Source organism: Nonomuraea monospora (genome assembly GCF_039531895.1).
In the GTDB taxonomy this organism is placed as follows: Bacteria; Actinomycetota; Actinomycetes; order Streptosporangiales; family Streptosporangiaceae; genus Nonomuraea; species Nonomuraea monospora.
On sequence record NZ_BAAAQX010000011.1, the window covers coordinates 56,878 to 172,220 of the forward strand.

The 115,343-nt window shown below is 72.3% G+C and carries 94 protein-coding genes and 1 pseudogene (2 of these 95 only partly in view); 47 read left to right on the plus strand and 48 right to left on the minus strand.

Annotated features, from left to right (window positions below; translation table 11 throughout):
- The 10 genes in view from ABD331_RS22580 to ABD331_RS22625 are tightly spaced (at most 50 nt apart) and all read left to right on the plus strand, a layout consistent with a single transcriptional unit that may run on beyond the window.
- Positions 1-4,724: the 3' portion of an SDR family NAD(P)-dependent oxidoreductase gene (locus tag ABD331_RS22580; protein WP_344477876.1), read on the plus strand. 1,066 nt of this gene lie to the left of the window's left edge; 4,724 of the gene's 5,790 nt are visible here — the last part of the coding sequence; its start codon lies off the left edge, out of view; it ends in the stop codon at positions 4,722-4,724.
- Entirely contained in the window at positions 4,721-7,789 is a 3,069-nt protein-coding gene (locus tag ABD331_RS22585; RefSeq protein WP_344477878.1) for a type I polyketide synthase, read from the plus strand. The genes ABD331_RS22580 and ABD331_RS22585 overlap by 4 nt, the downstream gene beginning before the upstream one ends.
- 3 nt (positions 7,790-7,792) lie before the next feature.
- A complete protein-coding gene (locus tag ABD331_RS22590; protein ID WP_344477880.1) occupies positions 7,793-7,915 on the plus strand; it encodes a hypothetical protein in 123 nt (40 codons plus the stop codon).
- A gap of 3 nt (positions 7,916-7,918) precedes the next feature.
- Entirely contained in the window at positions 7,919-8,671 is a 753-nt protein-coding gene (locus ABD331_RS22595) for a thioesterase II family protein (protein ID WP_344477882.1), read from the plus strand.
- A complete protein-coding gene (locus ABD331_RS22600) occupies positions 8,668-9,711 on the plus strand; it encodes an AfsA-related hotdog domain-containing protein (RefSeq protein WP_344477884.1) in 1,044 nt (347 codons plus the stop codon). The genes ABD331_RS22595 and ABD331_RS22600 overlap by 4 nt, the downstream gene beginning before the upstream one ends.
- 44 nt (positions 9,712-9,755) lie before the next feature.
- The gene (locus ABD331_RS22605) at positions 9,756-11,171 is read left to right on the plus strand and encodes an MFS transporter (protein WP_344477886.1); all 1,416 of its coding nucleotides are present in this window, start codon (positions 9,756-9,758) and stop codon (positions 11,169-11,171) included.
- Positions 11,144-11,647, plus strand: a complete 504-nt coding sequence (locus ABD331_RS22610) for an acyl-CoA thioesterase (RefSeq protein ID WP_262380527.1) — start codon at positions 11,144-11,146, stop codon at positions 11,645-11,647. The genes ABD331_RS22605 and ABD331_RS22610 overlap by 28 nt, the downstream gene beginning before the upstream one ends.
- Positions 11,647-13,035 (plus strand): hypothetical protein, encoded by a 1,389-nt coding sequence (locus ABD331_RS22615; RefSeq protein ID WP_344477889.1) that lies wholly within the window; start codon positions 11,647-11,649, stop codon positions 13,033-13,035. The genes ABD331_RS22610 and ABD331_RS22615 overlap by 1 nt, the downstream gene beginning before the upstream one ends.
- Positions 13,032-13,406: a hypothetical protein gene (locus tag ABD331_RS22620; RefSeq protein WP_344477891.1), complete on the plus strand. Its 375-nt coding sequence runs from the start codon at positions 13,032-13,034 to the stop codon at positions 13,404-13,406. The genes ABD331_RS22615 and ABD331_RS22620 overlap by 4 nt, the downstream gene beginning before the upstream one ends.
- 50 nt (positions 13,407-13,456) lie before the next feature.
- A complete protein-coding gene (locus tag ABD331_RS22625; protein ID WP_344477893.1) occupies positions 13,457-14,893 on the plus strand; it encodes a glycosyltransferase family 39 protein in 1,437 nt (478 codons plus the stop codon).
- 76 nt (positions 14,894-14,969) lie between these two features.
- Here ABD331_RS22625 and ABD331_RS22630 read toward each other — a convergent pair whose 3' ends face one another.
- The 3 genes from ABD331_RS22630 to ABD331_RS22640 are packed head-to-tail and all read right to left on the minus strand — an operon-like array spanning position 14,970 to position 18,314.
- A complete protein-coding gene (locus tag ABD331_RS22630; RefSeq protein ID WP_344477895.1) occupies positions 14,970-15,704 on the minus strand; it encodes a polyprenol monophosphomannose synthase in 735 nt (244 codons plus the stop codon).
- A 5-nt stretch (positions 15,705-15,709) separates the two neighbouring features.
- Positions 15,710-16,732: a cyclase family protein gene (locus tag ABD331_RS22635; RefSeq protein WP_344477897.1), complete on the minus strand. Its 1,023-nt coding sequence runs from the start codon at positions 16,730-16,732 to the stop codon at positions 15,710-15,712.
- Positions 16,719-18,314, minus strand: a complete 1,596-nt coding sequence (locus ABD331_RS22640; RefSeq protein WP_344477899.1) for an FAD-dependent monooxygenase — start codon at positions 18,312-18,314, stop codon at positions 16,719-16,721. Before ABD331_RS22640 ends, ABD331_RS22635 begins: the two co-directional genes overlap by 14 nt.
- A gap of 217 nt (positions 18,315-18,531) precedes the next feature.
- Here ABD331_RS22640 and ABD331_RS22645 point away from each other — a divergent pair, with 217 nt between their 5' ends.
- Positions 18,532-19,401: an AfsR/SARP family transcriptional regulator gene (locus ABD331_RS22645; protein ID WP_344477901.1), complete on the plus strand. Its 870-nt coding sequence runs from the start codon at positions 18,532-18,534 to the stop codon at positions 19,399-19,401.
- Here the strand turns inward: ABD331_RS22645 and ABD331_RS22650 are convergent.
- Genes ABD331_RS22650 through ABD331_RS22660 form a run of 3 tightly spaced genes read right to left on the minus strand, consistent with a single transcriptional unit; the run spans position 19,296 to position 22,104 of the window.
- The gene (locus ABD331_RS22650) at positions 19,296-20,555 is read right to left on the minus strand and encodes a ferric reductase-like transmembrane domain-containing protein (RefSeq protein ID WP_344477903.1); all 1,260 of its coding nucleotides are present in this window, start codon (positions 20,553-20,555) and stop codon (positions 19,296-19,298) included. The two genes, ABD331_RS22645 and ABD331_RS22650, sit on opposite strands and share 106 nt — an antisense overlap.
- Entirely contained in the window at positions 20,552-21,430 is an 879-nt protein-coding gene (locus ABD331_RS22655) for an FAD:protein FMN transferase (protein WP_344477905.1), read from the minus strand. Before ABD331_RS22655 ends, ABD331_RS22650 begins: the two co-directional genes overlap by 4 nt.
- On the minus strand, positions 21,427-22,104 hold the full coding sequence (locus ABD331_RS22660) for a DUF2271 domain-containing protein (RefSeq protein WP_344477907.1): 678 nt from the start codon (positions 22,102-22,104) through the stop codon (positions 21,427-21,429). The genes ABD331_RS22655 and ABD331_RS22660 overlap by 4 nt, the downstream gene beginning before the upstream one ends.
- 109 nt (positions 22,105-22,213) lie before the next feature.
- Here ABD331_RS22660 and ABD331_RS22665 point away from each other — a divergent pair, with 109 nt between their 5' ends.
- Entirely contained in the window at positions 22,214-23,098 is an 885-nt protein-coding gene (locus tag ABD331_RS22665) for a diacylglycerol/lipid kinase family protein (protein WP_344477909.1), read from the plus strand.
- Between the two features lie 6 nt (positions 23,099-23,104).
- Here the strand turns inward: ABD331_RS22665 and ABD331_RS22670 are convergent, their stop codons facing one another.
- The gene (locus tag ABD331_RS22670; protein ID WP_425566021.1) at positions 23,105-24,577 is read right to left on the minus strand and encodes a helix-turn-helix domain-containing protein; all 1,473 of its coding nucleotides are present in this window, start codon (positions 24,575-24,577) and stop codon (positions 23,105-23,107) included.
- A 257-nt stretch (positions 24,578-24,834) separates the two neighbouring features.
- Between ABD331_RS22670 and aceA the strand changes: the two genes are divergently transcribed.
- Positions 24,835-26,121, plus strand: a complete 1,287-nt coding sequence (aceA, locus tag ABD331_RS22675; protein WP_344477913.1) for an isocitrate lyase — start codon at positions 24,835-24,837, stop codon at positions 26,119-26,121.
- 412 nt (positions 26,122-26,533) lie between these two features.
- On the opposite strand, the gene ABD331_RS22680 is transcribed toward aceA, so the two are convergent.
- From ABD331_RS22680 to ABD331_RS22690, 3 genes are all read right to left on the minus strand, one after another.
- Positions 26,534-28,156 carry a serine/threonine-protein kinase gene (locus ABD331_RS22680; RefSeq protein WP_344477915.1) on the minus strand — a complete coding sequence of 541 codons (1,623 nt, stop codon included), beginning with the start codon at positions 28,154-28,156 and terminating at the stop codon, positions 26,534-26,536.
- An 80-nt stretch (positions 28,157-28,236) separates the two neighbouring features.
- The gene (locus tag ABD331_RS22685; protein ID WP_344477917.1) at positions 28,237-29,073 is read right to left on the minus strand and encodes a siderophore-interacting protein; all 837 of its coding nucleotides are present in this window, start codon (positions 29,071-29,073) and stop codon (positions 28,237-28,239) included.
- 90 nt (positions 29,074-29,163) lie between these two features.
- Positions 29,164-30,141, minus strand: coding sequence for an alpha/beta hydrolase (locus tag ABD331_RS22690; protein ID WP_344477918.1), 978 nt, complete (start codon positions 30,139-30,141; stop codon positions 29,164-29,166).
- A gap of 352 nt (positions 30,142-30,493) precedes the next feature.
- Here ABD331_RS22690 and ABD331_RS22695 point away from each other — a divergent pair, with 352 nt between their 5' ends.
- From ABD331_RS22695 to ABD331_RS22705, 3 genes are read left to right on the plus strand one after another with little or no spacing between them, the layout of a single operon-like run.
- Complete coding sequence (locus ABD331_RS22695; protein WP_344478306.1) at positions 30,494-31,153, plus strand: ABC transporter permease; 660 nt, start codon at positions 30,494-30,496, stop codon at positions 31,151-31,153.
- Positions 31,146-31,934, plus strand: a complete 789-nt coding sequence (locus ABD331_RS22700) for an ABC transporter permease (RefSeq protein ID WP_344477919.1) — start codon at positions 31,146-31,148, stop codon at positions 31,932-31,934. The genes ABD331_RS22695 and ABD331_RS22700 overlap by 8 nt, the downstream gene beginning before the upstream one ends.
- Before the next feature lie 3 nt (positions 31,935-31,937).
- On the plus strand, positions 31,938-32,684 hold the full coding sequence (locus tag ABD331_RS22705) for an ABC transporter ATP-binding protein (RefSeq protein ID WP_344477921.1): 747 nt from the start codon (positions 31,938-31,940) through the stop codon (positions 32,682-32,684).
- 35 nt (positions 32,685-32,719) lie between these two features.
- On the opposite strand, the gene ABD331_RS22710 is transcribed toward ABD331_RS22705, so the two are convergent.
- From ABD331_RS22710 to ABD331_RS22720, 3 genes are all read right to left on the minus strand, one after another.
- Complete coding sequence (locus ABD331_RS22710; RefSeq protein ID WP_344477923.1) at positions 32,720-33,697, minus strand: CU044_5270 family protein; 978 nt, start codon at positions 33,695-33,697, stop codon at positions 32,720-32,722.
- On the minus strand, positions 33,690-34,304 hold the full coding sequence (locus ABD331_RS22715) for an RNA polymerase sigma factor (RefSeq protein ID WP_344477925.1): 615 nt from the start codon (positions 34,302-34,304) through the stop codon (positions 33,690-33,692). The genes ABD331_RS22710 and ABD331_RS22715 overlap by 8 nt, the downstream gene beginning before the upstream one ends.
- Positions 34,305-34,446: 142 nt before the next feature.
- The gene (locus ABD331_RS22720; RefSeq protein ID WP_344477927.1) at positions 34,447-34,920 is read right to left on the minus strand and encodes a hypothetical protein; all 474 of its coding nucleotides are present in this window, start codon (positions 34,918-34,920) and stop codon (positions 34,447-34,449) included.
- A 129-nt stretch (positions 34,921-35,049) separates the two neighbouring features.
- On the opposite strand from ABD331_RS22720, the gene ABD331_RS22725 reads away from it, so the two are divergent.
- The gene (locus ABD331_RS22725; protein WP_344477929.1) at positions 35,050-35,589 is read left to right on the plus strand and encodes an MFS transporter; all 540 of its coding nucleotides are present in this window, start codon (positions 35,050-35,052) and stop codon (positions 35,587-35,589) included.
- Positions 35,590-35,637: 48 nt separating this feature from the next.
- Positions 35,638-36,378, plus strand: a complete 741-nt coding sequence (locus ABD331_RS22730; protein WP_344477932.1) for a YcnI family copper-binding membrane protein — start codon at positions 35,638-35,640, stop codon at positions 36,376-36,378.
- A 465-nt stretch (positions 36,379-36,843) separates the two neighbouring features.
- Here the strand turns inward: ABD331_RS22730 and ABD331_RS22735 are convergent, their stop codons facing one another.
- From ABD331_RS22735 to ABD331_RS22745, 3 genes are read right to left on the minus strand one after another with little or no spacing between them, the layout of a single operon-like run.
- Positions 36,844-37,890 (minus strand): ABC transporter permease, encoded by a 1,047-nt coding sequence (locus ABD331_RS22735; RefSeq protein ID WP_344477934.1) that lies wholly within the window; start codon positions 37,888-37,890, stop codon positions 36,844-36,846.
- Positions 37,877-38,857, minus strand: coding sequence for an ABC transporter ATP-binding protein (locus ABD331_RS22740; RefSeq protein WP_344477936.1), 981 nt, complete (start codon positions 38,855-38,857; stop codon positions 37,877-37,879). Before ABD331_RS22740 ends, ABD331_RS22735 begins: the two co-directional genes overlap by 14 nt.
- Positions 38,854-40,011 carry a LolA family protein gene (locus tag ABD331_RS22745; protein WP_344477938.1) on the minus strand — a complete coding sequence of 386 codons (1,158 nt, stop codon included), beginning with the start codon at positions 40,009-40,011 and terminating at the stop codon, positions 38,854-38,856. The genes ABD331_RS22740 and ABD331_RS22745 overlap by 4 nt, the downstream gene beginning before the upstream one ends.
- Before the next feature lie 127 nt (positions 40,012-40,138).
- On the opposite strand from ABD331_RS22745, the gene ABD331_RS22750 reads away from it, so the two are divergent.
- From ABD331_RS22750 to ABD331_RS22760, 3 genes are all read left to right on the plus strand, one after another.
- Positions 40,139-40,813: a response regulator transcription factor gene (locus tag ABD331_RS22750; RefSeq protein WP_148442855.1), complete on the plus strand. Its 675-nt coding sequence runs from the start codon at positions 40,139-40,141 to the stop codon at positions 40,811-40,813.
- A complete protein-coding gene (locus ABD331_RS22755) occupies positions 40,806-42,152 on the plus strand; it encodes a sensor histidine kinase (RefSeq protein WP_344477946.1) in 1,347 nt (448 codons plus the stop codon). The genes ABD331_RS22750 and ABD331_RS22755 overlap by 8 nt, the downstream gene beginning before the upstream one ends.
- A gap of 178 nt (positions 42,153-42,330) precedes the next feature.
- Complete coding sequence (locus tag ABD331_RS22760) at positions 42,331-43,512, plus strand: ScyD/ScyE family protein (protein WP_344477948.1); 1,182 nt, start codon at positions 42,331-42,333, stop codon at positions 43,510-43,512.
- A gap of 120 nt (positions 43,513-43,632) precedes the next feature.
- Here the strand turns inward: ABD331_RS22760 and ABD331_RS22765 are convergent, their stop codons facing one another.
- Positions 43,633-44,502 (minus strand): LysR family transcriptional regulator, encoded by an 870-nt coding sequence (locus ABD331_RS22765; protein WP_344477950.1) that lies wholly within the window; start codon positions 44,500-44,502, stop codon positions 43,633-43,635.
- 625 nt (positions 44,503-45,127) lie between these two features.
- Between ABD331_RS22765 and ABD331_RS22770 the strand changes: the two genes are divergently transcribed.
- Complete coding sequence (locus tag ABD331_RS22770) at positions 45,128-46,150, plus strand: neutral zinc metallopeptidase (RefSeq protein ID WP_344477952.1); 1,023 nt, start codon at positions 45,128-45,130, stop codon at positions 46,148-46,150.
- Between the two features lie 374 nt (positions 46,151-46,524).
- Positions 46,525-48,504 (plus strand): LCP family protein, encoded by a 1,980-nt coding sequence (locus ABD331_RS22775; protein ID WP_344477954.1) that lies wholly within the window; start codon positions 46,525-46,527, stop codon positions 48,502-48,504.
- A 269-nt stretch (positions 48,505-48,773) separates the two neighbouring features.
- On the opposite strand, the gene ABD331_RS22780 is transcribed toward ABD331_RS22775, so the two are convergent.
- Positions 48,774-50,114, minus strand: coding sequence for a hypothetical protein (locus ABD331_RS22780; protein WP_344477956.1), 1,341 nt, complete (start codon positions 50,112-50,114; stop codon positions 48,774-48,776).
- 240 nt (positions 50,115-50,354) lie between these two features.
- A complete protein-coding gene (locus ABD331_RS22785; RefSeq protein WP_344477958.1) occupies positions 50,355-52,304 on the minus strand; it encodes a spermine/spermidine synthase domain-containing protein in 1,950 nt (649 codons plus the stop codon).
- Positions 52,305-52,580: 276 nt separating this feature from the next.
- Here ABD331_RS22785 and ABD331_RS22790 point away from each other — a divergent pair, with 276 nt between their 5' ends.
- Complete coding sequence (locus ABD331_RS22790; protein WP_344477960.1) at positions 52,581-53,939, plus strand: S8 family peptidase; 1,359 nt, start codon at positions 52,581-52,583, stop codon at positions 53,937-53,939.
- A gap of 43 nt (positions 53,940-53,982) precedes the next feature.
- Here the strand turns inward: ABD331_RS22790 and ABD331_RS22795 are convergent, their stop codons facing one another.
- Positions 53,983-54,297, minus strand: coding sequence for a DUF4190 domain-containing protein (locus ABD331_RS22795; RefSeq protein ID WP_344477962.1), 315 nt, complete (start codon positions 54,295-54,297; stop codon positions 53,983-53,985).
- Positions 54,298-54,408: 111 nt separating this feature from the next.
- Between ABD331_RS22795 and ABD331_RS22800 the strand changes: the two genes are divergently transcribed.
- Complete coding sequence (locus ABD331_RS22800; protein ID WP_344477964.1) at positions 54,409-55,272, plus strand: ion transporter; 864 nt, start codon at positions 54,409-54,411, stop codon at positions 55,270-55,272.
- Positions 55,273-55,342: 70 nt separating this feature from the next.
- Here the strand turns inward: ABD331_RS22800 and rpsD are convergent, their stop codons facing one another.
- Positions 55,343-55,957, minus strand: a complete 615-nt coding sequence (gene rpsD / locus ABD331_RS22805) for a 30S ribosomal protein S4 (protein ID WP_344478309.1) — start codon at positions 55,955-55,957, stop codon at positions 55,343-55,345.
- A 77-nt stretch (positions 55,958-56,034) separates the two neighbouring features.
- On the opposite strand from rpsD, the gene ABD331_RS22810 reads away from it, so the two are divergent.
- A complete protein-coding gene (locus tag ABD331_RS22810; protein ID WP_344477966.1) occupies positions 56,035-56,736 on the plus strand; it encodes a DUF2470 domain-containing protein in 702 nt (233 codons plus the stop codon).
- Between the two features lie 105 nt (positions 56,737-56,841).
- The gene (locus ABD331_RS22815) at positions 56,842-57,372 is read left to right on the plus strand and encodes a hypothetical protein (protein WP_344477969.1); all 531 of its coding nucleotides are present in this window, start codon (positions 56,842-56,844) and stop codon (positions 57,370-57,372) included.
- Positions 57,373-57,704: 332 nt separating this feature from the next.
- Here ABD331_RS22815 and ABD331_RS22820 read toward each other — a convergent pair whose 3' ends face one another.
- From ABD331_RS22820 to ABD331_RS22835, 4 genes are all read right to left on the minus strand, one after another.
- Positions 57,705-59,132, minus strand: coding sequence for a multicopper oxidase family protein (locus tag ABD331_RS22820; RefSeq protein ID WP_344477971.1), 1,428 nt, complete (start codon positions 59,130-59,132; stop codon positions 57,705-57,707).
- Positions 59,133-59,213: 81 nt separating this feature from the next.
- Positions 59,214-61,211 (minus strand): sensor histidine kinase, encoded by a 1,998-nt coding sequence (locus ABD331_RS22825; protein WP_344477973.1) that lies wholly within the window; start codon positions 61,209-61,211, stop codon positions 59,214-59,216.
- Between the two features lie 233 nt (positions 61,212-61,444).
- Positions 61,445-62,050 carry a response regulator transcription factor gene (locus ABD331_RS22830; protein WP_344477975.1) on the minus strand — a complete coding sequence of 202 codons (606 nt, stop codon included), beginning with the start codon at positions 62,048-62,050 and terminating at the stop codon, positions 61,445-61,447.
- A gap of 260 nt (positions 62,051-62,310) precedes the next feature.
- Positions 62,311-63,255 (minus strand): TetR/AcrR family transcriptional regulator, encoded by a 945-nt coding sequence (locus ABD331_RS22835; protein WP_344477977.1) that lies wholly within the window; start codon positions 63,253-63,255, stop codon positions 62,311-62,313.
- Between the two features lie 138 nt (positions 63,256-63,393).
- Between ABD331_RS22835 and ABD331_RS22840 the strand changes: the two genes are divergently transcribed.
- Positions 63,394-64,968: an ABC-F family ATP-binding cassette domain-containing protein gene (locus tag ABD331_RS22840; protein ID WP_344477979.1), complete on the plus strand. Its 1,575-nt coding sequence runs from the start codon at positions 63,394-63,396 to the stop codon at positions 64,966-64,968.
- Between the two features lie 40 nt (positions 64,969-65,008).
- Here ABD331_RS22840 and ABD331_RS22845 read toward each other — a convergent pair whose 3' ends face one another.
- Positions 65,009-66,214 carry an ROK family transcriptional regulator gene (locus ABD331_RS22845; RefSeq protein ID WP_344477981.1) on the minus strand — a complete coding sequence of 402 codons (1,206 nt, stop codon included), beginning with the start codon at positions 66,212-66,214 and terminating at the stop codon, positions 65,009-65,011.
- Positions 66,215-66,357: 143 nt separating this feature from the next.
- Between ABD331_RS22845 and zwf the strand changes: the two genes are divergently transcribed.
- The 7 genes and pseudogenes from zwf to ABD331_RS22875 all read left to right on the plus strand — a co-directional run bounded on the left by zwf (position 66,358) and on the right by ABD331_RS22875 (position 74,305).
- The gene (zwf, locus tag ABD331_RS22850) at positions 66,358-67,830 is read left to right on the plus strand and encodes a glucose-6-phosphate dehydrogenase (RefSeq protein WP_344477983.1); all 1,473 of its coding nucleotides are present in this window, start codon (positions 66,358-66,360) and stop codon (positions 67,828-67,830) included.
- The gene (gene edd, locus ABD331_RS22855) at positions 67,827-69,758 is read left to right on the plus strand and encodes a phosphogluconate dehydratase (RefSeq protein ID WP_344477985.1); all 1,932 of its coding nucleotides are present in this window, start codon (positions 67,827-67,829) and stop codon (positions 69,756-69,758) included. The genes zwf and edd overlap by 4 nt, the downstream gene beginning before the upstream one ends.
- A gap of 162 nt (positions 69,759-69,920) precedes the next feature.
- The gene (gene glk, locus ABD331_RS22860; RefSeq protein ID WP_344477987.1) at positions 69,921-70,886 is read left to right on the plus strand and encodes a glucokinase; all 966 of its coding nucleotides are present in this window, start codon (positions 69,921-69,923) and stop codon (positions 70,884-70,886) included.
- Positions 70,887-70,970: 84 nt separating this feature from the next.
- The gene (gene eda, locus ABD331_RS22865; protein WP_344477990.1) at positions 70,971-71,582 is read left to right on the plus strand and encodes a bifunctional 4-hydroxy-2-oxoglutarate aldolase/2-dehydro-3-deoxy-phosphogluconate aldolase; all 612 of its coding nucleotides are present in this window, start codon (positions 70,971-70,973) and stop codon (positions 71,580-71,582) included.
- Between the two features lie 52 nt (positions 71,583-71,634).
- Positions 71,635-73,233 (plus strand): ATP-binding protein, encoded by a 1,599-nt coding sequence (locus ABD331_RS22870; RefSeq protein WP_344477992.1) that lies wholly within the window; start codon positions 71,635-71,637, stop codon positions 73,231-73,233.
- A gap of 75 nt (positions 73,234-73,308) precedes the next feature.
- Positions 73,309-73,725 (plus strand): annotated as a pseudogene (locus ABD331_RS61000) (NACHT N-terminal Helical domain 1-containing protein); the annotation flags it as partial.
- A gap of 163 nt (positions 73,726-73,888) precedes the next feature.
- On the plus strand, positions 73,889-74,305 hold the full coding sequence (locus ABD331_RS22875) for a hypothetical protein (protein ID WP_344477994.1): 417 nt from the start codon (positions 73,889-73,891) through the stop codon (positions 74,303-74,305).
- Here the strand turns inward: ABD331_RS22875 and ABD331_RS22880 are convergent.
- Positions 74,302-75,210 (minus strand): LysR family transcriptional regulator, encoded by a 909-nt coding sequence (locus ABD331_RS22880; RefSeq protein ID WP_344477996.1) that lies wholly within the window; start codon positions 75,208-75,210, stop codon positions 74,302-74,304. The genes ABD331_RS22875 and ABD331_RS22880 overlap by 4 nt on opposite strands.
- A gap of 84 nt (positions 75,211-75,294) precedes the next feature.
- Between ABD331_RS22880 and ABD331_RS22885 the strand changes: the two genes are divergently transcribed.
- The 7 genes from ABD331_RS22885 to ABD331_RS22915 all read left to right on the plus strand — a co-directional run bounded on the left by ABD331_RS22885 (position 75,295) and on the right by ABD331_RS22915 (position 84,208).
- Positions 75,295-76,158 (plus strand): FAD binding domain-containing protein, encoded by an 864-nt coding sequence (locus ABD331_RS22885; protein ID WP_344477998.1) that lies wholly within the window; start codon positions 75,295-75,297, stop codon positions 76,156-76,158.
- 2 nt (positions 76,159-76,160) lie between these two features.
- A complete protein-coding gene (locus ABD331_RS22890) occupies positions 76,161-76,619 on the plus strand; it encodes a (2Fe-2S)-binding protein (RefSeq protein WP_344478000.1) in 459 nt (152 codons plus the stop codon).
- An 11-nt stretch (positions 76,620-76,630) separates the two neighbouring features.
- The gene (locus tag ABD331_RS22895) at positions 76,631-78,964 is read left to right on the plus strand and encodes an aerobic carbon-monoxide dehydrogenase large subunit (RefSeq protein WP_344478003.1); all 2,334 of its coding nucleotides are present in this window, start codon (positions 76,631-76,633) and stop codon (positions 78,962-78,964) included.
- Positions 78,961-79,686 (plus strand): XdhC family protein, encoded by a 726-nt coding sequence (locus tag ABD331_RS22900; protein WP_344478005.1) that lies wholly within the window; start codon positions 78,961-78,963, stop codon positions 79,684-79,686. Before ABD331_RS22895 ends, ABD331_RS22900 begins: the two co-directional genes overlap by 4 nt.
- Before the next feature lie 98 nt (positions 79,687-79,784).
- On the plus strand, positions 79,785-80,720 hold the full coding sequence (locus tag ABD331_RS22905; protein ID WP_344478007.1) for an IclR family transcriptional regulator: 936 nt from the start codon (positions 79,785-79,787) through the stop codon (positions 80,718-80,720).
- 125 nt (positions 80,721-80,845) lie between these two features.
- Complete coding sequence (locus ABD331_RS22910) at positions 80,846-81,988, plus strand: cytochrome P450 (RefSeq protein ID WP_344478008.1); 1,143 nt, start codon at positions 80,846-80,848, stop codon at positions 81,986-81,988.
- A 159-nt stretch (positions 81,989-82,147) separates the two neighbouring features.
- Positions 82,148-84,208, plus strand: a complete 2,061-nt coding sequence (locus ABD331_RS22915; RefSeq protein ID WP_344478010.1) for a protein kinase domain-containing protein — start codon at positions 82,148-82,150, stop codon at positions 84,206-84,208.
- A 4-nt stretch (positions 84,209-84,212) separates the two neighbouring features.
- Here ABD331_RS22915 and ABD331_RS22920 read toward each other — a convergent pair whose 3' ends face one another.
- Entirely contained in the window at positions 84,213-85,118 is a 906-nt protein-coding gene (locus tag ABD331_RS22920) for a D-isomer specific 2-hydroxyacid dehydrogenase family protein (protein WP_344478012.1), read from the minus strand.
- 70 nt (positions 85,119-85,188) lie between these two features.
- A complete protein-coding gene (locus ABD331_RS22925) occupies positions 85,189-86,535 on the minus strand; it encodes a sensor histidine kinase (protein ID WP_344478014.1) in 1,347 nt (448 codons plus the stop codon).
- A 189-nt stretch (positions 86,536-86,724) separates the two neighbouring features.
- Between ABD331_RS22925 and ABD331_RS22930 the strand changes: the two genes are divergently transcribed.
- Positions 86,725-88,908: a SpoIIE family protein phosphatase gene (locus tag ABD331_RS22930; protein WP_344478015.1), complete on the plus strand. Its 2,184-nt coding sequence runs from the start codon at positions 86,725-86,727 to the stop codon at positions 88,906-88,908.
- 6 nt (positions 88,909-88,914) lie between these two features.
- Here ABD331_RS22930 and ABD331_RS22935 read toward each other — a convergent pair whose 3' ends face one another.
- Positions 88,915-89,634 carry a FadR/GntR family transcriptional regulator gene (locus ABD331_RS22935; RefSeq protein WP_344478017.1) on the minus strand — a complete coding sequence of 240 codons (720 nt, stop codon included), beginning with the start codon at positions 89,632-89,634 and terminating at the stop codon, positions 88,915-88,917.
- A gap of 5 nt (positions 89,635-89,639) precedes the next feature.
- Positions 89,640-90,260 carry a bifunctional 4-hydroxy-2-oxoglutarate aldolase/2-dehydro-3-deoxy-phosphogluconate aldolase gene (locus tag ABD331_RS22940; protein ID WP_344478019.1) on the minus strand — a complete coding sequence of 207 codons (621 nt, stop codon included), beginning with the start codon at positions 90,258-90,260 and terminating at the stop codon, positions 89,640-89,642.
- Between the two features lie 192 nt (positions 90,261-90,452).
- Here ABD331_RS22940 and ABD331_RS22945 point away from each other — a divergent pair, with 192 nt between their 5' ends.
- Positions 90,453-91,685, plus strand: a complete 1,233-nt coding sequence (locus tag ABD331_RS22945; protein WP_344478021.1) for an MFS transporter — start codon at positions 90,453-90,455, stop codon at positions 91,683-91,685.
- Here the strand turns inward: ABD331_RS22945 and ABD331_RS22950 are convergent.
- From ABD331_RS22950 to ABD331_RS22960, 3 genes are all read right to left on the minus strand, one after another.
- Positions 91,667-92,551: a carbohydrate kinase family protein gene (locus tag ABD331_RS22950; RefSeq protein WP_344478023.1), complete on the minus strand. Its 885-nt coding sequence runs from the start codon at positions 92,549-92,551 to the stop codon at positions 91,667-91,669. The two genes, ABD331_RS22945 and ABD331_RS22950, sit on opposite strands and share 19 nt — an antisense overlap.
- Before the next feature lie 87 nt (positions 92,552-92,638).
- A complete protein-coding gene (locus ABD331_RS22955; RefSeq protein WP_344478025.1) occupies positions 92,639-93,664 on the minus strand; it encodes a LacI family DNA-binding transcriptional regulator in 1,026 nt (341 codons plus the stop codon).
- Positions 93,665-93,669: 5 nt separating this feature from the next.
- The gene (locus ABD331_RS22960) at positions 93,670-95,130 is read right to left on the minus strand and encodes a glycoside hydrolase family 13 protein (RefSeq protein WP_344478027.1); all 1,461 of its coding nucleotides are present in this window, start codon (positions 95,128-95,130) and stop codon (positions 93,670-93,672) included.
- Between the two features lie 240 nt (positions 95,131-95,370).
- On the opposite strand from ABD331_RS22960, the gene ABD331_RS22965 reads away from it, so the two are divergent.
- A complete protein-coding gene (locus tag ABD331_RS22965; protein ID WP_344478029.1) occupies positions 95,371-96,660 on the plus strand; it encodes an ABC transporter ATP-binding protein in 1,290 nt (429 codons plus the stop codon).
- Positions 96,661-96,796: 136 nt separating this feature from the next.
- Positions 96,797-97,420: an FMN-dependent NADH-azoreductase gene (locus ABD331_RS22970; RefSeq protein ID WP_344478031.1), complete on the plus strand. Its 624-nt coding sequence runs from the start codon at positions 96,797-96,799 to the stop codon at positions 97,418-97,420.
- Here the strand turns inward: ABD331_RS22970 and ABD331_RS22975 are convergent.
- The 8 genes from ABD331_RS22975 to ABD331_RS23010 all read right to left on the minus strand — a co-directional run bounded on the left by ABD331_RS22975 (position 97,417) and on the right by ABD331_RS23010 (position 108,212).
- A complete protein-coding gene (locus ABD331_RS22975; RefSeq protein ID WP_344478033.1) occupies positions 97,417-98,061 on the minus strand; it encodes a Uma2 family endonuclease in 645 nt (214 codons plus the stop codon). The genes ABD331_RS22970 and ABD331_RS22975 overlap by 4 nt on opposite strands.
- A 118-nt stretch (positions 98,062-98,179) precedes the next feature.
- A complete protein-coding gene (locus ABD331_RS22980; protein WP_344478035.1) occupies positions 98,180-99,373 on the minus strand; it encodes a hypothetical protein in 1,194 nt (397 codons plus the stop codon).
- Positions 99,374-99,799: 426 nt separating this feature from the next.
- Positions 99,800-101,116, minus strand: a complete 1,317-nt coding sequence (locus tag ABD331_RS22985) for an acyltransferase family protein (RefSeq protein ID WP_344478037.1) — start codon at positions 101,114-101,116, stop codon at positions 99,800-99,802.
- Between the two features lie 336 nt (positions 101,117-101,452).
- Positions 101,453-102,541 carry a cation diffusion facilitator family transporter gene (locus tag ABD331_RS22990; RefSeq protein WP_344478038.1) on the minus strand — a complete coding sequence of 363 codons (1,089 nt, stop codon included), beginning with the start codon at positions 102,539-102,541 and terminating at the stop codon, positions 101,453-101,455.
- Between the two features lie 53 nt (positions 102,542-102,594).
- Positions 102,595-103,758 carry an acyl-CoA dehydrogenase family protein gene (locus ABD331_RS22995; RefSeq protein WP_344478039.1) on the minus strand — a complete coding sequence of 388 codons (1,164 nt, stop codon included), beginning with the start codon at positions 103,756-103,758 and terminating at the stop codon, positions 102,595-102,597.
- Positions 103,759-103,768: 10 nt separating this feature from the next.
- Positions 103,769-104,281, minus strand: a complete 513-nt coding sequence (locus ABD331_RS23000) for a MaoC family dehydratase (RefSeq protein WP_344478040.1) — start codon at positions 104,279-104,281, stop codon at positions 103,769-103,771.
- Between the two features lie 70 nt (positions 104,282-104,351).
- Positions 104,352-104,957: an ACT domain-containing protein gene (locus tag ABD331_RS23005; RefSeq protein WP_344478041.1), complete on the minus strand. Its 606-nt coding sequence runs from the start codon at positions 104,955-104,957 to the stop codon at positions 104,352-104,354.
- A gap of 138 nt (positions 104,958-105,095) precedes the next feature.
- Positions 105,096-108,212, minus strand: coding sequence for a bifunctional cytochrome P450/NADPH--P450 reductase (locus tag ABD331_RS23010; protein ID WP_344478043.1), 3,117 nt, complete (start codon positions 108,210-108,212; stop codon positions 105,096-105,098).
- Between the two features lie 53 nt (positions 108,213-108,265).
- Between ABD331_RS23010 and ABD331_RS23015 the strand changes: the two genes are divergently transcribed.
- Positions 108,266-108,823 carry a TetR/AcrR family transcriptional regulator gene (locus tag ABD331_RS23015; protein ID WP_344478044.1) on the plus strand — a complete coding sequence of 186 codons (558 nt, stop codon included), beginning with the start codon at positions 108,266-108,268 and terminating at the stop codon, positions 108,821-108,823.
- Here ABD331_RS23015 and ABD331_RS23020 read toward each other — a convergent pair whose 3' ends face one another.
- The 6 genes in view from ABD331_RS23020 to ABD331_RS23045 are tightly spaced (at most 58 nt apart) and all read right to left on the minus strand, a layout consistent with a single transcriptional unit that may run on beyond the window.
- Positions 108,824-109,126 carry a hypothetical protein gene (locus tag ABD331_RS23020; protein ID WP_344478046.1) on the minus strand — a complete coding sequence of 101 codons (303 nt, stop codon included), beginning with the start codon at positions 109,124-109,126 and terminating at the stop codon, positions 108,824-108,826. It lies immediately after the preceding gene.
- A 20-nt stretch (positions 109,127-109,146) separates the two neighbouring features.
- Positions 109,147-110,397: a NosD domain-containing protein gene (locus ABD331_RS23025; protein WP_344478048.1), complete on the minus strand. Its 1,251-nt coding sequence runs from the start codon at positions 110,395-110,397 to the stop codon at positions 109,147-109,149.
- A gap of 58 nt (positions 110,398-110,455) precedes the next feature.
- On the minus strand, positions 110,456-112,234 hold the full coding sequence (locus tag ABD331_RS23030; protein ID WP_344478051.1) for a glycoside hydrolase family 13 protein: 1,779 nt from the start codon (positions 112,232-112,234) through the stop codon (positions 110,456-110,458).
- A 5-nt stretch (positions 112,235-112,239) separates the two neighbouring features.
- Positions 112,240-113,073 (minus strand): sugar ABC transporter permease, encoded by an 834-nt coding sequence (locus tag ABD331_RS23035; protein WP_344478312.1) that lies wholly within the window; start codon positions 113,071-113,073, stop codon positions 112,240-112,242.
- A 2-nt stretch (positions 113,074-113,075) separates the two neighbouring features.
- On the minus strand, positions 113,076-114,644 hold the full coding sequence (locus ABD331_RS23040) for an ABC transporter permease subunit (RefSeq protein ID WP_344478053.1): 1,569 nt from the start codon (positions 114,642-114,644) through the stop codon (positions 113,076-113,078).
- Positions 114,645-114,648: 4 nt separating this feature from the next.
- Positions 114,649-115,343: the 3' portion of a sugar ABC transporter substrate-binding protein gene (locus ABD331_RS23045; protein WP_344478055.1), read on the minus strand. Its footprint extends 577 nt past the window's final position; only the last 695 of its 1,272 coding nucleotides appear in the window; its start codon lies beyond the right edge, outside the window; its stop codon occupies positions 114,649-114,651.

Below are 115,343 nucleotides of genomic sequence, written 5' to 3' on the forward strand. Positions count from 1 at the left end.
ACGCGGTGATCCACGGCAGCGCCGTCAACCAGGACGGCCGCACCAACGGCCTCGCCGCGCCGAACCGCCCCGCCCAGGAGGACGTGCTGCGCGCCGCCTACGCCGCCGCCGGCATCGACCCGGCGACGGTCGACTACGTCGAGGCGCACGGCACCGGTACGGCGGTCGGCGACCCGATCGAGGTCGCGGCCCTGGCCACGGTCCTCGGGCCGGGGCGCCCTGAGGAGCGTCCGCTGCGGATCGGGTCGGCCAAGTCGAACGTCGGGCACCTGGAGGCGGCGGCGGGCGTCGCGGGGCTGATCAAGGCGGCCCTGTCGCTGCACCACGGCGAGCTGCCGCCGACCGTCCACTTCACCAAGCCCAACCCGCTGCTCGGCCTCGACCGCCTGCCCGTCACCGTCCAGGACCGCGCCGAACCCTGGCCCTCCCACCCAGCCTCACCGTCGCAGCCGGCCTCCGCGGTGTCGGCGCCGGTGGCCCAGGCCGTCGCCGGGGTCAGCTCGTTCGGCTTCGGCGGGACGAACTCCCACGTCGTGCTGTCGTCGGCCCCGCCGCCGCAGCCCCGCGACCAGCGGGCGAAGGGCGGCGAACTGCACCTGTTCCCGATCTCCGCCCGCTCCCAGGCCGCCCTGCGCCGCCGCGCGGCGGCACTCGCCGACCAGGCGCGCACCAGGACGGGCGACACGGCCTGGCTGGCCGCGGCGGCAGCGGCGGCGGCCCTGCGCGGGGACCACGACCGTTACCGCGCCGCCGTGGTCGTCTCCTCCCCCGAGGAGCTGGCGACCGAGATGACCACGATCGCGCAGGCCGGCGACGCGACGACCACCCGCAGAAGGCGCACCCAGCGCCCCACCCTGGTCTTCCCCGGCCAGGGCGCCCAGTGGGAGGGCATGGGACGGCAGCTCGCCGACGCCGTGCCCGCCTTCCGCGCGGCGATCCGCCGCTGCGACGCCGCGATCAGCCGCTGGCTCGGCGAGTCGCTGTGGGACGACGAGCACGGCCTGACCCCCCGGGGCACCGCGCACGTCCAGCCCGCGCTGTTCGCCTACCAGGTGGCGCTGGCCGAGACGTGGCGGGCGTGGGGCGTGGAGCCGGCCGCGGTGATCGGGCACAGCATGGGTGAGATCGCCGCCGCGCACGTGTCCGGCGCGCTGTCGCTGGAGGATGCCGCCCGCGTCGTCTGCGAGCGCAGCAGGCTGCTCACCAGGCTCACGGGCCAGGGCGGGCTCGCGCTGGTCGAGCTGGACGCCGAGGAGGCGGACCGCACGCTGGCGGGCCGCCGCGACCGGCTGTCGGTGGCGGCCGTCAACGGGCCGCGCGCCACGGTGCTGTCCGGCGAGCCGGCGGCGCTGGACGAGGTGATCGCCGAGCTGGAGGCGCGCGGGGTCTTCGCCCGGCGCGTCGCCGTCGACTTCGCCGCGCACAGCCCCCAGGTCGAGCCGCTGCAGGACGAGCTGTCCGCGGCACTCGACGGGCTCGCCCCCCGCACCGCGACGACGCCGCTGTACTCGACGGTCACCGCCGAGCCCGCGACCGGGCCCGAGCTGGGCCCCGCCTACTGGCGGCGCAACGTCCGCGAGCCGGTGCTCTTCTCGCCCGCGCTGGAGCAGCTCATCGCCGCCGGGCACGAGCTGTTCGTGGAGGTCGCGCCGCACCCCGTGCTGACCCGCTCGGTGGCCGAGCTGGCCGCCCACCTCGACCGGCCCGCCGAGGTCATCTCCTCGGTACGCCGCGACGAGCACGAGGCCCGCGCCCTCCTCGGCGCCCTCGGCGACCTCTACACCGGCGGCGCCCCCATCGCCTGGGACGCCCTGTACTCCGACGCCGTCCACGTAGCTCTGCCGCCCCACGGGTGGGACCGGCAGCGCTTCCCCCTGCTGCGCGCCACGCCCGGCGCGGCCGTCGTCCCGCAAGGTCACGGGGGCGCGCTGCTGGGCGCCCGCCTCAAGGTGGGCGCCGACCCCGGGCTGCGGCTGTGGCCGCTGTCGCTCGGCGGCGCGCCCGAGCTCGCCGACCACGTCGCCGACGGCGTGCCGCTGGTGCCCGGCGCCTACTGGCTGGCCACGGCCGCCCAGGCCGCCGGGCCCGGCCCGGTGGTGCTGGAGGACGTCGTCTTCGAGCATCCCTGCCCGGCCGACGGCGATCCCGGGCTCCAGCTCGCCATGCGGCCGTCCGAGCGGGGGCGGCTCGCCTTCGTCATCACCTCCGACCGTGGCGCCGGCCCCGTCGTCCACGCGCGCGGCACCGTCGCCGGCGACGCCGCCCCGCCCACGCCTCCGGCCGCACCCGCCGACCTGGCCGGTGACGTGCAGGTCGGGGAGCTGTACGAGCGGCTGGCGGCGACCGGCCTGGACTACGGCCCGCGCTTCCGCGGCCTCACTGAGCTGCGCACCAGCGGCCAGGAGTCCGTCGGGACGGGCCTGCGCACCGACGGCCAGGAGCCGGTCGGGACCGGGCTGCGCACCAGCGGCCAGGAGTCCAGCGGGACTGGCCTGCGCACCAGCAGGCGGGAGGCGGTCGGGACGTTCCTGCTTCCCGGCGGGCTCGGCGCGGACCTCGCGCCGCTGCATCCCGCCCTGCTCGACGCCTGCTTCCACACGGTCGCGGCGGCGGCCGGCGGCGCGCTTCCCGCCGGGGTCCTGCCCCTGCCCGCCGGGGCCGCGCGCGTGTGGTCGCGCGGCGGCGGTGAGGCCGCGCGGGAGGGCACGGCCCACGCCGTCATCCGCGATCTGAGCCCGAACGAGCTGATCGCCGACGTCACCGTGCGGTCGGGGACGGGCTCGGAGGCGGACGAGGTGATCTGGGCCGTGTCCGGCCTGCGCATCCGCCTCATCCGCCGCCGCCCCGCCGAGACCGGCCGCCTCTACACGGTGCGCTGGCAGCCCCTGACCACCGGCCCCGCCGTCACGGGCCGGGGCGGCTGGCTGGTGCTCGCCGACCCCGTCCCCGGCAGCGGCCCCGCCTCGGTGGGCGAACGGCTGGCGGAACGGCTGGCCGCGGCGGGCGAGCCCTACCTCCTGACCGGCGGCGACCGTCCCCTCGACGACCTGCTCGACGAGGCGATGACCCGCTACGGCGGCCTGCGCGGCATCCTGGACACCCGCGCCACGACCGGCCTCGCCCCGCATGCCGCCCCGGACGCCCCGCATGCCCACGCCACGACCGAGCCCGGCCCGCACGACGCGCCACCCACGAGCGGTGTCGAGTCGCTGCACGCCCCCGCCTCGAAGGCGCTGGGCCTGGCACGTGACCTGATCCGCCGCACCTGGCTGGGCCAGCCGCCACGCCTGTGGCTGCTGACCGCGGGCCCGGCGGGCTCCGTCGTGCAGGGCCTGGCCAGGGTCCTCGCCAACGAACACCCCGAGCTGACCCCGGCAGTCGCGGACCTGCCCGCCTCCCCCACACGGGCCGACCTCGACGCCCTGGTGACGGCCCTGCGCGCACAAGACACCCCTGGCCAGGTACGCGTCCGCGAAGGCGCCCTGCTGGAGCCGAAGCTCGCACCGGCCCCAGCAGGATCGGGCGACCCGGCCCCCATCAGGCCCGACCGCCCGTACCTGATCACCGGCGGGCTCGGCGCCCTCGGCCTGCACGTCGCCCGCAGGCTGGTGGACAAGGGCGCCCGCAAGCTGATCCTGACCGGCCGCAACACCCCGGGCCCGCAGGCGCGGGAAGTCCTGGAGGAACTGCGCGAAGCGGGCGCCAAGATCAGGGTCGAGCTGGCCGACCTGGCCGACCCCGGCCAGCTCGCCAGGACGCTCCCCGCGGACCTGGCGGGCGTGTTCCACCTGGCGGGCGTCCTGGAGGACGCGCTGATCTCCACGATCGACGACGACCTCCTGCGCCGCGCGCTGGCGGGCAAGGCGGCCGGCGCGTGGAACCTGCACACGCTGACCGCGGACCTCCCGGTGGAGCACTTCGTCCTGTTCTCCTCGCTGGCCGGGCTCTTCGGCTCTCCCGGCCAGGGCGCGTACGCGGCGGCGAACACGTTCCTCGACGGCCTGGCCGAGCACCGCGCCGCGCTCGGCCTGCCCGCGCAGAGCATCGACTGGGGCACCTGGTCGGGCACTGGGCTGGCCGTGGAGGCGGGCGGCGTCGAGCGGCTCGCCGCGCGCGGCCTGCCGCCGCTGTCCCCCGAGGTCGCGCTGGACCTGCTGGAGGAGGCGCTCGGCAGCGACCGCAGCCATCTGGTGGCGGCGGCGTTCGACTGGGCGGCGTTCGGCAGGGCCGGGCTCGGCCCCGACCTGGCCCGCATGCTGGAGGGGCAGGTCAGCGCCGACCGTCCGGTCGCGGGCGCGGAACGCGGCGCGATCAAGGCGGCCGCCCTGGCCGCCACCGGCGCCGCCGCCCGGCTGGACGTGCTGCGCCGCTTCCTGCTGGAGCAGGTGGGCTCGGTGCTCGGCCGGGCCCCCGAGAGCCTGGACACCGCAGCTCCGCTGCAGGAGCTGGGCTTCGACTCGCTGATGGCCATGGAGCTGCGCACCCGCCTGGAGAACGGGCTGGACCTGCGGCTGTCGGCCACCGTCGTCTACACCTACCCGACGGTGGAGGCGCTGGCGGACGGCCTGGCCCAGCGCATCGGCGACGAGCGGCCCCCCGTACCAGACACAAGCCAGACGACGGACGGCTCGCCGGGCACGCCCGACGAGCTGGCGGAGCTCGGCGAGGACGAGCTGGCCGCGCTGCTGGCGGAGGAGCTCGACCTGAAGGGAGGGACGGCATGACCGACCAGCGCAAGCTCCTGGAGCGCGCCCTGGTGCAACTGCGCGAGACGCGCGCCAGGCTGGCCGAGGCGGAACGCGGCAGACACGAGCCGATCTCGGTGCTCGGCGCGGGCGTGCGCCTGCCGGGCGACGTGGCGGACCTGGAGTCGTTCTGGAGCCTGCTGCGTGACGGCGTGGACGCCGTCACGCCGTCGGTCGACACACTCGACGGCCACCGCCCCAAACCCGCCGACCGCGTCGAGAACGGCCGCTGGGCCGGGCTGCTGACGGACGTGGACGGCTTCGACGCCGGCTTCTTCGGCATCTCGCCGAGCGAGGCGGCCAAGATGGACCCGCAGCAGCGGCTCGTCCTGGAGGTCGCCTGGGAGGCGATGGAGGACGCGGGGCTGCCGCTGGAGACGCTGCAGCGCGCCGGCACCGGCGTGTTCCTGGGCGTCTACAACAGCGACTACCTCACGCTCCAGTACGGCGAGCCGTCCTCGATCAACACCTACACGGCACCTGGCGGCGCCCACAGCGTGCTGGCCAACCGCCTGTCCTACCTGCTGGACCTGCGCGGCCCCAGCATGGCCGTGGACACCGCCTGCTCCTCCTCGCTGATGGCCGTCCACCTCGCGGTGCGGGCGCTGCGGCAGGGCGAGTGCGACATCGCGCTGGCCGGCGGCGTCAACATCATCCTCAACCCCATCTCCACGCTGGTCACCGAGAAGGTGCTGCCGCTCGCGCCGAGCGGCAGGTGCCGGACGTTCGACGCCTCGGCCGACGGGATCATCCGGGCCGAGGGGTGCGGCGTCCTCGTGCTCACCCGCGAGTCGCTCGCCGAGGGCAGGCGGGTGCGGGCGGTGATCCGCGGCACGGCCGCCAACCACGACGGCCGCACCAACGGCCTCACCGCGCCCAACCCGCGCGCCCAGGCCGACCTGCTGCGCCGCGCCCTCGCCGACGCGCGGGTGCGGCCCGATCAGGTCAGCTACATCGAGGCGCACGGGACGGGCACGCCACTGGGCGACCCGATCGAGGTGGAGGCGCTGCGGGAGGTGTACGGGGACGGGGCCCTGCCGTGCGCGCTCGGGTCCGTGAAGACGAACTTCGGGCACCAGGAGGCGGCTGCGGGCGTCACCGGGCTGATCAAGGCCATGCTGGTGCTGGAGCACGAGCAGGTGCCGCCCAACGTCCATCTGCGCCGGCTCAACCCGGAGATCGACCTGACGGGCAGCAGGCTGTCCGCGCCGGCCACGCTCACCGGGCTGCCGCTCGGCGAGCACGCGCCGATGGCGGCGGTCAGCTCGTTCGGGTTCGGCGGCGCGAACGCCCACGCCATCCTGCAAGCACCACCGGCCCGCACCGGCACGAGCACGCCGGGCGCCGCCGACACGGACACGACTCCCGGCGTCGGCTCCGGCACGCCTGCCCGAGCCGGCTCCGGCACGCCTGCCCAAGTCGGCGCGGGCACACCGGCCGGCGCAGGCTCGGGCGCTGAGGGCGGGACGCTCGGCAAGCTGGTGCTGCCGCTGTCGGCCCGTGACCCGGCCGCGCTCGTCCCCCTGGCCAGGGCGTACGCCGAACGGCTGGCCGGAGCGGACGCGGCGCGGGCGGCGGCCGTGTGCGCGGCGGCGGGAACGCGGCGCACGCACCTGGCGCACCGCCTGTGCCTGACCGCCGAAGACCCGGCCGAGCTGCTGGCCCGCCTGAACGAGGTGGAGGGCGGCGGCGCGGCAGTCCCGCCCCGACCGCCGAGGGTGGCGTTCGTCTTCAGCGGCCAGGGCTCGCAGTGGGCGGGCATGGGCACGGAGCTGCTGCGCCGCGAGCCGGTGGTGGCGGCCGAGGTGACGGAGTGCGACGCCGTCGTACGGGAGCTGGCCGGCTGGTCCATCCTGGAGCAGCTCGCCGACGGCGGCCGGCTGCACGAGACCGAGGTCGCGCAGGTGACGATCGGCGCGCTGCAGATCGGGCTGGCCGCGCTGTGGCGGTCCTGGGGCGTCGAGCCGTCGGCGGTCACCGGGCACAGCATGGGCGAGGTCACGGCGGCGTACGCGGCCGGGGCGCTCGATCGGGCCGAGGCGTTCGACGTGCTGCTGTTGCGGGCGCGCAGGGCGGAGGAGGGCGCGGCGGGCGGCGCGATGGCGAGCATCTCGCTGCCGCCCGACCGGGTCCGCGCCCTGATCGGCTCCGACCGCGTCGGCATCGGCGCGATCAACGGCCCCCGCTCCACGGTGGTGTCCGGCGAGCGGCAGGCCGTGGCGGCCGTCTGCGCCGCGGCGGAGCGGCTCGGCGCGAGCGTGCGCAGGCTGCCCAGCCGCTACGGGTTCCACAGCCCGATGCTGGACGGCCAGGACGACCTGCTGGCCGCCGACCTGGCCCACCTGCGTCCGGCCCCGTGCACGGTGCCGATGTACTCGACCGTCACAGGCGCCCTCGTGGGGCCGGGGCAGCTCGGCGCGGCGCACTGGGGGCGCAACCTGCGCGACGCGGTGCGCTTCTCGCCCGCCGTGTCCGCGATCGCGGCCACCGGGGTGACGGTGTTCGTGGAGCTCGGCCCGCACCCGGTGCTGCTGCGCGACCTCGGCGAGACCCTCGAGGAGGCCGGCGTCCGCTACCGGGCCGTGGGCAGCCTGCGGCGCGACCAGCCGGTGTCCGCCACGCTCGACCGTTCGCTGGGCGACCTCTACCGCGCCGGGCTGGAGCTGGACTGGGAGGCGGTGCTCGGCGCCGCGCCCGCCGACGTCCCGCTGCCCGCCTATCCGTGGCAGCGGCGCCGCCACTGGCTGGGTGAGGCGCCGCAGCGGGCCGACCTGGTCACGACGGTGCCGCTCGCCGAGCGCACCGAGACGATCGCCCTGTTCGTACGGCGGCGCATCGCCGACGCCCTCGGCTTCGACGACGTCGAGCAGGTGCCCGAGGACCGGCCCTTGGCGGACTTCGCCCTCGACTCCCTGGTGATCGTCGAGCTGAAGGGCCAGGCGGAGAGCGAGCTCGGCGTCACCGTGCCGCTGCAGGCGCTGCTGCGCGTCCTGCAGGGCGGCACGGCGCACGACCTGGCCGCCATGATCGCGAAGGAGAGCTGACCCATGACCGCACCGGCCCGCCCGGACTCCAGCCCGTCCGCCACAACCGCGCAGGAGACCCGAGCCATGACCGCACCGGCCCACCCGGACTCCAGCCCGTCCGCCACAACCGCGCAGGAGACCTGACCCATGACCGCACTGACCTGTCTGGGCGAGAACCCGGCCGCCGCGCTGCGCCTGGTGTGCTTCCCGCACTCCGGCGGGCAGCCGGGGATGTTCCGCCGCTGGGTCGCCGGCCTGGCCCCGGACGTCGAGGTGTGGGGCGCGACGCTGCCCGGCCGCGCCACCCGGGTGAGCGAGCCGTTCGCCCGGCAGTGGAGCCCTCTCGTCGCCGAGATCACCGACGCCGTGCTCGACCAGGTGCCGGGGCCCGTGGCGCTGTTCGGGCACAGCCTCGGCGCGCTGCTGGCCTTCGAGGTGGGCCGGGCGCTGACGCTGGCCGGACGGCCGCCCGAGCACCTCGTCGTCTCCGCCCGCGCCACGCCCGCCACCCCGTACCCCCTCACGCTGCCGGACGGCGACGAGGAGCTGATCGAGGCCGTCGACCGCGTCTACCAGGGCATCCCCGCCGCGCTGCGGGACTCGCCCGAGCTGCTGCGGCTGTTCGCCCCCGTCCTGCGCGCCGACCTGGAGCTGGCCGTCTCGTACGTCTTCCGGCCAGGCCCTCCCCTGTCGTGCCCGATCACGGCGCTCGGCGGCACGGACGACCCGACCGTCTCCGAGGCCGAGCTGTCCGCCTGGAACCGCCACACCAGCGGCGCGTTCACCTTCGCCCGCTTCCCCGGCGGCCACTTCTACCTCGACGCCGCCGAACGCCAGGTGCTGGACACCCTCTGGCGCCGGCTGGCCTCCCGCCACGCTCTGACGAGGAGTTCGTCGTGACCTCTGACCTGCACACGCATGACGTGCACAAGAACGACCTGCACACGCATGACGTGCACGCGAAGGACGTGCACGCGAATGACCCGCGCGCGAACGACCAGCACGTGAATGACTCGCACGCGAAGCTGACCTTCGACCAGACGGTGCCGCGCGCCCTGGCCCACAGGCAGGCCGTGGGCGAGGTGTTCGTCACCGACTCCGCCCCGGGCCCCGACGGCGACTTCCTGGTGGCCGTGCAGGTGCCGCGGGCCCACAGCCTCTGGTTCGACCGGCTGGCCGCCTACCACGACCCGTTCTCCACCGCCGAGGCCGCCCGGCAGGGGTCGTTCGTCGTGCTGCACCGGTACTTCGGCGTCCCCGTCGGGCTGCCGTTCAGCCTGCTGCGCTGGCAGTTCCGCGTCCACGACCTGTCCGCCTACCGCGACGACGAACGGTCCCCGCTGCAAGGGGTGCTGCGTTACCGGGTGAACAACAAGTCCAAGAGCGGCGACCTGGGCGACATGACGCTGGCCGGGGAGCTGACGATCGGCACGTCCACCGCCATGAGCTTCACCGGGGACGTGGTCTTCTTCGGCAAGGAGGACTACGCGGCGCTGCGCGAGTACCAGCAGGCGAGCAAGCCGCCGCCGGACCCGGCCGCCGCCGCCGTCGTCCCGCTCGACCCGGCCTTCGTGGGGCGGCGGGACCGGCGCAACGTGGTCATCGGCGACGGCGAGCGGTTCCCCTATGTGATCGACACCTCGCACCCGTCGTACTTCGACCACGCCTACGACCACGTGCCGGGGCCGTTCATCGTGGAGGGGTTCAGGCAGGCGGCGGTGGTCGCGGCGGTGAGGGCCGGGGAGCTGGCCTCGCCGGTGTCCGCGGTGCTCGGCTGCACGACCACCTTCGGGTCCTTCGGTGAGTTCGGGGCGCTGCTGGAGTGCTCGGCCGAGGTCACGGGGGCCGCCGACGGGCGGGTCACCGTGGGGCTGGAGCTGCACCAGTACGGGAAGCGGCTGGCTACGGCCGGTATCGAGCTGGGGCCGTACCCGGCATGAACCGGCTACGCGCCCCTCACCTGAGCCGCCTGCGGTCGCCTGTCGTGGCCGCTGGGTTGATCGCCTTCGCCCTGACGCTCAACCTGAGCGCCGGGAACGTCATTCTGCCCGCCGTCGAACGGGACCTCGGCATCACCTCGGCGGTCAGCCGCTGGGTCGTGCTCGGGTACGCGCTGGCCACCGTCGCGTTCATCCCGGTGGCCGGGCGGGTCGGGCGGCGGGCGGGGGTTCGGCGGGCTCTGGTGTGGGGGGTGGGCGGGTTCGGGGTGGTGTCGGTGGTGTGCGCTTTGGCGCCCGAGGTCGTCACGCTGCTGGCGGGGCGGCTGGTGCTGGCCGCCTTCGCCGCCCTCCTCACGATCCTGACCGCCGTCCTGGCGGTGTCCGGCCCAGGCGGGAAGGCAGGAGCCGGGGCGAGTCGTGGCGGACACGTCGGCGGGCTGGCGGTCGCGGCCGTCTGCGCCACGCTCGGCGGGTTCGCGGGCGCGGCGGCGGGCGGCGGGCTGGTGAGCCCGCTCGGCTGGCGCGCCCTGCTCCTCCTGCCGGTCCCGCTCTGCCTCCTCGCCCTCACCGCCCGCCTCCCCGACACCCAGACGAGCCCTCCCGCCACCCCGACCACGTCACCGACGACCACCTCACTGGCAGCCACGTCACCGACGACCACCTCACCGGCAGCCACCTCACCGGCGACCCCAGCATCGGCGGCCTCAGCATCGGCAGGCCCATCACGGGCGGCCGTCCCATCGACGGCCATCTCACCGACAGCCACCCTCGCCAACGCCAACGCCAACGCCGACACCGACACCGACACCGACACCGACAGCACACTCCCCGCGCTGCCCGCCCGCGCACTCACCCTCCTCACCACCACCCTCCTGTCCACCATCGACGCCCTGATGATCGTCCTGAGCCCGTTCTTCCTCTTCCAGGGCCAGGTGATGCAGGCCCCCCTCCCCCTGGTGGGCCTGACCGTGATGGGCCTGCCCGCCGGCCTCATGGCAGGCGCCATCCTGGCCACCCGCCTGACCGCCCGAATCGGCCCCCGCCCCGTCACCGTGACCGGCGCCCTCCTGGCCGCCCTGGGCCTGGCGCTCCTGCTGCCCCTCTCCCCCACGTGGTCAGCCGCCGAGGTGGCGCTGCGCCTCGCAGTGGTGGGCGCCGGGATGGGGCTGTCCGCCGCCCCGGCCCACTCCATGATCATGACCGATGAAACACCCGTCCGCCCGGCGACCCACCTCCAGTTCGGCCGCACCCTCGGCTACGTCCTGGGCGCCACCCTGGCCGCCACCCTGTGGGCGGCCGAGGGCTTCGCGAGAGCCGGGGTGGCCACCGCGCTCCTGCCGGCTCTCGGCTCCGCCGCCGTGGCGGCCCTCTCCCTGATCCCCTACCGCTCCATGACCACCCGACGCCCTTCACTCCAACGACCGGGAGCACCATGGACACCCACGCGATCAAGAGTCTGATGACCGAGGCCGTCACCCAGCTCACGGCCCCCGCCGCCCGGCCCATCGAGGTGCGGCACACCCCCAGGCGGCACGTCTACCACCGCCAGGTGCGCTTCTCCGACATCGACGCGCACGGCCACGTCAACAACGTGCGCTTCCTGGAGTACCTGGAGGACGCCAGGATCGCCCTCTTCCTCGACTACGCGGGCACGCCGCCGGAGGACCGCAGCGGCCTGCCCGCCGTGGGGGTGGCGATCGTGCGGCACGAGGTCGACTACCGCAAGCCGCTCAGGTTCCGGCACGGCTCGGTGCGGATCGAGTCGTGGGTGACGAAGGTCGGCCGGGTCAGTTGCGAGCTGGCCGCGGAGATCTGCTCGGACGAGGGGGTGTTCGCCGAGGCCCGTTCGACGATCATGGCCTTCGACCCGCACACCGCCAAGCCGCGGCGCTTCACCATGCCGGAGCGCGCCTTTCTCAAGCGCTACCTGCCCTGATGCGGCCCCTGCTCCTCCCGCTGGTGGTCCGGCTCCTCCCGCTGCGAATCCTGCTCCTCCCGCTGGTGCTCCTGCTCGTCCTGTGGCCGGTGCCGGCGGGCGCGCACGTGGTGGCGCCCGGGGCCGATCTGCGGATCGCCCAGACGATCGCGGGCGCCGAGCTGACGATCACGGTGCGGGGCGTGAGCAGGACGCCCGCGCCCGCCGTGGTGGAGATCGAGGCGTTCCACCCGGTCCCCGACCTGCCGGTGGAGCTGACCTTGCGCTCCTCGGAGACCGGGCGGGCGAGCCACGCGGCGGTGCGGCTGGCGGCGGGGCGGGCGGGGCCGTACCGGGTGAGCATGCAGGTGTCCCGGGCGGGGCCGCACGAGCTGGAGGTGCGCACGCCCGCTGACCGTTCCGTGCTGCCGGTACGCGTTCTGGTGCCGGCGACGTCGCCGTGGGAGCTGGTGATCCACGGCGGCTTCTACGTGGCCGGGATCCTGGTGGTGGGCGGGCTGCTGACGGGCGGGACGTCGCGGCGGGGCTCCGCCCTGGCGGTACGCGCGGGCGCGCTGACAGGGGTGGTGGCGCTCACCGTGGCGCTGATGTCGCCGCAGCTCCCCGAGCCCGTCCCGGACGGCGCCGCTCCAGTGGCCGCACCCGGCAACGCGGGGTCCGGCGGCATGGGGCCCGGTGGCATGGGATCCGGTGGGGCGGGCGGGAGGCCGTACCTGATGGCCGCCTTCAGCACCCAGCCGGCGCGTCCGGCGGCGGGGGCGGAGTTCACGCTGTTCGCCGATCTGGTGGACGGCTCCACGGGCCGGCCGGTCGACGATCTCGCGCTGCATCACGAAGCGCTCGCCCACCTGGTGGTGACCAGCGCCGACGGCGCGTACTTCCGCCACCTGCACCCCGTCAGGCTCGGCCCCGGCCGGCTCGCGGTGCGGCTGCGCGCCGACCGCCCCGGCCGCTACCTCGCCCACGCCGAGCTGGAACGGACGGACTCCGGCGGCCAGCTCGTCACCGGCGCGTTCGACGTCACCGGCACAGCGGCGGGCCCTGGAGGAAGCAGGACCGACCCGGCGATACCGCAGGAAGCCGGGCCAGGGCCAGCCCCCGTGCTCGTGCCCGCGCGTCCCGTGGCGGGCCGCCCCACGACCATGCGGCTCCGTACGGCGGGCCCGCTCCAGTCGTGGCTCGGCATGCCCGGCCACCTGATCGTCCGCGACCGGGACGGCGGCTTCCTGGGCCACGTGCACGCCACCCCCACCCGCGCCCCGGAGCTGACCTTCACCTTCAGCTTCCCCGCCCCCGGCACGTACTTCGCCTGGATCCAGTACGCCAGGAACTCCACCATCGAGACCGTGCCCTTCACCGTCACGGTCGGAACGGAGGACAGGACGTGATGCGACGCCTGCTGGCCTGCGGATGCCTGGCCGCGGCGGCCATGACCATCGTGGTCGGCTGCCTGTCCGTGCCCGGCGCGGTGACGGCGCAGGGCGCCGGCGCACGATACGCGGTCACGCTGACGATCGAGGAGGGCGACACGGCCGACATCGTCGTGGACCGCGGCGCGGCCGACGCGGTCGTGGTGACGGCCACGATGCCGCAGATGGGGCACGTCACTCCGGAGGCGGCGGCGCGGCGACTGGCGCCCGGCCGGTTCCGGGCGGACGGTGACCTGTTCACGATGGACGGCGTGTGGGAGGTCTCGGTACGCGTGTCCGGGACCGCGGGCGAGGAGGTCATCCCGCTGACCGTCCTGGTCGCGTCATGACGGCTCCCCCTTCGGTCCTGACCGCTCCGGTTCGCGCCGGGAAGGCGCCGGTGTCCCGCTGGGTGCTCGCCGCCGGGGCGATGGTGACGGCGTTCCTGCTGCTGACGGACTTCCGCCACGGCTACCTGCGCGACGAGCTCTACTTCAGGCTGCTGCGCGACCACCTGAGCTGGGGATACTACGACCAGCCGCCGCTGGTGCCGTGGCTGGCCAGGATCAGCACCGCGGTGTTCGGTGACACGTTGTGGGCGCTGCGCATGCCGTCCGCGCTGGCCATCGGGGTGTTCACGGTGCTGGCCGGGCTGGTGGCCCGCGAGCTGGGCGGCGGGCGGGGTGCGCAGGTGCTCGCGGCGGTCGCGGCCGGCACCGCGCCGTGGCCGCTCGGCAACGGCGACATGCTGGTCACCAACGCCTTCGACCTGCCGATGTGGCTGGCCGCGATCCTGTTCGCGGTGCGGGCGCTGCGTGGCGGCGACGGCCGGTGGTGGGTGGCCGCGGGGCTCGTATGTGGGCTGGCGACGTACAACAAGTACCTGATCGGCCTGCTGGGGCTCGGGCTGCTGGCCGGGCTGCTGGTGGCGGGGCCGCGGCGGGCGCTGGCCGGCCGGTGGTTGTGGGCGGGCGTCGCGGTGGCGGTACTGGTCGCCGCGCCCAACCTGGTCTACCAGGTCGTCAACGGGTTCCCGCAACTGACGATGGCGGACGCGCTGGCCGCGGACCGCGGAGCGGGCTTCCGGGTGTTCTTCGTCCCCATGCAGCTCATCATGATCGGCCCGCTGCTGGCGCCGTTGTGGGTGGCGGGCTGGGTGTGGCTGGCGCGTGAGCCGCGGCTGCGGGCGTTCGCGGTCGCCTATCCGGTGTGCGGGGTCGCGGTGCTGCTCGGCGGCGGCCGTCCCGACTACATCGCGGGGCTGGTGATGCTGCTGCTCGCGGCGGGATGCGTCGCGGCCGGGCGGCTGCTGACCCGGGTACGGTGGCGGGTCGCCGCGGGCGCGGTGGTCGCCGTGAACGCGCTGTTCGCGCTGGCCGTGGCGGTGCCCGTGCTGCCGTTGCGGACCGTGCTGGCCTCGCCGATCCCCCGGCTCAACCTGAAGGTCACCGACTCGATCGGGTGGCCCGAGCTGGCCCGCCAGGTGGCCGGCGTCTACCACGGCCTGCCCGATGACGAGCACGCCATCGTGCTGACCGGCAACTACGGCGAGGCGGGGGCGCTGCACCGGCATGGTCTGCGAGCCGTCTACAGCGGGCACAACGAGCTGCACCGGCTCGGGCCGCCGCCCGAGAGCGCCACGGTGGCCGTCGTGGTCGGCGGTGCGGGAGTGCCGGTGAAGACGGCCTTCCGCAGGTGCGTGGTGGCCGGCCGGGTGGACAACGGGGTGGGGCTGCGCAACGCCGAGCAGGGCAGGCCGATCCTCCTGTGCCGCGACCGTACGGACTCGTGGGCGCGGTTGTGGCCGCGTTTCCTGCACTCTCACCACTACGGCTGAGGCCGCGCCGCCCCGGCCGCTGCGTCCGGGGCCGACGCAACGGGACGCTGCGTCCGGGGGGCGGCGCAGCCGGACCTTACGTCCGGGGGCGGCGCAGCCGGGCACGGAGGCCGGCGAGGCCCCAGAGCGTGACCCGCCAGAGTGCCTCGGCGACGATGGCCCTGCTCATCTTGCTGTCACCGGCGGTGCGGTCGGCGAAGGTGATCGGCACCTCCTGCACGCGCAGCCCGCGACGCACCGTACGGAGCGTGAGATCGACCTGGAAGCAGTACCCCTGCGAGGCCACCTCCTCCAGCCCGAGCTTGTCCAGCGTCGCCGCCCGGTAGGCGCGGAAGCCGGCCGTGGCGTCGCGGACGGGCAGGCCCAGCACGATCCTGACGTAGGCGTTCCCGCCGCGCGACAGCAGCCGCCGGCGGCGCGGCCAGTGCAGGACGCGCCCGCCGCGCACCCACTGCGACCCGATCGCCAGGTCCGCTCCCGCCTCCACCGCCCGCAGCAGCGCGGGCAGCTCCTCGGGCCGGTGCGAGCCGTCGGCGTCCATCTCCACCAGCACCTCGAAGCCCTCGGCCAGGCCGTGGGCGAAGCCCGCGAGATAGGCGGCGCCCAGCCCCGCCCGACCGGGGCGGTGCAGCACGTGGATGCGGGGGTCGCGGGAGGCGAGCTCGTCGGCGAGCGCGCCGGTGCCGTCGGGGCTGTTGTCGTCGACCACGAGCACGTGGGCCTCGGGCACCGCCGCACGGACCCGGCGGGTGATGGCCGTCAGGTTGTCGCGCTCGCAGTAGGTCGGGACGATGACCAGGATCGGCTCCATCGTGCCTACAGCAGCGCCAGCGCCCTGACGGGCGCGCCGAACCCGCCGCGCAGCTTCGCCGCTCCCACGACGAGTTGCGCGCCGCGCTCGGGGACGGTGTCGAGCGCGGCCAGGTTCTCCAGCCCGTACCTGCCCGTGGTCAGCAACATCCGGTGGACGAGCGGCTCGCGCCGGGTGCCGACGTCGAGGCTGCTGGTGTCCGTGCCGAAGCCCACGATGGAGCGCTGGTTGATCAGGAAGTCGGCCGCCTCCGGGCTGATCCCGGGGAAGCGCATGACCTGCGCGAGCGCGTCGAACTGCAGGTAGGCCGAGGGGTTTCCGACCCTTTTGTACCAGCCGCTGTCGAGGGCCACGAAGGCGCGTTCGGGCAGCGGGCCGTTCCTGCGCTCCCATTCGCGCAGGTCCTTCACGGTCAGCTCGGTGCTGTTGTCGCGGGCGGCCCGTTCGGCGATGCGCACGACGCACAGGGGCGCGACGAGGTCCTCCGGACGCACCTGGTCGGCGGTGGGCAGGCCCTTCCTGGAGTGCGCGGGCACGTCCATGTGGGTGCCGGTGTGCTCGTTGAACGTCCATTCCGCGGTGTTGAAGCCGATCACGTCCTCGAACATGACCTGGCGGCGGGCGGGCTTGCGCACGTACATCTCGAAGACGGGGAAGTCGGGGCTGAGCGGGTGCGTGAGGTCCAGGACGCGCGAGGCGCGCACCCCGGTCGCGGCCTCCGCGCGGCGGGGCAGGACGGCGAGCGCGCCGGCGCCGAGCAGGCCGGCGAACGCGCCGCGCAACACCTGCCGCCTGCTGCCCCGGGCGGCGGGCTCGCCCTGCGGGCCGCGGGTGGCGGGCTCGCCCTGCGGGCCGCCGGAGGCGGGCGGACCGTTCGAGGCGGAGGCGGGCGAACCGTTCGAGGCGGAGGCGGGCGCGCCATGCGAGCCGGAGGCGGGCGCGCCATGCGAGCCGGAGGCGGGCGCGCCGTGCGAGGCGCAGGTGGGCTCGCCTTCCAGGGCGGCCATGATGGTCTCAGGCGCGCACACGCGGCGACCTCCCCCGGCTGGCCAGCGGCGCCAGGAGGGCGGCGGCGTCCTCGCTGTTGGTGGCGTCGGCGACGTAGCCGTCAGGCCGGACGAGGATGAGTTTCGCGCCGCGCAACGGCCCCTGCGCCGCGAAGCCGCCCGGCACCCGGTACGGCTCCCCGTACGCGCTGCCCTTGGACACCAGCACGCGCGGCACGACCCGGTCGGCCAGCGGCTCCATGTCGGGCAGCACCTTGAGCGGGTCGGCGCCCGGCATGACGAGCAGGGTGTGCCGGGGGTCGGCGAGCAGGGCGCTGAGCCGGACGGGGTCGCCGTCGGCGCGCAGCGGGGTCACGGTGACGTCGGGCAGGCCGCGGGCGCCGATGGCGCGCCGGCCGCCGCGCGGGCCGACGACCGGGCTCTTGCGGTAGTCGAGGTCGTCCTGCGCCAGGTTGGGGATGAAGCGGCGCTCCAGCGCCCCGGTGGCGCCGAGCAGGCGGAGCAGCGTGTCGCGCAGAAAGCGGCCGATCGGCGCGCGGACGGTCCACAGCCGGGTCTGCTGGTGGGCGCCGCGCAGCACCTGGGCGGCGATGGGCGAGCGCTCGGCCTGGTAGCTGTCCAGCAGCCGTTCCGCGTCGCCGTACCCGTTGAGGATGAGAGCGAGCTTCCAGCCGAGGTTGGCGGCGTCCTGGATGCCGGTGTTGAGTCCCTGGCCGCCCGCCGGGCTGTGCACGTGGGCGGCGTCGCCGGCGAGCAGGCAGCGGCCCGCCCGGTAGGCGGCGGCCTGCCGCATGTGCACGGGGAAGCGGGTGCTCCAGCGCAGGTCCTTGATCTGCAGCGGGTAGGGGGCGCGGTCGTCGGCGAGGCGTTGCAGCTCCTCGACGGTGGGCGCGGAGTCGAGCCTGCCGGCGGTGCTGGCGTCGGCGAAGACGCGCAGCTCGCCGCCGGGCAGCGAGACGAGCACGAGCACGCCGTCGGGGTGCAGGTGGTAGTGCGCCTCGCCGCGCGGGACGGGGCCGGTGACGGCGCCGTCGCCGAGGATGAAGCTCTGCGTGTAGGTGGTGCCCGCGAAGGGGATGCCGGACAGCTCGCGTACGGTGCTGTGCGCGCCGTCGCAGCCGACCACGTAGGCGGCGGTGAGCTCCTCGACCCCGCCGGGCCCGTCGAGCCGGACGGTGACGCGGTCGCCGTGGTCGGTGAGCCCGACGAGCTCCGTGCGCCACTCCACCGCCACTCCGAGCTCGCGCAGCTTGGCGGCCATGACGCCTTCGACGGCGGGCTGGGTGATGCCGAGCATGGTGGGGCCGCCGTTGTGCCAGTCGCCGAGCCGGGCGGTGGCCACGTTCCTGGCGCCGGACCAGTAGCGGGCGGCGTTCATCCGCAGCCCGGCGGCGATCACGCCGTCGGCGGTGCCGTGCCGGGCCAGGACGTCCAGCGCGCCCGGCCACATCGCCACGGCTCTGGCCTGGTGGGCGGGCCTGTCGAGGGAACGGTCGATGATCCGGCAGGTGACTCCCTGCCTGCGGAGCTCTGTCGCGAGAGCCAGTCCGGTGGGGCCGGCGCCGACGACCAGGACGGGCAGGGTGATCTTCTCTGTGTCCACCGCGCCACCGTAGGCCGGGGGTGGCCTGCGGCGATTCCAGCGAAGGGTGACAGCGGCTGGAACTAAGGAGTCAGCCCATGTGTCGAAGGAGACATACGCCTTCCGCTTTGGAACAGGTGGACCGCTGCGCGGAGGGATCGATCGGGACGACCGTCGTACCATCCGACAGGACGGCTCTCTTTCGAGAGTACGCAACTGACGGGGAATAGAGCACTTGATGATCAAATTCAATGTACTCGGTCCACTGGAAGTAGCCACCGAAGCCGACGCGTCACTGCCCAAGGGCCGCAAGGCACGCCAGGTCCTGGCCCTGCTCCTGCTGCGAGCCAACGAGGTGGTGGATGTGGAGACCATCGCCGAGGAGCTGTGGGAGGGTCGCGGCGGGGGGGTCGGCGCGATCCGCACCCACGTCTACAACCTGCGCACGGCGCTGGCCGCCCAGCCTGCCACCAGGGCGGTGGCGGACATGCTGGTGACCGAGCCGACCGGCTACCTGCTGCGGGTGGAGCCGGGTCAGCTCGACGCGGAGGTGTTCGCCGACTCGGTCGCCGAGGGCAGGCAGCTCATGAGCTCGGGCGCGGCCGAGAAGGCTGCGCGGCGGCTGCGTGACGGGCTGAGCCTGTGGCGGGGCCGCGCGCTGGCCAACGTCGCGCCGGGCCCCGTGGTGGCCAGGCATCTCACCTACCTGGAGGAGATCCGCAACCGCGCCGTGGAGCTGCGGCTGGAGGCGGACCTGCGGCTGGGCCACCATCGGGAGCTGGTGGCGGAGCTGCGCACGCTGATCGCCAGGAACCCGCTCAACGAGTGGTACCACCTGCGGCTCATCGAGTGCCTGTGCAGGTCGGGGCGGCGCGGCGAGGCTCTGCTCGCCTACCACGACCTGCGCAGGATCCTGGACGAGGAGCTGGGGCTGGAGCCGTCGGCGGAGGCCAGGCGGCTCCAGCACGGGATCCTGTCGGACGTCGAGCACGCTCCGGCCGATCAGCAGTCGAACCGCTCGGTGTACAACTGGTCCCTGCGCGCGCCGCTCGCCCGCAGGCCGGCGGCCGTCGCATCGACGAACCGGGGGCTGCCGCAGATGAAGTAGCGGGCCCGCGGCGTGACCGGGATGGCGGGCCGCTCCGGCCGTACCACCTCCTGGTAGCGCTCGCCGAGGCGGTGGCGCAGCTCCGCGCCGAAGACCGCCTCCTGCGGCGAGGTCACCACGTGGACGAGCGACAGGGGCAGATCGTCGTTCCTGCGCACCAGCTCCACGAAGGGGGTCACGCCGATGCCGCCCGCGATCAGCACCGCCGGCCTGCGCGGCCCGGCCTGCGCGGCGCGGGTGAAGGTTCCGTAGGGGCCGTCGAGGTGGACGACCGCACCCGGCTCGAGAGCGCGCAGCCGCTCGGTGAACGAGCCGGCGTCCTTGACGGCGAAGGTCAGCTCCCTGCCGTCGCCGCGTACGACGCTGAACGGGTGGGCGCGGCTCCGCAGGCTGGTCCGCAGGTAGCAGAACTGCCCGGGCAGCGGGTCCAGCGCGCGGCCCAGCGCCCTGAAGGTGTAGGCGGACACGGTCGGCGACAGCCTCTCGACCCCGGCCAGCCGGTACGGCACCGCCCACCGCGACACCGACAGCCGCCAGCACACCACCCCGCCGAAGGTCACGGCCAGCCCCAGCCAGTAGGCCAGCAGCCACGGCGTCTCCGCGAGGTAGCTGCCCAGCCCCCAGGAGTGCACGAACACCAGGGCCAGCAGCGGGTACGACAGGTAGTGCGCGTACCGCCAGACCCGGTGCCCGATCAGGTAGCGGGCCAGCGTGCTGGTCAGCCAGAGCGCCAGGAACATGAGGAACGCCAGCCGCCCCAGCGACGCGTACGCCGACTCGGCCCAGGTGAAGTCGGGCACCAGCACGTACGCCCAGTCCTGCCGGTCGACGACGGTCTCCAGCAGCGGGTGGAGCAGCACGAGGAACGCGCCGCAGCCGCCGAGCCACCGGTGCAGCGACACGGCGGCGAGCCGGTCGTCGCCCAGCCGGTGGGAGATCTGCCGCACGCCGAGCAGCACCTGCCACCACATGACGATCGCGCCGGCCAGGCCGATGAGGTTGGCCACGTCGCCGAGGTCGGTGGCGCGCAGGGCCAGGGGGAGCAGCGGCAGGAACGAGACGGCCACCGCGATCGCGACACGGGTCAGGCCGGCGCTGCCGAAGAGCGCACCTGACCTCAGGTCAGCGCCGCCGGGAGACGTATCCGGCCTCATGTCAGCGCCACCGAGGAGCGCACGCGGCCGTCGTGGCCGACGGTGACCCAGTGCGCGCCGGGGTCCTGCCCGGCCAGCCATTGCGGCCCTTCGCGGGTGCCGAGCAGGACGAGGCAGGTGGCGTACACCTCGGCGGCGGCCAGGTCGGCGGTCATGACGGTGGCCTGCGCGCAGTCGGAGCGGGCCGGCTCGCCGGTGCGGGGGTCGATGATGTGGTGCAGCCCGGTGCCGGCCCGGTCGTGCCAGCTCCGCCGTACGACGCTGCTGGTGGCCACCGCGGTGGTGGCGGCGGGCAGCTCCAGCACGCCGGCCGGCCGCTCGCGCAGCGGGTGCTCGACGCCGATCCGCCAGGGCACGCCGTCCTGGGGCCGCCAGGCGACCAGGTCGCCGCCCGCGTCGATCATCCCGTACGGCTCGCGGCTCGCCTCGGCGGCCCGCTGCACGCTCCAGCCCTTGACGAACCCGCCGAGGTCGACGGCGAGGCCAGGCGAGAGCGTCACGGCGCGGCGTTCGTGGTCGAGGTGCACGGCGGGGGCACGGGCGGGGACGGGCGTCGCGGCCACCTCCGGTGTGCCCACCAGCGCGAAGTCGGTGTCGTAGCCGAGCCGGGCCAGCTCGGCGCCGAGGAAGGGGTTGAACAGGCCGCCGGTCGCGTCGAAGTAGCCGCAGGCCTCGTCGAGCGCCGCCAGGAACAGCTCGGAGACGACGACGGGCCCGCCGGCGTTGACGCGGCTGGTGTCGCTGGCGGGGTCGAAGCGGCTGAAGACGCGCTCGGCGGCGCGCAGCCACTCCAGCACGGCGGCCTGTTCCTGCGGGGGCAGGACGAGCAGGAGGTCGGTGCCCATCACCCGGTCGCGCAGGACCCGCACGTTCATGACCCCCTCGTGAACGTCGTGACGGCCCCGGCGGGCAGCCGCTCGCCCGGGGAGAAGCTGGCCCGGATGTCGGCGACGAGCGCGGGCTCCTGCCCTGTGTCGGCCGGCAGGAACTCGACCCGGGGCTGGGAGGCGTGCGGCGTCTCCCCCACCTCGACGGTGCCGGTGAACAGCACGCGCTTCTCCCACACCACGTTGCCCTCCACCCGGTAGGTGTAGGTGCCCGGCGGGACGGGCTGGCCGCTGCGGTCGGTGGTGTCCCAGTAGACGCTCTGCCTGCCGCTCTCCTGTGCGGGGCGGCTGGCGGCCTTGACCTCGGTGTCGGTGGCCGACTCCCAGCCGGAGGCGCGCCGCCACTGGGGCAGCGACATGGGCCGGCGCTCGAAGCCGCCGTTGGCGGTGAAGCTGGTGGCGAACAGGGTGCGCACGTAGCGTCCTTGCGCGTCCTCGACCCAGATGGCGAGCTGGTTGCTGGCCAGGCGGGGTAACCGGTTGAGCTGGTAGTCGATGCATACCACTCCCAGGCTGGCGGTGACGGGCGCCGACCACGTCAGGCCCGCGGGTGAGGCGGGCGGCGGTTCGGGGCGATAGGCGAGGTAGGCGGCGGTCGCGGTCGTGGCCACTCCGGTGATCACGACCATCGGCACGATCAGTCGGCTCGTCCGCTCCGACATGGTCACCCTTTCCGTGAAGGATAGTGTGCATCAACACTATCTATTTTTCGGGCACGATGACGATCTCGTCACAGGAATGTCCGCACGCGCTGAGGGTAGCAGCGTACGCATGCCCCCCATCGTGGCCGTGGTGGCCCACCGCAAGAAGACTCTCGGCGCGGGACTGGACGCGCTCCGCGTGCTCATCAGCGAGCAGGACGTCGGCGAGCTGATCTGGCACGAGGTGTCGAAGAGCAAGAAGGCCGGCAAGAAGGTGCGCAAGGCGCTCGACGAGGGCGCCGAGCTGGTGTTCGTCTGGGGCGGAGACGGCATGGTGCAACGCTGCGCCGACGCCCTGGCGGGCTCGGGCGTGCCGATGGCCATCCTCCCCGCCGGCACCGCGAACCTGTTCGCCGCCAACCTCGGCATCCCCGCCGACCTGGACGAGGCCGTCCGCATCGGCTTCCACGGACGGCAGGAGAAGCTCGACCTGGGCCTGGTCAACGGCGAGCACTTCGCGGTGATGGCCGGAGCCGGCTTCGAGGCCGAGATGATCGCCGACGTGGACGGCCAGGCCAAGCGGCGCTTCGGCAAGCTCAGCTACTTCAGGGCGGCCGTGCGGCACGTCGGCGGCCCCCGGGTGCCGATGAAGATCAAGCTGGACGGCGCGACCTGGTTCGAGGGCAAGGCGAGCTGCCTGCTGCTGGGCAACGTGAGCACGATCGCCGCCGGCGTCGAGGCCTTCGACGACGCCCGCCCCGACGACGGCTGGATCGAGGTGGGCGTCTCCACTGCCAAGGGCCCGGTGCAGTGGGCGCGGGTGCTGACCAGGATGGCCGCGGGCCGCTCCGACGGCTCGCCCCTGGTGCGGGTCTCGCGCGCCAGGAAGATCACGGCCCGCTTCGGCCGCCCGTTACGCTACGAGCTGGACGGCGGCGAGCGCGGCTACACCACCAAGATCAAGGCCGAGGTCGTCGCGGGCGGGCTGACCGTCTGCCTCCCCGACGACGGCTGAGCGCGCTCACGTGGCGGCCGCGTGCCGCTCCAGGAAGGTGTAGACGTCGGCCTCGTCCACGCCGGGGAACGAGCCGGGCGGCAGCGCGGCCAGCACGTGCGAGTTGGCGCGGGCCGACGGCCACGCGTACCCCTCCCAGCGCTCGGACAGCTCGGTCGGCGGGCGGCGGCAGCAGTCGCCGTTCGGGCAGCTCGACTTGGTGCGGTGGGTCGTCTCGCGCCCCCTGAACCAGCGTGACTCCTTGTACGGCACCCCGAGCGTGATCGCGAAGTCCCGCTCGCGCGACGGATCGACGTGCGCGACGCAGAAGTACGTGCCGGTGGGCGAGTCGGAGTACTGGTAGTACACCGAGAACCGGTCGGGCGAGGCGAACACCTGCCGCCCCGACCACTGCAGGCACATCCGCTGCCCCTCGATCGCCCCCTGCTCGTCGGCGGGGAAGACGATGCCGTCGTTCTCGTAGGCCTTGTAGATGGTGCCGCCCGCGTCGTTGCGCACGAAGTGGCAGACCAGCCCGAGGTGGTGGGTGGCCAGGTTGGTGAAGCGGTGCGCGGCCATCTCGTAGGAGACGGCGAACACGTCGCGCAGGTCCTCCACCGACAGCGCCCTGTCGGACTTGGCCTCCTGGAGGTAGAGCGCGGCGGCCTTCTCGGGGACGAGGACGGCGGCGGCGAAGTAGTTGGCCTCGGTGCGCTGGCGCAGGAAGTCGGCGAAGTCGCGCGGCTTGTCGTGGCCGAGCGCGAGATGCCCGAGCGTCTGGAGCAGGATCGTGCGCGGCGTGTGCATGCCGAGCTGCTCGTGCTTGACGTAGATGCGGCGGTTGCGCAGGTCGGTGATGGAACGTACGGAGCGGGGCAGGTCCTGCGCGGTGTGCACCGTGTAGCCGAAGTGCGTGACCAGGCTCTGGATCGTGCTCTGCGACAGGGCGCCCGTGCGGTAGCCGACCGCCTCCAGCGCCTGGGCGGCGGCCTTCTCGATGTCGGGGAAGTAGTTGCCCACCTCCCGCTGCCTGCGCCGCAGCTCGGCGTTGGCGACCCTGGCCTCCTCCGGCGTGGCAGTGCCGCGGGCCTGGCGGGCGCGCAGCTCGCCGTACAGGCCGAGCAGGTGCTCCAGCACGTCGTTCGGGACGCGGGCGGAGACCTTCAGGCGGGGCAGGCCGAGCCCGGCGTAGACGGGGTCGCGCTGCGCCTCCTCCAGCGCGATCTCCAGTTGCGCGCGGCGGTTGGGCGGCTGGCGGCGCAGCAGCTCCTCGACCGGGACGCCCAGCGCGGTCGCCAGCGACTTGAGCAGGGAGAGCTTGGGCTCGCGCTTGCCGTTCTCCAGCAGGGAGAGCTGGCTGGGGGCCCTGCCCACGCGCGACCCGAGGTCGGACAGCGTCAGGCCGCGCTGTTTGCGCAGGTGGCGCAGGCGCTGGCCAAACGCGATCAGATCGAGCTCTTGCGTCAAAGACAGCGGTTCTTCGCCCAGCAAGGAGGCCATACCGGAATCTTAGACAGAAATTCGGCCCATTTTCTAGCCTCCGCGTGGCCACGGTTCCACGCATCGGGACGCCCGTTCTCGCGGCGGGATTGGTCTAGGCCAACGGTAAAACTTGCGATTTCTTCACCACTGAATACCCCCGAGTAATGCACAGGAGCAGAAGAATCACGATTCTTCTGTGACCTTCGGGCTGTTTGCCCCTGCCCGCCAGGGCAGAGACTCGGCGTGAGCCCCAGGGGACGACGAAGGAGTGAACGATGAACGATCGCCTCAAGGGAGCTGCCGAGCAGCTACAGGACGAATGGGACAACGACCCTCGCTGGGAGGGCATCGAGCGCACGTACAGCGCAGAAGACGTGATCAGGTTGCGCGGCAGCGTTCAGGAGGAGCACACGCTGGCCCGGCTCGGCGCCGAGCGGCTGTGGCAACTCCTGCACACCGAGGACTACGTCAACGCCCTCGGCGCGCTCACCGGCAACCAGGCGGTGCAGCAGGTGAAGGCCGGCCTGAAGGCCATCTACCTGTCCGGCTGGCAGGTGGCGGCGGATGCGAACCTGGGCGGCCAGACCTACCCGGACCAGAGCCTCTACCCGGCCAACTCCGTGCCGGCCGTCGTGCGCCGCATCAACAACGCGCTGCTGCGCGCCGACCAGATCACCTGGTCGGAGGGCGACGGTGACGCGCCGCACTGGCTGGCGCCCATCGTGGCGGACGCGGAGGCCGGCTTCGGCGGCGTGCTCAACGCGTTCGAACTGATGAAGGGCATGATCGCGGCCGGCGCCGCGGGCGTGCACTGGGAGGACCAGCTCGCCTCCGAGAAGAAGTGCGGCCACCTCGGCGGCAAGGTGCTGATCCCGACCGGCCAGCACGTCAAGACCCTGAACGCCGCCCGCCTCGCCGCGGACGTCGCCGGAGTCCCCTCGCTGATCGTCGCGCGGACCGACGCCCAGGCCGCGACGCTCCTGACCAGCGACGTGGACCCGCGCGACCAGGCGTTCACCACCGGCGACCGCACCGCCGAGGGCTTCTACCGGGTCAGGAACGGGCTGGAGGCGTGCGTGGCGCGCGGGCTGGCGTACGCGCCGCACTCCGACCTGCTGTGGATGGAGACCGGCACGCCCGACCTGGACGTGGCCCGCGCGTTCGCCGAGGCGATCAAGGCCGAGTACCCCGACCAGATGCTCGCCTACAACTGCTCGCCGTCGTTCAACTGGAAGAAGCACCTGGACGACTCCACCATCGCCAAGTTCCAGCGCGAGCTGGGGCACATGGGGTACAAGTTCCAGTTCATCACCCTGGCCGGGTTCCACTCGCTGAACTACGGCATGTTCGACCTGGCCCAGGGGTACGCGTCGGACGGCATGACCGCGTACGTGGAGCTGCAGGAGGCCGAGTTCGCGGCCGAGTCGCGCGGCTACACCGCCACCCGGCACCAGCGTGAGGTCGGGACCGGGTACTTCGACCTGGTCAGCACCGCCGTCGCGCCCGACTCCTCGACCACCGCGCTGCGCGGCTCCACCGAAGAGGAGCAGTTCGGCCACTAGGTTCTCCTCGATCTCGCCGGCCACCTCCAGGGCATGGGAAGGTTCCCCCGGCGAACGCGGGCCGCGCCGGTCCCCCCAGCATTGGCGCGGCCCGCCCTTTTCGCGTGCGCCCGGCCGGCCCTTTCTTTGCCTGGGAGTGTCACCGAGGGCACAGCCTGCGGCGATGCCCGCTCAGCACACTGGCACCAGCACCATCGCCCGTGTCAGGAGGCACCTTGCAGCACCTCTCTCGGCACCCCGCCCATCGCTCCTACCTGACCCTCCGCGCCCGCACCGCCGCCCCGCCGCCGGCCGCCGGGCCACCGCGGGTGTGCGCCGGTGGCTCCTTAGGCCTCGGCTGACGGCGCGCAGAGGGGCCTGGCGCCGCCCCCTTTACGAGCGGCGCCAGGGTCCCTCGAAGCACGGCCAGGCCTCAGGGCGTGGCCGTGCCGGTCGTCGCCGGAGTGTCCGACGGCGACCCGGACGGGTCCGGCGACTCCCCCGGCCCGTCCTGCGGAATGGTGCTGATCGACCCCGTCGGCCGCGGGCAGTCCCGCCCGGCCACCGCGCCGCCACCCCGCCTGCGCCCCGCGGGCGTCACGCACGACTCCCCGCCGTCCCCGCCCTGATCACCGGGCCCGCTGCTCTGGGTCCCGCGGGACGTGCCGCGCCGGTCGCCGGACGGCGTCAGCACCACGACGGGCTTCTTCGTACGGGCCCGCGTGACGGACACCGTGGGCGTCGGCTCTCTGGTGGCGAGCCGCACCGGAGGCGGGTTCCCGCCGGTCACCACCGTGGGCCGCACGGTGGACTCCGCGCTGCCGGAGGCGTGCACGGCGGGCGGGTTGCCCGGCAGCAGCGAGGAGCCGCCGACGCTCAGCCCGTCCCCGCCGGAGGCCGCGATGACCGTGACGGCCGCGATCGAGACCGTGGCCAGGGCCGCGAAGCTGGCGTGCGAGAGCTGCGCCCGCGATCTGGCCCGTGACCTGGCACGGCCGCGCCGCCTGCCCGGTTTCCCGGAACGCTCCACATCACCGGAACGCACGAGGCGTACCAGGCCGCCGCCCGCCGGGTAGGGGACGGGCGTCCAGATCCGTTCCAGCACCTCCTCCACCGCCTGCCGCAGCTCCCACGGATCGCCCACGCCACCGGCGGCCAGCAGCACCCGCAGCAGGTCGGCGGCCTTGGGCCGGTCGGCGGGCTCCTTGGCCAGGGCGGCGGTGACAGCGGGTCTGAGCAGGCCGGGCACGCCCTCGACGCGCGGCGGGTCGAACAGGATGCGCCGGGTCAGCACGTCGGTTTCGCCGCCGCCGAAAGGGTGGTGGCCGGTGGCGGCGAAGGCGACCAGGCAGCCCCAGGCGAAGACGTCGGAGGCGGGCATGGCGGCCCCGCCGGTCAGCCGCTCGGGCGCCACCCATCCGGGGCTGCCCATGACCTGCCCGGCCTGGGTGTGCGCGGCGAGCGTGTCCACGTCGCGGGCGATGCCGAAGTCGATGACGCGCGGCCCCTTCGCGGACAGCAGCACGTTGCCCGGCTTGAGGTCCCGGTGCACCAGCCCGGCCTCGTGCACGGCCACCAGCGCCGCCGCGACGCCGAGCGCCACGCCGTAGGCGAGGTCGGGTGTGAGTGGCCCGCCGGCCTTGACGACCTGGGAGAGGTCGGGGCCGGGGATGTACTCGGTGACGAGGTACGGGCGGTCCCTGTCGGTGCCGTCCTCGACGACCGCCGCCGTGCAGAAGGGCACCAATCTTCGTGAGAAAGACACTTCCTCAGCGAAGCGCGCCCGTAACGTGGCATCGTTGAGATGCACCGCATGCGGCGTCTTGAGCGCCACGAGGCCACCCTGAGGGTGCTCCGCCAGATACACCACTCCCATCCCGCCCGTTCCCAGGCGGCCGAGGAGCAGGTATCGGCCGATGATGACCGGGTCCCCCACCGTAAGCGGTCGCACGCCAGGAGGCAGCTCGCTCGCACCACGCGCCATCCGGTTTCGCCTCTCCTGATCAGTGTCATGGCAAGGCACACTGTGGCGGGTACCGGGGCGGGCTTTCCCCATGTCTTACACAAGGGGTATCGGAGGGAAGGCGATCATTCCTCGGAGGTAAGTAAGGGGTGTGAAAGCAGGCGATTCCTGGGTCAGGAGGCGATGGCGTCCTGCTCCTCGGCCTCGACGCGGCGGTTCCACTCGCCCTTGACCTGACGCCACGCCTCGTCGTCCACGCCGAGCCGCCAGTAGCCGGAGATGGACAGCCGCTCTAGGGGGATGCCCCGCTCCAGGCGCAGGTGGCGGCGGAGCTCCTTGACGAATCCGGCCTCGCCGTGCACGAAGGCGTGCACGTCGCCGCCGGGGAAGTCCAGCGCGCGCACGGCGGCCACCAGCCGCTCGCCGACGGGGCGGTCGCCCCGGTAGACCCAGGTGATGTGGGCGTGGGCGGCCGTACCCAGCTTCAGCTCGTCCTCCGGCGCGTCCACCTCGATGACGACGTGGGCGCGCGCCGCGTCGGGGAGCGCCTCCAGCGAGGCGGCGATGGCGGGAAGCGCGCTCTCGTCCCCCACGAGCAGGTGCCAGTCGGCCTCGGGGTCGGGCGCGTAGCCGCCACCGGGGCCGAGGATGAGCAGCTCGTCTCCCGGTCGCGCGCGGTCGGCCCACGGCCCCGCCAGGCCCTCGTCGCCGTGCACGACGAAGTCGAGGGTGAGCTCGCGCGAGTACGGGTCCCAGGCGCGCACGGTGTAGGTGCGCAGCTTGGGCCAGACCTCGCGTGGCAGGGTCTCGCGGCAGGCCTTCACGCTGAACGGCTCCGGGTACTCGACGCCCTCGCAGGGGAAGACCAGTTTCACGTAGTGATCGGTCAGCCCTCTGGTGGCGAACTCCGCCAGCCCGTCCCCGCCCACGATCACGCGGACCATGTTGCGCGAGATGCGCTCCGTCCGCTGGACGACCCCCCGGTGGTGATCCGTACGCTTGTCAGCCATGCGACAACCCCCTGAGTTAGGTATACCTAACCTTATACTGCCCGTCGCTATGGCTATAGGCCAATGACCACAAAGAGGTCCGGGTAAAAATCAGGCGGCCGCCGAATCCTCCATCGGCTCCGGCATCTGCGCCACCGCCTTGAGGAACTGCGACATGTGCCGGAAGGCCAGCCGCGCCTCGGGCAGCACGTCGGCCAGGATGGGGAAGACGTGCGGCATCCTGGGCCACTCCTCGTACCGGACCGGCACGCCCGCCAGCCGTGCCCGCCGCGCCACCCGCCAGGCCTCGTCCCGCAGCACCTCCGTCGAGCCGGTGACGATCATCAGGGGCGGCAGCCCGGTGAAGTCGCCGTGCACCGGCGAGACGAGGGGGTCCCAGGGGTCCAATCCCGAGGTCCAGCGGCGGGCCAGCCAGCGCACCCTGCTCGCCGGGAGCATCGGGTCCTGCCAGCGGTTGGCCCGGCGCGGGAAGTCGGTGAGGTCGGCCCACGGCGACAGGCAGATCGCCGCCGCCGGGAGCGGCAGGCGCCGATCGCGCAGCGCGAGCAGGGTGGCCAGCGTGAGGTGCCCGCCGGCGGAGTCGCCCGCCAGGATCACGTCCTCGGGCGCGTGGCCGCGCCGCAGCAGGCAGTCGTAGGCGTCCAGCGCGTCGGCCAGCGAGTCGGCCAGCCTGTGCACCGGGCCCTGCCGGTAGTCCAGCGCCAGGACGGGCCGCCCGGCGACCGCCGACAGCCGCCAGGTGATGGACCGGTGGGTGCGCGGCGAGCACGAGAAGTACCCTCCGCCGTGGAAGTAGAGCACCACCTTGCGCTCGTCGAGCCCCTGCCCGCCGCGCACCCACTCGCCGCCGCACGCGGAGAAGGCCGCCGGCACGACCGCCACGTGCTCAGGATGCGGCACGTGCACCATCCGCGTCAGATCGCCGAGGCGGGCGGCCCCCGACAGGGCCAGCGGATGGCGCATCAGCAGGCTGGAGGCCGGTTTCACGGTGCCGCGCAGGAGCCCGGTGAGCGCCCGCGCCTGCCAGCTCAGCGGATACTCCGGTACCACATCCCTGTCGACTCGCATTCCGCCCCCTTTCAGGGCCTTTGTTCCCCTCTCTTGGAATTCCCTACCGGCCAGTAAGTAACTCATCTCTTACGCGGATATTTCCGGGAGGTGACATCGCGCCGTTTATCGCGTTGCGGACCGCCCGCTCCCCGTCGGATAATTCCGTGTTTCCCACCGGCAAGACCCGTGCGCGGGTCCAGGCACGCTCCGTGAGCGGGCCATCACCCCCTGGAGGTGCAAAACCTTTCCGCTCTACGCCCGGCTCGTCCGGTACGGCTTCCGCAAACACGCCACCTACGTCTGGGGCGCGCTCGCCGGAGCGTTCACCAACAGCGTCTTCGGCATCCTGCGCGCGTACGCGCTCATCGCGCTGTGGCAGGCCCGCCCGGGCCTCGCCGGATACGACATCACCGACGCCATCACCTACTGCTTCGTCACCCAGGCCTTCATCGGCCCGATGCAGCTCTTCGGCGGCGGGCTGACCGTCACCGAGCGCATCCGCAGCGGCGACATCGCGCTCGACCTCGTCCGCCCCGCGTCGCTGCAACTCTGGACGCTCGCCGAGGACGTCGGCAGAGCCGCCTACCTGATCCTGGTGCGCGGCGTCCCGCCCATGCTCCTCGGCGCCGCGATCTTCGGCATCGAGGTCCCTGACACGCCGGGCCGGTGGCTGGCGTTCCTGGCCGGCTTCGCGATCGCCGTCGTCGTCAGCTTCGGCTGGCGCTACCTGATCGCGCTGTCGGTCTGCTGGCTGCTCGACGACCGCGGCATCGGCGTCCTGTCGCTGGTCCTCAGCACGTTCTTCAGCGGCATGATGGTGCCGCTGCACCTGTTCCCCGGCTGGTTCGGCGACCTGGCCATGGCGCTGCCCTGGGCCGCCATGGTGCAACTGCCCACCGACCTCTACCTCGGCACCGCCCCGGTGCTGGAGACGCTGGCCGTCCAGGCGCTCTGGGCCGTCCTGCTGCTCGGCCTCGGCGCGCTCGCCACCAGGGCGATCCGCCACAAGGTGGTGATCCAGGGTGGTTAGGACGTACTTCCTGCTGCTGTGGACGTGGACCCGCGCCGCGGCGGCCTACCCCGTCTCGTTCGTGATGATGGTCGTGCTCGGCTTCGTCATCGCCGCGATCGACGTCGGCGTCATCCTGATCATCTTCGCCAACACCACCAGCCTGGCCGGGTTCTCCCGCGAGGAGGTGCTGTTCCTGTACGGGGCGGCCAACCTGGCCTTCACCATCTGCGACACGTTCGTCAGCAACCTCGACCGGGTCAGCGGGCACATCAAGGCCGGCACCCTCGACACGTTCCTGATCAGGCCGGTCGGCGCGTGGATCCAGCTCGCCACCGACCGGTTCATGGCCACCCGCGTCGGACGGATCATCCAGGCCGCGCTGGTGCTCGGCTACGCCGTCGCCGCGCTCGGCCTCGGCTGGGAGCGGGCCTGGATGATCCCCGTCATGGTGGTGACCGGCGTCGTCATCTTCGCCTCGCTGTGGACGATCGCCGGCGCGCTGCAGTTCGTGCTGACCGACGCCCCCGAGGTGGTCAACTCCCTGACCTACGGCAGCAGCCAGCTCACCCAGTACCCGTTCAGCGTCTACGCCCGCGACCTGGTCAGGGGCGTGACGTACGTGCTGCCGCTGGCGTTCGTCAACTGGCAGCCCGGCCTGTACGTGCTGGGCAGGGACGACCCCTTCGGCACACCCGCGTTCATGCGGTTTCTCGGCCCTGCCGCCGCGCTGGTCCTGGCCCTGGTGGCCGGCCTGATCTGGCGGCAGGGCATCCGGCACTACCGATCAACGGGGAGTTGAGTGATGATCGAGCTCGATCGGGCGGGCCGCTCGTTCAAGGTGCGCAAGAACGTCGTGCACGCCGTACAGGATCTGTCGTTCACCGTGTCGGCGGGCGAGTTCGTCGGCTACCTCGGCCCGAACGGCGCGGGCAAGTCCACCACCATCAAGATGTTGTGCGGCATCCTCACCCCGACCTCGGGCAAGGTCAGGGTGGCGGGGCTCGACCCGTCGCGCCGCCGCACCACGCTGGCGCGGCGCATCGGCGTGGTGTTCGGGCAGCGCACCACGCTCTGGTGGGACCTGCCGCTGTGTGACAGCTTCGAGCTGATCCGGCACCTCTACCGGATCGACCGCGCCGGCTTCCGCACCCGGCTCGACGAGCTGACGCAGACGCTGGACCTGGGCGAATTCCTGCGCACCCCGGTGCGGCAGCTCAGCCTCGGCCAGCGCATGCGCGGCGACCTGGCGGCGGCGCTGCTGCACGCGCCCGAGGTGCTGGTGCTCGACGAGCCGACGATCGGTCTCGACGTGGTCAGCAAGGCCGGCATCCGCGACTTCCTGCTGCGGCTGAACGCCGAACGCGGCACGACCGTGCTGCTGACCACGCACGACCTCGGTGACATCGAACGCCTGTGCCGCCGGGTCATGCTGATCGACCACGGGCGGCTGGCGTTCGACGGCACGCTCGACGACCTGATGGCCACGGCTCCCGGCCAGTCGTCGATCGAGGAGGTGGTGACCCGCCTCTACACGGGCACCGCCCGCTGACCGGCGCTGACCGGCTCCACGGGGTCACCGCCCGGTCAGCCCCGCTCGCCGGGGCGGTCCACGATGACCGAGGTCAGCTTGGCGGTGACCCACACCGCGCCCTTGCGGAAGCTGGGCTTGTCGTCGTCGAAGATGTACTCGTCGCGCAGCCAGACCGTCCTCTCGCCCAGGTAGCGGTAGGTGGTCGCGTCCAGGATCCGGTAGCTGCGGTACGCGGTGCCGTCCTTGCCGGTGTCGCGCCAGACGCCCAGGCCGCTGCGGCCGGCCGCGTCGGTGACGCCCTGTTCGACCCGGACGCCGGGGATCAGCGCCAGCGCCTCGAACAGGGCCGACTCCAGCTCGGGCGGCATGACGCCGTACCGGCTGAGGTAGAGCATGATCACGCCGTAGGCGCGGTCCGCGTCGGGGGCGACGACGTGCGGGACGCCCTCCTCTCTGGGGAAGTCGATCCAGTGCCGGTCCTTGGTCACCTTGGCGAGCAGTCGCTTCGGGTCGGTGGGCAGTGCGCGCAGCTTCCGGTCGTACTGCTGCGGCGACAGGTCGTCGTCACCGGGGTCCGGCGGGACGTCCCTGATGGCCAGGCGGCCGTCCTCGCCGAAGCCGGCGGTCTGCTTGCCGTCGTAGCGCATCCAGGACTCCCTGGTCTTGACCGTGTCGCCGTTCGGCTGCTTGTCCAGGGTCTTGGTGTACTGCCACTGCGTCGGCAGCGGCGCCTCGGCCGCCCGGCGCCTGCCGACCGTGTCGGCCGCCCGCGTCAGGACCGCCTCCGTGTCGAGCTGGACGGTGTGCGGCCGGCTCGACGGGACCGGCGGGGCGGGCTCCTGCGGCCGGACCACGACCAGGGCGAGCGCCGCGGCCGTCGCCAGCGCGCCAGCGGCCAGGAGCGCTCGGCCGAAGGCGCGCCTGCGCGGCCGCATCCGGCGCAGCAGCCGGCGGCGTTCCCGGACCATCCACTCCTCGCCCGGCTCCGGCACCGCGGCACGCAGCTCGCGCAGGGATCGCAGGTCATCCATCGATGGGCTCCTCTCGTGCCGTGGTGGGGTCGCTGCCGCCGAGCGCCCTGCGGGTCCTGGCCCTGGCGCGGTGCAGGCGTGAGCGGACCGTTCCGATGGGGATGTCCAGCGCGCGGGCCACGTCGTCGTACGACATGTCGGCCCAGGCCACGAGTAACAGCACCTCGCGGTCGGCGGCCGGCAGTGCGGCCAGCGCGGCGGCCAGGCCCGCCTGCTCCGCCGCGACGCGGTCGTCGACCCTGTCGGCGTACGGTTCGGTGAGCTCGTCCACGCCGGTGCGGGCCAGCGCCCGGTACAGCCTGACCTCGACCCGGCGGTGCCGCAGGATGAGCCGGGCGGCGATGCCGTACAGCCAGGGGCGGGCGTCGGGATGGGCCGCGTCGTAGTGACGGCGGCGGCGGAACGCGGTCAGGAACGTGTCGGAGACGACGTCGTCGGCCAGCGAGTCGCCCAGCCGCCTGGCGACGTAGCGGCGCAGGGCCGCCGCGTGCCGGTCGAAGAGGTCGGCGAACAGCTCGGGGACCTGCTCGGACCGCCGGATCAGCTCAGAGTCCAGTTCAGGGTCCAGCTCGGAGCCGGCGGGCCTGCCGGTCACTTCGTCGATCACATGTCGCTCCGTCCTCACGAAGGTTTCCCTGGCTTTCGCCCGGACGGCCGGGAGGAGTTCGCGCTTCGGAGTGTGACCTGCGTCACAAAAGCCGCGGCCGTCTCCCCACAGGAGACGCCCGCGGCGGAAGTACGCGTGAGGGTCAGTAGTAGCTGCCCTCGGGGGTGCTCTCGTAGTCCTCGTCGAGCTCGTCGTCGCGGCGCGACCACCGCGAGGGCATCAGGACGGGGATGAACAGGGCCACGCCCAGCAGCGCGAGCACGCCGGTCGTGAGGAGCGCCTTGGCGCCCAGCCCGGCTTCACGGACGATCTGGTTGACCGACGGCTCGGTCGGGACGAAGGACAGCGCCCGGTTCATGTCGAGCGCGTAGACGACCGTCCAGGCGAGCAGCACCAGGGACGGCACGAAAGTCGCCAGCGGGGAGATCCGGCCGGCCATAACCAGGCCCACGACGAGCCCTACCGCGGCCATCGCGCCGAGCGCGATCCACATTTTCTGGCTGTCGGGCGGGTTCGCCGCGGCGGTCCCGACGGCCTGCTGCACCGCCCATCCGCCGCCTAACAGCACGGCCGCCGTCACCACCAGGCCGATCAGCAAACCACCTAAGTGCCGCAACGTTCTCACCTCTATGTCAGCGCGATCGGCACGACCCTAGCGACAAATGCCATTTTCGGACCAGGCATTGACCAGCTTGGGACTCGAGGTCTCATCCTCCCCTGCCCCGTGAGAGCATGGGGCACACCCATGCGCGCGCGACTCCCCCTCCGGTTGGCGCGGACGGCCGCCTTCGCCGCCGTCTGCGTGACGCTGGCCGCGCTCGCCCACGTCCTCGGCGGCGGCGCCGCCCCCGCCCCGCAGGCAGCCGCACTCGGGCTCGCGGGCGTCTCCGCGCTCGGGCTGGCGCTGTGCGGCAGGGAACGATCGGCGGGCACGATCAGCCTGGCCCTGGTCGGGGCCCAGGTCGGCCTGCACGAGCTGTTCGCCGGCGAGGGCGCCTCCTACGTCTCGGTGCACGCGCACGCGCAGGGCGGGCTGGCCGTCAACGCCGGCATGCTGCTCACGCACCTCACCGCCACGGTCATCACCGGCCTGTGGCTCTCACGCGGCGAGGCCGCGCTCTGGTCGCTGCTGCGCCGCGCCGGCCGCCGCCTCCTCGTCCTGCTCCCCCCGGCCGCCGCGCCCGTGTCGCGGCCCTGCGCGCCGGTCGTCCGCACCAGGATGGTGCCGCCGCAGCCGGGTTTCCGGCACAGCGTGGCCAGGCGTGGTCCTCCACTTCCCGCCTGACCTTCTGACACCCCTTCTTCATCCCCCATCACCAAGTGGAGCTTCGAGATGTCCTTCTTCCGCCGTGCCACCGTCGTGCTCGCCGCGACCACCGCGCTCACCGCCGGGCTCGCCCTGCCCGCCCTCGCCCACGTCACCATCCAGCCCGGCACCGCCGAGCAGGGCGGGTTCACCAAGGTCGCGTTCCGGGTGCCGAACGAGCGCGACAACGCCTCGACCACCAAGATCGAGGTCTCCTTCCCCACCGACCACCCGCTGGCCTTCGTCTCCGTCAAGCCCGTGCCCGGCTGGAAGGTCAAGGTCACCGAGAGCAAGCTGCCCACCCCCGTCAAGACCGAGTACGGCGACCTCGAGGAGGCCGTCACCAAGGTCGTCTGGGAGGGCGGCAAGATCAACCCCGGGGAGTTCCAGGAGTTCGAGGTGTCCATGGGGCAACTGCCCGAGGACGTGGACTCGCTGATGTTCCCGACCAAGCAGACCTACTCCGGGGGCGAGGTCGTCGACTGGTCCGAGGCGCCCAAGGCCGACGGCACGGAGGCCGAGCACCCTGCGCCGGTGCTCAAGCTGGTGCCCGCCGCCGAGGACGCCGACGGCGGCCACGCCACCGCGTCGGCCGGCACGAGCACCCTTTCGGCCACCGCCCCGCCGTCCGTCACCCCGGTGGCTGCTGCCTCCTCCTCGTCCTCGTCGGACGGCACGGCGCGGCTGCTGGGCGCGGCCGGGCTGGTGGTCGGGGTCATCGGCGTCGTGATCGGCGTCCTCGGCCTGCGCCGCCGCCCGTCCGCCTGACGACACCCGCCCCTCAGGCGCGCGGTTCATGTGACCTGCGCGCCTGACGGCGCCCGCCCCCCGGCCCGCTCAGCCCGCGCCACCGTCCGCGCGCCTGTGGCGCTCCCGCCCTCAGGCCCGATGGCTCGGCCACCGCCCACGCGTCTGCGGGCGCTCGGCCGTCTGCGGGCGCTCCGCCTCCAGGCCCGTTCGACCGCCTGACGGCGCTCCGCCCCAGGCGCGCTCAGCCCGCGCCGCCGCCCTCAGGCACGATGGCTCGGCCACCGCCCACGCGTCTGCGGGCGCTCGGCCGTCTGCGGGCGCTCCGCCTCCAGGCCCGCTCGGCCGCCTGACGGCGCTCCGCCCCCCGGCCCGCTCAGCCCGCGCCGCCGCCCGCGTGCCGGAGGGTGCTTCCGCCTTCAGGGGTGTCCGGCCGGCGCTGGGCTCGCCTCCCGCCGGCCGTGCCCCGACCCCCCGGCGGGGGCGTCAGGAGGTGATGTCCTTGCCGGAGAAGCGGGCCCAGGCGATCGACCCGAACAGCACGATGTAGGCCCCGAACGTCAGCAGCCCGTCCCTGAGCGCCGCCACGTCGATCGGGCTGCGCAGCACCGCGTCGAAGCTGGTGAACCGGGTCGGCAGCAGGTACGGCACGATCGAGCTCAGCTCGGGGATGGCCCGCAGCACCTGGCAGACGATGACCAGCACCATGGTGCCCGCGATGGCCCCGATCGGCACCTCGGTGAACACCGACAGCGTCAGCGCGACCGCGGCCAGCGCCGCCATGCCCGCGCCGACGTACCCGACGGAGATGGCGATCCGCAGCAGCCCGTCGGCCAGCGGGACGGTGGTGCCCGACAGCAGCGTCACGTCGCCCGCCGGGAACAGCACCAGGCCCGTGACCAGCGCCGACAGTGCCACGACCGCCGTCACCGCGTAGGCGTAGACGGCCGCGTTGAGGTACTTGACCGCCAGCAGCCTGGTGCGGCCCGCGGGCGCGGCGAGCAGGTAGCGGAGTGTGCCGCCGCCGGCCTCCCCCGCGATCGAGTCGCCCGCCACCACGGCCACGGCCACCGGCATCAGCAGCAGCACCAGGAACGAGAACGAGACGAACGTCAGCATGACGCTGTTGCCCGCCACGTCCTGGACGAGCCCGCTCATGTCGTCGTCCGCCGAGCCGAACATGCGCAGCGCGACGCCGACGACGACCGGCACGACGGCCAGCACGGCGAGCATGGCGAGGTTGCGCGGGCGGCGGAAGGTCAGGCCCAGCTCGGAGCGGAGCAACCGCCAGAACGCCCACGTCGGCCGCGCCGCCGGCTCGGGCGGGGCGGCGGGCCGCGGCTCCGGTTCGTGGCGCTCGGTGGTGCGCATGGTCTCCGTCACCGGCACGAGCCCAGGCGTGCGCCGCGGGCCGGACGTGGTCGCCTGCGCCGTCGCCGCCGTGGTCGCCGCCGCAGTCGGCCCCGCGGTCGCCCCCGCGGCTGTCCCCGAGGCTGTCAGCGTGCTCGCCCCCGGGTTCTCACCCGTCGACATCGAAGCCCTCCCCTGTCAGTCCCACGAACACGTCCTCCAGGCTCGGCCGCACCACGGCCAGCCCCCGCACGGCCACGCCCTCGCCCACGAGCGCGGCGTTGACCTGCTCGGGCGCGTGCCCGCCCAGCTCGGCGGTGACGGCGCGGCCCTCGGCGGCAACGTCGGCCAGGCCGAGCCCGGTCAGCACCCGCGCGGCGTCGTCCGGGTCGGGCGTCTCCACCCTGATGCGGGTGACGAGGCCGCCGCTGAGCGAGGCGATGGTGCCCTGCGCGACGAGCTTGCCGGTCCGCATGATCGCGGCGTGCGTGCACATCTGCTCGACCTCGGCCAGCAGGTGTGAGGAGACGAAGACGGTGGTGCCCTCGGCCGCGATCTCCTTGACGAGCGTACGGACCTCGCGGGTGCCCTGCGGGTCGAGGCCGTTGGTCGGCTCGTCCAGCACGAGCAGTTCGCGCGGCCCGAGCAGCGCGGCCGCGATGGCCAGGCGCTGGCGCATGCCGAGCGAGTAGTTGCGGTAGCGCTTGCCTGCGGCGGCCGACAGGCCGACCCGCTCCAGCGCGTCGGCGATGCGCCGCTTGGCGGTGCCGCCGTGCGCGGTCGGGTCGGCGGCGTCGAAGCGCGCCAGGTTGGCGGTGCCCGACAGGTACGGGTAGAACGCCGGCCCCTCGACCAGCGCCCCCACCTTGGGCAGGGCCTGCGCCTGCGGCAGCCCGAGCACCGAGTACTCGCCCTGCGTGGGCGCGACCAGGCCGAGCAGCATGCGGATCGTGGTCGTCTTGCCCGAGCCGTTGGGCCCGAGGAAGCCGAACACCGAGCCGCGCGGCACGGTCAGGTCCAGCGCGTCCACGGCGACCTGGCCGCCCTTGAATCGCTTGGTCAGGCCTCGGGTGAGGATCGCCGCGTCCTGGTGCCCGGAGGGCGGGGCCGCCCCGAAGGGCGCCCCCGCTTCCTGCGTGACGGTGGTCACTTGGTGCCCGCCGCCTTGGTGATCGCCTCCGGCGTGACCGCGCCGACCAGGAGCCGGCCGTCGTCGGTGAGCAGGGCGGTGACGAGCTTGGTCCTGACCAGCCTGCCCGAGCCCCACGTGCCGCTCACCGGGGTGGCGCTCTTGAGCACGTTGTCGACCAGCGCGGCCGGGTCGCTGCCGGACCGCTTCTCGCCGCTTTCTGACTGCTGGGCCGCCGTCAGGTCCGACAGCGAGAACGGCATGACCGCGACGGCCGACCAGCCCTCGCCGACGACCTTCAGGTCGCCCGCGACCTCCCTGGCGTGCTCGGCGCGCTCCTCCGCCCTGGCGCCGACCTCGCTGTCGGGGCCGAGCGTCCGCTCCTCCACCTTGGCGCCCGCGGGCGGGGTGAAGGCGAAGTTCTCCGCCGCCGGCGGCGTGAACGTCACCTGGGTGAACCCGACCTGGTACGCCGGCTCGGCCGAGCCCTTGGCGTACACCTGGACCTGGAGCGGGACGTACGTCTCGCCGTCGAGGGCGAACCGGATCTCCTGCACCAGGGAGCTCTCCTCCTTGGGCGCCAGCACGAGCTGGTAGACCGGGCGGCCCGCCACCTCCGCCGTGTTGATCACCCGGACGGTGGAGTGCTTGTCGGCGTCCGCCAGCAGCCGCTCGGCGAGCTGCTGCGGCGTCAGCTCGGTCTCCCTCGGCAGCGGCGTGGTGTGCGCCGCCGTCGGGGTGCCCGGCTTGATGGTCAGCTTGGTGGCGGTGTTGGTGGCGCTGTCCCAGTACCAGGCCTGGCCGCCGTTGACGATCAGGTTGGTCTCGTTGAGCTGGGTCGGCATGGCCACGCGGAGCTTGTCGGCCGCCCCGTACCAGACCTTCACCTCGTGCGAGCCGGACAGCAGGCTGAGCGGCGAGGCCGGGCCGCCGGTCTGCGGCAGGGCCGGCAGGCCGAGCGAGGCCGTCTGCTGCACTGTCCCGGACATCGGCGGGACCCCGCCCGCCTTGCCGGTGGCCGCCGCGGCGTCGGCGAGCAGTTGCTCGGCCGAACGCTCGGGCAGCACGGGGTCGCCGCTCACCGCGGCGATGACGGGGCCGGCGCCGATCGCGGCTCCGATCACGGCAGCCGCCGCGATCGGGACTCCCCACCTCACGAACGTGCCTCTGCGCATTTCACTCCTTAACGGTATGTCGATGCTCAGAGCCTGCGTCATGGTTCCTGTGGCAACCCTGAGACAGTCTGAGATGACTCTCAGGCTTCTCAGCGTTGTCTCAGCGCGAGAACGGGAGAATTGCCGTATGAGAGTACTTGTCGTCGAGGATGAGCGGCGGATGGCGGCGGCGCTGCAGCGTGGGCTGCAGGCGGAGGGGTTCGCCGTGGATCTCGCGCACGACGGCGAGGAGGGGCTGCACGCCGCCAGGCAGGGCGACTACGACGTCGTGGTGCTCGACATCATGCTGCCCAGGCTGTCCGGCTACAACGTGTGCAAGCAGTTGCGGGCCGAGGAGAACTGGGTGCCGATCCTGATGCTCTCCGCCAAGGACGGCGAGTACGACATGGCCGACGGGCTCGACCTGGGAGCCGACGACTACCTGACCAAGCCGTTCTCGTACGTGGTGCTGGTGGCCAGGCTGCGGGCGCTGATGCGGCGCGACGCGGGGCGGCGGCCGTCGGTGCTGCTGGCGGGCGACCTGTCGCTGGACCCGGCCAGGCGCAGGGTGGAGCGCGGGCAGAGCCAGGTCGAGCTGACGCCCAGGGAGTTCGCGCTGCTGGAGTACCTGATGCGGCGGCGCGACGAGGTGGTGTCGAAGTCGGAGATCCTGGAGCACGTGTGGGACACCTTCGACACCGACCCGAACGTCGTCGAGGTGTACGTCGGCTACCTGCGCCGCAAGATCGACGCCCCGTTCGGCAGGAACGCCCTGCAGACCGTGCGCGGCGCCGGCTACCGGCTGGCGGGCGACGGTGGCTGAGTCGCCGCTGGTCTGGTGGCGGCGGCAGGGCCTGCGCTTCCGGCTCACCGCGGCCGCCGCCGCGGTGCTCGCGGCGGCGCTGGCGCTCTCGGCCGCGGTGCTGGTGACCGTGCTCGAACGGGCCCTCATGGACACCGTGGACGACTCCACCACGGCGCAGGCCCAGGCGGTGCGGGTCGCCGCCGACGCCGGCACGCTGACCAGCCCGATCTCCACCCACGACGGCACCATCGTGCAGGTCATCGACGCGCGCGGGCGGATCACGCACGTCACCTACGGCGCCGACCGGCTGGTGCCCATGCTGGACGCCAAGGCCAGGGCGCGGGTCCTGGCCGGCGGGCAGGCGACGCTGCTGGACGGGCGGCCGTACGCGATCCCCGGGTTCCTTCGGGTCGTGGTGCTCAGCGCGGACCACGGGCAGACGGTCGTGGCGGCCCGGCCCATCAGCGAGATCCAGACGAGCCTGGCCACGGCCGGGCGGGTGCTGCTGATCGGCACGCCCGCGCTGGTCGTGCTGCTGGGGGTGGCGAGCTGGCTGATGATCGGCCGTACCCTGCACCCGATCGCGGCGCTGCGCAGGGGCGCGGCCGACATCACCCACACCGCCAGGTCCCGCCGCCTGCCCGTGCCGCAGTCGCGCGACGAGGTGCACTCCCTGGCCACCACCCTGAACGACATGCTGGCCCGGCTGGAGGAGGCCGAGCAGCGCCAGCGCGCCCTCGTCTCCGACGCCGCGCACGAGCTGCGCAGCCCGCTGGCCAGCATCCGGCTGCAGCTCGAAGTGGCGCTCGGGCACCCCGACGGGCAGGACTGGCAGGAGACCGCCGAAGGCGTCCTGGAGGACACCATGCGGCTGTCCAGGCTGGCCGAGGACCTGCTCGCGCTGGCCAGACTGGACGAGCGGGGCGGCGTGCCCGCGCGGCGCGAGCCCGTCGAGCTCGACGAGGTGGTGCGGCAGGTCGTCGACCGGTACGCCGAGGCGCGGCTGACGATGTGCGACCCGGTCGTGGTGCGGGGCGACGCGCTCGACCTGAGCCGGGTGCTGACGAACCTGATGGACAACGCGGTGCGGCACACGGCTTCCAAGGTCGAGGTGGCGTTGACGGGTGACGGGGTGCTGACCGTCACCGACGACGGGCCCGGGATTCCTGAGCAGGATCGGGAGCGGGTGTTCAACCGGTTCACCCGGCTGGACTCCGGGCGGAGCCGGGACGAGGGGGGTGCGGGGCTGGGGCTGGCCATCGTGCGGGAGACCGTGCGGGCGCACGGGGGGACCGTGGTGCTGGAGGACGCGGAGCCTGGCCTGCGCGCCGTCGTCCGGCTTCCGGTGGCCGTCTGAGCCCGGCGCGCTCGCGCCAACGCCCTTCCCGAGCGCGCCGTCTTCTGGTGGCCCGCCTGATCTCGGCCCGCAGCCGTCCGCCTGCGGTGCGTGGCCGAGTCGCGTGTCCCCAGACCATTCCTGTCACCTTGGGGACAGGACCCTGGTCACCGGCCGCCCGCCGTGTTACGCACGGGGCATGCGTGCAGCACGCGGGCGGCCCTCCCGCCGCGTCATCCCGGCCGCCGCCTTCGCGGCGGGCCTCGCGTTCTCCGTGGCCGCCACGCCCCCGGCCGCGCCGGCGGCGAGCCGCACGCCGCAGACCGCCCTGGCGACGGGCCACACGGCCGCTCAGACCCGGGCCCCGTCCATGACGGTGATCGCCTCGGGCCTGGACAACCCCCGGGGTCTGAACTTCGGCCCCGACGGCGTCCTGTACGTGGCCGAGGCGGGCAGAGGCGGCCCCGGCCCGTGCATCGTCGGCGCCCAGAACCAGACGTTCTGCCTGGGCCCCACAGGCGCCGTGACGGCCGTCTCGAAGGGCGGCCAGCGCCGGGTGGTGACCGGCCTGCCGTCCCTCGGCACGCCGAACCTCAGCGAGGTGCTCGGGGCCCACGACGTGGCAGCGACGCACGGCGGGCTCCTCATCCCGGTCGGGCTGGGCACCGACCCGGCCAGGCGCGCGCAGCTCGGCCGGGCTGGGGCAGCCATCGCCACGCTGGTCAAGGCGTCGGGCAAACGGTGGAGGAGCGTGGCCGACCTCGGCGCGTACGAGGCCGCCAACGACCCCGACCAGGGCCAGCCGGGCACCGGCCCGGACAGCCAGCCGTACGCGGTGCTGCCGCACGGCTCGGGCGCGCTGGTCGTGGACGCGGGCGCCAACGACCTGCTGCGCGTGGGCCCGGGAGGCCGGATCTCGACGGTCGCCGTGTTCGACGTCCGTCTCGTGCCCGGCCCCGGCGGCGGCGAGGTCCCGATGCATCCAGTGCCCACGAGTGTGGCCCGCGGCCCCGACGGGGCCCTGTACGTGGGCCAGCTCACCGGCTTCCCCTTCCCCGTGGGAGGAGCAAGCGTGTGGCGCCTGGCGCCGGGTGAGCCGCCGGCGGTGTACGCCTCCGGCTTCACCAACATCGTGGACATCACCTTCGACCGGCGCGGCCGGCTGCTGGTGCTGGAGATCGCCGCCAACGGGCTGCTGTCGGGCGACCCGGCCGGGGCGTTGCACCGCGTCGAGCGCGACGGCACCAGGACGCTCATCGCCGGGGAGGGCCTGTTCACGCCCACGGGTGTGGCGGCGGGGCCGGACGGCGCGTACTACGTGTCCAACAGGGGGACGCTGGCGGGGTCCGGGGAGGTGCTGCGTATCTCGGGTCAGCAGTGATCGGACGGTTGTCCGGCGGCCATCAGGGGCGCGGCGCCGATGCCGGGCCCCACGTGGCTGCTGCTGTCCGCGTGCTCCATCAGGTGACGCGAGACAGGAAATGGATCGTTCCCAAAGGATTCAGGCGGCGGTTCCCTTCTCCGCGGTGGCCAGGAAGTCCTGGGCGATCAGCGGCAGTCGGCGGCGGGCGTGCACGACGGCGATGACGCGTCGTACCGCGGGTTCGAGCGAGCGCACCACGAGGCCCGCGCGTCCGGCCTGTTCGGCCATGCCGCGGTACCACAGCAGCGACGCCTGCCCGGCGCGGACGGCGTTGAGCCAGCCGTTGCGTTCGTCGGTCTCGAGCACGACCACCGGGGTGACCGCGTACTTGCCGAACATCGCGTCGAGCTCCCTGCGCCGCATGCTGCCGCGGGCGGGAAGCGCCAGGCGCATGCCGTGCAGCTTGCCCATCGGCACCGGGTTGGGCAGTTCGAGCCCTGGCGGGGAGATCAGGACGATCTCCTGCCGTTCGAGGGGGTGGGTGATGAGATCGGTGGGCACGGGCAGGTCCGTGAGGCCGAGGTCGGCCCGCTGGTCCCTGATGGCGCTGACGACGCCGTCTCTGCCGTCGCAGCGCACGATGTGCACACGTACGCCTGGATGCTCGGCCGCGTAGGCGGGCAGCAGCCGCCCTGCGAGACCTGGCTCAAGGCTGGGGGTGGACGCGATGCGGAGCTCCGCGTCGGTGGGAGTGGTCTGGTTGGCCAGGCCCTCGATCTCGTGTACGGCGTCGAGTGCCTCCCTCGCCAGCTTGACCACCCGGCGTCCCTGCGCGGTGACGACCACCCCGCGTCCGGAACGCGCGAACAGTGTCATGCCGAGCTCGCGCTCGAGGTCGCGGATCGCGCGCGAGAGCGCAGGTTGCGCGATGTAGAGCGACCTGGCCGCGTCGGTCATGGTGCGGTGCTCCGCAGTCGCGACCACATAGCGGAGCTGCTGGAGATTCATGCAAAAGAAGCTAGGACAACGCCCCCCGCCCGGACCGGGAGATAGCGGAGATCACCTCGAATGATTTCGGACTGTAACCGAGCACTGCTACATCCGTGACGGGTGATAAATCAGTATGCTTTTGCCCCAAATTTGGCAAGGGTCCGACTAGTCGTACGGCAAATGCCTGCATTTCGGACGACGGGGTGAACGGGGAGACACGGTGACAGGGAACGGGCAATATCCACCCCCGCCACAGGGGCCACAGCAGCCCCAGCGGCCTCCCTCGTTGCCCTGGCCGCCGCCCGGACACCGGCAGCCGCAACCCCCTCCGGGACAGCGGCAGCCGCAGCCGCAGGGCGGGGCGTACCCGCCGCCGCCCCCGCCTCCCGCGCCGCCGCAGGGGAACCCGTACCAGCAGCAGCCGACCCGTCCGCAGGGCCAGCCGTACCCGCAGCCTCCGTACGGGCAGCCGCAGTACGGGCAGCCCCAATACGGTCAGCAGCCTTACGGGCAGCCTCCGCAGGGGCAGCCGCCCTTTGGCCAGCCACCGTACCGGCAGCCCGCGCCCCCTCCCCCGCCGCCGCCACCCCCGCCCATGCCGCCGCAGCAGTGGCACCGGCCGCCGCAGCCCAGGAAGTCGGGGATGAGCGCCCTCGGCGTGCTCGGCGCCGTGTTCGGGTCGCTGGCGGCACTGTTCGTGCTGATCGTCATCGGCGCGGTGATGATCTCCGCCTCGTCCAGCTCCGAGACCTCGACGCCGGTGGCGGTCCCGACGTACGACCCGTCCGAGGAGCCGTCCTACGACCCCTCGGCCCGGCCCAGCAACGATGACGACGAGCCCGAGCCGACGCGCAGCCAGGAGCCGCAGCCGACCCCGTCCGAGGACGACGACGAGCCGTCGACCACCGTCACGCCGCCCGCCCAGGTGACGGTCAACACGAGCCTGAAGAACAACAGCGTCTACCGCGCGGGCGTGCTGCCGAGGCTGAACTGCCCGGCGGGCAACGCCAGCATCTTCAGCCACAGCCAGCTCAAGTCGCTGATCATCAAGACGGGCGCGTGCATGGACCGGGCCTGGAAGCCGGTGCTGGAGAAGCAGGGCTTCGAGTTCAGCCCGCCCAGGTACGCCATCGCGGCCCAGGGCGGCCGTGGCGCCTGCGGCGACTACCCGTCGCCGGGCAGCACCGTGCCGTACTACTGCCCGCAGAACAACACCATCTACGCCTCCACCTCGGCCATGGCCAGGGGACGCGGCAACGCCGCCGGCTACGGCCAGATCATCTCCTGGCACGGCGGCATCATCGGCATGATGGCCCACGAGTACGGCCACCACGTCCAGAACCTCACGGGGCTGATGAACTCCTGGTGGTCGGCGACGCTCGACTCCAGCAGCCAGAGCGGCAAGCTGGCGCTCAGCCGGCGGCTGGAGCTGCAGGCCAACTGCTTCGGGGCCATGTGGATGCGGTCGGTCGCGTCGTCGTACCCGGTGAACACGGCCAACCGCAGCCGGCTGTTCTGGTTCTTCAGTCAGGTGGGCGACCATCCTGGTTATCCGCGCGACCACGGCAAGCCGGTGAACAGCGGGCGGTGGTTCCGGCAGGGGTGGGAGAGGAACAAGGCATACCAGTGCAATACGTGGATGGCGCCGTCTTCTACGGTCTCTTGATGGACCAGTGGCGTTCATCTCAGGTTGGGCACATGTCTCTGATGTCCAGGTATGGGGACTAGAATCCTGGCAATCTTGTGCCGATCGGGGGGCAAAACGAGGGTTTTGCCTGGTAGGCGTGTAAGGAGCCAGGTGTGAGTAATCGCGATGGGGTAGATCCCGCGCCGGAAGGCAGGAAACGACGCCCCACGCGACGATCCCGGACCAATTCCGGCGCCGGCTCCCAGCCCGGCCCGGGGCCTGACGCCCGAGGCTCCGGCGCCCGCGGGCCCCACGCGAGCGGCGCCCCGGGTGCCGGCGTCCCAGGCTCTGGCGCCCCAGGCTCCGGCGCTCGGGGTGCTGGCGCTCCGGGCTCCGGCGCTCCCGGCCCTCGCGTGAGCGGAGCGTCGGCGGCCGAGGTCCCTGCCCCCGGGAAGCTCGTCGCCGGCCGCCCCGCCGACCCCGGCGCGCCGAACGCCTCAGGCACGCCCGGCGACTCCGGCGACGCCAGCCGCTCCGGAGTCACCCGAGCTTCCGGCGCCTCCCGCGACTCCGGCCATGCCGGCAACGCGAGCCGGTCCGCCGATACCCGCGCTTCCGGCACCCCCCGCCGCCCCAGCGACTCCGGCCGCCCCGAAAACTCCGGGCGCGCCGGCGGCTCCGGCGGTTCAGACCGGCCCGGCGGCGCTGGCGGTTCAGGACGCTCTGGCGGCTCCGGCCGTCCCGGAAACTCCGGGCGCGCCGGCGACTCCGGCGGTTCAGGCGACTCCGGAGGTTCAGGCCGCCCCCGCGGCGCTGGCGGTTCAGGCGGCTCCGGCAGCGCTGGGCCTGGCCGCTCCGGCGACTCCGGTGGACCGGGCAAGCCTGGCAAGCCCAGCAGGCCCGGCAAAGGCCGTCCCGGTTCGAAGGCGCCGCGTTTCGCCAAGCCGCTGACCCCCGGTGCCGTCCTGGGCTGGACGGCCCTGTCCGCCATCGTGCCCGGCGCCGCGCACCTGCGGGCCGGGCACCGCCGTACCGGCCTGGTGCTGATCAGCGTCTACGCGGTGCTGCTGCTGGCCGCCCTGGCCTTGGGCCTGAGCGTGGCGGGGAACCTGGCGAACGCGTCCTGGCTGGCCAACAGCAGCAACATGATGCTGGTGGTGGTGATCGCCTCGGTGCTGGCGCTGGCCTGGTTCGCGATCCTGACGACGTCGTACGTGGCGCTGGGCCCTAACAAGCTGAACCAGCAGGGCCAGATCCTCACCGGCATCGTGGTGGGCGTGTTGTGCGTGGCGGTCATGTCGCCGTTCGCCCTGACCGCGAACTACGTCGTGACCGCCCGCGACGCGATCAAGTCGATCTTCCCCTCGGCGCCCGACCCCGAGGACCCGCAGGTGACGCACAACCCCGAGGACCCCTGGAACGGGAAGGACCGCGTCAATTTCCTCCTGATCGGGGGCGACGCGGCCGGCAACAGGACCGGCGTCCGCACCGACAGCATGAACGTGGCCAGCGTGGACCTGAAGACCGGCACCACGGTCCTGTTCAGCCTGCCGCGCAACCTGCAGCACGTGCGCTTCCCGACGTCCTCGCCGCTGCACAAGCAGTTCCCGAACGGGTTCATGGCGGAGCTGCCGAACGGCGGCCTGCTGAACGAGGTCTGGCAGTACGCCAACGACAACCCGCAGCTCATGGGCGGCAAGAACAGGGGCCCGCGCGCGCTGATGGACGCCATCGGCTACACGCTCGGCCTGCACATCGACTACTACATGCTGATGAACATGTACGGCTTCGCCGACCTGGTGGACGCCATCGGCGGCCTCAGGATCAAGGTGGAGCAGGACGTCAAGTGGGGTGGCCTCTACGGCACCGCCGGCACCATCAAGGCGGGCTACCGGAAGCTGACGGGCGAGCAGGCCCTGTGGTACGGCCGTTCGCGCGTCGGCAGCGACGACTTCTCCCGCATGTCCCGCCAGCGCTGCGTCATCGGCGCGTTCGCCCAGCAGGCGACCCCGACGGTGATCCTGAGCAGGTTCGAGCGGATCGCGGGCGCGGCCAAGCGGCTGGCGCAGACGAACATCCCGGAGAGCCTGCTGCAGCCGCTGGTGGAGCTGGCGGTCAAGGTCAAGGACGCCAAGATCACCAGCCTCCAGTTCGTGCCGCCGGAGTTCTACTCGGGCCGCCCCGACTGGGCGAAGATCCGTACGGCCACGAAGAAGGCCATCAACGACTCGCTCAGGCCCGCCCGCCGCGCCCAGACGGCCAACGTGAGCGCCTCGCCCAGCGTGACCGGCTCCACGCCCGCCAAGCCCCGCACGGCCACGCCCACGCAGACGCCCACCCGCAACAGCCAGAAGTCCGGCGCCCAGTCCCTCGACGAGCTCTGCGGCCTCTGACAGACCTCAGCCGAACGGCCCCCGCACCGTGAGGCTGGCGCGCTACCGCAACCGCTCGACGGGCACGGCCGGCGCCGGCCCGGGCAGCCGGACGACCTCCGCCGGCGCGGCCCGCCCGACGAGGCGGGCCGGCAGCGCCCCCAGGCAGTAGTGCGGCCCGTGCCCGAAGCTGAGGTGCCCGCTGTCCTGCCGGGTGAGGTCGGGCCGGGGGAAGCGGTCCGGGTCCAGGGAGGACGGGCGGCGGGCGGCCGGGACCCGCCGCGTCGCCGCTACTTGCCGAGCTGACCCAGGATCCAGTCGGCGAGGACGCCGGTCACCTGGCCGTGCTCGGAGTTGTGCGAGTCGCAGTGGTAGTCGTCGAGCTGGCTCTGCTCGGGCGACAGGGACGAGATGTCGGTGTAGAGGTCGATCGGCCAGTCGAGGGGGTCGTACTGGAGGGCGACGGCGCTCACCGAGGGGACGAAGCAGGCCGATCTGTACCGGCCGGCGATGGGCGCGCCCAGTTTGTCGGCGAGCGTGCCGTACAGGGGCAGCGTGCCGCCCGGCACGCCGTCGAACGGCGGGACGTCGCTGGTGTAGCTCTTGCCCGCCCACATCGGCACGGCGCGCATGCCGCCGACGTGCCGGTTGAGGCCGCGTTCCGGCTGGGTGCGGACGGTGGCGCCGACGAGGCCGCCCAGCTCGCTCCACTCGAACACGAGGTGGTCGGGTGGCACGTTCCTGCCGGTGCCGTCGGCGGCCCCGTTGGCCACGCCGAGCTTGCGCGGCCGGACCGGGAACCAGCCGACGCGCCGCAGGTCCTCCAGGAACTCGGTGCGCAGCGGGCTGGAGGTGGCGACGGGCCCCGAGTAGCGGGCGCTGCCGACCCACGCCCACAGGAGCTGCTGGGCGGCGGGGCTGGCGATCAGGGCCGCCTGGCCTGGTTCGGCCGGGGAGAGCGCCTGGGCGAAGTGGGCGAGCTGCTGGAGTATCAGGGGGATCCACGCGCCGTTGTGCGGCGTGTCGTAGGACAGGTAGGTCGCGGTCTGGTGGTCTTCCCGGCGGTTCTCCATCTCGGCCAGCGCGTAGCGGGTGACGAGCCCGCCCATGCCGAGGCCGCCGACGATCAGCGGGGCGTTGCCGGACCGCTCGCTGATGGCGCGGCGGATGCAGGTGGCCGCCACGCCCGCGTTGGCCTGGATGTGCGTGTGCCGGGCGCCGAAGCCGAGCAGGACGACGTCGATGCCCTGGGAGAGGAGCTGGTCGAGGAGGCGCTGCTGGTGGGGCGGGTAGGGCGTGTTGAGGTGGTGCCACAGGCCCGGCACGTCGCTGGGCCCGTAGCCGAAGCCGTCGGCGAGGATCATCGGCCGGATGAGGCGGTCGTGGCCTGCCGCGTAGTGGACGGCGGCGCTGCCGGTGGCGGTGCGGCCCTGGTAGGGCCAGGCGGAGGTGAGGGTCCACTCCGTCTGCGGCACCCGCGCCTGCCCGGCGGGCGGCGGCGCCGGCGGCGCGAACAGCACCCCTTTCGGGAGCACCGCGGCGATCTGCTCGGCACGACCGGCGGGCACCGGGTCGGACTCCTGCCGCAGGGCGAGCTCGACATCTATCCTTGCTGCCCCTTGTGTCGCCATGATTACACCTTTGCTCGTGGGTTTACCGGACATCACCCCCGATCCTTTGCCTCCCTTTCGAGAAGATGAATTATCGCTTTTCACAGACGAACGATCATCGCGATCAAGGCATGGCTGGTATCTCTAGCTCACCTCGCGGTCCCGGACAAATCAACCCGTGCCGGAAACCGTTCACCTGACCATCGGTCAAGAAATTACAGAGACCATTCCGGAAATGCCCGCCGGCATTTCCGGAGGGGGTCACACCAGCGCCGAGTTCTTCCTGGGCAGCAGGGCCAGGGCGCCGACGTACAGCAGGGCCGCCACCACGAGCAGGCCCTTGTAGCCGATCACCAGGGCGACGTACTCCAGGCAGCCGCCTACCATGGCGCCCAGCAGGTTCGCGCCGAAAGAGGTGGTGGCGTCGGCCGTGTCGGCGAAACGTTTGGCGAAGACCACGTTCGCGGCGAAGATCGGCAGGAACGCCACCGTCACCGCGGCCACCGCGCGCAACGGGAGCGGGAGCGACAGCAGCCATTCATTCGGCACCAGCCAGGCCAGCAGGAGGCCCGCGAAAAGCACGCCGTACATGATCGGCAGTGGCGGGGTTCGGAAACGGCGGGTCACCTCGACGGCGGCGAGCACCGCGACGAGCACGCCCGCGAAGACGATCGCGTTGACCACCCACGTGGTGCCGAACAGCAGCGCGAACCCGGTCACGCTCTTGGTCTCCAGCAGCATGAACCCCACGCCGAGCAGGAACAGGTCCGCGTACGGGCGCATCCGCTGGTAGGGGCCCGCCACGACGCGCACGGCCAGCAGGCTGACGATGAGGATCAGGGCGAGCGTGATGACGTAGATCGGCGGGATCGTGCCTTCCTTCAGGTACAGGAAGGGCCGGTCGTCGCCGGCGGGCTCGGGCGTGCCGGGCGCGGCGCCGGGCCATTCGGCGGCGCAGCGCTGGTCGGCGGCGGCCAGGCCGGCGGTGATCACGGCCTGCTGACCGGCGGTGCTGACGACGTCCACGCAGGGCTTGTGCCCGAAGGCGCGCTGCATCGTGGAGGCCAGGCGGTCGACCAGCCAGCTCTCGCGGTAGTAGTTGTACATCGAGAACGTGCCGCCCGGCTTGAGGTGGGCGCGTGCCGCCCGCATGGCCTCCTCGGTGAACAGGTAGCTCTCCAGGCGCAGCGAGCTGGCGCCGGAGACGAGGGTGAGCGAGTCGGGCAGGGCGAACAGGATCAGGTCGTACTTGTCGCCGGTGCGCTCCAGGAAGGCGCGGCCGTCGGTGACGTGGGTGGTGACGCGCGGGTCGGCGTAGGGCTTGTCGGGGTGCGTGGAGCCGCCCAGCTCGCGCAGCTTGGGGTCGATCTCGACGGCGTCCACGCGGGTGGCGCCCTTGGACAGCGCGATCGCCACGTCGGTGCCGCTGCCCGCGCCGACGATGAGCACGTCCCTGGGCTGCTTGCTCGCGCGCTCGTACGGCAGGCCGTACTGGGCCTCCCACTGCAGGCGGGCGTAGGCGGGCACGGCCTGCTGGTGCGGGATGCCGTTGACGGCGATGTCGGTGACGGGCACGCCGAGCTGGACGAGCTGCTTGGTGGTGACCTTGTAGTACGGAGACCAGATCGCCCCGGCGGTGAGCGTCTCGGCCAGCAGCAGCCCGACCACGACCAGGGAGGGCACGGTCACGAGCCCCACGTAGAGCACGCGCGGCCTGGGCATCAGCAGCAGGCCGTAGCAGATGGCCGCGATGAGGCCCCAGAACACGGGCGGCGCGCTGAGGAACGACAGCGCGGTGAACGCGGCGATGCCGGTGAGGCTGCCGATCAGGTCGTAGCGGTAGGCCTCCAGGCGCGGCAGCTCGGGGAAGCAGCGTCCGACCAGCTCGGCGGGGCCCATGAGCACGACGGCGGCGGCGCAGAAGATCACCGGCAGGATCGCCCAGGCGGGCGGCCCGCTGGTGGACAGGCTCGTCCAGTACAGGACGCCCTCGGTGTTGCGGTCGACGGTGACCGGGAAGGTCAGCACGACGATGGTCAGGACGGCCAGCACGATGGGCGAGTAGTACGGCTGCCGTTGCGAGCGCCCCACGCGCAGGAAACCGAGCCCGATGCCGAGGAAGGAGCCGAGCAGCACGAAATTGGTGAAATAACTGAGATGGACGATGTTGGACCCGGTCCACCGGATCAGTGCCAGCTCAAGGAAGAGCATGAAGGCACTGGCGAGGATCAGCCTCGGCCGTACCGCCAACCAGTGAGCCTTTTCTCCGCCATCGACCGGCTTTTGCGCCTGGAGCGTCATAACGCCTCACCGTAGTGAACGGACCGAAAACAAGGAAGTCTGACGTCCCAGAACAAATGTCGTCCGCTTCGCCCCGATTAGGAAGTTTCCGCAGGTCAAAACACCTCAGATCCGCTGGACGAGCCGGAGCGGATGAAGGAATGTTGGGAGGTTCGTTTCCCTCCACAAACGTCTCGGTGGTGACACATGCGGATCCTGATCCAGCTCCGTCCCTCCCCCGATCTGGTCGCGGCGGTCGCGGACCCCGGCCAGACCGCCACCACGGCCGACGTCGCCGACGGCCTGCCGGGCGTCGAGCTCGATCCCGCGTTCACGCCCGTGGCCGTGCCCAGGCCGCTGCCCGCCGCCGACGGCGACCCGCTCTCGCTCAGCCAGCCGCTGGACTTCTCCCTCGCCCCCGAGGACGCGTCGGTGCTGGTCCGGGGCACGATCTCGGACGACGAGCTGACGGCCAGGATCGCGCTGCTGCCCGCGCTCAGGCCGGACGTGGTGGGCGTCTTCGCCGACCCCGTCATCGAGTCCACGCCGGTGTGCGGCGGCGACCCGCCGGCGGGCGACTGGCACGACGTGGAGCGGCTGCTGAACGTGCCGGGGCTGCACGCGCAGGGGCTCGACGGCGACGGCGTGACGGTCGCCGTGCTCGACACCGGGATCAACGCCGCGCACACCGCCAGGCAGCTCGGCAGGGGCGTCACGGTGGACGCCGAGCGGTGCTGGAGCCCGTCTGGCGTGGCGGGCAGGCCGGGCGAGTTCGAGGTCGACCACGGGACGATGTGCGCGTTCGACACGCTCATCACCGCGCCGCAGGCCACGCTGATCGACATCCCCGTGCTGCTGTCCACCCGGCCGGGCGGCTCGGCGCTGGACGGCCTGCTGTCCGACGCGGTGGCGGCCTTCGCCCACCTGCGCAACGTGCTCGACGCCCAGCCCGCCGAGTCGCGCTCGCTCGTGGTGAACAACTCGTGGGGCTCGTTCTCCCCCGAGTGGGACTTTCCCGTGGGGCATCCGGGCAACTACTCCGACAACGCGGCGCACCCGTTCAACCTGATGGTGGCGGCGCTCGACCGTACGGGCGCCGACGTGCTGTTCGCGGCGGGCAACTGCGGGCGCGAGTGCCCGGACGGCCGCTGCGCCTACCCCGGCAGGCCCATCGTGGGCGCCAACTCGCATCCGAAGGTGCTGTCGGTGGGCGGCATCGACGTCAACGGCGAGCGGGTGGGCTACTCCTCGCAGGGGCCTGGACGGCTGACCGCGCGCAAGCCGGACGTGTGCGCGTACACCCACTTCCTGGGCTCCAGGGCGTTCGGCGCGAGCGAGCCCGACTCCGGCACGTCGGCGGCGGCGCCGGTCGCGGCCGGGCTCGTGGCGGCGGTGCGCACCCGCTGGCCGGCCAGCAAACTGTCGCCCGCCCAGCTCAGGGCCCTGCTGCGCAGGACGGCGGAGGACCGTAGCGAGGTGGGGTTCGACTACGACTACGGTTACGGCACGGTGGACCCGGCCGGCGTCATCGCCGCGCTCCAGAAGCGCTCCAAGCACGCGCGCTGACGCTCACGGGGGGCTTTTCAGGACAAGCCCTCCGAGACGGCTTTCAGGACGAGCCTTCCGTGAGGGCTCCGATGATGCCGACGCTCACGCCGAGGGCGACGAAGCAGAAGGTGATGATCAGCAGGACGGTGCCGATGATGCCGCAGATGCGACCGGCCTGGACCATCCCGCGGTTCTCGTAGTAGTAGCCGCTCTCGTCGATCTCACGCAGCGCCTTGTTGCCCATCGACCAGGCGAAGGGACCGGTGAACATGCAGGCCACCAGGCTCACGATGCCCAGCACGAGGATGACGGTGCCGTTCGGATGGCTCTGCGGCGGCGGCCCGTAGTTGCCAGGGCCGTAGTTGGGATAGGACATGGCCCCTCACCGTTGACAGCGACAGGTGGGCTTTTATACCACAGTCTCCTACTTGATCATTATGCGTCATCATGGTACGGCCCCTGATCCGCCTCCGAGGAGCCTGCCCCCGTGCGTGAACGCACCCGCGCCCTACTCGCTCACCGCCACTTCCAGCGGTTCATCATCGGCGTCATCCTGATCAACGCGGCCACCCTCGGCCTGGAGACCTTCCCCGCCGTCGTCGCGGAGTACGGCACCGTCCTGACGGTGGTCGACCACGTGGCGCTCTACATCTTCACCGCCGAGCTGATCGCCAAGCTGTACGTCGAGCGGTCGGCCTTCTTCCGCGACCCGTGGAACGTCTTCGACACCGCCATCGTCGCCATCGCCTTCGCCTCCACCAACGGCGGCCTGTCGGTGCTGCGCGCACTGCGCATCCTGCGCGTGCTGCGGCTGCTGTCCGTGGTGCCGAGCCTGCGGCGCGTCGTCTCGGCGCTGCTGCGCGCGATGCCCGGCATGAGCTCGATCGTGGTGCTGCTGTCGCTGGTCCTGTACGTGGCCGCCGTCATGGCCACCAAGCTGTACGGGCAGACCGCGCCGAACCGCTTCGGCAGCCTGCCGACCTCGCTGTTCACGCTCTACCAGACGATGACGGGCGACGACTGGGGCAACATCGCCAGGGAGGTGATGAGCCGGCACCCGTCGGCGTGGATCTTCTTCACCATCTTCATCCTCGTGTGCACGTTCGTCGTGCTCAACCTCTTCCTGGCGGTCGTGGTGAGCGCGATGGACGAGGAGAGCGCCGAGGAGCGAGCGGCGCTGGAGGACAGCACGACGCACATCATGGAGGACACCAGGGCGCACACGCAGCAGATCCTCGACGAGCTGACCGAGCTGCGCAAGGAGGTCGCCGAGCTGCGGGCGCTGCGCGAGACGGCGCCCGCCTCGCCGCCCGTGAAGAAGGCCCGGGGGAAGCGGTCACGGTCCGCGTGACCGCTTCCCCCGGGCCTTGGCCTGCGGATCAGCGGGACGTCTCGCCGGATCAGCGGGACGTCCTGCCGGATCAGCGGGAGTAGAACTCCACGACGAGCTGCTCGTCCACCGGGATCGCGATCTGCTCGCGCTGCGGCCTGCTGACCAGCGTGAACCGCAGCTCCTGCAGCTCCACCGACAGGTACCCGGCGGGCCGGTCGTCGGCGTAGATGCCCTCGGCGGCGGCCACGAACGGCTGCATCTGGCGCGACCGCTCCCGCACCGAGATGACCTGCCCCGGCTTGACCAGGTAGCTGGGGATGTCCACCTTGCGGCCGTCCACGGCGATGTGCCCGTGGCTGATGTACTGCCGCGCCGCGTAGATCGACGGGGCGAGGCCGGCGCGCAGCACGAGCGAGGCCAGGCGGCTCTCCAGGATGGTGACCAGTTCGGCGCCAGAGGCGCCCGACTTGCGCACGGCGAGGTCCCAGTAGCGGCGCAGCTGCCGCTCCGACACGTCGTAGTACCAGCGCAGCTTCTGCTTCTCCATCAGGCGCAGGCCGTAGTCGCCGGTGTTGCGGCGGTTCGTCTTGCGGCCGTGCTCGCCCGGCGGGTAGGGGCGCTGTTCGAAGTAGCGGACGGCTTTCCTGGTCAGCGGGACGCCCGCGCGACGCGACAGTCGCACCTTCGGGCCGGTGTAGCGCACGTTCACCTCGATGTGATTAGGTAATCCTTACTTAGGTAAGGCTAACCTACCACTATTGATGCTCTCAAGGAGGCGCCATGCTGCCGATCCCCGAACGGGTCCGGACCCTCGCCGCGACGGCCAACGTCGCCAAGCTCTCTGTTGACGGCGCCCCCTCAGCCGCCCGGGGCGGCGTGGACGAGCGCGGCCGACCCATCCTGCTCGTCCGGCCCGGCGAAACCCTGCACGGGCTGCGCGCGGACGCGGTCGTGGCGGTGAACCTGACGGCGATGCGGCAACTGGGCACGATGACGCACCCGCGCGGGCTGATCGAGGTCCAGGGCTGGGCGGAGGCCGTACCGGAGGAGGAGGCCCGCACCGCCGCCGTGGCGGTGGCCGCGCACACCGCGGACGAGAGCCTCTTCGACGCGCTGGAGCGCTTCGGGCAGCCGGACGCGCCCCGGTTGCTGCGGCTGGACGTGGGCCAGGTGGTCTATCTGACCGGGCAGGAGTCGGGCGTGCTGGACGCCGACGACTACCTGGGGGCGGCGCCCGATCCGCTCACCGAGACGGCGGAGCGGGTGCTCGCCCACGTCAACTCCTCCCACCGGGCTCAGCTCGCCGCGGGCGTCACCCAGCAGCTCGGCGAGCCGGCGGGGGACGTGTGGCTGTGGGAGCTGGACCGGTTCGGGGCCACGGTGCGGGTGGACGAGTCGCTCGTACGTTTTCCCTGGCCGACGCCCGCCCGTTCGAGCCTCTGCCTGGAGACGGCGCTGCGCGGACTGCTGTGCACCTGCTGACCTCCCCCCGTCCGATTCGGTGACTACCAGGGTTGATCACAGTTAGTCGGACGAATCACTGCATCGGCGGAAAGGAGCGTGCCGCAGTCCCTACGCTTCTGACCCGTGAGTGGAGCGCATCGGGCGACCGAGACGGCGGTGTTCGTCGACCAGAGCGGCCGGCGCAGGCGGGTGCTGATGATCGTCGGCGTCCTCGGCGGCACCTTGCTGCTGGCCTGCGCCGCGGTCCTGATCGGCGGCACGCTCAGCGGCACCCGGCCCGACAACGCCGACCGGCTCGGATCGGGCGGCTCCAGCCCCTCCGCGCCCGCCACGTCGCCCCCCTCCGAGCCAATCTCCGGCACACCGACGACCACCCGCCCCCCGCGCACCCGTCCCCCTGCCCGCGCGGCCACCCCCAGGGCGCGCCGCTCGGCACCCGCCACGCCGGTAAGGACCACGGCCGCCAGCCGGACGCCCGCGAACGGCGTCAGCCCCTCAGACGCGAGCCGCCCCACAGCGCCCCCTGCCCCCACCACGACGCCGTCCGAACCCGCCACCCCACCGGCCACCGACGGGACCGCCCGCACGCCTCCCGGCCGGGACAAGGAGCCCCATGGCACGGGTCAGGACAAGACCCGTGGTCCCAGGAGCTGAGCCAGGCCGGTACCCGCGCCTGGCCCGCCACCGAGCAGGCCGTCGCGACCGCCACCGGCGTGCACACCCGGCCGGTGCGCCCGCCGTACTCCGCCACCCCGCCAGGGGACGTGGCGCGATCGTCATGCTGCACGACTCAGGCGGGGACCGCGCCCAGACGATCGATGCCGCGGACCGGCTGCTCACCCCGCTGGGCGAGCGCGGCCATGCTCACCCTCGCCAGGCTGCTGCTCTTCCTCGTCCTCGCCTCAGCACATGTACGCCAGGTGCGGCGGCAGAAGGCGGGCCGGGAGCGCGCCGCCGGGGCATGTAAGGGCGGCGGGCCGGGCAGCTCAGTGGGCGATCGTGCGGGACACCCGATCCTCCGTACCCGGCTCGACGATCACGAACTGGCCCATCATGCCGGAGTCCTCGTGCCGCAGCAGGTGGCAGTGGTACATGTACGGCGTGACCGGGTCCGTGAAGCCGCCGAACCTCACGGCCAGCCGCACGGTGCTCTTCGGCGGCACGTACACCGTGTCCTTGTGACCGGTCGCGTACGGCGGCGGCTTCTGCCCGTCCACGTCCAGCACCTGGAACGCCACCTCGTGGATGTGGAAGTTGTGGGCGTAGACGGTGTTCTCGACCTCCCAGATCTCCGTGGCGCCCGCCGGAACCACCTCATCGATGCGGGACATGTCCATCTCCTTGCCGTTGATCGCGTCATGCCCGTTGAGCCGGAACCGGCGCACCCGCGCGTTCGCGGGGACCACGATCGCCTCGGGCGCGGCCAGCCTGGACGGCAGGGCCGGCGAGGGGGTCAGCCGCTCCGCCGCGACCAGTTTCAGCAGGTCGAAGTCGCCCTCGTCGATGTCGTCGCCGCCCGACACCGTACGCAGCAGGACCTGCTCGCCGGCGCTGAACGTCACGACCACCTCCGCCCGCTCGCCCGGCGAGAGCGACACCTGCTCCACCTCGACCGGGGCGGCCAGCAGCCCCGCGTCGTTGCCGACGACGTGGAACCTGCGGCCGTCGCCGAACACGAGGTTGTACCTGCGGGCGTTCGACCCGTTGAGTACCCGGAAGCGCACCCGCTCGGCGCGCACGGTCATGAACGGCGCGTACGTGCCGTTGACCAGCATGCGGTCGCCCAGGATGCCGAACGTCCCGCCCAGCACGTCGGCGTCCCCGGCCTGGTCCCTGTCCTGAAGGATCAGGGGCACGTCGTCCACGCCGTACTCGCCGGGCAGCTCAGGCGTGTCCCCGTCGTCGATGATGAACATCCCGGCCAGCCCGCGGTAGACGTGCCCGGCCGTCTCGCCGTGCGGGTGCGGGTGGTACCAGGACGTGGCGGCGGGCTGGTCGATCGTCCAGTGCGGGGTCCACGTGCCGCCCGGCTCGATCATCTGGTGCGGGCCGCCGTCCATCCTCGCGGGCAGCCGCATCCCGTGCCAGTGCACAGTGCTCGCCTCGGCCAGCCGGTTCGTGACCGACATCCGCACCCTGTCGCCGCGAGCCGCGCGGATCGTCGGGCCGAGGTGCGGGCCGTTGAAGCCCCACGTCTCCGTCGGCTTGCCGGGCAGCAGCTCGGTGCGGCCCCGCTGGATCTTCAGGGCGAAGTGGCGCGTTCCGTCGCGGGCCGTCCTCGGTTCGAGCAGCGGGGGGATGCGCAGCTCCGTGCGGAAGGCCGGCGGGGCGGGGGTTGCCGGTCGTCCGCTGGAGCCGCAGGCTGCGGACAGGCCGGTGAGGGTGGCTAGGGCGAGGAACTGTCGACGGTTCATGGTTCCCGGGTGGTCTGCTGGGTGTGGGTGTGGCGGGAACCACTGTGGGCCGGCGGCGGCCTTGCAGGGCAGTCGCCTGGTTCACCTCGCTGGTGTGAGATTTTCATGATCGAGGGGGGTGCGGGCGAGGAGTTCGAAGCGGTCTGCGGTTCGGGTGGTGGTGAGGGTGCCGCCGATGGCTTCCAAGCGGGCGCGCAGGTTCGTCAGGCCTGAGCCGGGCTCGTGGGCGTCGGCGCGTTCACTGGTCACCTCTTGTACGGGCGCGGCGCCGTCGTTGGTCACCCGGAGTTGTACGTGGCCGTTCTGTACGGCGAGCTCGATCACGCACTCGTGCGGAGTGCCATGCTTGAGCACGTTGGTGACCGCCTCCCGGAGCACCACGGCGAGCACGGGCGCGGCCGCCCCGGTCCCATGCGCGGGCACGTCCGCCCCCACCTCCGACACGACCGCCCCCGCCCCGGACACGGCCATTCCTCTGGCGGGCACACTCTCGATCCGCACCCCCACCCCCGCCGCCTCCAGAACCCCCCTGGCCGACTCGATCTCCGAGCCCAGCGACAGCACCCGCCCGGAAGCACTCAACCTCACGCTGTCCACAAGCGCAGCCCGCACCGCCTCCGCCAAACGCTCCAACTGCGCGCCCACCCGTCCGGACTCCGTCTCGACCAGCCGCAGCACCAGTTCGGCGTGCAACACGATCGCGGTGAGCCCACGCCCCAGCAGGTCATGAACATCCCTGCCCACCTTCAGCCGCTCCCGCAGAGCCGCCACCTCGACAAGCTCAGCCCGCGTCCGGCTGAGCTCCCCGACCAGCCCCACCAACCGCGTGAGCCCATAAACCGCCAGCGCGGTATTCATGACGCTCGCGAACGGATACACCCCCGCGATCAGCCCGGACGCAAGCGCCTCCTCAACCGCCGCAACCCCACTCATCACCACACAAAGCGGCCACGCCACCCGCCACGGCAGATACAGCAGAAGCACTCCCGCGAAGAACCCCGACGCGAGCAGCCCTGACCCCTCCCCGTTCACCAGCGGCGCGTAGATGGCGAGCGCATGCGCGACCAGAGTCCAGACCAGCATCCTGGGCCGAACCCCCGACCGCAGCACGGCCAGATGCCAGAACTGCAGCCCGAACGTCAAAGGCAGGAGCAGAAGGTAACCGGCGTGCGTGAACGCGGGCCCACGCGGCGCATCGGCGACGAAGTAGAACAGCGCCTGCCCGATGAACAGCACATGGGTGACGACCAGAATCGGCGTGGCCAACCGCAGAATGCGCCTGTCATCGTCACGCGGCGGTACCGGAATCGCCTCATCGGCCGGCGGCAGCGCCCGCACCCGCCCCAGCGCCTCCCTCGCGAGAGCAAGCACGGCCCGCACCGCCTCCCGCACCGCCGCCACACCACCCCGCCTCCCCGCCTCCCCCGCTTCCTGCGCCCCCGCCTTCTCCGCCTTCCCCGCTTCCTGCGCCCCCGCCTTCTCCGCCTTCTCGGCCTTCTCCGCCTTCCAAGAGTCGGCCTCCCGCGCCGCCCAAGCCTCCCGCGCTTCCCGCGTCAGCCTCTCGACGACGCCGACGTTCCGTACGACCAGCCCATGAATCCGCCCCCACAACCGCAACCGCTCAACCGCCCCCGCCCGGGCAGCCAACTCCTCCCGCTCCCGCTTCACCTGGTCCACCAGGCCGGCGAGGCTGCTGATGCCGTACACCATCAGGCCGACGTTGATCGGCGCGACGATCGCGTAGTAGACCATGTACGGCAGCCGTTCCATGGCAAGCGCGATGACACCCTCAACAGCCGCGATCAGCCCCAGAATCACCCACGCGAATGGCCCGTTGACCACGAGCAGAGCCGAAGCCGCGACGAAGCCCGAGCCGCCCACCTCCCACCTCTCGGGCTCAGCGAGCAGCGGCAGGTAGTTCACCACGACCTGCACGAGGAAGAGCACGACGGACAGCCGCCGCCGACCCGGCAGCGAGATCGGCACCTGAAGCACGGCGACCACAGCGACACATGCCACGGTCAGCGCATTGAACTCCTGCACAACGGAGTAGAAGCTCACCCGCACCAGACCCGTCACGCAGACGAACGCAACAACCAGGCGAACAGGATCGAGCTCGCCCTGCCGCCCCGAGCCATCCGTCCCGGCCCCGCCCAGCCGTCCCGAGCCATCCGTCCCGCCCCCGACCAGCCGTCCCAGCCGGCCCGAGCCCCGCCCCACCTGACGCCCCGGACCGGCCCAGCTCAACCCCACCCGACGCCCCGGACCGGCCCAGCTCAACCCCATCCGCCGACGCCCTGGACCGGCCGAGCTCAGAGCCACCCGGCATCCTGGGCGATCCGAACGGCGTGCAGCCGATTACGCGCCTGCAGCGCGGTGACGATCTGCGTGAGGTAGTTGCGAACGGTCCCCACGGACAGGAACAGCCCCTGCGCGATCTGCTCCACATCCTCCCCCTCGGCGAACCGCCGCAGCACCTCCAGCTCGCGCGGCTTGAGCGGGCTCTCCACCACCTCCAACGCCGCCACGGCGAGCTGCGGATCAACCACCCGTTCCCCCGCCGCCACCCTCCTGATCGCGGCGGCCAGCTCCCCAGGCGGCGCGTCCTTCACCATGAACCCGGACGCCTGCGCAGCGAACGCCCTGCGCACGTTCCCCGGCCGGCCGTAACTCGTCACGATCAGCACCCGGCAACGCGGCACCCGCCTGCGCAACTCGGCCGCCGCGGTGAGCCCGTCCACCCCGGGCAGCTCGACGTCGATCACCGCCACGTCCGGCTCGTGCTCCAGCGCCGCGGGCACGATCTCGTCACCGGTCGCCGCCTCCGCGACGACCTTGATGTCGGGTTCGAGGTCGAGCAGCGCGACCAGCGCGCCGCGGACCATGTGCATGTCCTCGGCGAGCAGAACCCGGATCATGCCTTGCTCCTAGCCTCAAGACCGCACTTTCGCCCCATTTCTACCATCTCGTGAAATCTTCATTGTGGATCATGAAAGATCCCCCGAGAACGGCTCACCTCAGAAGGCGAACGATCGGCTTCCCGCACAAAAGCGGCCCACCTCATACACGCACGAGGCCGCCCTCATGCCCGGGCGAGCAGCCCACCTCACGCACGGAAGAGCAGCCCACCTCACGCACGGAAGCACGACCCACCTCGCGCGCGGGAGGACAACCCACTTCATGTACGGGAGCGAGCCATCCCCTCCAAGAGGTAGCCGAGCCCCTCGTCGAACGTGGCGTCCCAGTCGTGCTCCAACCCGTGCTCGGCCAGCGCCGGATAATCATCGGCACGCTCACGCAGATACGCGCCGGTGTCGATGCCGCCACTCCGCTCCCAGGTCACCTGCATGATCACCGACCCCATCACGTAGTTCGACAAGCTGTACGCGGCCGTCTTCGGCGCGGCGAACCCGGCGGCCGTCAGCGTCTCGTACAGAAACTCGGTCCGCCGCAGCGCGTTGGGCCCCATGAGCGGACGGTCGAGAAGCGTCGCCGACCAGGGATGCCGCAACAACGCCCCCCGCCAACGCCGCATCAACCCCCGCACCGGCGCCCGCCAATCCCCACCTACACGCGAACCACCACTTCCCGCCCCTGCCGCGCCACCAGTCCCCGCGGCATCCCGATTTCCTGCTGCGCCACCTCCGCCGCCACCAGCGTCGCCTCCCGCCACACCGCCGCCACCTATTGCCGCAGCACCGACACCTTCGCCACCCGCCCCCGAGACAGCGCTCTCCGACCCGGCCAGCGCGGTCGCACCGGTCGGCCCGGCTAGTCCAGCCAACCCACCCAACCCGGTCGGCCCGCCCAACCCAGCCAGCCCTCCACGTTCGGTCCCTCCCCCGCGTTGCATCGGCCCGGGGAGTCCGGCGGCCAACTCCGCCAGATCGTCCAGCCGCACCTCGCGGAAAACCTCGTCCATGGCCAGATCAAGCACGTCATCCTTGGTCTTGACGTGCCAGTAGAGGGTGGTCGAGCCGGTGTCGAGCCGCTCGGCGAGGCGGCGCATGGTCAGCCGCCCCACGCCCTCCTCGTCCAGCAGCGCCACCGCCTCCGCCACGATCCGCTCCAGCGTCAGCGTCTGCCTCAGGGGCTTCTGGTTCCGCGACCACACGTTGTCCACCCGGGGAATAATACGTTGTACGAGGACCGGATCAATGGTCTAGTAAATGGAACGTTGGTCGAGAACACGGATCATCGGTCCGCTTCACCGGATCGAGGGTCGAGGTCCGGCTGATGCCGGAGCAAGGGGAGGGTTCAGGTGGGGCATGTCGACGTGAGCGGGGTGACGTACCTGCTGCCCGACGGGCGTCCCCTACTGCTGGAGGTGTCGTTCAAGGTCGGCGACGGCGCCAAGGCGGCCCTCGTCGGGCCGAACGGGGCGGGCAAGACCACGCTGCTGCGGCTGATCGCGGGCGAGGCGACACCCGACGAGGGGCGGATCGCAGCCACCGGAGGAATCGGCGTCATGCGGCAGTTCCTCGGCGAGGGCACCGTACGGGATCTGCTGCTGAGCGTGGCACCGCGTCCGGCCAGGGAGGCGTGGGCGGCGCTGGAGCGGGCGGAGGCGGCGATCGCGGCGCGCGACGACGAGGAGCGCCAGCTCGGCTACGCCCAGGCCATCGCCGACTACGCCGACGCGGGCGGCTACGAGCTGGAGGTGGTGTGGGACGTGTGCGCCACCGAGGCGCTCGGCCTCCCGTACGAGGAGATCAAGGACAGGAGCGTGGCCACGCTGTCCGGCGGGGAGCAGAAGCGGCTCATGCTGGAGGCGCTGCTGCGCGGGCCTGACGAGGTGCTGCTGCTCGACGAGCCCGACAACTACCTCGACGTACGGGGCAAGCAGTGGCTGGAGCGGGCGATCAGGAGCTCGGCGAAGACGGTGCTGCTCGTCTCGCACGACCGCCGCCTGCTGGCCGAGGCCGCCGACCGGATCGTCACCGTGGAGGGGCGGGGCGTGTGGGTGCACGGCGGCGGGTTCGCCGGGTACGCCGAGGCGCGCCGGCGGCGGAAGGAGCGGCTGGAGGAGTTGCGGCAGCGCTGGGAGGAGGAGCGGGCCCGGCTGCGGCGCCTCGTGCACGTTCTGCGGCAGCGATCGAGCAGCAACGACGCGCTGGCTGGGGCGTACCAGTCGGCGGTGACGCGGCTGGACCGCTTCGAACGCGCGGGGCCGCCGCAGCGCGCGCCCAAGGAGCAGAACGTACGGATGCGGCTGCGCGGCGGCCGTACCGGCAAGCGGGCGGTCGTGTGTGAGGAGCTGGAGCTGAGCGGGCTGCTGCGGCCGTTCTCGACCGAGATCTGGTACGGCGAGCGCGTCGGCGTGCTCGGCATGAACGGCACCGGCAAGTCCCACTTCCTGCGACTGCTGGCAGGCGAGCCGATCGCGCACACCGGCGTCGCCCGGCTCGGCGCCCGGGTCTCCCCCGGCCACTTCGCCCAGACGCACCTACGCCCGGACCTGCACGGCCGCCCGGCCGCGGAGGTGGTCATGCACGAGCACGCGATGACCCGCAACGAGGCGATGGCGGCGCTGGCCCGGTACGAGCTGGCACCGGCGGGCGGGCAGCCGTTCGAGACGTTGTCGGGCGGGCAGCAGGCGCGGTTGCAGATCTTGCTGCTGGAGCTGTCCGGGGCGACGTTGCTGCTGCTCGACGAGCCGACCGACAACCTGGATCTGGCCAGTGCGGAGGCCTTGCAGGCGGGGCTCGGTGGGTACGAGGGGACGGTGCTGGCCGTGACGCATGACCGGTGGTTCGCCGATGACCTGGATCGGTACCTGGTCTTCGGGGCGGATGGGGTGGTGCGGGAGAGCGACACGCCACGGTGGGACGTCTGAGCCCGGCCACGGCACAGCGCAGAGAGCCAGGCCGGGGCGTCTAGCCCGCTTCGGTAACCGGCACCCGCAAAGCCGTGAGCGTCATGCTCTCATCCACAGCCTCAGGCGACAGCACATGATCCAGCACCATCACCGCACACCCGCTGATCCCCGCCCCCGCCCCCAGCCGACTCGGCTCGATACGAAGACGGCGGGTGGCCAGGGCGGTGGAGCGGCGGTAGACGACCTCGCGGATGCTGGACACGAGCGGCCCGAAGGCCTCAGCCATGTCCCCTCCGAGCACCACCACCGACGGGTTGAGGATGTTGACGGCCCCGGCGAGCACTTCCCCGATCCGCCGCCCGGCCTCACGAACGGTGGCCATGGTCTCGGCGTCACCGGCTCTCACGAGCGCGGTGACGTCCGCGATGGTCTTGACGTCCTTGCCGCGCCCCCGTAGCTCCCGCAGCAGCGCGGTCCCGCTGGCGACGGAGTCGACGCAGTCGTGGTTGCCGCACCGGCACAGCACGCCGCCGCCGTCCAGGACGGGGATGTGCCCGATCTCGCCGGCGGCGCCGAGGGCGCCGCGGAGGATGCCGCCGCCGGCGATGACGCCGGCGCCGATGCGGGTGGAGATCTTGACGAACATGAGGTCGTCGAGGTCGGGGTAGGCGCCGCGGTGCTCGCCGATGGCCAGCACGTTGACGTCGTTGTCGACGAGCACGGGTACGGGAAAGCGTTCGCGGATGATGGGCGGGATCACAACCCCGGTCCAGGACGCCATGACGCGGGCGCTCTCGGTGCGTCCTTCGGCGAACTCGACGGTGGCGGGCACGCCCATCCCGACGCCTTGGATCATGGAGCGCGGCCGGTCGCCGAGCAGGTCGTCCCAGGTGTCCATGAGGAGGGGCAGCACGGTGTCGGGGCCCTGTTCGACGTCCATCGCGAACTCGCGCCCGGCCAGCTCGCGCCCGGCGAGGTCGCAGACGGCGACGCGGGTGCGGGAGGCGCCGAGCGCGGCGACCAGGACGACGCCGCCGGCGGCGTTGAACTCGAGCCGGACGGGGGGCCGCCCACCGGTGGACGGGGCGTCGGTGCGTTCGACGACGAGGCGGCGTTCGAGCAGCTCGCCGACGCGTAGCTGCACCGCGGGGCGCGACAGGCCGGTCACCCGGCCGAGGTCGGCCCGCGTCACGGCCTCACCGGTGCGGATGAGGCGGAGCACCTCGCCACTGGTGGCAAGGGCGGCAGCGGTACGTCGAGGCATCGGCTAAGTGAACCACACGCGGTTACGTAATGAAAAGACGAGACTTTTTTATCTCGAATGTCAAAACTCCGCTTGTGCACGACCCAAACTCTAGCTAGTGTCCGTTCTGTCCCTGCTTTGGTAGATCATCGGAGCGCCTTACCGTGTCCACCCCCACCGGCCCCCTCCCCCACACCGCCGACCTCGTCGTCTTCGGCGGCACCGGCGACCTGTCCATGCGCAAGCTCATCCCGGCGCTGTTCCACAGCGACATGGAGGGCAGGCTGTCCCCGGAGACCCGCGTCATCGCCATGTCCCGGGGCGGGCTGACCGACGACGACTTCCGCGGCAAGGTGGACGCCGAGGTACGCAGCCACCTCCCGGTTGAGGACGACGGCCAGTGGCGGCGCTTCCTGACCCGCCTGCACCACGTGTCGGTGGACGTCGGCCGCGAGGACGCCGCCGGCTGGGGCGCGCTGGCCGAGCTGCTGACCGGGTACGAGGAGCGCGACCGGGTGTTCTACCTGGCCAGCCCGCCCAGGACGTTCGGCCCGTTCTGCCGGGAGCTGGAGCAGGCCGGCCTGGTGACGCCGCGCTCGCGCGTGGTGCTGGAGAAGCCGCTGGGCCACGACCTGGTCAGCGCGCAGCGGATCAACGACGAGGTCGGCGCCATCTTCGACGAGCGCCAGATCTTCCGCATCGACCACTACCTGGGCAAGGAGACGGTGCAGAACCTGCTGGTCCTGCGCTTCGCCAACGCCTTCCTGGAGCCGATCTGGAACTCCCTGTGGATCGACCACGTCCAGATCACCGCCGCCGAGACGGTCGGCACGCCGGGCAGGCGCGGCTACTACGACCACGCGGGCGCGCTGCGTGACATGGTGCAGAACCACCTGCTGCAGCTCCTGACGCTGACCGCGATGGAGCCGCCGGCCCGCAACGACCGCGAGGCCATCCGCGACGAGAAGGTCAAGGTGCTGCAGGCGCTGCGCCCGATCGCGGGCGGCGAGGTGGAACGTTTCACCGTGCGCGGCCAGTACACCGAGTCGGGCGACGTGGTGGGCTACCTCGACGAGCCCGCCTCCACGCCGCCGAACGAGGCCTCGCGCAGGGTGGAGACGTTCACCGCGATCCGCGCCGAGATCAAGAACTGGCGGTGGGCCGGGGTGCCGTTCTATCTGCGCACCGGCAAGCGCATGCCGTACCGGCGCTCGGAGATCGTGGTGCAGTTCAAGGACGTGCCGCACTCCATCTTCCCAGGCGGGGCGCCGAACCGCCTGGTCCTGCGGCTGCAGCCGGAGGAGGGCATCGAGCTGCACATCATGGCCAAGGAGCCGGGCGCGGGCGAGACGACGCTCAAGCCGGTGCCGCTGTCGCTGAGCTTCGGCAAGACGTTCACGGCGCGGGTGCCGGAGGCGTACGAGCGGCTGCTGATGGACGTGCTGGCCGGGAACCCGACGCTGTTCATGCGTCGCGACGAGGTCGAGGCGGCCTGGCGGTGGATCGACCCGATCCTCGAAGCCTGGCAGGCCGACCCGGCGCTGCCCGAGCCCTACCCCGCAGGAACCACCGGCCCCACCGGAGCCCACGAACTGCTCGGCCGCAGCGGTCGTGCCTGGCACGAGGAGGAACTGTGAACAACGTCATCCAGGAGATCACCGACCGGATCGCCGAGCGCAGCGCCGCCAGCCGTACCGCGTACCTGGAGCGGATCCGCCGCGAGGGCGAGGCCGCCAGGGAGAAGGGCCCGGCGCGTGCGCACCTGGGCTGCGCGAACCTCGCGCACGGCTTCGCCGGCGCCCCGGCGGAGGACAAGCCGGCGCTGCGCGGCTCGGCCAAGCCGGGCGTGGCCATCGTGACCAGCTACAACGACATGCTGTCCGCGCACCAGCCGTACGAGACGTACCCGCCGGAGCTGAAGCAGGCCGTCCGCAAGGCGGGCGGCGTGGCGCAGGTGGCGGGCGGCGTGCCGGCCATGTGCGACGGCATCACGCAGGGCCGGGCCGGCATGGAGCTGTCGCTGTACAGCCGTGACGTGATCGCCATGGCCACCGCGATCGCGCTGTCGCACGACATGTTCGACTCGACGCTGCTGCTGGGCGTGTGCGACAAGATCGTGCCGGGCCTGTTCATCGGGGCGCTGCACTTCGGGCACCTGCCCGCGATCTTCGTGCCCGCCGGCCCGATGGCCTCGGGCCTGCCGAACAAAGTCAAGGCCCGCACCCGGCAGCTCTTCGCCGAGGGCAAGGTCGGCAGGGAGGAGCTGCTGGACGCCGAGGCCAAGTCGTACCACTCCCCCGGCACCTGCACCTTCTACGGCACCGCGAACTCCAACCAGGCGCTGATGGAGGTCATGGGCCTGCACCTGCCGGGCTCGACGTTCGTCAACCCGCACACCGAGCTGCGTCACGCGCTCACGCAGGCGGCCGGCCGCCGGGCGGTGGAGATCACCGCGCACGGCGCCGAGTACACGCCGATCGGCGAGCTGGTCGATGAGAAGTCGCTGGTGAACGCCTGCGTCGCGCTGCTGGCCACCGGCGGCTCCACGAACCACACGCTGCACCTGGTCGCCATGGCGGCCGCCGCCGGCATCGTGCTGACCTGGGACGACCTGGCCCGCCTGTCGGGCGTCGTGCCGTCCCTGACGAAGATCTACCCCAACGGCCAGGCGGACGTGAACCACTTCCGCGACGCCGGCGGCATGCAGGTGCTCATCGGCGACCTGCTGGACGAGGGCCTGCTGCACGCGGACGTCATGACCGTGGCGGGCCCCGGCCTCGACCGCTACCGGGAGGCGCCGGAGCTGGTGGACGGCGAGCTGGTCTGGTCGCCGGTCACCGGCGGCAGCAAGGACCTGGACGTGCTGCGCCCGGCTGCGGAACCGTTCTCGGCCGACGGCGGCATCCACATGGTGGAGGGCAACCTGGGCCGCGCCGTCAGCAAGGTCTCGGCGGTCAAGCCGGAGCACCTGGTGATCGAGGCGCCGGCCAAGGTCTTCCACGACCAGCTCGACCTGCTGAAGGCGTTCGAGGCGGGCGAGCTGGACGGGCAGGACTTCGTGGCGGTCATCCGCTACCAGGGCCCGAGCGCGAACGGCATGCCTGAGCTGCACAAGCTGACCTCGCCGCTGGCGGTGCTGCTCGACAGGGGGCAGCGGGTGGCGATCGTCACCGACGGCCGCATGTCGGGCGCGTCGGGCAAGGTGCCGGCGGCCATCCACCTGTCGCCCGAGGCGGCGGACGGCGGCCCGATCGCGCTGGTCCGCGAGGGCGACGTGATCAGGCTGGACTCGGCGGCGGGCACCCTGGAGCTGCTGGTGCCGGCCGAGGAGCTGGCCCGCCGCACGCCGGAGGGCCGCCCGCTGAGCGACGCGCAGTGGGTGGGCACGGGACGCGAGCTGTTCGCCGCCTTCCGCCGGATGGCGGGCCACGCCGAGCAGGGCGCGGGCATCTTCGGGGTCAGCGGCGCCGAGTCGCCGCACCACGGCCCCGGCCTGGGCTTTCCCGCCGAGGCGGGCAACTCCCACCTCGAGACGGGCGCGCCGGTCGGCGCGCTGGTGCGGTGACCGGGTATTTGCCGGTACGGTGCTCTATGTCCGTTTGGCGCGCGCTGAACGCTCCTGAGCCCGTACGTCCGCACCACCCCCTCCGGGGGAACGTGAATGATCGTGGGATCCTTCGGTGTATGGCGAGCGATCTTGACGCCGCCCCGAATGCCGGAGGTATCCGTGAGTGCCTTTGACCTTCCGTGGCTCGTCGCCGACATCGGGGGAACCAACGCCCGGTTCGGCCTGGTCACCTCGCTGGGGGCGCGCCCGTCTCACGTCGCGGTCCTGCCCGGCGCCGACTACGCGACCCTCCCCGAAGCCGTAGCCGCCTATCTCGCGGAGCACGCGGGCGGAGTGCGACCGGGGGCGGCCTGCCTGGCGCTGGCGGGTCCCGTGGACGGCGACCACTACCGGCTCACGAACTCCCACTGGTCCGGCTCCATCCGCGACCTCGACGTGCCGTTCGCGCGGCTGCTCAACGACTTCGAGGCGCTGGCCGTGTCGCTGCCGCACCTGGACGGCGACGAACTGGTCACCCTCGGCGGGCCCGCGCCCGGCCACGGCGTCAAGGCCGTGCTCGGCCCCGGAACCGGCCTCGGCGTGGGCGGCCTGGTGCCCGCCGGCGACGGCTGGACCGCGATCCCCGGCGAGGGCGGGCACGCCACGGTGCCGGTGTTCGAGCCGCGCGAGGTCGAGGTCGTCCGCGCGCTCCAGTCGCACGGCCTGCCGCACGTGGTGGCCGAGCACCTGCTGTCCGGCCCCGGCCTGGTGCGCCTGCACAAGGCGCTGGCCGTGGTGAACGGCGTCAGCGCGCCCGACCTGACCGCCTCCGACATCGTGGCCAGGGTGGACGACTCGCTGTGCGCCGAGACGGTCGAGATGTTCTGCGGCATGCTCGGCACCTTCGCCGGCAACGTCGCGCTCACCCTCGGCGCCCGGGGCGGCGTCTACCTGGCCGGCGGGGTGCTGCCCCGCATCGTGGAACGCGTGCGGGCCAGCGCCTTCCGTACGCGCTTCGAGGACAACCCCGACATGGCCGCCTACCTGTCGGAGATCGGCACCGTGCTGATCGTCGCGGCCCAGCCCGGCATGACGGGCGCCGCCGCGTGGCTGAGCCAGCACGCCCGCAGGGAACTGGTGGGCTGACTGAAGCCCGTCAGGTGGGCAGGTGACTCAGTTGTAGGAGACAAGCCGACGGCCGTGAGAGGCCGACGAGGAGAGAGAAACCCCATGAGCCTGCTCGATCTCGCTCCAGTGATCCCCGTCGTGGTGATCGAGGACGCCGGGACCGCCGTCCCGATGGCCCGCGCCCTGGTGGCCGGCGGCCTGCCGGTCATCGAGGTGACCCTGCGCACGCCCGCAGCCCGCGAGGCCATCGCCAGGATCGCCGAGGAGGTGCCCGAGGCGACGGTGGGCGCGGGGACGATCCGGACCACCGACGACATCGCGGCGTCCGTGTCGGCGGGCGCCAAGTTCCTCGTCTCGCCCGGCACCACCCTGTCGCTGGTGGAGGCGCTGGACTCCAGCGGGGTGCCGTACCTGCCGGGCGCGGCCACCGTGACGGAGATCATGGCGCTGGCGGAGCGGGGGATCAAGGAGCTGAAGTTCTTCCCGGCCGAGGCCGCAGGCGGCATCCCGTACGTGAAGTCGCTGTCGGGGCCGCTGCCCGACGTGCGCTTCTGCCCGACCGGCGGCATCAAGCCGGAGACCGCCCGCGACTACCTGGCGCTGCCGAACGTGGGGTGCGTCGGGGGGAGCTGGCTGACCCCCGCCGACGCGCTGGCCTCCGGCGACTGGGCGCGCGTGGAGAAGCTGGCGGCGGAGGCCGCGGCTCTGAAGTAGCCGTTTCCGCGAGTACGGGGTGGCCGGGCATGGATGATGACAGAATGCAGTCATGCCGCCACCCCGCGCGAAATACTTCAACACCACCGGCCCTTGCGACCCCCGGCGGCACTACATGCTGCCACCGACGCAGCGGCTTCCCGAGGCGCGCGCGCTCATCGAGATGGACCGCTACTTCGTGCTGCACGCGCCCCGGCAGACCGGCAAGACGACCACGCTGGACACCCTGGCCGCCGAGCTGACCGCCGAGGGCGACACCGCCGCCCTGATGTTCTCCTGCGAACGCGCCAAGGCGGCCGGCGACGACTACGTCGCCGGCGAGTCGCTCCTGCTGGATTCCCTCCGCGAGGCCGCCGATCTGTCGGGATGGCCGAAGAAGCTGCTGCCGCGGCGTTCCTGGCCGCAGGTCACGCCGGGCAGCCGTTTTGGCGCGGCGCTCCGGGAGTGGTGCCGACGCTGCCCGCGCCGGGTGGTGCTGTTCATCGACGAGATCGACGCCCTGCAGGGCAACAGCCTGGCCAGCATCCTTGGCCAACTCCGCGACGGGCACAACAAGCGACACAAGGCTTATCCGTTCCCGGCGTCGATAGTGTTGTGCGGGTTGCGCGACGTGCGTGACTACAAGGTCGCCTCGGGAGGCACCTCCGACGGGATCAACAAGGCCAGCCCGTTCAACATCATCGCCGAGTCGCTGCGCCTGGGTGACTTCACCGCCGACGAGATCGCCGAGCTCTACGATCAGCACACGCAGGCGACCGGCCAGGAGTTCACCAAGGACGCCGTGGACCGGGTCTTCGAGCTGACCCAGGGACAGCCCTGGCTGGTCAACGCCGTCGCTCATGAGATCACCGTGAAGATGGGGGTGACCGGGACCATCACCGACGGGCAGGTGGAGGACGCCAAGGAACGGCTGATCCGGGCGCGCGCCATCCACCTGGACGCCCTGGCGGCCCGGCTGCACGAGCCCCGGGTCAGGCGCCTCATGGAGCCGATCGTGGCCGGGACGTTCCCGCACACGGACGAGACCTACTCCAATGACCTGTCCTACGTCCGCGACCTCGGCCTGGTCACCCTGAAACCCCCGCCTCAGGTGGCCAACCCGATCTACCGGGAGGTCATCCTGCGCGTGCTGGGCGACCCGGCGGAGAGCTACGTGATGGCCGACCCGCACAGTTTCGTGCTGCCGGACGGCCGGTTCGATCTGCCGCGCCTGCTGCAGGAGTTCGTCGTGTTCTGGCGCGAGCACGGCGAGGTCCTCATCCGGCAGGAGGGCTACCACGAGGCCGCCTGCCAGATCATCCTGATGGCCTTCCTGCACCGCCTGGTCAACGGCGGCGGCTACCTCGACCGCGAGTACGCCTCCGGCACCAAACGCCTCGACGTCCTGGTTCGCTGGCCCTACCCCGGCCCCGACGGCGAGCGCCTCATACAGCGCGAGGCGATGGAGCTCAAGGTCTGGCGGGCAGGCGAGAACGACCCGATGCCCGACGGTCTCGCCCAGCTCGACCGCTACCTCGACCGGCTCACCCTCACCACCGGCGCCCTGGTGATCTTCGACCGCCGCCCCGAGGCCCCGCCGTGGCAGGAACGCGGCGGCTTCGAACAGGCGACCACCCCGTCCGGCCGCCAGGTCACCGTCCTGCGGGTGTGATCGCGAACCGATAATGATCCAGTGGCCCTGGAAACTGCCGCCCTGAAGGTGGGCACCGCGGTGGGCGAGCGTGCCATGCGCGCCTGGCTGACCGCCCGATCGACCGGCGAGAGCGGCCGGCTGCCGCTCGTCGAGCTGATGCGCACCCGCTTGCCCGACCAGTTGGTGCGGCGCAAGGCGCAGCGGCAGCTCGAGGACATCGCGGACGCGGTGACGACGCGCGTGCTGAAGCTGTGCGGGCACGAGTTCCCTGGGCTCGGCGACGACGACCGGGAGGTCGTGCTCGCCGAGGTGCGGCACACGCTGGGGCGGGCTGACCTGTCCGACGGCGCCCTGCTGGCCGCCGACGCCGATCCGGTGCGGCTGGCGCGCGAGGTGCGGCGGGCGCTGCCCGCGCCTAAGGATCTGGACGAGAAGCAGTCGCGGCTGTACGAGGTGGTGCTCGACGAGTGCTGCGACTGCCTGGTCAGGGTCGTCCGTCACCTGCCGGAGTTCCAGCCGCGGGCCGCCGCCGAGACGCTGTCACGGCTGTCGGGGCTCGGGGAGCAGCTCGTGGCGGAGATCGGCTTCCTGCGCGCTCTGCGGCGCCTCACCGAGGTGACGCTCATAGAGGTGCCGATCTCGGAGTTCACCCCCTCTCGGCGACCTGCCCGAGTTGCGGGAGCTGCAGATCTCGGGAGCCGGTTCGCGGACGACGTGGGACCTCATGCCGCCGCTCGACGGCCTGCACGAGCTGATGCTCTCCGGCCTGCCGATGGTGCGGTCCGTGAGCGAGGTCGCCGACCGGGCTCCGCGGTTGCGCACCTTGTGGCTGGCGAATTACGGCAGCCTCACGGACCTGGACGCGCTCGGCCGGCTCGACCTCGAACGGCTGCTCCTGGCGGGCACCGGAGACCTCGAGGACCTCTCCCCTCTCGCGCAGTGCCGCACGCTCGATCTGCACGACGCGGCTCCCGGCCTCGACCTGGCGCCGCTGGCCGCCCACCCGCACCTGGAAGTGCGGATCGGGCTCAGGCAGGAGGTGCGCAACGGCCACCTGCTCGGCAGGCGGCTCAAGCGCACCAGGTATTAACTCCAGATCGACACGTGCACCGGCGGCCGGAACCGGCTGCGCGGTATCCCTTCGTCCGGGGTCCGCATGATCTGGGTGGCCGAAGGGGCGGTGAGGAAGTCCATGAAGGTTCCCGCGGCGGCCGAGCGCGTGGCCGGGTCCAGGGTGGTGGCGTACCAGTAGGCGGGCAGCGGGGTGGCGGCCGTCTCGATGGGGACGAGTTCTCCCCGCCGTAACTGGGACGCCACCAGGTGCGCGGTGGCGGGCGCGACGCCGGCGCCTTCGGCCGCGGCCTTCCAGGCGGCGGTCTGGTTGGCGAAGACGCGGACCTGGGCTTCGGGGACGCGCAGCAGGCGCAGGAGGCGGCTGGTGTCGCTGGCCGGGTCGGTGCCGGACGGGCCGACGAGCCAGTGGTCGCGGCGCCCGCGAGGGGAGCCGACGACGATGAGGCGGCAGCGCAGCACCGGGCGGCTGACGAGGCCCTCGCTCGGGGTCTGGGCGCCGAGGGCGACGTCGGCCAGGCGGCTGGACAGCAGCAGCGGGATCTCGGCGGTCGCGGCCACGCCGGTGGTGGCCTCCACCGACTTGCGCTGGGTGAACAGGCACAGCAGCGGCCCTGCGACGTACTCGGCGAGGCCGGCGTCCATGACGACGTGCAGGCGGGACGGGTGGCCCGGCTGGACGGCGGCGACGGCTTCGGCGCCGAGTGCGACGATCTGGGCGGCGATGCCGAGCAGGCGCCGGCCGCCCTCGGTGAGAACCATGCGGTCGCCCGAGCGGGTGACCAGGGGGTCGCCGAGGTGCCGGCGGAGCTGGGCCAGCGACTGGGAGACGGCGGGCTCGCTGACGCCGAGCGCCCGCGCGGCGGCCTTGACGGAGCCGAGGCGGGCGACGAAGACGAACGCGCCGAGCTGGCTGAGTGTCACTCCCCCTTCTTAGTTCTCGGGCCGCATTAAGGAAAGCCTTATTTGCGGATTGTCGCGACAAATCGGGAACAGCAATGTGCTCTCATGCAGGTTCCCGCGACGTTCGAATACGAGAGAGCGGACAGTGTTCCGCACGCGCTCGAACTTCTGGAGCGCTACGGGCCCGAGGCGAGGGTCGTCGCAGGTGGGCACAGTCTCATCCCGATGATGAAGCTCCGCCTGGCCCAGCCGGAGGCGCTGATCGACATCAACGGCCTGGCCGACGAGCTGGGCGGCATCGCCGTGGAGGGTGACGAGCTGGCGATCGGGGCGATGGTCCGGCACACGGAGTTGCTGGAGAGCGCCACCGCCACCGACCTTTTCCCGATATTTCGGGATGCGGAGCGTGTTATTGCTGACCCAATAGTGCGAAATCGGGGGACCGTTGGTGGTTCTCTCTGCCAAGGGGATCCTTCGGAGGATTTGTCGGCCGTGTTCGCGGCCCTGCGGGCGACCGCGGTCATCCAGGGGCCGGGCGGAATTCGTACGGTGGCCGTCAGGGAATTCCACGAGGGCCCTTACGAGACGGCCGTCCAGCCGAACGAGCTGCTGATCCAGCTCCGCGTGCCCGTCGCGCCCGGCACCGGCAGCGCGTACGAGAAGGTCGAGCGGCGGGTCGGCGACTGGCCCGTGGCGGCGGCCGGAGCGGTGCTGCGGATCGAGGGCGGCGTGATCGCGCAGGCCGGAATCGGCCTGACGGCGGTCGGCGCCGGGCACTTCTGCGCTCCGGAGGCCGAGGCCTGCCTGGAGGGCCGGGCGCCGGACGAGGAGGCGTTCGCGCAGGCGGGCCGGATCGCCGCCGAGCACTGCGAGCCGCACGCCGACCAGCGCGGCCCCGCCGACTACAAGCGGCACCTGGCCGCCGAGCTGACCAGGCGCGCGCTCGCCAGAGCCGCAGGGAGGATCTGAAGATGCGGATCACGGTCTCCGTGAACGGGCAGTCGTACACCAGGGACGTCGAGCCGCGCCTGCTGCTCGTGCACTTCCTGCGCGACGAGCTGGACCTGACCGGCACCCACTGGGGCTGCGACACCTCCAACTGCGGCGTGTGCACGGTGCGGCTCGACGGCGTGCCCGTCAAGTCGTGCACGGTGCTGGCCGTCATGGCCGACGGGCGCGAGGTCACCACCGTCGAGGGCCTGGAGCGGGACGGCGAGCTGGACGCGGTGCAGAAGGGGTTCGTGGAGTGCCACGGGCTGCAGTGCGGGTTCTGCACGCCCGGCATGCTGCTGACCGCGCGGGCGCTGCTCGACCGCAACCCCGACCCGGACGAGGCGCAGATCCGCGAGGCCATCTCGGGGCAACTGTGCCGCTGCACGGGCTACGAGAACATCGTCCGTTCGATCCGATGGGCGGCGGAAGCGAAATGACCTTTGGACGCATGCATCGCAAGGAAGACGCCCGTTTCATCCGGGGGCGCGGCAACTACACCGACGACGTACGCCTGCCCGGCATGCTGTACGGCGCCATCCTGCGCAGCCCCCACGCCCACGCGCGCATCGTCTCCATCGACACCAGCGCGGCCGAGGCGCACCCCAAGGTCAAGGCGGTCATCACCGGCCAGACCCTGGCCGGGCTGAACCTGGCCTGGATGCCGACGCTGTCGAACGACATCCAGGCGGTGCTGGCCACCGACAAGGTGCGCTTCCAGGGCCAGGAGGTCGCGTTCGTGGTGGCCGAGGACGCGTACTCGGCGCGCGACGCGCTGGAGCTGATCGACGTCGAGTACGACCCCCTCGACGCGGTCATCGACGCCAGGAAGGCTCTCGACCCCGGCGCCCCGGTGATCAGGGACGATCTCGAAGGGCGTACCGGCAACCACATCTTCGACTGGGAGGCCGGCGACAAGGCGCGCACCGACGCCGTGTTCGAGCAGGCCGAGGTGACGGTCGCGCAGGACATGATCTACCCGCGCGTGCATCCCGCCCCGCTGGAGACGTGCGGCGCGCTGGCCGACTTCGACAAGGTCACCGGCAAGCTGACCGTCTGGTGCCCGACGCAGGCGCCGCACGCCCACCGCACGCTGTACGCGATGGTGGCCGGGCTGCCCGAGCACAAGATCCGGGTGATCTCGCCGGACATCGGCGGCGGCTTCGGCGGCAAGGTCGGCATCTATCCGGGGTACGTGTGCGCGATCGTCGGCTCGATCGTCACCGGCAAGCCGGTCAAGTGGATGGAGGACCGCTCGGAGAACCTCATGAGCACGGCCTTCGCCCGCGACTACCACATGCACGGCGAGATCGCCGCGACCCGCGACGGCAGGATCCAGGGCATCCGGGTCAAGGTGCTGGCCGACCACGGCGCGTTCAACGGCACCGCGCAGCCGACCAAGTTCCCCGCCGGGTTCTTCCACGTCTTCTCCGGCTCCTACGACGTCGAAACCGCCCACTGCGAGGTCACCGGCGTCTACACGAACAAGGCCCCGGGCGGCGTCGCCTACGCCTGCTCCTTCCGCGTCACCGAGGCCGTCTACCTGGTCGAGCGCATGGTGGACGTGCTGGCCGCCGAGCTGGGCCTGGACCCGGCGGAGCTGCGCATGCGCAACCTGCTCAAGCCCGAGCAGTTCCCGTACACCTCCCCCACGGGCTGGGAGTACGACTCGGGCGACTACCCGAAGGCGCTGCGCCTGGCCATGGACATGGCCGGCTACGACAAGCTCCGCGCCGAGCAGGCCGACAAGCGCTCCAGGGGCGAGCTGATGGGCATCGGCGTCAGCTTCTTCACCGAGGCGGTCGGCGCGGGCCCGCGCAAGCACATGGACATCCTCGGCCTCGGCATGGCCGACGGCGCCGAGCTGCGCGTGCACCCGACGGGCAAGGCGGTGCTGCGGGTGTCGTGCCAGTCGCAGGGCCAGGGGCACGAGACCACGTTCGCCCAGATCGTCGGGCAGGAGCTGGGCATCCCGGCCGACGACGTGGAGGTGGTGCACGGCGACACGGACCAGACGCCGTTCGGGCTGGGCACGTACGGCTCGCGCTCCACGCCCGTCTCAGGGGCCGCCACGGCCATCGTGTCCAGGAAGGTGCGGGACCGGGCCAAGATCGTCGCAGCGGCCATGCTGGAGGCCTCCCCGGACGACCTGGAGTGGGCCGACGGCAGGTGGTCGGTGGTGGGCGACCCGTCCACCGGCAAGTCGATGGCCGAGATCGCGCTGGCCGCGCACTCGAACCTGGAGCTGCCCGACGGCGTGGAGGGCCACCTGGACGCGGTCACCGTCTACAACCCGCCGAACCTCACCTACCCGTTCGGCGCCTACATCTGCGTCGTGGACGTGGACCCCGGCACCGGGCAGGTCAAGGTGCGCAGGTTCGTGGCCGTGGACGACTGCGGGGTGCGGATCAACCCGATGATCGTCGAGGGGCAGATCCACGGCGGGCTGGCCGACGGGGTCGGCATGGCGCTCATGCAGGTGATGGCGTTCGACGAGGACGGCAACCACCTGGGCGCCTCGTTCATGGACTACCTGCTGCCGACCTCGATGGAGTGCCCGTCGTGGGAGCTGGGCGAGACCGTCACGCCGTCGCCGACGCACCCGATCGGGGCCAAGGGCGTCGGCGAGTCGGCCACCGTCGGCTCCCCCGCCGCCGTGGTCAACGCCGTGGTGGACGCGCTCGCGCCGTACGGGGTGCGGCACGCGGACATGCCGCTCACGCCGGCGAACGTGTGGCGCGTCGTCAACGGCGACCCGTTCCGCACGGACCTGGCGATCCCATGAGCGAGTTCCTCGGCATGCCGGCGTCCCGGCCGAAGCCGGTCGCCGACCTGGACTCCAGGGTGGCGGGGCTGCGGTCGGGGCGGAAGCCGTACGTGCTGGCCACCGTCGTGCGGGCGCAGCGGCCGACCAGCGCGAAGGCGGGCGACCGCGCGCTGGTGCTGCCCGACGGGACCATCGAGGGGTTCGTGGGCGGCGTGTGCGCGACGGACACCGTACGCGCTCAAGGTTTGCGCCTGATGGGCACCGGCGACGCCACGCTGCTGCGGATCACCCCGCAGGAGGACGCGCCGCGCGAGGAGGAGGGCCTGGTCGCCGTGGGCCAGCCGTGCCTGTCGGGCGGCACGCTGGAGATCTTCCTGGAGTCGGTGGCGCCGCCCCGGCTGGTGCGCGTGCACGGCGACAGCCCCATCGCGCGCGCCTTCACCGCGGTGGGGCAGGCGATGGGCTACACGGTCGAGCCGGGAGCGGGCCCGATCGCGGCCGACACCGCCGCCGTGCTGGTGGCCTCGCACGGCGTGGGCGAGGAGCCCGTGCTGCGCGAGGCGCTGGCGGCGGGCGTGCCGTACGTCGGGCTGATCGCCAGCCGCAAACGGGGCGCGGCCGTGCTGGCGCGGGTGGAAGGCGGCGAACGCGTGCACGTCCCCGCAGGTCTGGACATCGGGGCCAGAACGCCTGGGGAGGTGGCGGTCTCGGTGTACGCCGAGATCGTCCGGCTCCGCTGAACTGGGGGTATCGACGCGCGGCCACCCGGGTACGCCAGAAAGGGTAAAGCCAATCCCCGGGAAGCCCCTTCCGCTATCCGGAGAGCGAAGGGATGTCGATGCCGACGGAAACGGTCAGCCAAGCGCAGGCGATGACGGGCGAGCGGCCCGCGTCCCAGCGGGTCAGCCAAGCAGAGCCGGTGCCGGGCGAGCGGCCCGCGTCCCAGCGGGTCAGCCAAGCGAAGCCGGTGACGGACGAGCGCCGCACGGCCCAGCGAGCCGGCCGGGCAGAGGCGGTGACGGATGAGCGGCCCGCGGCCCAGCCGGGCAGCCTGGAGCGCGGGATCGACATCCTGCTCGCGCTCAGCGCCGCCTCCCGTCCGGTCACGCTGTCGCAGCTCTGCCGCAGCACGGGCCTGCCCAAGTCGACCGCGCACCGGATCCTGGGCGTGCTGTGCGGGCGCGAGCTGGCCCGCCGGGTGGGCAACGCGTACCTGCCCGGCGAGCTGCTGGAGTCGATGGCGGGCATCACCCGCGCGCGCGTGCCCGGCACGCGCGGGGTGGTGCTGCCGTACCTGCTGTACCTGTTCGAGACCACCAGGCACACGGTGAACCTGGCCGTGCCGTCCGGCCTGGAGGCCCGCTACGTCGAGCGCCTGTACGGGCACAACCGGGTCGGCTCGCGCTCCGACGGCCTGGACCGGGCGCCGCTGCACTGCACGGCGACCGGCAAGGCGCTGCTGGCCTTCGACCCGAAGCTGCGCCAGGAGCTGATGGCGCGCGGCGCGTTCGAGCGGCTGACGCGCCGCACGATCACCAACCTGGCCGGTCTCGAACGGGAGCTGGCGCAGGTCCGCCGGCACGGCGTCGCCTACTCGCAGGAGGAGTTCACCGAAGGGGTGGCGTGCGTGGCGGCGCCGGTGTTCGGGCCGGGCGGGCGGGTCTGCATGTCGGTCGGCGTGGCCGCCCCGGCGCACCTGGCGCCGCTCGCCAAACTGGGCATTTCGGTACGTGGCGCCGCCCAGGCGATCTCGGCCGCACTCCTTCCCCTGTGACCGTTCCGGTCACCGGAACACTCGCAGATCTTGAGACCGAAAGTGTTCCACTGACCGAAACTCCGCATTGCGAGCGCGTGCCCCCGAACGATCACATCGACGCATGGAAGCGCCGAAGGTCACACGTGCCTAGGGGACTGCCCAGGGCCACCCTGCTGGAGAGCCTGCGCCTGGCGGCCACGCTCGTCCCCCCAGGCACGCCGCACCTGACGCGCGGCCGCGACCCGCTGCGGGCGCGCACGCTGCTGGCCGCCATGGAGTCCCGGTACGGCGGCCGACCCGTGCTCGTCCGCGGCCTGCGCGGCCGGGCCCTGCTGGTCATGTCCAAGCGCGACGCCCTGCGCGTGCTGGCCGAGGACGACGACGCCTACGCCCCCACCCTCGACCACCGCCCGTTCGGCCTGCCCACGGACGTGCTGCGCCCCCGCTTCATCGAGATCGCCAGGCAGGAGGCCGCCACGCTGACCGAGGGGGTGGTGGACCACGCTCGGCTCAACGCCTGCTGGCAGCGGGTGGCCAGGCGCTGCGTCTACGGCGACGGCGCGGCCCGCGACGAGGAGCTGACCCGGCTGCTGGAGGGCGTCACCCGGGCCGGGCGGTGGCGGGCCAGGCGGCGCCAGGAGATCCTCTCCGGCCGCTACGACACCCGCATCATCGACCACCTGCGCCGCGCCGAGCCCGGCAGCCTGGCCGGGCTGATCGCCGAGACGCCCGAGGGCGAGTCGCCCGCGCTGATGCACGCGGCGTTCTGGCTGATGGGGCTCGGCTCGACCGCGGCGGGCCTGACGCAGACGCTCGCGCTGCTCGCCGCCCACCCCGCGCACCGCAAGGCCGCCCGCAAGAACCCCGAGCACCTGCGGGCCTGCCTGCGCGAAGGGCTGCGCCTGTGGCCGCCCGTGCCCGCCCTGTCGCGCGTCACCACCGCCGAGACCGACTGGTACGGCAGCGCCCTGCCCGCCGGCACCACCGTGCTCGTCCCGATGGCGGCCCACCAGCGCAGCCCGCGCCTGCCGTACGCGAACACGTTCACGCCCGAGATCTGGCTGGACGGCACCGCCGCCCGGGAGTGGTGGGCGCGGCCCGGCTGCGGCGGCGTGCACCTGACGCTCGCCGTCGGCACGGCCTTCCTCGGCGCCGTGCTCGGCGTGGCCCGCCCCAAGCCCGTCGGACGGCTCATCTCCCAGCACCGGCCGCTTCCCCACGCGATCGACCTGTCGCGGCTGCGGGTGTCCATGCGGCCACTCCGGCGGGACCCTCCTGGAGGCTAGTGTCCAACGGACAGGCCCTTCCTCCGTTAGAGTCTGGGGTACAAACGGGATGCCGGGCGGCGGAACGGTTCGGGTTGCCATTCGGGTTGCCAGCGGACGAACCGGCGGGAGGAACGGTTCGGGTTGAGACGGGATGACGACGGCGAGAGGACGGCGACGTTGGGGCGCTCCGCAGGCACTCCTCTTCAGCCGGAAGATCCGCCGGCGATCGGCCCCTACGAGCTGGTCAGCCGTCTCGGCTCCGGCGGCATGGGCGTGGTCTACCTCGCCAGGACCGCCGACGGCTCGCGGGTGGCGCTCAAGGCCATCCGGCGCGACTACACCGCCGACCCCGTCTACCGGGCGCGCTTCAACGAAGAGGTGTCCAACGCCCGCAAGGTGGCCTCGTTCTGCACCGCGCGCGTGCTCGACCACGGCGAGGACCACGGCGTGCTCTACCTCGTCACCGAGTACATCGACGGCATCTCGCTGGAGGACCACCTCATCGAGCACGGCGCGCTGTCGCCGTCCGTGCTGCACGCCGCCGCCGTGGGCGTGGCCGCCGCGCTGACCGCCATCCACGCCGCCGGGCTGGTGCACCGCGACCTCAAGCCCGCCAACGTGATGCTGACGCTCGCCGGGCCGCGCGTGATCGACTTCGGTCTGGCGCGCTCGACGCACGTGCACTCCCGGCACACCAACGCCGGCATGGTGATGGGCACGCCCGGATGGATCGCTCCCGAGCAGGTCTTCGAAGGGGTCTCCAGCCCGGCGGGCGACGTGTTCGCGTGGGGGTCGCTGATCGCGTACGCGGGGCTGGGCGGGCATCCGTTCGGCGAGGGCGACGCGTACGTCATGGCGGCCAGGGCCCGGCAGGCGCCGCCCGACCTGCGGGGGCTGCCCGCGCCGCTCGACCGGCTGGTCGCGGCGGCCATCCACCCCGACCCTGCGCGGCGGCCGGCCGCCCGGCAGCTGCTGCTGGAGCTGGTGGAGGCCTCCGACGAGCCGGCCGCGCAGCTCGCCGCCACCAAGCATCTGAACAGCGCGTGGAACCCGTCGGAGTTCGGGCCGCTGATGCCGCCGCCCGACCGCACGGGGCACGGGCCGCTGCCGCCCCGCCACCCTGAGCAGCACCGCGCGCCACAACCGCCGCCCGCCGAACGCACCGGCCCCACGCCGCACGCCTCCCGCGCACCGCAGGCGCCGCCCCCGGCCGAGCGCACGGGGCCCACGCCGGGCTCTTCGCGTGGCGCGCAGCAGCCGCCCGCCGACCGCGGCGGGGCCGCTCCGGGCCCGGCCCACGGCGCGCACCTGCCGCCCCCGGCCGAGCGCACGGGGCCCACGCCGGGCTCTTCGCGTGGCGCGCACCTGCCGCCGCCCGCCGAGCGCACGGGGCCCACGCCGGGCTCTTCGCGTGGCGCGCATCTGCCGCCGCCCGCTGAGCGGACCGGGCCGACGCCGACGGCGGGTCGTGCGCCGTCCCCGGCGGAGCGCACCGGGCCCACCCCCGGCTCGTCCCGCGGTCCTCAGCACGTGCCGCACGCGGCGCCCGGAGGTCCGCATGCGGTGCCGCCCGCCGAGCGCACAGGACCCACGCCGGCGGCGGCCCGTGGCCGGGTGCCCTTACCGCACCAGACCGGGCAGATACCACCGCCGCCCCAGACGGCGGGCCAGGCGCCGATGCCGCACCACTCGGCCACCGGTCAGGGCCCGCTGCCCGACCCTTCGGCCACCGGCCAGGGCAGGCTGCCCGGTTACCGCCCGGCCAAGCCGAAGCGGGGCGTGTTCGCGGGCTGCCTGACCGCGCTGGTGATCGCCGTCGTGCTGATGGTGGTGGTGCTGGCGGTGCTGGCGTGGCTGTTCCGCTCCTCCGCCGTCGGCGCGGACGGCCCGGTACAGGACGGCAAGCTGCGTTTCGCGGTGACGAGCGCCAAGTGCCCCAAGCCGGAGAAGGCCGCGGCCGAGCGTACGTGCCAGATCGGCGTGCAGGTGCGCAACGTCGGCGAGGAGGCCAGGGTGCTCTACCCGGGCCAGCAGAAGCTGATCGACGAGGACGACGAGCTGCACGGCGGCAGCAAGCTGCTCGACAAGGGCGGCAAGGAGATCACGCCGATCCGCATCGAGGCGGGCGCGTCGTTCACCGGCGCGCTGGTGTTCGAGCTGCCGGCGGAGCTGTCCCCGGTCGGGCTCGAGGTGCACGACTCGGGGCTGAGCGCGGGAGCGCGCGTCAACCTCCCGTAAGTGGTCAGAAGCCGCGCGCCGGCGACACCACCCCTTCCAGGGGCTCCCCCTTGGCGAAGCGTCGCACGTTCGCGGTGACCCGCTCGGCCAGCCCCCGCCAGTAGGCCGGACGCGGGTTCGCCGAGTGCGGCGTGATCAGCACGTTCTCCAGGGTCCAGAGCGGGTGCCCGTCAGGCAGCGGCTCGGGGTCGGTGACGTCGAGCGCGGCCCCGCCGATGCGGCCCGCGCGCAGCGCCTCGACCAGGTCGCCGGTGACGACGAGCCCGCCTCTGGCCACGTTCACCAGCCACGCGTCCGTCCGCATGAGCTCGAACTCGTACGCGCCGAACATGCCCCTGGTGCCCGGCGTGGCGGGCGCGGCGACGACGACGTAGTCGGCTTCCGGCAGCGCCTCCTGGTAGCGGGCGCGCGGCAGCACCTCGGCGGCTCCCGGCACCGCGCCGCTGTCGCTGACCGCGATGATGCGGCAGCCGAACGGCTCCAGCATCCGGATCAGCGCCCGCCCGATGCCGCCCGCCCCCACGATGGCGACGGTCGAGCCGGCCAGTTCCCTGGACGTGTTGGGCCCCCAGGTGGTGGCCCTGGCCAGCCGGTGCAGCCCGCGCGCGGCGGCCAGCATCAGGGCCAGTGCGTGCTCGGCGACGGGCGGCCCGTACGAGCCGGTGGCGGCGGTGAAGACGGGGTGCCCGGTGATGACGCCGGCGTCGGCCCACCGTTCGACGCCCGCGTGCGGGAGCTGCACCCAGCGGATGCCCTCGTGCAGCATGGCGCGGATCTCGCCGGGGTCGTCGCTGCCGTAGTAGACGATCGCCTCGGCCTCGGCCAGGGGGACGACGCGGGCGCCCGCGGCGCGTACGGCGTCGATGAGGACGGGCACGGGCTCGGGTCCGACGTGGACGGCGACGGTCATCGGAGCAGCCTCCCGGTCACAGCACGGTGATCACGAATGAGCATATATCGCCACTGATGTCCGGATGGCATCAGCCGGGCAGCAGGGGCAGGCGCAGCACCAGGCACGTTCCGCGGCCCGGGTCCTCGACGGCCAGCGATCCCCGGTGCGTCTGGGCGATCTCGCGGCAGATGGCCAGGCCGAGGCCGGTGCCCTTGGCGTCGCGGGACCGCGATTCCGGCAGCCGGGCGAACCGCTCGAAGACGATCTCGCGGTGCTCGGGCGCGATGCCGCCGCCGTCGTCGGCGACCGCCAGGACGGCGGTGTCGTCCTCGGCCCTGACCACGACGCTGACGACGGTGGCGGCGTGCCGCTGGGCGTTGTCGAGCAGGTTGGTCAGCAGCCTGCCCATGAGCAGCCGGTCGCAGGAGACGAACACCCCGGGCTCCAGGTCGGTGCGGACGGCCACCCGGCCGGGCAGGCGGCGCCCCAGCTCGGCGCGGGTCAGCTCGGCCAGGTCGGTGCGCTCGTGGTGCGGCGAGCGGTCGGCGTCGAGCCGGGCCAGGGTGAGGATGTCCTCGGCGATGGCCTGCTGGCGTTCCACGTCGCACAGCAGCTCCTTGGCCATGCACGGCCAGTCGACGCCGCCCGGGTCCATCAGCGCCTCCTCCAGGCGCAGGCGCGCGCCGGTGAGGGGGGCGCGCAGGTCGTGGGAGGCGTCGGAGGTGAAGCGCCGCTCCCGCCGCAGGGCCGCCTCCAGCAGCTCCAGGGTGTCGTTGACGACGGTGGCCAGGTAGCGGATCTCGTCGTGGTGCCCGGGGACGGGCACGCGGTGCCCGAGGTCGGTGGCGGTGATCTCGGCCAGTTCGGCGGTCATCGCCTCGACGGGCCGCAGGGTGCGGCCGACGAGCTGGTACGTCCCCAGCGCCACGAGGCCGAGCAGGATCACCGAGCCGGCGACGAGCTGCGCCAGCAGCATCTCGCTCAGGTACCACGGCGGCCTCGGCAGGGCGCTGTAGGCGACCAGGTCCCCGCCTGGGGCGGGCACCCAGATCGCCGCGACGATCATGCACTGGCGGGGGAAGGCGGGCACGTCGCACATCGTCCTGTCCAGGCTGGCGGAGCGTGGCGCGGGCACGAACGCGGCCATTCTGGGCTGGCCGAGCAGCCGGGCGGTCGCCGACACCACCTGCCCGTCCGGCTTGACGAGCTGGGCCCCTGACACGTCCCTGACCTGGATGAGGGACGGCACGGCGCGGTGCGCGAACCGGTGCACCAGTTCGAGGTTCGCCCCGTAGACGTGCCTGAACCGGTGTTCCAGCTCGTCGTCGCGGCGGTGGTGCAGCACCAGCCAGGCCGTGATCACGCACAGCAGCACCGCCGCCAGGGTGGCCGCGATGGTCATCCGCGCCCGGATCGACCACGTGGCCCGCTTCATGATCTGCGTGCTCCTTCCTGTCCCCCGCAGCCGCACCGACCCTCAGAAGCTTCCCCTGACCAGGGGAAACAAGCCTTCATCCGGCTGGGTCACGGGCGGGCATGGGGGTCGCAACCGCCTGCCCTGCAACCCGTCCAGAGAGGACAAATACCTACATTTGCCCCCGCCCCGGCTGCGTACCGTTGACGTATGTCGCAACGGCTGACAACTGGAGGCCCGACGCCGGACAGTTGCGATCACCTGGACGTGCCCCGCCCCAGAACCCCGGGCGGGGACGTGCGCGCGGCCGTGGACGAGGCGCTGATCGAGGCGGCGGCCGAGACGGGGGCGCACATCGTCGTGCTCTACCTGCTGCACGAGACCCGCCAGGTGCTGTTGCTGGAGGCGGACCTCGGCCTGCCGGCCTGGGGCGTCAAGCCGTGGACGCGTCTGCGGGCGAAGGCCGCCGCCCCGGTGGCCGCGGCCGCCCGCCGCGACGAGCTGATCTGGGTGTCGGGGCCGGACGACCTGGCCCACCGGTTCCCCGCCGCGGCGCTGTCCGTCCCCTACCCCTTCGCCATGGCCGCGGCCCCCGTCCACAACGGGGCGCGCGTGGCGGGGGCGCTGGGCCTGGCCTGGCCCGCCTCGCACCCGGCCCGCCTGTCGCCGGGCGAGCTGTCCGCCATCGAGCGGGCCGCCCTGCGCGTCGGGGAGCTGCTGACGAGCGCCGAGGAGAGCGGGCGCCCGCTGCGCGCCATCGGGCAGCCGCACACCGTGCTCGCGCCGCGGCCGGGGGCGATGGACGCGCAGCACGTCCCGGCCGCGCTGGACTGCCTGGGCCGGTTCACCGACGGCATCGCCGCCATCGACATCGAGGGACACATCACCTTCTGCAACCCCGTCGCGGCGACGCTGCTCGGCCTCGACGGCTCGCCCGCGCAGGGGTGCCTGCTGTGGGACCGGGCGCCCTGGTTGCGGAACTCGGCGTTCGAGGAGCGCTGCCGCGCCGCGGTGATCGGCCGGCAGGCGGCCACCTGCCTGGCGGGGCATCCCGACGGCCACCTGCTGGAGATCCGGCTGCACCCGGCGCCGTCCGGGGTCACCCTGCACATCACCCCCGCCGGCGACGGGAACGGCCGCGAGCCCGCGCCCCTCGGCCCTGACGCCGCGGGCGCGCCGCCGTCGAACGACTCGCTGAACTTTCTGCACATGGCCTCCACGCTCACCCACGCGCTGGACGTCCGCGAGGTCGTCGACCTGGTCGCCGACCACGTCGCCCCCGTGTACGGCGTGCACGCCATGGCCCTGCTGGTGGCCGAGGGCAGCAGGCTGCGCGTCGTCGGCGCGCACGGCTACCCCCGCGACGTGCTCGACCGGCTCGACGGCCTGCCCGTCACCTCGCCCACCCCCGCCGAGCGGGTCATGCAGACGGGGCGGCCCGCGTTCTTCGACACGTGGGAGGAGCTGATCGGCGCCTACCCGGACGCCGTGCGCACGGACGACGCCGCCGCCTGGGCGTACCTGCCGCTCTCGGTCTCCGACCAGCGGATCGGCACCTGCGTGCTGGCCTTCACCGACGCCCACCGGTTCACCCCGCAGGAACGGGTCGCGCTCAACGCGCTGGCCGGGCTGATCGCCCAGGCGCTGGACCGGGCGATGCTGTACGAGATCAAGGACCGGCTGGCGCACAGCCTGCAGACCGCCCTGCTCCCCGGCGCGCTGCCGCACATCCCGGGCCTGCAGACCGCCGCCAGGTACGTGCCCGCCACCCGCGGGGTCGGCATCGGCGGCGACTTCTACGACCTGCTCGGCCTGGAGGACGGCTCGGTCGCCGCCGTCGTCGGGGACGTGCAGGGCCACAACATGACCGCCGCGGCCCTCATGGGCCAGGTGCGCACCGCCATCCGCGCGTTCACCGTGACCGGCGCCAACCCGGGCAAGGTGCTGCGGCACACCAACCGGCTGCTGGTCGAGCTGGGCACCGACCTGTTCACGAGCTGCCTGCTGGTGCACGTCGACCTGCGGCTGCGCACCTTCTGCGCGGCCAGTGCGGGGCACCCGCCGCCCCTGCTGTGCCTGCCGGGGCGGCACGCCGACGTCATCGACGTGCCCGCGGGCCCGCTGCTGGGCATCGACCCGGACGCGGAGTACCCGACGCTGAACGTGCCGTTCCCGCCCGAGGCCGTGCTGGCCCTCTACACCGACGGCCTGGTGGAGCTGCCCGGCGTCGATCTGGACCGGTGCATCGACGAGCTGGCCCGGCAGCTCGCCCGAGGCTGCGAGGAGCCGCTGCGGCAGCTCACGGACGCGCTGCTCGACCACGCCATGTCGGCCCGCCGGCCCGCCGACGACATCGCCGTGCTGCTGCTCAAGCACGACCCGTCAGCGCTGTGAGCGGAGTCAGGTGGCGAGGGGGCAGCCGGTGCCGTTCAGCATGGTCTCCACCTCGTCCCGCGCGGCGGCCACGATCGACCCGGCAGCCCGCGCCGCGTCCTCGCTGCGCCCCTCGGCGACGGCGGCGGCGACGTCGAGGTGGCGGCGCACACCGGGGTTGTCGAGCTGCCCGGGCATGAGCAGCAGGTCGCGCCTGGCCAGCAGCAGCTCCTCGGTCACCTGCGCGAGCTGGGCGAACATGCCGTTGCCCGACGCGCCGAGCAGCACCCGGTGGAAGGCGGCGTCTGCGGTCACGAAGCCCTCCCTGTCGCCGGACCGGGCGGCGGCGGTGAGGGCGCGCGCGTGGGCCATCAGCTCCCGCCGCGCCTCGGGCGTGGCGTGCCTGGCGGCCAGCGCGGCGGCGGCGGGCTCGACGGCGGTGCGCAGTTCGGCCAGCTCGCGCAGTTGTGCCTGGCGTCCTGGCGAGGTGAGCCGCCAGCGGATCACCTGGGGGTCGTAGAGGTTCCACGCGCTCATCGGCCGGACGGTGACGCCGACGCGCGGGCGGCTGCTGACCAGCCGCTTGGACTCCAGCACGCGTACGGCCTCGCGGGCGACCGTACGGGAGACGCCGAACCGCTCCTGGACGTCCTCCAGCCGCAGCACCTCGCCCGCGCGCAGCTCACCGGCGGCCAGCGACCGGCCGAGACCGTCGACCACCTGCCCGTGCAGGCCCTGGAGCTTCACGCCCGTCAGCCCGCCTGCGCGAGCCGCTTGAGCAGGGCCGCGACCCGCTCGCCTGCGGCCTCGGCGCCGCCCGAGGTGAGCGCGGAGCCCATGCCGCAGGCCACGGCGCCGGCGGCGATCCAGCCGGGCGCGTTGTCCAGGGTCACGCCGCCGGTCGGGATGGCGGGCGTCTGCGGCAGCGCGGCCCGCACGTCGCGCAGCCAGGACGGGGTGAGCGCCGAGGCGGGGAAGAGCTTGACGGCGTCCGCGCCCTCCTCCAGAGCCCGGACGATCTCCGTCGGCGTGGCCACGCCGGGGAAGACCGGCACGCCGTAGCGGTGCCCGGTGCGGATGACCGCGGGGTTCAGGTCGGGTGAGACCAGGAAAAGGGCCCCGGCCTCGACGGCGGCGCGGGCGGCGGCCTCGTCGAGCACGGTGCCGGCGCCGACGAGCGCCCCCGGCCGCTGCTCGGTGAGCCGCGCGACGGCGGCGAGCGCGCGGGGCGTGGTGAGCGCCACCTCCACGGCGCGCAGCCCGGCGTCCAGCACGGCTTCGGCGGCGGCCACCGCCTCCTGGGGTCCTGCGCTCCTGACGATCCCGAACACCCGTTGCTCGGTGACCGCCCGGACGATCTCCCAGCGGAACATGGGACTCCTTTTCTCGGATGTCAACAGCATCTGACTCCGCGGCGTCATGCGCGAGCCCCAAGCGTCCTACCTTGCGAATAATACTATCAAAACACCTTATACACGACATGTCAGCGGAAACATGCTCCCTTGACCACAACCCGCCCATGAGAAACGCTGTCAGTCCGGAATCGTCGTCCGGGGGCATACCGCGTGAGGCGTCCATTCATCACCTTGCTCACCGCCAACGCCCTTTCCGTCACCGGCACCATGCTGTCCATCCTCGCCGTCCCCTGGTTCGTGCTGGAGACCACCGGCAGCGCCGTCCTCACGGGGCTGGCCTCCTTCGCCACGACGCTCCCCATCGTCATCTCCGCCGCGCTCGGCGGCACGCTGGCGGACCGGCTCGGGTTCCGCGCGGTGAGCGTGCTGTCCGACCTGGTCAGCGGCGTGACCGTGCTGGCCGTGCCGGCGCTGTTCGTCACCGGCGGGCTGAGCTACCCGCTGCTGCTGGCGCTGCTGTTCCTGCGCTGGCTGACCGCCACCCCCGGCGAGACCGCGCGCAAGGCCATGCTGCCGGAGCTGTCCACGGCGGCGGGCGTGCCCATCGAGCGGGCCACCGCCGCCTACGACGGCGTCTACCGCGCGGCCGCGATGGTGGGGGCGCCGCTGGCCGGGGTGCTGATCCTGTGGCTCGGGCCGAGCGTGCTGCTGCTCGTGGACGGGGTGACGTTCCTCGTGTCCGCGGCGCTGATCGCCGCCGGGGTGCCGCGCGTGAGGCGGGGACGGCGCGAGCCCGGCGGGTACCTGAGCGGGCTGCGGACCGGGCTGGCGTTCCTGTGGCGCGACCGGCTGCAGCTCAGCGCCACCGCGATGATCGTGGTGGTCAACCTGCTGGACACGGGCGTGACGCAGGTGCTGCTCGCGCTCTACGCGCGCGAGGTCGCCGCCGACCCGCGGGCGTTCGGGCTGCTCACGGGCGTGCTGGGCGCGGGCGCGGTGGCCGGGACCATCGCGTACGGGACGGCGGGCAAGCGATTGCCGATGCGGCTCACGTACGGGCTCTGCTTCCTGCTGGCCGGGGTGCCGCGCGTGCTGGTGCTGGCCATGGGCGTGCCGTTGCCGGCGGCGCTCGCCGTCACGGCGCTGTCCGGATTCGCCGCCGGCGCGATCAACCCCATCCTGGGCGTCCTGCAGTACGGCCGGATCCCCGCCAGGATGCGGGCCCGGGTGATCGGCGCCATGACGGCCGCCGCGTACGCGGGCATGCCGATCGGGGGGCTGCTGGCGGGCTCGCTCACCGCGGTCATCGGCCTCGGCGCCACCCTGTCCGCCTTCACCTGCGTCTACCTGCTGATCTCCCTGCCGCCCTTCGTCTGCCGGGCCTGGCGGGAGCTCGACCGCTCTCAGCCCAGCGAGGCCTTCGGTCAGTCGATCAGGGACTGAGCCCTGGCGAGCAGCAGCGGCTCGGTGATCGGGGACTCGTGGGTGCCCGCGACGGTGCAGGCGTGCGCCCCGGCGATCGCGCCGAGCCGTACGCACTCCTCCAGCGGCCGGCCGCGCAGCCGTCCGTACAGGAAGCCGGAGACGAACGCGTCGCCCGCGCCGTTGCTGTCGGCCACCGGCCCTGGCAGCGGGACGGCGGGGAAGGCGCGCACGTCGGCGTCGTCGCGCGTCAGGACGAGGCAGCCGTCGGCGCCGCGCATGCACACCACCGTGTGGGCGCGCCCGCGCGCGAGGATGTGACGCATCGCCGCCGCCGGGTCGCGCAGCGCGGTGGACGACAGGAATACCAGGTCGGAGCGGTAGGCGAAGTCCTTGTGGTAGTCGTTGGCGCCGTCCCAGTCGTGCAGGTCGGTGGAGACGGACTCGCACTCCAGGCCGGCGTAGACGTCGCGGCACCGGTCGGTGATCGAGACGTGCGCGTGGCGGGCCGCGACGCCGGTGTACAGCTCCTTCGGCAGGCGCTCGCCGGGCGTGGCCTTCGGGTCGTGCAGCGACAGGCGGCGACCGTCGGGGCCGACCAGCAGGACGCTGCGCGTGGTGCCCGCCTCGGCCGGGCCCCAGCGGCAGTCGAGGCCGCGCAGCGCGTCGCGGATCAGCGCGCCCTGCGGGTCGTCGCCGATGAGGTCGGCGAAGACGACGCCGAGGCCGAGCGCGTGGCAGCCGAGCGCGACGCCTGAGCCGGTGTTGCCGATCCGGTCGACGACCGGCGGGACGTGGTAGGTGTCGCGGTAGGGCAGGGGCAGCTCGGGCACGTACACGGTGGTGTCGACCCCGGACCCGCCCAGGACGAGCACGTCGGCGCTCACCGGTCACCCCCCTGCCCGCCGAGAACGAGGACGTCGGCGCTCACGTGTTCACGCTTTCCCCGGCCGGGCCGGATCGCTGAGGAGGCCTCACCGGTTGACCAGCGGGCCCGAGCCGGTGGAGCCGCGGACGACCAGCTCCGGCTGGAAGATCAGCTCGACGTGCTTGGCGGGCGCGCCGTTCACCTCTTCGAGCAGGGTCTGCACGGCCGCCGAGGCCATCGCCCCTATGGGCTTGCGCACGGTCGTCAGCGGCGGGTCGGTGAACGCGATCAGCGGCGAGTCGTCGAAGCCGACCACGGACACCTCCCCCGGCACGGACAGCCCCTTCTCCCTGCACGCGCGGATCGCCCCCAGCGCCATCAGGTCGCTCGCGCAGACGATGCCGGTGCAGCCGCGGGCGAGCAACTGGGCGGCAGCGGCCTGCCCGCCCTCGACCGAGAACAGCGAGTGCGCGATCAGGTCGTCGACGTCGGCCGAGCCGAGGAGCTGCGCCATCGCCTGCCGGTAGCCCTCGATCTTCCTGATCACCGGCACGAACCTGCGCGGCCCCAGCGCGATGCCGATGCGCTCGTGGCCCAGATCGACCAGGTGCTGCACGGAGAGCCGGGCGGCCATGCGGTCGTCGGGCGAGATGAAGGGCGCGTCGATGTGCTCGCTGTAGCCGTCGACCAGCACGATGGGCAGCCCGCGGTCGGTCAGGCGGGTGTAGCGGTCCATCCGCGCGGTGGTGTCGGCGTGCAGGCCCGAGACGAACACGATGCCGCTGACGCCGCGATCGACGAGCAGCTCGGTGAACTCGTCCTCGGGCGCGCCGCCGGGGAGCTGGGTGCACAGCACGGGCGTGTAGCCGTGCTGCGTCAGCGCCTTCTCGATGGCCTGCGCGAACGCGGGGAAGATCGGGTTGTCCAGCTCCGGCGTCACCAGGCCGACCAGCCCGTTGCTGCGTTGCCGCAGGCGGGGCGGGCGTTCGTAGCCCATGAGGTCGAGCGCGGTCATGACCGCTTGGCGGGTGGCGGCCGAGACGCCGGGTTTGCCGTTGAGTACCCGGCTGACCGTGGCCTCGCTCACCCCGGCCTGGGCGGCGATGTCGGCTAGGCGAGCGTGACCGTTCATGGCACTTACTTTACTTTCCACCAGGCCGCCGAATCCGCTGCTCCAGGGACATCGGAGGCGATCAGGAGCTCACCTTCGACGCCGAAGTCCACGGCTGTCGCGGTCAGGTTGACGGCGCAGACGAAACCGCCGCGGGAGAACACCAGTGTGCCCTCGGGCGAGTCGCGCCAGACCAGCTCGCCGTCGAGCTGCTTGCGCAGCCGCAGCGCCTGCCGGTAGAGCTCCAGCGTCGAGCCGGGCACACCGTGCTGGGCCTGCACGCTCAACTCCCCCCACGAGCCGGGGATGGGCAGCCACGGGTCGTTCCAGCCGCCGTCGAACGTCCACGGCATCGGCACGCGGCAGCCGTCGCGCCCGCTGTCGGGGTCGCGCAGCCGCTGCGGGTCCTGGCACAGCTCGGCGGGCAGGTCGAGCACCTCGGGCAGGCCCAGCTCCTCGCCGTTGTAGACGTAGGCGGAGCCGGGCAGGGCGAGCGTGAGCAGCGCGGCGGCGCGGGCGCGCGCCAGGCTGCCGTAGCGGGTGACGTGCCGCTTGACGTCGTGGTTCGACAGCACCCAGGTGGTCGGCGCGCCGACCGAGCCGGCCGTCGCGAGCGAGGAGTCGATCACGGTACGCAGCTCGGCGGCGTCCCAGGGGGCGAACAGGTAGTGGAAGTTGAACGCCTGGTGCAGCTCGTCGGGGCGGACGTACCTGGCCAGCCGCTCGGGGGTCGGCGCCCACGCCTCGGCCACGCCGATCCGCTCGCCGGGGTAGGAGTCGAGCACGGCCCGCCAGGAGCGGTGGATCTCGTGCACGCCGTCGTTGTCGAAGAACGGCACCGGCTCCCTGCCGACCATCCTGGCCTGGTTGCCGCGGCCGATGTCGGGCAGGCCGTCCGGCTTGACCATGCCGTGCGCGACGTCCACGCGGAAGCCGTCCACGCCCAGGTCGAGCCAGAAGCGCAGGATCGACAGGAACTCGCCGCGCACCTCCTCGCTGTTCCAGTCGAGGTCCGGCTGGGACGGGTCGAACAGGTGCAGGTACCACTGCCCGTCCTCGACCTGCGTCCACGCGGGCCCGCCGAAGATCGACTCCCAGTCGTTGGGCCGGTCGCGGAAGATGTAGCGGTCGCGCCGCTCGCCGCGCAGCGCCTGCTGGAACCAGGGGTGGGCGGAGGAGGTGTGGTTCGGCACGACGTCCACGATGACCCGCAGGCCGTGGTCGTGGGCCTCGTCGATGAGCGACTTGGCGTCCGCGAGCGAGCCGAACAGCGGGTCCACGTCTCGGTAGTCGGCGACGTCGTAGCCGAAGTCGGCCATCGGCGAGGTGTAGAAGGGCGTCAGCCAGATGGCGTCCACGCCGAGGTCGGCGAGGTACGGCAGGCGATCGCGAACGCCGATCAGGTCACCGACCCCGTCGCCGTTGCCATCGGCGAAACTGCGCACGTAGACCTGGTAGATCGCGGCGTCTCGCCACCAAGCGGTCATGGTTTCCCCCGAGTCATCCCCCGAACGTCCCGACTATGAAAGCCCTTTCCGCAACTTTACGCAAGTCCTTCCACGCCCCCCAGATCCGGAAATTTCGGCGTTCGGATGCCCAAAACTCCTGCCCGAAACGCGCACGAAAGAGATTCTTTATGTCAAGGGTGGACATCTAGCGTTAAGGCGCGATGTACTACCTCTTCAATCAGCCTCGTAACAGGTGACACGCGCGCAAGGTGTGAGCCCATGAGCTCGGTCGTTCTCGACAAAGTGACCAAGGTGTATCCGGGCGACTACCTCGCAGTCGACCGGCTGAGCCTGCGGGCCGAAGACGGCGAGTTCCTCGTCCTCCTCGGCCCCTCCGGATGCGGCAAGTCCACCCTGCTGCGCATGATCGCGGGACTTGAGGAGATCACCGAGGGCGAGCTCTGGTTAGACGGACAGATGGCCAACCACCTGGCCCCGCGCGACCGTGACGTGGCGATGGTCTTCCAGAACGGCGCCCTCTACCCCCACCGGACCGTACGCGGGAACATCGCCTTCCCCCTGGAGATCGCCAAGTCCGACCCCGCGCTAGTCCGCGAGCGCGTCACCGAGCTGTCCAAGGCGCTGCACATCGACGAGACGCTGGACCGCCGCCCCGGCACGCTCTCCGGCGGCCAGCGGCAGCGGGTGGCGATGGGCAGGGCGATCGTGCGCCAGCCCAAGCTGTTCCTCATGGACGAGCCGCTGTCGAACCTCGACGCCGGCATGCGCACCGAACTGCGCATGGAGATCTCGTCGCTGGTCAGATCGCTCGGCGTCACCACGGTCTACGTCACGCACGACCAGGTCGAAGCCCTGACGCTGGCCGACAGGATCGCGATCCTGAATCGCGGCGTCCTCCAGGACGTCGGTACTCCGGCCCAGATTTACAACGATCCAGCGACGGCCTTCGTGGCGGCCTTTCTCAACTCTCAGCAGTTGAACCTGTTGGCGGCGGGTGTCAGGACGCCGCAGAACCAGTACGTCATGCTCGACTTCGGCCCGCACCGGCTGACGATGCCGTGGAGCGATCCCAGGGCGTACGCCATTTCCCAGCACACCGGCGGCCAGGTCCTCGTCGGCCTGCGCCCGGACGGTCTCGCGCCCGTGCCTGAGTCGTACGAGGGGCCGTCGTTCTTCGGGCGGGTGCGGGCGCTGGAGTACCACGGGCACGAGTGGCTGGCCTACCTGGAGTGCGGCATGCCCGCCGTCCCGGTGCCCGAGCCGCCGGACCCGCGCAGCCGGCGCGCCAACGGCGACCAGAACGGCTCCGGCAAGCTGTCGGGCCTGGTGCGGCGGCTCTTCCCGCGCCAGCACGAGCAGGAGTGGCAGGACCAGGAGCAGGTCGGCGCGCACCCCAACAGCGGCATCCACCGCCGCTCGGACCTGATCGTCCGGCTCGGCAACCGGCCCATCTGGCGCGCCGGCGACGCCGCCAAGGTCGGAGTGGACCTGTCCCGCATCATGATCTTCACCATGGACGGCGCCCGCATCGACCCCCCACGCCGCTGACCCCTACTTTCTCTTCAGGCCGGGTGTCCACACACCCGGCCTTTCTTTCGCTTGACCAACCGGACCATAGTCCGTATCGTCCTTGCGTGTAACCGGACCACAGTCCGATCTATCCAAGCGAAGGGACCCCGGCACCATGAGCCGCCTCCTGCACATCTCCGCCTCACCGCGCGGAGACCAGTCCACCTCCCTGGCCATCGCCCGCACCTTCACCGACGAGTACCTCGCCACCCACCCGGGCTCCACCGTCGACCACTTCGACCTCTGGGACGGAACGCTGCCCGAGTTCGGCCCGGCCGCCGCACACGCCAAGATGACCGTCTTCGGAGGCGGCACCCCGGAAGGCGAACAGGCGCAGGCGTGGGCCGCGGCCGTGCGCACCTTCGAACGCTTCGACGCCTACGACCGGTACCTGTTCAGCGTGCCCATGTGGAACTCGGGGGTGCCGTACAAGCTGAAGCAGTTCATCGACGTCGTCAGCCAGCCCGCCCTCGTCTTCGACGTCCACCCGGAGACCGGCTATCGCGGCCTCGTCACGGGCAAGCGCGCCGCCGTCGTCTACACCAGCGCGGTGTGGGGGCCGGGGCTGGGGGCGGAGTTCGGCACCGACCACCAGTCGACGTTCTTCGAGGGGTGGCTGCGGTGGGCGGGGATCGGGGACGTCACGGCGATCCGGCATCATCCTACGTTGACGGGGTCGCATGAGAATGAGCGCAAGCAGGCGGAGGAGCGGGCGCGGGAGGTCGCCAGAGCCTTCTAGCGGCGCGGCCAGGTAAGCACCGCCGGGCCGAAGGAGACGGGGAAAGGAATGTCGATCGTCAGCGAGCTGCCCGCCTTGCCCTCGGCGACCAGTTCGTAACCCTGAGCGCCAAGCTTGAACACTTCGGCCCGCGGGGCGCCGTCGCCTTGCAGCTCGACCCTGACGAAAAACGGGATGCCACCAGCGGCATATTTGGGCGGCTTGATGATGTAATCGCGCCAATGAGCACTCTTACCTGGGCTGACGATCTCGACGACGCAGACAACATCCTCCGAGGAGAGCGTCACCGCGCCAGGCATCGCCTCGATGTGCCCGACTACGATGTCCGGGATCAGGCCGTCACCACGAACCTGAAGATTGCCGGTCTCCACCGCCAAGAAGTCGTTCGGACTGGCGTCATTGATGATGCGCACGAGGCTCTGCGCCGCGAACGCGTGATCGTAGTTGGGCATGGGGCTCACCAGATAACTCCCGTCGATCAACTCGATCCGCTCCCCGGTTTCGGGCAGCTTCAGCCAGTCCTCGACGGTGTAGCCATCCTCGGCATGCGGCACGGAGAACAGCCTGGCGCGACCAGGTGGCGGATGGGCATCCAGCCAGCCATCGTCCGGCAGAGCAGTCATCGCCTCATCGCCTTCCATGAATGAGAGTCTCGCATGCACGCACCATGAAGGCAAAGCGTGCCCATACGAGTACGTCGAGTGACGAGGCAACCTTACCGTGTCTTTGCCGTCACTATGGGTTATCGATCAGGATTCCTCAGGAGACCACCGACCACCGCGGCCCCTCAGCCGTGTCCTCCACCGTCACCCCGCCCCGGGCCATCGCCCCCCGCAACGCGTCCGCCACGTCATAACACCCCTTCCCCCGCAGCTCGGCCCGCAGCTCCAGCAACGGCTCCACCAGTGCGGGCAGCTCCCGCGAATGCCGGCTGGCCGTCGAGGCGAGCTCCCCCAGGCGGGCGATGAGCAGCCGCATCAGCTCTCTGCCCTGCTCAACCCCGCCCGCGTCCTCCTCCGTGTCGGCGGCCCATTTGACGATCTCCGCCTCCAGGTCGAGCACGGCCTGGGCGGCGGCCACCATGTCGGGCCGGTCGGCGGCGGCCTTGAAGAGCTCCTCGCACGAGCGGATCGACTCCTCCAGCGTCACCTCGGCGGGCGCGTCGGCCGCCACGTCCTGGGACGGGGGCGGGACGGGGGCGCCGGCGCGGCCCTCGGCCAGGCCGCGCAGCTCGCCGAGGTCGGTGCGGGTGCCCGTGGGCAGGACCGTGAGCCTGCCCGGCCGCCGCACGGTGAGGCCGCCGCGGCCGGCGACGCGCACCGACTCGCTCTCCAGGTCGATGATCAGGGCGGTGTGCTCGTCGAGGCCGAGGACGGCCGTGCCGGGCGGCAGCTCGCGTTCCATGCGCGACAGCCGGCTCTCGCCGAGGTAGCAGTAGCGGGTGTCGTGGGTGCCGCCCTCGGCGTTGTCGAAGTGCGGGATGAGGACGGCGCGCAGGCCGAGCGGCTCCAGCAGGTCGAGGCCTTCGCGCCAGTGCGGCTCGGCGCCCACCTTGTAGATCTCGTAGACCGGTACGGTCGCCAGCCCCGCGGTGCAGGCGGCGGCCGAGGCGAGCACGGTGACGCCCTGCCGGGCGCGGATCCTGGCCCGCAGGTCGCCGGCCACGCCGCTGTCGGCCCACCGGTCGAGCGCGTACGTGGGGCTGCCCGGGCCGGAGAACACCCAGTCGGCGCCGGTGATCGCGGAGCCGACCTCGACATCCAGGCCGACGCTGTGGGCGAAGTATCCGCGGGCGCGGGCGGAGATGTCGGCCCGGTTCTCCTGGAAGGCGTACGGAGTGTCGAGCAGCACGGCCCGCGCCCCCGCGCGCAGCGTCCGCGCCGCGGCGCGGTGGATCTCGACCATGGTCGGGCTCGTCTCGCCCGACCCCATCAGCACCAGCAAACCGGGCATGTGTGTCGGCCTCTCTCTCGCACGCCCTCGACTACAACCCGGCCCGCCGGGATGTTTCAAGAGCGGGACACATATGCCTCACGAATGCAGTTGCATATGATTGGCAGTAAGTTGTTGTCGGTGACGGGGAGACACGTGGTCTCGGTTGAGACGCTCATGCTACGGGTGAGCACCGACAAGCGGTGGTCATACCGGCATGCCATTACCCAGCCACTACACGGGGAGAGCCCTGACGGGGCCGCCCGCAGGCTGGCCGGCGTCACAGCGGGCGACCCCGGTGTCGTCGTGCACTCCACGAGCTGGCGTCACGAACCGGACGGCCGGATCGTGCTCACGTACGCCGTCTGCCCCGATCCCGCGCCCTGGCTGCCCGCCGTCGAGGTGCCGGTGCTGGAGATCGCCCGCGGCGAGGCCCCCGCGACGCCGTCACCCGAGCGCGTCGCCCTGGCCAACGTGGTCGCGCACGCGGTCAGGCACCTGGCGTTCCTGATGGCCGAGGACCCCGTCGTGTCCGGCGTCCTGACGCGCCACCCGCTCGTCGCCGCCGCGCTGGAGCCCGTCACGGCACCGGCGTGACACGCGGCGGCCCAGCGCCTGCATCGGGCGCTCGACGTACCGGTAGGTCAGCGCGCTGACGCCGACGATCACGGCCACCGCCAGCGCCGTCATGGCGAGCTGCACCGGCAACGCCGCCCGCCGCAGGTCGCCGGAGATCTGCACGAAGTACTTCAGCAGCGGATGGTGCACCAGGTACAGCGAGTAGCTGATCAGCCCGAACCACACCAGCACCCTGGGCAGCCGCCGCCCGCGCAACGCCATCCCGCCCGCGAACGTCGCCCCAGCCAGCGCGATCGTGGTGATCCACACATCGGCCCGCACCCACCACCAGCCGCTCTCGATCGCCCACAGCGGCGAGATCGCGACCAGCGCCGACGTGACCGCGACCGGCCACAGCCCGCCCGTCCCGCGCTCCCACCGGTGAATCGCCGTCCCCGCGAACATCACCGCCAGCACCGCCGTGCCCAGCCACGGCACCCGGCTGCTCAGCACCAGCGCCGTCACCGCCATGACGCCCAGCACGCACGCGGCAACCGTACGGAACCTGCCCAGGAGCACCCCCGCCAGGCCGACGACGAACACCCCGCACGACACGTACGCCGGCCACCCGCCCTTCCACACCGCGCCCGACGCCACCAACCCCACCACCACGGCCGCCGCCGCGAACACCATCGACAGCGTCCCGCTGCGGTCATGCCCGCGCGTCAGGAACAGCGCCGTGACCAGCAGGTAGAACACCATCTCGTACGACAGCGTCCACATGGTGTCGGCGACGCCGCCGACGCTGACGACGTCCAGCAGCATGGTCGCGTGCGCCGCCACCGCGCTGCCGTCGCGCGGCACCTCCCCGCGCACCGGCACCCACCAGGCCAGCGCCAGGACGAGGGCGATGACGGCGAGGTAGAGGGGGTAGAGGCGGAAGAAGCGGCTGATCCAGAACGCCCTGACGTCGCCGTGCCGTTCCAGGGACGTGGGGATGATGTAGCCGCTGACCAGGAAGAAGACCAGGATGCCGTAGACGCCCAGGTTGAACCAGTACGGCCTGAGGGCGGGCAGGAACCACGGCAGGAGGTGCTCGGCCACGACGGCCAGCGCACCGATGCCGCGCAGGGCGTCCAGCCAGGCCAGCCTCGCGGCGGGCGAGGTGGTGGAGGGGGCGGCTGCGGGAAGGGCGGCGGCGGACACCCGCCCCAACCTACCCTCTTCGGGTGTCGTGATGCGGAGGGTCGGCGGGGGTTGGTGTCCTTTTGGGGGGTGGTCGTGGCGGGGGTGGGGTGCGAGGCGGGTGCAGGAGGCAGGCGCACGGGCGCGGGGCACGACACAGGGCCTAAGACGCGAGCCGCAGGACGCGTGGCGCGGGCACAGGACGCGGGAGCGTGAGGGCTGCAGGCCCAGGGCGCGGGGGCGCAGACGCAGGACGCGGGGGCGCGGCGCGGGGTGCGGTGGAGCGAGGCGCGTGGGTGAGGAGCGGGGCGGGTGGTGAAGGGGTGGGGGCGGGTGCTGGTGTAGGTGCGGTGGGGGTCAGGGGGTGCGGTGGGAGGTGAGGGTGGCGTGGTGGTCGGCGCCGGCCGGGCCGTCAGGGTCCGTGTGGACGGTGGCGGCGCGGAGGCGGGGCAGTTCGTGCATGAGGCGGTGCTCGGCTTCGACGGCTACCTTGTGGGCGGTTACGACGGACATGTCGTGGCTGACGAGGATCTCGACCTCGGCGTGGAGGGCGTGCCCGATCCACCGCAGGCGTACGGACCCCACCCGCCGCACACCCTGGACCGTGGCCAGGATGCGTTCGGCGTCGTCCACGAGGGCCGGGTCGACGGCGTCCATCAGGCGGTGGTAGATCTCGCGGGCCGCGTCCCGCAGGACGAAGCAGATGGCGAACGTGATGAGCAGCCCGACGACGGGGTCGGCGATGGGGAAGCCGAGGGCGGCGCCGCCCGCGCCGAGGAGCACGGCCAGTGAGGTGAAGCCGTCGGTTCTGGCGTGCAGGCCGTCGGCCACCAGCGCGGCCGAGCCGATCTCTTTGCCGACCTTGATGCGGTAGCGGGCCACCCACTCGTTCCCGGCGAACCCGACGACCGCCGCCCCGGCCACCCATCCGACGGCCTGGATCTCCTGGGGGTCGAGGAGCCGCCGGACGGCCTCGTACCCGGCGAGGGCGGCGGAGGCGGCGATGAGCAGCACGATGACGATGCCCGCGAGGTCCTCGGCGCGGCCGTACCCGTAGGTGAAGCGGCGGGTGGCGGCGCGGCGGCCGAGTGAGAACGCGATGGCCAGCGGTACGGCGGTCAGGGCGTCGGCGAGGTTGTGCAGCGTGTCGCCGAGCAGCGCGACGGAGCCTGACGCGACGACGATGACGGCCTGGACGGCGGCGGTGACCATGAGGACGGCGAACGAGATGGCCAGGACGCGCATGCCGCGGTCGCTGCCTTCCAGGGCGCTGTCGGTCTTGTCTGAGGTGTCGTGGCTGTGCGGGGCGAGGGCGTGGGTGATCTTGCCCAGGACGGCCCTGAGCCCGCGCCGCCCCTCCCCCGAATGCCCGTGCCCATGCCCATGCCCGTGGTCGGGGTCGTGGCCGTTTCCGTGGTCACCCGCGTGCCGGTGCTGGTCGGACATGGCATCCCTCGCTAGCGCCCTCAGTCCCTTTCCTCAGGATAAGGAGTGGCGATTCACCACCCGACCTTGCCCTTCCCCGAGACGAGCGCCCGAGCGATCACCATCCGCTGCACGTCGTTGGTCCCCTCCCCGATCGCCATCAACGGCGCGTCCCGGTAGAGCCGCTCGACCACGTACTCCTGCGAGTACCCGTACCCACCGTGAATCCGCATCGCCTCCAGCGACGCCTTGAGCGCCACCTCGGAGGCGAAGTACTTGGCCATGCCCGCCTCCATGTCCACCCGCCTCCCCCCGTCGGCCTGGGACGCGGCCCAGTAGGTGAGCAGCCGGGCGGCCTGGATCTCGGTGGCCATGTCGGCGAGCTTGAGCTGGATGGCCTGGAAGTCCGCGATCGGCTGGCCGAAGGCGGTGCGTTCGCGGGCGTAGGAGAGTGCGGCGTCGTAGGCGGCCTGGGCGACGCCGACGGCGCGCGCGGCGATGTTGACGCGGCCCATCTCGAGGCCGCCGAGCACCTGCTGCATGCCGCGTCCTTCGACGCCGCCGAGCAGGGCGCTGACCGGCACGCGGACCTCGTCGAGCACGACCTCGCAGGTCTCGGTGCCCTTGTAGCCGAGTTTGGGCAGGTCGCGGCTGACGCTGAAGCCGGGCGTGGCGGGGTCCACGAGCAGGACCGACATGCCCTTGTGGGCGGGCTCGGTGACGGAGGTCTTGACGAGGACGGGGAGCGGGTCGGCGTGGCGGGCGTTGGTGATCCACGTCTTGGTGCCGGTGACGACGTAGTGGTCGCCGTCGCGTACGGCGCGGGTCTGGATGCCCTGGAGGTCGGTGCCGGCGCCGGGCTCGGTCAGCGCGATGGCGGTGCGGCGCGTGCCGGAGGCCAGGTCGGGCAGGTGGGCCTGCTTCTGTTCCTCGGTGCCGTGCCGGGCGATCATCCAGCAGGCCAGCGAGTGGGAGCCGATCGTGCCGGCCACGCCCATCCAGCCGCGCGCGATCTCCTCGAAGACGAGGGCGAACGACACCATGTCGGCCGCCAGGCCGCCGTACTCCTCGGGCACGGACAGCCCGAACAGCCCCATCTGCTTCATCTTGTCGACGATCTCGGCCGGGTAGCGCCCGGAGTGCTCCCACTCGGTGGCGACCGGGACGATCTCCTTGTCCACGAACGCGCGCAGGGTCTCGCGGAACGCCCTCTGCTCGTCGGTCAGCTCGAAGTCCATGTGCGCCTCCTCAGAGCGGGCCGGTCCTGGCCTCGGGGAAGTAGCCCTTGTCGTGCGGGGCGTCGCGCTTGTAGACCATGACGGTCCGCGTCCAGGACATGACCTCGTCGCCGTCCTGGTTGAGCCCGCGGGTGTAGCAGGTGACGATCCCGGCGTACGGCCGGGAACCGGACTCGCGTTTCCCGGTCACCTTCGACTCCGCGTAGAGGGTGTCGCCGACGAACACGGGGTGGGTGAGCTTGATGCCGTCCCAGCCGAGGTTCACAATCGCGGTCTGGCTGACGTCGATGACGGACAGCCCGAGCACGATGGCCACGCTCAGCCCCGAGTTGACAATGATCTTGCCGGTGGGCGACCTGGCCGCGAGGTGGGCGTTGAAGTGGTTCTGGTTCGTGTTCATCGTCAGGAGCGTGAACCAGGTGTTGTCCGTCTCACTGATCGTGCGGCCCATGGGGTGCTGGTACACGTCCCCGATGGTGAAGTCCTCGTAGTAGCGGCCGATGGCGGGCTCGTGCACGGTCACGGACTGCTCCTGTTGCTCACACGATCAGGAGGCCCACGTTAGTGACCAGATGATTGTTCGGTCAATCATCTCAGGAGGCTCGCGCCGCCAGCCTGGAGACCACGTCCACGATGCGCGCGGCCCGCTCCACCTCGGCCCGGTGGAACACCGGCCCGTCGGCGCGCGCCACGACCACGTGCAGCCCGGCGGCCACCACGGGCAGCAGCATCAGCCGCACCTCCTCGGCGTCCACGCAGATGGCCCGCGGCGGCGACTCCGGCAGGTCGAACTCGGCGGGCGCCGCCAGCGAGGCGTGCCGTACCGCGCCGTCGGCCACCGCGACCGACCACTCCGCGCCGCACAGGGCGGGCAGGGCGTCCACGAGGGTGGCGAAACCCCGGGCGGGCTCGGCCGCCACGTGCATGAGCAGGTCGTAGTCGGGCGCGGAGCCGGGCACGTCCTTGGTGGCCCACACCCCTTCCACCCGTACGCCGGGCATGGCGGAAAGCCGCTCGCGCGCCTCTGCGGCGGTCACCGGGCCGGGCCAGGAGACGGTGAAGTCGTCCACGGCCCTTCCGGCCTCGCGTTCGAGCACGGTGACTTGCAGGATGTCCGCTCCCAGCGCGCCCAGCGCCTTGGCGACCTGGCCGAGACCACCCGGCCGGTCGGGCAACGACACCCTCAGTCGCAGCAGCATTTCCGCCCCCTTCCCAGAGGCTCTCACAGTGCCGTGGAAAGGTTTCGAGCATGTTCCACGGATATGTCGCGCATGCTGCGGTTATATCCCAAGATGCAGTGTTAAGTCCGGATTGTCGATAAAGGGTAGTTGACGTTTTCAGGCGAAAACGTCCTGCTGGTAGCGCCCGTCAGCCTCCAGCCCGGCCAGCCACGCCGCGCCGTCCTCCCCACCGGTCCTGCTCCGGTACAGGTCGAGCAGTGCCTGCCGTACGGCCGGCGCCATCCGCAGCCCGTCCCCGCAGACGTACACGTGGGCCCCCTGCTGCAGCAGCTCCCACACCTCATCGGCCCGGGCCGCGACCGCGTCCTGAACGAACCGGTACGGATGCCCCGCCACGGCCGAGTAAGCCCGATGCACGGTAACCCCATCGGCCTCCTCCCAGGCGGTCAGCTCACCGGCGTACAGCAGGTCGTGCTCGGGATGGCGGCACCCGGTGAACACCTCCGCGCGCCCGCTCGCCCCGCTCAGCGCCCGCTCCTCCAGGAAGCCGCGCAGCGGCGCGAACCCGGTGCCGGGGCCGACGAGGATCACCGGCGTGGCGGGGTCGTCCGGCAGCCGGAACGGCGGCGCGGGCACCCGGACGTAGCCGTAGAAGACCTCGCCCTCCTTCAGCCCGGCCAGGTAGGCCGAGCACATGCCCTGGTAGGTGCCGGTGCCGGACCAGGCGGGCCCCTCGACGAGGCCGACGGTGAGCCGGACGGCGCCGGGGTCGGCCAGCGGCGAGGAGGAGACGGAGTAGTAGCGCGGCTTGATCGGCCCGGCCAGCTCCAGGAACACCGGCAGCGGCAGCTCGATCGCGGGGAAGCGCTCCAGCAGCGCCAGCGTGGAGACCCGCTTGGCGAGGATCTCGTCGGCGTAGTTCGCGGTCAGCTCGGCGAGCCGGCCCTTGGTCCAGGGGCAGCCGGTGTGCGCGGCCAGCGCCTCCAGGTCGGCGCGGGTGGCCACCTCCTGCAGCTCGGCGAACTCGGTCAGCAGCAGCCCGGCGGTGACGGGCGTGTCCACGGGCAGGTGCGTGGCTCCGGCGGCGCGCAGCCGGACGACCTGCTCGCGGGGGACGCGCAGGCAGCGCAGCGCCCATTCCACCAGCTCGGGGTCGTTCTTGGCGAAGACGGCCACGTGGTCGCCCGCCGAGTACGTCACCCCTTCGGGCAGCCTGGCCACGATGGAGCGCACGCCGGGGCGGGGCGCCTCGGCCGAGAAGTCCCACAGCCCCTCGGGGTCGCCGGTCAGCTCCTCGTTGGAGATCACGGTCAGCGGGAAGGCCCGCTCGGACACCACCGACGGCCTGACCTCGGTCTCGCTGAGCACCTCCATCTCGTAGCGCGGCCCCGCGCCCTCGGCGGAGGCGCTGTACTCCTCGGCCAGCGCCGCCCACAGGCGGGCCGTCCAGGCGGACACGTCGCCGTCGAAGTCGCCGTCCGTGTCGGCCTCGCCCCGCTCGATGAGCGGGACGGCCCCCGCCGCCGTCAGCTTCTCGTACGCGCGCCGCGGGAAGTCCTGGTACGTCGGCCACTGCGTGTTCCCGCAGCCCAGCACGGCCAGCCGCACCCCGGCCAGGCCGGGCAGCGTCTCCAGGGCGTCGAAGCGCTGGGCGTTGTCGGGCGCCTTGCCGTTGTAGGAGGAGGCCACCACGACGAGCAGCCCTTCGGCGGGCGGGGTCAGCTCGTCCAGCGTGGTCAGCGTGGTCGCGAACCCGGCCCGCCCGGCCCGCTCGGCCAGCCGCTCGGCGATGTCGGCGCTGGTGCCGAGGTTGGAGCCGTAGGCGACGGTGAGCGGCACGCCGGTCACCGCGATGTCCTGCTGCTCGCTGTGCTGCTCGGGCAGCGCGGCCACGACGGCCCGCTCGTGCGCGCGCCGCTCGCGCACCCGCAGGGTGAACCCGTCGGGCTTGAGCGTGAGCGTCTGCTTGATCTTCATGCGGTAGACGTTCGGGTCGGACAGGGCGAAGCGCCGCAGGATCAGCGCGAGTGCCAGCCTGGCCTCGGTCAGCGCGAACTGCCGCCCGATGCAGGCCCGCTCGCCGTTGCCGAACGGCTTGTACGCGCCGGGGTGGTGCCCCTTCTTGTTCTCCGGCAGCCAGCGGTCGATGTCGAACTCCTCCGGCCGCTCCCACGCCTTGGCGCTGCGGTGCAGCGGCGGCAGCAGCACCCCGACGCCCTGGTTCCTCGGGATGAGGTAGTCGCCGATCATGGTGTCCTGGAGGGCGGACACCCCGAACAGGGGGATCGGCGACCAGAACCGCAGCGTCTCCTCCAGGATGCGGGGGATGACGTCCAGCTTCATGATCGTCTCGTACGTGGGCGGTTCGTCGCCCGGCAGCAGCCGGTCCACCTCCTCGTACGCGCGGGCCAGGATGTGCGGCTCGCGCAGCAGGTTGTACAGCGCGAAGGAGAGCAGGCCGCTGGTGGTCTCGTGGCCGGCGATGAGGAAGGTGAGCACCTGGTCGCGGATGTTCTCGTCGGACAGGCGGGCGCCGCTCTGCGGGTCGGACGCCTCCAGCATCAGCCCCAGCAGGTCCTTGGCGCCCCCTCCGCCGCCCTCGGCGCGGCGCTGCTTGATCACCTCGTCCACGAGGGCCTGCATGGTGCCGATGTCGCGCCGGTAGCCCTCCTCGCTCTTCTTCTTGAGCTTGGTGACGAACGGGAGCTGCTGGTTGCGGTGCATGGCCTCGGTCAGCGCACCGCCCATGGCCTGGAGGAACGGGTGCAGCTCGGGCGAGTCGAAGGAGTTGAACCGGTAGCCGAACCCGGTCAGGGAGATCGTGTCGAGCGTCAGCCTGGTCATGTCGTCGGCGACGGGCAGGTCCTCCCCCTGGCGGGCTGCCCACGACGCGACGAGCTGCTCGGCGACCTCCAGGAACTGCGGATAGTACGCCTTCATCGAGCGCTGGCTGAAGGCCGGCATCAGGATGCGGTGCGCGTGGCCCCACACCGGCTCGTCGTGGTCGGCCGTGAACAGGCCGTCGCCGCCGAAGTCGCGCACGATCGTCAGGGGCGGCCTGATCCGCTTGACGAAGCGGCTCTCGTCACAGACCTCGGCCACCAGGTCGGGGTCGTAGACCATGATCACCCGGCGGCCGGCGATCTCGAGCTGGAAGATGCCCTCGTCGTAGCGGGAGGCGAGCTTGACGAAGTGCTCCACGGGCGCGTCCGAGGGGATCTGCAGTGTGTTGCCCACGATCGGCAGGCCCTGAGGGGCGGGGATCCGAGCCATGAGTGCTCCCTTCCATAGCCATACACCGTATGGCTGACGCTACCATACGGTGTATGGCCGTGAGCGCGCGCAGGGGCGCACCCCTGACTCTCGAAGAGATCAGCACCACCGCCCTGCGCCTGATGGACGAGGGCGGCGTGGAGGGCCTGTCGATGCGCAAGCTCGCGGCCGCGCTGGACGTCAACCCGATGTCCCTGTATCACCACGTGGACAACAAGGAGGCGCTGATCAGGCTGATCTGCTCGACGGCGGCGCAGCGCATGGAGCTGCCGCCGGACGACGGCTCACCCTGGCGCGACCAGCTCCGCGCCCTGGGCCTGGCCTACCACCGCAACGCGGTGGAGCACCCGGCGATGTGGAGCTACCTGCACGACCACCCGGAGATCATCGCGGACCGCAAGCTGGTGCTCTGGCAGACGCTCTACCGCATCCTGCGGCTGGCCGGGATCCCCGAGCCGGAGCTGCGGCGCACGAGCGACGTGCTGCACGCGTTCGTCACGGGCTTCGTGATCGCCGAGACCAAGGGGCACCTGCCGGTGGACGAGGCCGAGCGCGACTTCGACACGGCCATCCGGCTGATCATCGAAGGGCTGGCGGGGCTGGCCAGATGATCAGCCCGCCGCCTCCCAGACCGCCTCGAACGCCTCGGGGGTGATCTCGGTCAGCTCCCACACCTCCAGCGGCTGGTCGGTCAGGAAGCCGTACTCGTCCTGCAGATGCCGCCACCAGTAGCGGCGGGCGCCACGGTCGGAACCCACCTCGACCTGCCGCACGGCCCACTGCTCGCGGTAGTCGCCCTCCACGCTCTCGAACAGCCAGGCCCGCCCGTCCTCGTCGCCCAGGTGCCAGTAGTGACGGGGCGCGTCGGACTCGGCGAGCTGCCGCACCAGCGGCTGGCGAAGATCTGGAACCACAATGCCACTCTAGGGCGCGCTCAGTGCTGGTAGGCGCCGGAGTCCAGCGGACCGGCGAGCGGCTTGCCCTTGATGTCCTTGCCGAACGCCTTGCCGCCGTACCACTTCGGCGTCAGCGCGACTGCGCGCCCGAGCGCCGGGGAGCCCGGCCGCAGCCGCAGGTCGGTCTTGGAGACGAACTTCGGGTCGGCCATCACGGACTTCGGCCCGAGCTTGAATCTGGCCGTGCGCCCCTGGTAGACGCTGCCGTCCTCGTCGGCGCCCGCGCCGTCCTCCCAGCCGGACTCGCCGCCGACCACGATGACGTTGTTGCGCAGCTTCAGTATCGACGGGGAGCAGCCGTCGTGGCAGGACCAGCCGACGGTGTCCCTGGCCGGGAGGTAGACGGAGTTGTGCACGGCGATCGTGCCCTTGACCGGGCCGACGATGTGCCGGGAGCCGCGGGTGATGAGGAAGGAGCCGCGGCTGCGGGAGGAGGTGACGACGTTGAAGGCGAACACGTTGCCGGTGGCGGTCTTGCCCTTCTGGGCGCCCAGTTCGGTGAACGTCTCGTTGTTCCTGGAGATGTTGTGAGTGACCCGGTTGCGGTCGCCGTTGAAGATCTCGACGGCGGCCCCGTCGGTGCCGTAGTCGGCGCTCCTGGCGAAGCTGCCGCTGATGGTGTTGCCGGTGACCACGTTGTCGTCGCCGTTGAGGAGCACGCCGAACGCGCCGGAGTCGTTGTCGCCGCCCTCGTCGTTGACGCTCATCCGGTCGTTGCCGGTCAGGACGCTGTCGCGGATGGTGTTGCGCGAGCCGGAGGGCGTGACGAAGACGCCGGCGATGTTGCGGTCGGCCTTCACCCCGCTCAGCTCGTTGTTGTCGCCGTCGAGCTGGAAGCCGGCCCAGCGGCAGTTGGAGGCGTGCAGGCCGCTGATCGCCCAGTGGTTCCCCTTGACGACGACGCAGTCCTCCTCGCTGCCGCTGATCTTGGCGAGCGCGCCGCTGCCGTACGCCTTGACGGTGATGGGCTTGGCGGCGGTGCCGCTGGCCTCCAGCGTGAGCGGCCCGGCGAAGCTGCCGCCGCGTTTGACGGCGACGGTGTCGCCGGGCTTCAGCTCGGCCGCGGCCAGCTTCTCCAGGGACTTCCACGCGGTGCTCGCGCTGGTGCCCGCGGCGGCGTCGTCACCGGCTCGGGAGTCCACGTAGTAGGTGGTGCCCGCGGCGGCGAGGGCGGCGGACGGCAGGCCAGGCAGGAGCGAGGCCACGACGGCCACGGACAGCAACCTCATACGGGCACACCACTATCTAGTTGGGACGGGAGCGTCAGCAGAGGACACCGTAGCGTGATCAGCGTGACAGGCGCCACACTCTCAGCGCAGGTCCCTCCCCCGGGATGACGTCGCCGTCCTCGGCGTTGTGGAGGCCGGTGGCGTGCGCGCCGATGGCGAGCGGCTCGCCGGGCGCGCGGCGCGCGGAGACCAGGATCGTCTCCTCGTACGTCTCGCGCGCGAACACCAGGCAGTCGGCGTCGGCGTGCAGCCAGCGCAGGCCGCCGTGACGCAGGGCGGGCTCGGCCCTGCGCAGCCCGAACAGGTCGCGGTAGCCGGCCAGCGTGCCGAGGTCCTGGTCGGCGGGCCGGTTCCAGGGCATCGGGGTGCGGGAGTGCTCGCCGTTGACGCCGGTCAGGCCGTACTCGCTGCCGGCGAACACCATGGGCGTGCCGGGCAGCGTGGCCTGGAGGCCGGCGGCGAGCAGGTGGCGCTCGCGGGAGCCGGTCACGGTGCGTACGCGGGGCGTGTCGTGGGAGTCGAGGAGCTGCCAGGAGTGCGTGAACGAGCGCCACGACATCTGCGAGGCGAACGAGCGGAACCCGGCCAGCGCGGCGACGCCGTCGCGCCGCGGCACGCCGCCCGGCACGCCGAGGAAGTGCTCCAGGTCGCAGTCGGGGCCGCGCAGCCAGGCCCAGACGGGGCGGGTGAAGCCGCCGTAGTTCATGGTGCCCTGCCAGCCGTCGCGGTCGAGGTCGCGGGTGGCGTCGTGGTTGTGCTCGGCGATGAAGGCGTAGTCGGGGCCGACCTCGGCGCGCAGCAGGGCGGCGGCCTCGGCGGCGTAGTCGTCGGCGCCGCGCCTGCCGGTCATGTTGGCCACGTCCACGCGCCAGCCGTCGAACGGGCCGAGCCACTTCTTCAGCACCGCCGTCATGCCGGCGCGCACCAGGTCGCTGCCCCAGTTGAGCTTGGGCAGCGTCTTGAAGCCCCACCAGGCCTCGTAGTCGCCGGTCACCGGGTCGAAGTAGAACATCTCCCGTTCTGGCGCGTTCACGTCGGAGACGGCCGCGGTGAACCATTCGTGCGTGTCGCCGGTGTGGTTGGTGGTGATGTCGCCGAGCAGCCGCATGCCGCGCGCGTGCAGCGCGCCCGACAGGCGGTGCAGCGCCTCGTCGCCGCCGAGCAGCGGGTCCACGTGCTCGAACGTGGAGGCGTTGTAGCGGTGGTTGGAGCGGGCCGGGAAGATCGGGGTGAGGTAGACGGTGTCGGCGCCGAGGCTCTGGATGTGGTCAAGCCGCCCGGCGATGCCGTCGAGGTCGCCGCCGTAGAACTGCTCGGCGGTGCCGGGGCCCGCCGGGATCACCGGGTCGCGGTCCCAGTCGCGCGGCAGCGCCCAATCGGGCAGCTCGCTGACGGGGTGCGAGCGGTCGAAGCGGTCGGGGAAGATCTGGTAGACGATCGCGTCCGACATCCACTCGGGCGGGGCCTGGTGGCAGACGAGGCGGAAGTCGCCGGCGTCGGTGAGGTCGTGCGCGGCGAGCCCGGCCGCGGTCAGCCACCGCTGCCCGCCCGTGGTGTGCAGCAGGAAGCGGTACGGGGTGACGGGGTTGACCGCGGTGATCTCGGCCCGCCACCAGACGTCGCTCGCGCCGTACCCGCCGGCGTTGCCGCGGTTGTCCGCCGCGGCCTCGTAGTAGCGCGGCTCGCCGTCGTGCACCGCGCGCACGTGCACGGCGGTGACGCCGGCGGCCAGCGGCGCGCGCAGCCACAGCGTGACGCGCGCGCCGAGCTCGGGCCGCTGGTCGGAGACATACAGAGCCGAGCCGTCATGATGCGGCTCCCCCAGGAATCGCAGCACTGCACCTATCCCTTGACTGCTCCGGCGGTCAGGCCGGAGACGATGTACTTCTGCAACCAGAGGAACACACCGACCGTGGGAACGGCGGTAATGAGCGTGCCGGCGGCGAACATGCCGAAGTTGGCGTTGCGGTGGTCGCCGGCGATCATGCCGAACATGCCGACGGCGAGGGTCTTGCTGCCGGTGTCGCGCAGGAACACGTTGGCCATCAGGAACTCGCTCATGATGCCGATGAACGCCAGCAGCGCGGTGACCGCGAGGATCGGCGTGACCAGCGGCATGATGACCCGCCAGAAGATCTGGGCGTGCGTGGCGCCGTCCACGGTGGCGGCCTCGTCCAGCTCCTTGGGTACGGTGTCGAGGAAGCCCTTCATCAGCCAGGTGTTCACGCCGAGCGCGCCGCCGAGGTAGAGCAGCAGCAGCCCCCACACGGTGTTGAAGCCGAAGGCGGGGTACAGCTCGGTCACCTCGGTGAAGATCATGAAGATCGTCACGATGGCCAGGAACTGCGGGAACATCTGGATGAGCAGCAGCGCCATCATGCCGACGCGGCGGCCGGCGAAGCGCATGCGGCTGAAGGCGTACGCGGCGAACATCGACAGCAGCAGGCTCGCGAACGACGACACCAGCGCGATGAACACCGAGTTGAAGAACCACCGCCCGAACGGGTAGGTGTCGGAGGTCAGCAGGTTGGCGAAGTTGTTCAGGCTCGCGCCGGTGGGCAGCAGCTCGGTGGAGGCCAGCGTGCCCATCGGGTTGATCGCGGCCGAGACCACGAACAGGATCGGGAACACCGCGAACGCGCACACGACGAGCACGAAGACGTGCCGGAGCGTCATCCTCACGCGTAGACCTCCTCCTGCTTGCGGGTGCGGCGGAACGCCACGGCCGAGATGACGGCCACGATGGCGAAGATGAACACCGAGATGGCCGCCGCGAAGCCGAACTGCGCGCCGCCCGCGCCGAACGCCAGCCTGAAGGTGTAGGTGATGAGCAGGTCGGTGCCGCCCACCTGCGGGCTGTCGGCGGGGAACGGGCCGCCGTCGGTGGTCAGCGCGATGGCGTTGTAGTTGTTGAAGTTGAACGCGAACGCGGAGATCAGCAGCGGCGTGAGCGCGACGAGCAGCAGCGGCAGCGTCACCCGGCGGAACGCCTTGAACGGCGTGGCCCCGTCGATGGAGGCGGCCTCGGTCAGCTCGCGCGGGATGGCCTGCAGCGCGCCGGTGGTGACGAGGAACATGTACGGGAAGCCGAGCCAGATGTTGACCAGGATGACGCCGAGCCTGGCGGTGCCCGTCTGGCCGAGCCAGTCGATCTCGGCGCCGAGGAGCTGGTTGATCAGGCCGAAGTCACGGTTGAACATGTCGCGCCAGACCAGCAGCATGGCGAAGGCGGGCATCGCGTACGGCAGGATCAGCACGATCCGGTAGAACCTGGTGCCGCGCATGCGCGGGTGGTGCAGCGCGAGCGCGACGCCCATGCCGAGCGTGAAGCAGCCGATCACGGAGGCCAGCGCGAACAGCAGGTTCCAGCCCAGGACCCCCGCGAAGTGGCCGGAGATGGTGGGGTTGGTCAGCACCCGGGCGAAGTTGTCCAGGCCGACGTTGACCTGCCAGCCCTGCGCCAGGTGCTCGCCCCTGGCGTTGACGAAGTAGCCCTGGCTCTCGTCGGCCGTCCAGGTGTCGCCGTTGCCGCGCACGCAGTCGCAGGCGGCGTCGTAGACCAGGGCGGCCTTGCCCTCGACGGCGCGGCTGAGCCCGTTGGCCTTGATCACGCCGCCGGCGGTCGGCACGGCCAGCGCGGTGATCTCCTGGCCGCGCGCGGCGGCCTCGGGCGCCTTGAGCACGGTCAGGCCGGGTGCGGCGAGCACCTTGCCGGTGACGCCGACCTGGGCGCCGGTGAGCGGGGACAGCCCGTCGGGGGTGCCCAGCGAGACCTGCTTGGTCGCCGGGTCCACCAGCAGGAACACCAGCTCCTCGCCGCGCAGCGCGACGGACAGGGTGTACTCGGGCGAGCCGGGCGCCTGGCGGACGGAGCCGGTCTCGATGGCGGTGACGGCGGCGGCCTTGTCGCCGCGGTGCCCGTCGCCGAAGTTGGTGAACGCCGTGGTCACCGTGTAGACCACGGGGAACACCTGAAAGGCGACGAGGAAGACGGTGCCGGGCACGAGGTACTTGGCCGGGATGTGCCGCCGGGTCAGGTAGAGCCAGGCGATGACCGCGCTCACGGCGGCGAGCAGCCCGAGCGCGACCCACGACCCGGTGGCGACCAGCGGCGGCACGGCGTAGAGCAGGATCGCGGCCGCCACGGCGAGCACCGCGATCCTGCTCACCACGAACGCCGTGGTGGTCTCCCGGCGGAACCGCTCCCGCACCTCGGCGGGAGCGGCCTGACGCACGTCGAGAGCCATGTCGTCAGTTCTTGAGCGAGCCGTCGATGGCCTTCTGCGCCGCCGTGGCGGCCTTGGCCGCGTCGGCGCCCTTGACCACGGCGTTCTCGGCGATGCCGAACGGCTCCCAGATGGCGGCCATCTCGGGGATGGCGGGCATCGGCATGCCGTCCTTGCCGGCGTCGAGGAACTTGACGGCGTCGGGGTCGCTGGCCTTGACCTCCTCCAGCGCGGCGGTCAGCGCCGGGGGACGCGGGTCGGCGTCGTAGAGCGCCTTGGCGACGTCCTTGTTGGTCACGTAGTTGGCGACGAACTCCTGGGCCAGGGCCTTGTTCTTGCCCTTGGACGCGACGAAGAAGCTCTGCACGCCGACGAACGGGGTGGCGGGCTTGCCGTCCTTGAACGCGGGGACGGCGCTGATGTCGTACTTGACGCCGGCCTTCTTGACCTCGGCGGTGGCCCAGGGGCCGGAGACGAGGTAGGCGCACTTGCCGCCGGCGAAGTTGACGATGTAGTTCTCGTTGGTCAGCGAGGTGCGCAGCGCGCCGTCGCCCTTCTCGCCGAGCTCCTTGAGCTTGCCGAACGCCTTGATCGAGTCGTCGGAGCCGAGCAGCACCTGCTTGGGGTCGGGGTCGCCGGAGGCGGTGGTGCCGAACAGCGCGCCGCCGCCGGAGGCGAAGATCGGGTAGACGTGGAAGGCGTCGCCCTTCTGGCCGACGG

Bases quoted from the DNA above. Each gene is read 5' to 3' on its own strand.
- ABD331_RS22585 (WP_344477878.1), top strand. From the start codon at position 4,721: ATGACCGACCAGCGCAAGCTCCTGGAGCGCGCCCTGGTGCAACTGCGC.
- ABD331_RS22590 (WP_344477880.1), top strand. From the start codon at position 7,793: ATGACCGCACCGGCCCGCCCGGACTCCAGCCCGTCCGCCACAACCGCG.
- ABD331_RS22595 (WP_344477882.1), top strand. From the start codon at position 7,919: ATGACCGCACTGACCTGTCTGGGCGAGAACCCGGCCGCCGCGCTGCGC.
- ABD331_RS22610 (WP_262380527.1), top strand. From the start codon at position 11,144: ATGGACACCCACGCGATCAAGAGTCTGATGACCGAGGCCGTCACCCAG.
- ABD331_RS22615 (WP_344477889.1), top strand. From the start codon at position 11,647: ATGCGGCCCCTGCTCCTCCCGCTGGTGGTCCGGCTCCTCCCGCTGCGA.
- ABD331_RS22630 (WP_344477895.1), bottom strand. From the start codon at position 15,704: ATGGAGCCGATCCTGGTCATCGTCCCGACCTACTGCGAGCGCGACAAC.
- ABD331_RS22645 (WP_344477901.1), top strand. From the start codon at position 18,532: ATGATCAAATTCAATGTACTCGGTCCACTGGAAGTAGCCACCGAAGCC.
- ABD331_RS22650 (WP_344477903.1), bottom strand. From the start codon at position 20,555: ATGAGGCCGGATACGTCTCCCGGCGGCGCTGACCTGAGGTCAGGTGCG.
- ABD331_RS22655 (WP_344477905.1), bottom strand. From the start codon at position 21,430: ATGAACGTGCGGGTCCTGCGCGACCGGGTGATGGGCACCGACCTCCTG.
- ABD331_RS22660 (WP_344477907.1), bottom strand. From the start codon at position 22,104: ATGTCGGAGCGGACGAGCCGACTGATCGTGCCGATGGTCGTGATCACC.
- ABD331_RS22665 (WP_344477909.1), top strand. From the start codon at position 22,214: ATGCCCCCCATCGTGGCCGTGGTGGCCCACCGCAAGAAGACTCTCGGC.
- ABD331_RS22670 (WP_425566021.1), bottom strand. From the start codon at position 24,577: ATGGCCTCCTTGCTGGGCGAAGAACCGCTGTCTTTGACGCAAGAGCTC.
- aceA (WP_344477913.1), top strand. From the start codon at position 24,835: ATGAACGATCGCCTCAAGGGAGCTGCCGAGCAGCTACAGGACGAATGG.
- ABD331_RS22680 (WP_344477915.1), bottom strand. From the start codon at position 28,156: ATGGGGAAAGCCCGCCCCGGTACCCGCCACAGTGTGCCTTGCCATGAC.
- ABD331_RS22685 (WP_344477917.1), bottom strand. From the start codon at position 29,073: ATGGCTGACAAGCGTACGGATCACCACCGGGGGGTCGTCCAGCGGACG.
- ABD331_RS22690 (WP_344477918.1), bottom strand. From the start codon at position 30,141: ATGCGAGTCGACAGGGATGTGGTACCGGAGTATCCGCTGAGCTGGCAG.
- ABD331_RS22705 (WP_344477921.1), top strand. From the start codon at position 31,938: ATGATCGAGCTCGATCGGGCGGGCCGCTCGTTCAAGGTGCGCAAGAAC.
- ABD331_RS22710 (WP_344477923.1), bottom strand. From the start codon at position 33,697: ATGGATGACCTGCGATCCCTGCGCGAGCTGCGTGCCGCGGTGCCGGAG.
- ABD331_RS22725 (WP_344477929.1), top strand. From the start codon at position 35,050: ATGCGCGCGCGACTCCCCCTCCGGTTGGCGCGGACGGCCGCCTTCGCC.
- ABD331_RS22730 (WP_344477932.1), top strand. From the start codon at position 35,638: ATGTCCTTCTTCCGCCGTGCCACCGTCGTGCTCGCCGCGACCACCGCG.
- ABD331_RS22735 (WP_344477934.1), bottom strand. From the start codon at position 37,890: ATGTCGACGGGTGAGAACCCGGGGGCGAGCACGCTGACAGCCTCGGGG.
- ABD331_RS22745 (WP_344477938.1), bottom strand. From the start codon at position 40,011: ATGCGCAGAGGCACGTTCGTGAGGTGGGGAGTCCCGATCGCGGCGGCT.
- ABD331_RS22750 (WP_148442855.1), top strand. From the start codon at position 40,139: ATGAGAGTACTTGTCGTCGAGGATGAGCGGCGGATGGCGGCGGCGCTG.
- ABD331_RS22760 (WP_344477948.1), top strand. From the start codon at position 42,331: ATGCGTGCAGCACGCGGGCGGCCCTCCCGCCGCGTCATCCCGGCCGCC.
- ABD331_RS22765 (WP_344477950.1), bottom strand. From the start codon at position 44,502: ATGAATCTCCAGCAGCTCCGCTATGTGGTCGCGACTGCGGAGCACCGC.
- ABD331_RS22770 (WP_344477952.1), top strand. From the start codon at position 45,128: ATGAGCGCCCTCGGCGTGCTCGGCGCCGTGTTCGGGTCGCTGGCGGCA.
- ABD331_RS22780 (WP_344477956.1), bottom strand. From the start codon at position 50,114: ATGGCGACACAAGGGGCAGCAAGGATAGATGTCGAGCTCGCCCTGCGG.
- ABD331_RS22785 (WP_344477958.1), bottom strand. From the start codon at position 52,304: ATGCTCTTCCTTGAGCTGGCACTGATCCGGTGGACCGGGTCCAACATC.
- ABD331_RS22790 (WP_344477960.1), top strand. From the start codon at position 52,581: ATGCGGATCCTGATCCAGCTCCGTCCCTCCCCCGATCTGGTCGCGGCG.
- ABD331_RS22795 (WP_344477962.1), bottom strand. From the start codon at position 54,297: ATGTCCTATCCCAACTACGGCCCTGGCAACTACGGGCCGCCGCCGCAG.
- ABD331_RS22810 (WP_344477966.1), top strand. From the start codon at position 56,035: ATGCTGCCGATCCCCGAACGGGTCCGGACCCTCGCCGCGACGGCCAAC.
- ABD331_RS22820 (WP_344477971.1), bottom strand. From the start codon at position 59,132: ATGAACCGTCGACAGTTCCTCGCCCTAGCCACCCTCACCGGCCTGTCC.
- ABD331_RS22830 (WP_344477975.1), bottom strand. From the start codon at position 62,050: ATGATCCGGGTTCTGCTCGCCGAGGACATGCACATGGTCCGCGGCGCG.
- ABD331_RS22845 (WP_344477981.1), bottom strand. From the start codon at position 66,214: ATGCCTCGACGTACCGCTGCCGCCCTTGCCACCAGTGGCGAGGTGCTC.
- eda (WP_344477990.1), top strand. From the start codon at position 70,971: ATGAGCCTGCTCGATCTCGCTCCAGTGATCCCCGTCGTGGTGATCGAG.
- ABD331_RS22870 (WP_344477992.1), top strand. From the start codon at position 71,635: ATGCCGCCACCCCGCGCGAAATACTTCAACACCACCGGCCCTTGCGAC.
- ABD331_RS22885 (WP_344477998.1), top strand. From the start codon at position 75,295: ATGCAGGTTCCCGCGACGTTCGAATACGAGAGAGCGGACAGTGTTCCG.
- ABD331_RS22890 (WP_344478000.1), top strand. From the start codon at position 76,161: ATGCGGATCACGGTCTCCGTGAACGGGCAGTCGTACACCAGGGACGTC.
- ABD331_RS22895 (WP_344478003.1), top strand. From the start codon at position 76,631: ATGCATCGCAAGGAAGACGCCCGTTTCATCCGGGGGCGCGGCAACTAC.
- ABD331_RS22900 (WP_344478005.1), top strand. From the start codon at position 78,961: ATGAGCGAGTTCCTCGGCATGCCGGCGTCCCGGCCGAAGCCGGTCGCC.
- ABD331_RS22905 (WP_344478007.1), top strand. From the start codon at position 79,785: ATGCCGACGGAAACGGTCAGCCAAGCGCAGGCGATGACGGGCGAGCGG.
- ABD331_RS22920 (WP_344478012.1), bottom strand. From the start codon at position 85,118: ATGACCGTCGCCGTCCACGTCGGACCCGAGCCCGTGCCCGTCCTCATC.
- ABD331_RS22925 (WP_344478014.1), bottom strand. From the start codon at position 86,535: ATGAAGCGGGCCACGTGGTCGATCCGGGCGCGGATGACCATCGCGGCC.
- ABD331_RS22930 (WP_344478015.1), top strand. From the start codon at position 86,725: ATGTCGCAACGGCTGACAACTGGAGGCCCGACGCCGGACAGTTGCGAT.
- ABD331_RS22940 (WP_344478019.1), bottom strand. From the start codon at position 90,260: ATGTTCCGCTGGGAGATCGTCCGGGCGGTCACCGAGCAACGGGTGTTC.
- ABD331_RS22955 (WP_344478025.1), bottom strand. From the start codon at position 93,664: ATGAACGGTCACGCTCGCCTAGCCGACATCGCCGCCCAGGCCGGGGTG.
- ABD331_RS22960 (WP_344478027.1), bottom strand. From the start codon at position 95,130: ATGACCGCTTGGTGGCGAGACGCCGCGATCTACCAGGTCTACGTGCGC.
- ABD331_RS22965 (WP_344478029.1), top strand. From the start codon at position 95,371: ATGAGCTCGGTCGTTCTCGACAAAGTGACCAAGGTGTATCCGGGCGAC.
- ABD331_RS22970 (WP_344478031.1), top strand. From the start codon at position 96,797: ATGAGCCGCCTCCTGCACATCTCCGCCTCACCGCGCGGAGACCAGTCC.
- ABD331_RS22975 (WP_344478033.1), bottom strand. From the start codon at position 98,061: ATGGAAGGCGATGAGGCGATGACTGCTCTGCCGGACGATGGCTGGCTG.
- ABD331_RS22980 (WP_344478035.1), bottom strand. From the start codon at position 99,373: ATGCCCGGTTTGCTGGTGCTGATGGGGTCGGGCGAGACGAGCCCGACC.
- ABD331_RS22990 (WP_344478038.1), bottom strand. From the start codon at position 102,541: ATGTCCGACCAGCACCGGCACGCGGGTGACCACGGAAACGGCCACGAC.
- ABD331_RS22995 (WP_344478039.1), bottom strand. From the start codon at position 103,758: ATGGACTTCGAGCTGACCGACGAGCAGAGGGCGTTCCGCGAGACCCTG.
- ABD331_RS23005 (WP_344478041.1), bottom strand. From the start codon at position 104,957: ATGCTGCTGCGACTGAGGGTGTCGTTGCCCGACCGGCCGGGTGGTCTC.
- ABD331_RS23010 (WP_344478043.1), bottom strand. From the start codon at position 108,212: ATGGCTCGGATCCCCGCCCCTCAGGGCCTGCCGATCGTGGGCAACACA.
- ABD331_RS23015 (WP_344478044.1), top strand. From the start codon at position 108,266: ATGGCCGTGAGCGCGCGCAGGGGCGCACCCCTGACTCTCGAAGAGATC.
- ABD331_RS23025 (WP_344478048.1), bottom strand. From the start codon at position 110,397: ATGAGGTTGCTGTCCGTGGCCGTCGTGGCCTCGCTCCTGCCTGGCCTG.
- ABD331_RS23035 (WP_344478312.1), bottom strand. From the start codon at position 113,073: ATGACGCTCCGGCACGTCTTCGTGCTCGTCGTGTGCGCGTTCGCGGTG.
- ABD331_RS23040 (WP_344478053.1), bottom strand. From the start codon at position 114,644: ATGGCTCTCGACGTGCGTCAGGCCGCTCCCGCCGAGGTGCGGGAGCGG.